Here is a 110,973-nt window from a genome sequence, read left to right as displayed (position 1 = left end):
TTCCTCTCCTCGTCGGAAGCGAGCATGACGGAAAGGGAATGTTTTGCCGCAAACTTGTCGTGGCTTTTGACGCTGTCGGGTGAAATTCCGATGACAACGGCATTGGCGGCCTCGAATTCGCCGCCGAGCGCGCTGAAGTCGATCGCTTCGACCGTGCAGCCGGATGTGTCGTCCTTGGGGTAGAAATAGAGTATGACGGCCTTGCCTTGCAGTTTCGACAATGTCACCGTCCCTTCACCATTACGGGGCAAGGTGAAGTCGGGGGCGGGGCTGCCAATCGTCAGGTCAGTCATATTCTACCTTTCTTTCGCCGGGATGTTGAGGGAAAGTCGCCACATTCGATATATAGCGAAACCGCGCGTCGTCCAGTGTTGCGGCGAAACAAAAGCTACTTAGAGGCAAACACGGGCGTATGGCTGAAATAAGGGGTGAAAAGGTTAGTTTCGGCAAGCGCGATATGGTTGCGCTGCACGAGCTTCCTTCGGCTCAGGCCGAAGACCCGATCATTGTGCATTGCCCGCCGCCGCGCTCGATGGCGCGCGCTTTCTGCAAGATTTTTGCGGCCCTTTTCGTGCTGGCCTTCCTGTCCATCGGCGGCATCATCGTGTCGGTCGAGACCGGCTCCATCGACAAGACGCTTTCGAGCCAGGCGCAGCAGGCGCTGGAAAAGGCACTCGGACCCCATTACAGCGCGCGGATCGGCTCCTCGGCGATCCGGTTTTCCACCGGGCTGCGGCTGGCGCTGGTGGCCGAGGATGTGGATATCGTCGAGAAGGAATCCGGCCAGCATCTGAGCCGGGCGCGGGCAATCGGCATGGCGCTCGATCCGCTTGCGCTTCTGGCCGGCCATGTGTCGGTGCAGAGCCTCGAAGCCGACGGCATGGAACTCGATACGGCGCTTTTGCCAAAGGGCAACGGTTTCGATCTCGCCAGCATCAAGCTCGACGCCGTGCCGCAGCAATTGCAGGCGGCCTTCGGGCAGCTCGACAAGCTTGCCCAGGCTTTCCTGAGCAGCGGTACTGAAGAAATCGATATTTCCAGCGTTTCGGTTCACCTGCCGCCCAGCGACCAGGGCAAGCCGCGCACCATCGAAGTGCGGGAACTGTCGCTGACACCGGATCAGCAGGGCGGATATACGCTCGATGGAGAAACGCTGTTTAACGGGGAAATCGCCAGCGTGTCGCTCAGGACTTCCGGCGCAGGCGGTGTGATCGACGGTTTTGACGCCCGCATCGATGGTTTCGACATCGGCCCGTTCCTCGAAAAATTCGATCCAGACGGAAATCTTCATGAAGGCCTGAACGTCAAGACCGGCGTGAATATTGTTGCCCGGCGCGCGATGGTAGCGCAGGAGCCGCGGCTGGAGGTTTCGGTCGGTCTCGGCAATGGAACGTTGATGATTGGCGGCGAGGCGCAGCCTTTCACGACCGGCACCGTGCATGCGCGTTATGATTTTGCAAAAAACAGCGTGGTCATCGACAATTCTCGGCTTGAGCTTGGGCGGACGATCATTCCCGTCAACGGCGAAATCAGCGATACGGAAGAGGGATTCGGCCTTTCGCTGAGAGTAGACAATGGGGTTGCTTCCTCAGAAGCCTCCGGCGAGGCGCCTGTTTCCTTCAACCTGAAAGCGGACGGGCATTTTGCGACAGCCACAAAGCAGCTCGACGTTCCCTCGCTTTATGTCAGCGGCCCGCTCGGAGACATGGCGGGCTCGCTGAAAATCCGGTTTGGCGAGGGTTCGCCGGAAATCAGCTTCGGCGGCCAGATTCCGAAGATGGAGGCAACGGCCGTCAAGCAGCTCTGGCCGTTCTGGATGGCGCACAAACCGCGTGACTGGGTGGTCTCCAATCTTTACGGCGGCACCGTCACCAACGGGTCAATCGCGATCTTCATTCCGCAGGGACGGATGTGCGGTCCGGGCTGCCCGCTGGTGCTTGGCGAAAGCGAAATGCAGATCCGCTTCGACATTGACGAGACGCGCCTCAATACGACAGGCGACATTCCGCCGCTGCGTGACGTGGATGCGCATTTCGATCTCGTCGGCGGCAAGATGGCCGTCGATATCAAGGAGGGCACAACTTATTTCCCGTCAAACCGGACGCTTTCGCTGGAGAACAGCCGCTTTCTCATTTCGGATGTGTATGAGAAGCCGTTGCTCGGAAATCTCGATCTGAACGTCTCCGGTGCGGCCGATGCCGTGGCGGAGCTTGCGACGCTCAAACCCATCAATGCGCTCAAGGATACGCAGTTCAAGCCGGAGGATTTCACCGGCGACGTGAAGGCCAATGCGAAGCTGACGGTTGGCATGCTTTCCAGCCAGAACCCGCCGCCGCCGGTGTGGACGGCCGATCTCGACCTGAAGAACCTGGCGCTGACCAAACCCTTTGCCGGCCACAAGGTGACTGCGCTTGACGGTTTCATGTCGCTGAACGACCACCAGCTCAAACTCGAGGGCAAGGGCCGGGTGGACGACGTTCCGATGGACATTGTGATGACGGAGCCGGTGCGTAAAAACAGCAACGTCGCTCCCACTTTGTCTCTGAAGGCCACCTTGAACGAGACGCAGGTCGCCAAGCTTGCGCCTGAACTTTCCACAGTCCTCGGCGGTACGACGGCGATCGAAATCGACGGCGCCGACCCGAAAAGCCAGGACATCAAGCTCGATCTCACCAAGGCATCGATCATCCTGCCGGGGCTTGGTTGGAGCAAGGGCATCGGCATTCCCGCCAGCGCCGCCTTTACCATACAAGTGGCGGACGGGCGCACGACGGTCAGCGATTTCTCCCTCGATGGCGACGGTTTCGGCGCCGCCGGTGATATCACCTTCAGCAAGAACGGCCTGATTTCCGCCGATCTCAGCCGCGTGAAACTCTCGCCGGCCGACAATTATGCCGTTTCGGTCGCTGCGTCCAAGAACGGCTATATCGTCAATGCGTCGGGGAAATCCGCCGATCTGCGGCCCTTCATCTCGAAGCTGCGCAGCCCCTCGAGCGGTGGTGACGGCGCATCCCGCTCGCAGCCCACGCTTTCCGTCAAGGCGCAGTTCGACAAGGTCTATGGTTTCAACGACGAGGTGCTTGCCAACGTCAATGCCGATGTCAGCGTGCGGGATGGCAAGGTGCGCTCGATCGATGTGCGCGGCGTCACCGGCAATGGCCAGGCGGTGGTTGCGCAGACCGTCAATCGCGGCGCGACTGGAACCGTCACGCTGACCAGCAGCGATGCGGGTTCTCTTGCCCGTTTCGCCAATATCTACAGCCGTATTCGCGGTGGTCTTCTCAACCTGGCGCTCACGACCTCGAACGGCAGCGACTGGAGCGGTTCGCTCGACCTGCGCAATTTCGCCGTCGTCAACGAGGCCAAGCTGCAGGATATCGTCGCCACGCCGACGGGCGAGGACGGCAGAAGCCTCAATAATGCGGTGCGCCGCAATATCGATGTCAGCTCGGAAAAGTTCCAGCGTGGTTTTGCCCGGGTGGTCTACGTCAATGGTTCGGTGGCGGTTGAAAACGGCGTCGTGCGCGGTGAACAGATCGGCGCGACATTCCAGGGGCTTCTGAAAGATCAAAGCGGCCGCATGGAGATGACCGGCACCTTCATGCCTGCTTACGGGCTGAACCGACTGTTCGGCGAGTTGCCTTTCATCGGCATCTTCCTCGGCAACGGCCGTGACCGCGGCCTGCTCGGCATCACCTTCAAACTATCGGGCCAGACAGACCAGCCGAAGCTGACGATCAACCCGCTGTCGCTGATTGCGCCGGGTGTCTTCCGGCAGATTTTCGAGTTTCAATAAAAAGGGCCGCTTTCGCGGCCCTCGATGCAGGTTTGGCGCTGGTTTTACGCCGGGCGAACCAGAACGTGCTTCTTCTTGCCGACCGACAGCTTGATGACGCCGTCACCGGTCACTTCGCCGGTGCCGATTATCTGGCGCTCGTCTGAAACGCCCTGTTCGTTGATCTTCACCGCGCCGCCCTGAACATGGCGGCGGGCTTCGCCATTCGAGCTCGCAAGGCCGGCGCGGACGATGAGCGACAGGACGCCGACACCAGCATCGAGTTCGGATGTCGGAACCTCGATGGAGGGCAGGTTTTCGGCAAGCGCGCCTTCCTCGAAGGTCTTGCGCGCCGTTTCGGCGGCTTCTTCCGCCGCAGCGCGGCCATGCAGGATCGCCGTCACTTCGGTTGCGAGGATTTTCTTCGCTTCGTTGATCTCAGATCCGCCAAGCGTGGCAATGCGGGCGATCTCATCCATCGGCAGGGTGGTGAAGAGTTTCGCGAAGCGAACCACGTCAGCATCTTCGGTGTTGCGCCAGTATTGCCAGAAATCATAGACCGGCAGCAGGTCCTTGTTCAGCCACACCGCGCCAGATGCGGACTTGCCCATCTTCGCGCCGGAAGAGGTGGTCAGAAGCGGCGAGGTCAGCGCGTAAAGCTGCGGTGTCCCCATGCGGTGACCAAGGTCGATGCCGTTGATGATGTTGCCCCACTGGTCCGAACCGCCCATCTGCAGCCGGCAGCCCGTGCGCTGGTTCAGCTCCACGAAATCGTAGGCCTGCAGGATCATGTAGTTGAATTCGAGGAAGGACAGCGATTGCTCGCGGTCGAGGCGCGTCTTCACGCTGTCGAAGGACAGCATGCGGTTGACCGAAAAATGGCGGCCGACATCACGCAGGAATTCGAGGTAGTTCAGACCACGCAGCCAGTCGGCATTGTTGATCATCAATGCCGGGTTCTCGGCACGATCGTAATCGAGGTAATTCGCAAAGACGTGCTTGAGCGAGGTGATATTGTCCTCGATCATGTCGATCGTCATTAGCTTGCGGGCCTCCTCCTTGAAAGAGGGATCGCCGACCATGCCGGTGCCGCCGCCCATCAGAGAAATCGGCTGGTGGCCGGTCTTCTGCATCCAGTGCAGCATCATGATCTGGGTGAGGTGGCCGACATGCAGGCTGGAGGCCGTCGGGTCATAGCCGATATAGGCGGTCACGGTTTCCTTGGCGAACAGTTCGTCGAGACCTGCCTCATCGGAGATCTGGTGAATGAAGCCGCGCTCATCGAGCGTGCGGAGGAAATCGGACTTGAACCTGGACATAACCTTTTACTTTCTGGTTTGATCTTTTCCGTCATTGAAAGCCAATGAACGCCGGGGCTTTATCATTGTTTTTTGAAATGTGCACCCGTTTCGGCCATGAATATCGGGATTCACGTCATCATGATTCGATATTGCAAGGGAGCGGCGCGTGGGCGAGGTCAAAACGGCAATCGGGCTGATGAGCGGCACATCGATGGACGGCATCGATATCGCGGTGTTGCGCACGGATGGCGAGAGCGTGGTCCGGCACGGGCCGAGCGGTTATTTTCCCTATGATCCGGGTCTGCGGGGCATCTGGCAGAAGGCGCTCACGACAGCCAAAGCCATTCGCGAACGGCGCGAGCGTCCGGGCGATCTGGGGGAGGCTGAACGCAAGCTGACGCTTGCCCACGCGGCTGCGGTCAAATCCTTCCTGCACCGGCACCGGTTTGACGTCGGTGATATCGATGTGATCGGTTTTCATGGACAGACCGTGCTGCACCGGCCGGATGAGGCATTGACCGTGCAGATCGGTGACGGCGCGCTTCTGGCCGAGGAAACCGGTATCGATGTGGTTTACGATATGCGCGCGAACGACATGGTGCATGGAGGGCAGGGTGCGCCGCTCATTCCCGCCTATCACATGGCACTGTCAGCCAATCTGCCGGATGGGTTCGAAACGCCCGCCGTCTTCGTCAATATCGGCGGCATCTCCAACCTGACCTATATCGGCGAGGGTGGCCGGCTTGCGGCTTTCGACAGTGGTCCCGGCAATATGCTGATCGACCAGTGGATCGAGGCGCATACGGGCAAGGCCTTCGACAAGGGCGGCAGGACGGCGGCAGGCGGCAGCGTCGTTGCCTCGCTGGTGGCGCGTTATATGGAAAGCCCGTTCTTCTCGGCCAATATCCGCCGCTCCCTCGACCGCAGCGATTTCGTGCCGCCGCAAAAGGGTGAGGTATCGCTGGCGGATGGGGCGCGGACGCTCTCGCATCTGACGGGGGCGGCGATCCTCAAATCGGCGAGCTATTTGCCGGAAGCGGCGAAGACCTATGTGGTCTGCGGCGGCGGAAGGCTTAACCCAGTTATCATGGAAGAGTTAGCGGGGCTTGCTGCAAAGCAGGGCGCGCGGGTGATCGCGGCGGAAGAGGCGGGTTTCGATGGCGGGGCGATGGAGGCGGAGGCTTGGGCCTATCTGGCGGTCCGTTCGCTGAGGGGGCTGCCGCTGACCTATCCGGGGACTACGGGGGTGAAGGAGCCGGTGACGGGTGGGGTTTTGGTGCGGGCGTAATTTGAGGACGGTGAGTGTGGCTTACCCCCCTCTGCCCTGCTGGGCATCTCCCCCACAAGGAGGGAGATCGGCAAGATGCCTGCTCCCCGCCTGAAATTCTACCGTTGAATATGGCCGGAAGGTAGCCACGATTCGATCTCCCCACCTGTGGGGGAGATGCCCGGCAGGGCAGAGGGGGGTAAACCACACCGCCGGAGCTATCGAAGGGATATCAAGCCTGCCCAGATGCCGGGCCGCCAATCACCGAATACGCTTCGCCGCCGGTTCCGGCACAAGCTCACCATTCAGGCGACGGTCGAGATAGTCCTCGCACTCGCCCATCAGCTCATCCACCTTGCCGTTGAAGAAGTGGTTGGCGCCGGGAAGGGTGCGGTGGGTGATGAGGATGCCTTTCTGGGTCTTCAGCTTTTCAACGAGACCATTCACGTCCTTCTCAGGCGCAACCTTGTCGGCATCGCCGTTGATGATGAGGCCGGAAGACGGGCAGGGGGCGAGGAAGGAGAAGTCGTAGGTATTGGGCTGCGGCGCAATCGACATGAAGCCTTCGATTTCCGGACGGCGCATCAGCAGCTGCATGCCGATCCAGGCGCCGAAGGAATAACCGGCGACCCAGCAGCTTTTCGAATCGGGATGCAGGCTCTGCACCCAGTCGAGAGCGGAAGCAGCGTCGGAAAGCTCGCCGGCGCCATGGTCGAACTCGCCCTGGCTACGGCCGATGGAGCGGAAGTTGAACCGGAGCGTCGTGAAACCGCGCTTCTGGAAAAGATAGAAGAGCTGGTAGACGATCTGGTTGTTCATCGTCCCGCCAAACTGCGGGTGCGGATGAAGAATGATCGCTATCGGCGCGCTCTTTTCCTTGGAGGGTTGATAACGGCCTTCGAGGCGACCCGCAGGGCCGTTAAAAATGACTTCGGGCATTGGTACTCCGGTCGTGTTTTTTCATTCCCGAACCGCATTCTTCCGATGAGAAGACTTGACGAACTGTGTCATCTTTTCTAGAACGCAGTTTAGAATAATTCGAAACTTTGCGTGTGCTCAAGCACTCGGGTCGTGTCATAAGGCAAGCGCAACTGTAATTTCAAGAAAAATGCGTTTTGGCGCATATAAGATTGAGCGAAGCTTTTCCGCTATGACGGGTTTAACGCGTACATATATGGACTGGAACGCCACGGCGCCGCTTCTGCCTGCCGTGCGGGACATCCTTGTGTCCGCGCTTGATCTTGCCGGCAATCCGTCTTCCGTCCACCGGGAAGGGCGCGCTGCCCGCGCCGCCGTGGAGGCTGCCCGCCGTGACGTCGCCGCCCTTGCCGGCGCGCAGGCATCCCATGTCACCTTCACCAGCGGTGCGACCGAAGCGGCCAATCTGGTTCTGACGACGGACTTCAAAATGGGGCGCGCGCCTGTGCGTTATGGCCGGCTTTACGTGTCCGCCATCGAGCACCCCGCGTTTCGCGAAGGCGGCCGCTTTGAGAAGGATGACGTTACGGAAGTTTCCGTTACGTCAGCGGGCGTCATCGATCTTACCGCGCTTGAGGCGCTGCTGTCGTCGCATGACAAATCCGCTGGCTTGCCGATGGTCGCCTGCATGCTGGTCAATAACGAGACCGGCATTCTCCAGCCGGTGGCGGAAGCCGCGCGGCTCGTGCACGCCGCTGGCGGCTTGATGGTTGTCGATGCCGTGCAGGCGGCGGGCCGCATTCCGCTCGATATCAATGATCTCGATGCGGATTTCCTCGTCCTCTCGTCCCACAAGCTTGGTGGCCCCAAGGGTGCCGGCGCTCTCATCTCGCGCGGCGAGGTGATGATGCCGAAGCCGCTGATCCATGGCGGCGGGCAGGAAAAGGGACATCGTTCCGGCACGGAAAATACTCTCTCGGTCATCGGTTTTGGTGCCGCCGCTGCCGTGGCGGCCGAGTACCTGGCGGGTGAAGCGGCGCGTCTTGGCGCGCTGCGGGCGAAGCTGGAGGACGGCATGCGGGTTAATGCGCCTGATGTTATCATCCATGGTGCGGATGTTGCCCGTGTGGGCAATACGACGTTCTTCACCCTGCCGGGCCTGAAAGCGGAAACGGGACAGATCGCCTTCGACATAGAAGGCATTGCACTCTCGGCCGGTTCGGCCTGCTCCTCGGGCAAGGTGGGCGAAAGCCATGTGCTGACGGCGATGGGGCACGATCCCAAGCTGGGCGCGCTCAGGATTTCCCTCGGTCACGCGACTGACGAGGCGGATATAGACAGGACGCTTGTGGCGTTCACGAAAATTGCCGGGCGGCGTAAGCTGTCCGGTCAGGCCGCGTAAAATGCGGCAAAGAATTGCGGAATAGCAATTTTCCGCTTGCCGGGATGTGTGAAAAGCGCCATCCCGCACTTACATGGGTGTAAGCTCCGCCCCGTTTATACGGGCCCGGATATTTGCCCGAAGATGGATAAGGCGGCTTTCCGCCTTGATACGTTGACAAGCCACCGGACCTTGGCTCCGGCGAGATTGGAGAACGACATGGCAGCGGTTCAGGAAACGATCGATCAGGTTCGCCAGATCGATGTGGACCAGTATAAATACGGCTTCGAAACCGAAATCGAAGTCGACAAGGCCCCGAAGGGCCTTTCGGAAGAGGTGATCCGCTTCATCTCGGCCAAGAAGCAGGAGCCGGAATGGATGCTGGAATGGCGTCTTGAGGCTTACAAGCGCTGGCTGACGATGGAAGAGCCGACATGGGCGCGCGTCAGCTATCCCAAGATCGATTTCAACGATCTCTATTATTATGCCGCACCGAAAAGCACGCCCGGCCCGAAGTCGCTGGACGAGGTCGATCCGGAGCTCTTGAAGGTTTACGAGAAGCTCGGCATTCCGCTGAAGGAACAGGAAATTCTGGCCGGCGTCGAAAACCGTCGTGTGGCCGTGGATGCGGTGTTCGACAGCGTCTCCGTCGTCACCACCTTCAAGGCGGAACTGGCGAAGGCCGGCGTGATCTTCATGTCGATCTCCGAAGCCGTGCGCGAATATCCTGATCTGGTGAAGAAATATCTCGGCTCGGTCGTGCCGCAGACGGACAATTTCTACGCGACGCTGAACTCGGCTGTCTTTACGGACGGCTCCTTCGTGTTCGTGCCGAAGGGCGTTCGTTGCCCGATGGAGCTTTCCACCTATTTCCGTATCAACGAAAAGAACACCGGCCAGTTCGAGCGCACGCTGATCATCGCCGAAGAAGGCGCTTACGTCTCCTATCTGGAAGGCTGCACGGCGCCGCAGCGCGACGAGAACCAGCTTCACGCCGCCGTTGTCGAGCTTGTGGCGCTTGACGATGCCGAAATCAAATATTCCACCGTCCAGAACTGGTATCCCGGCGACAAGGACGGCAAGGGCGGCATCTACAACTTCGTGACCAAGCGCGGCGATTGCCGTGGCAACCGTTCGAAGATCTCGTGGACGCAGGTGGAAACCGGTTCGGCCATCACCTGGAAATATCCGTCCTGCATTCTGCGTGGCGATGACAGCCGTGGCGAATTCTATTCGATCGCGGTCTCCAACGGCCATCAGCAGATCGACAGTGGCACCAAGATGATCCATCTCGGCAAGAACACCTCGAGCCGCATCATCGCCAAGGGCATCGCTGCCGGTTTCTCGGAAAACGTCTATCGCGGCCAGGTCTCGGCCCACCGCAAGGCGACCAACACGCGTAACTTCACGCAGTGCGACAGTCTGCTGATCGGCGACAAGTGCGGCGCGCATACCGTGCCCTATATCGAGGCGAAGAACTCGTCTGCTCATTTCGAGCACGAGGCGACCACGTCGAAGATTTCCGAAGACCAGCTGTTCTACTGCCTGCAGCGCGGCATTCCCGAGGAGTCGGCCATCGCCCTGATCGTCAACGGCTTCGTAAAGGATGTCATCCAGCAGCTGCCCATGGAGTTTGCGGTTGAAGCGCAGAAGCTGATCGGCATTTCGCTGGAAGGTTCGGTCGGCTAATCCTCACCCAAATACGCACCTGAGTGCGCGACGCTCGCGCACCTTCGCTCACACTGTTCTTAGGATAAATCCATGCTTGAAATCATCGACCTGCACGCAAAGATCGCCGATACCGAAACCGAGATCATCAAGGGCCTCAACCTGAAGGTTGCCGCTGGTGAAGTCGCCGCCATCATGGGACCGAACGGTTCCGGCAAGTCGACGCTGTCCTACATCCTGTCGGGCCGCGAAGATTATGAAGTCACCTCCGGTGATATTCTTTATAACGGCGAAAGCATTCTGGAGCTGGACGCCGCCGAGCGCGCCGCCAAGGGCATTTTCCTGGCCTTCCAGTACCCGGTCGAAATTCCGGGCGTCGCCACCATGCAGTTCCTGAAGGTTGCGATGAACGAGCAGCGCAAGGCGCGTGGCGAGTCCGAGTTGACGACGCCGGACTTCATTCGCCGCGTCAAGGAAGCTGCCGGCGACCTGAAGATCGACATGGAGATGCTGAAGCGTCCGCTGAATGTCGGTTTTTCCGGCGGTGAGAAGAAGCGCGCTGAAATCCTGCAGATGGCACTCCTGGAGCCAAAACTCTGCGTTCTCGACGAAACCGATAGCGGCCTCGACATCGATGCGCTGAAGATCGTGGCAGATGGCGTCAACGCGCTGAAGTCGCCGGATCGTGCCACCGTCGTCATCACCCACTACCAGCGCCTGCTCGATTACATCGTGCCTGACAGCGTTCATGTTCTTTACAAGGGCAAGATCATCCGCTCGGGCGACAAGGCTCTGGCGCTGGAGCTGGAAAACAATGGTTACGCCGACATCATCGGTGAAGCGGCCTAAGTTTGGCCAGGAGGTGATGTCCATGAACATTCAAACGACCAACCGGCTGACGCCAGCGGAAACCGCGCTGATCGACGCCTATACCGCCAAGTTCAGTGAATTGCCGGGCAATGGCGCGGTTGTCGCCGCCCGTGACGTGCTGTTCGACGATCTGAAGACCGGCGGTCTTCCGACCCGTCGCATCGAGGCTTGGCACTACACTGATCTGAAAACGCTGCTGCGCGCCATTCCGGATGACCAGCCTGCGCCCGTTATCGACAAGCAGGCATCGCTTGTCGCCGGTTCGCCCGTCGCCTATGTGCTGCACGGCACGGCCAATATCGGCAAGATCGAAGACATCAGTGTTTCCAGCTTTGCCGAGAGCCTGCTTGACGGCACGGCTGCCACAGGCCTTGCGGAAGCGAGCAAAGACGACGTGATCGGCCGTATCAACGGCAGCTTCGTGCGCGACGGCCTGACGCTCGACATTCCTGCCGATGCCGAGATCGAAAAGCCGATCGAATTGCAGGCGATCCATGGTGCAGGTCAGGTTCACAGCCGCTTCCCGGTGCGCTTCGGCAAGGGTTCCAAAGCGACCGTTATCGAGCGTCACCTTTCGGTGACTTCGGATGCGGCCCTGGTTTCCTCCGTCAGCGACATCGTCGTTGAAGACGGCGCGGAAGTGACCTGGATCATCCTGCAGCAACAGGGTGCCGCCGATATCCATCTTGGCCAGCTGCGCATGAAAATCGGCGCGGATGCCAAGGTTCGCCTGTTCGTCATCAATGCCGGTGGCAAGCTGGTGCGCCAGGAGTTGCGCATCGATGTGGATGGCGAGGGCACTGACCTCATCGTTCGCGGCGTCAACCTGCTGGGCGGTGAAACCCATACCGACGTGACGATGGTTCTCGGTCATAACGTGCCGAACACGACCTCGGCGGAAGTGTTCCGCAACGTGGTGTTCGACCGTGCAAAGGGCATTTTCCAAGGCATGATCCGGGTGGCACCCGATGCCCAGAAGACCGATGCGAAGATGGCGTGCAATACGCTGCTGATGTCCGACGATGGCGAGTTCTCGGCAAAGCCGGAACTTGAAATCTTCGCCGACGACGTTCAGTGCGGTCACGGTGCGACGGTTGCCGATATCGATGACAACCATCTCTATTACCTGATGGCGCGCGGCGTGCCGCGGGCAAAGGCGCGGGCGATGCTCGTCAACGCCTTCGTCGCTGAAATCGTCGAGGAACTGGAAGAAGAGAATCTGGTAGAGGCGCTGGAGGCGATCATCTCCGGCTGGCTGGAACATCATGCCTGAGAGCGAACGCGCCGCAGTGGCGGCCCCTTATGACGTTGAAGCCGTGCGGAAGGATTTTCCAATCCTGTCGCGCGAGGTCTATGGCAAGCCGCTGACCTATCTCGACAATGGCGCGTCCGCTCAAAAACCGCAGGTGGTGATCGACGCCGTTTCGCATGCTTATTCCAACGAGTATGCCAATGTGCATCGCGGCCTGCATTTCCTCTCCAATGCCGCCACCGACGCCTATGAGGCGGCGCGCGAAAAGGTGCGCCGTTTCCTCAACGCCGGTTCGGTGGACGAGATAGTCTTCACCAAATCCTCCACCGAGGCGATCAATACGGTCGCTTACGGTTACGGCATGCCTGTTATCGGCGAGGGCGACGAGATCGTCATCTCGATCATGGAGCATCACTCCAACATCGTGCCATGGCATTTCATCCGCGAACGGCAGGGCGCCAAGCTCGTCTGGGTGCCTGTTGATGATGACGGCGCGTTCCACATCGAGGCTTTCGAAAAGAGCCTGACGGAGCGCACCAAGCTCGTTGCCATCACCCATATGTCGAATGCGCTCGGCACCATCTTGCCGGTCAAGGAAATCTGCCGCATCGCCCATGAGCGCGGCATTCCGGTGCTGGTCGATGGTTCTCAGGGCGCGGTTCACATGCCGGTCGATGTGCGTGATATCGATTGCGACTGGTATGTGATGACTGGCCACAAGCTTTACGGTCCCTCGGGCATCGGTGTGCTCTACGGCAAGACTGAGCGCTTGCGCGAGATGCGGCCGTTCCAGGGCGGCGGTGAGATGATCCTCGACGTTTCCGAGGATAATGTGACCTATAACGAGCCGCCGCACCGTTTCGAAGCCGGCACCCCGCCCATCGTGCAGGCGATTGGCCTCGGTTACGCGCTGGATTATATGGACAATCTCGGCCGTGCCGCGATTGCAGCCCACGAGGCAGATCTCGCGGCTTATGCTGCGACACGACTGCGCGAGGTCAACTCTCTGCGCATCATCGGCAATGCGCCTGACAAGGGCGGTATCTTCTCCTTCGAACTCGAGGGTATCCATGCCCACGACGTCTCGATGGTGATTGACCGGCGCGGCGTTGCCGTGCGTGCCGGCACCCATTGTGCCATGCCGCTCTTGAAACGGTTCGGCGTCACCTCCACATGCCGGGCATCGTTCGGCCTTTACAATACCCGCGCCGAAGTAGATCGTCTTGTTGAGGCGCTGGACTATGCGCGCAAATTTTTCGCCTGATATCGGCATAGATGAGATCAGGATTGAGGATCAGACCATGACTGCGGAAGCCACTGCAAAGACACAAGATGCAACGGAAGAAGCGGCAAAGCCGTCTTCCATTCCGCCCGACGAGCTGGCGCGTCTCAGCGACGACGTGATCTCGGCGCTGAAGACCGTCTACGACCCGGAAATTCCGGCCGATATTTTTGAGCTCGGTCTGATCTACAAGATCGATATCGAGGACGACCGGATGGTCAAGATCGTCATGACGCTGACAGCGCCCGGTTGCCCGGTTGCCGGTGAAATGCCGGGCTGGGTGGAAAACGCTGTTGGCGCTGTCGAAGGTGTTTCCGGCGTTGACGTGTCGATGACCTTCGATCCGCCATGGACGCCGGAGCGCATGTCGGAAGAGGCGCAGGTCGCCGTCGGCTGGTATTGAGACTGACGCGATTTTGACAGGCGTCATCTCTTGATGACACTGCCGGGTGCACTTAAATTGAATTCCATAAGCATCGAGCCTTGAACTCGATTGTCGAAGGAGAATGAGCCCATGGGCTTTGCGATCATGACCATGACCGGGGCTGCCGCCTCGCGTGTTAAAGCAATCGTCGATAATTCCGGTCCCGGTGCCATGGGCGTGCGTGTCGGCATCAAGAAGGGTGGCTGCGCGGGCATGGAATATACCATCGACCTCGTGACCGAAGCGGATGCGAAGGACGATCTGGTTGAATTCGACGGTGCGAAGGTCTGGGTTCAGCCCTCTGCGGTGCTTTATCTGCTGGGCACCCAGATGGATTTTGAAGTGACCAAGATGCGCTCGGGTTTCACTTTCAACAATCCGAACCAGACGTCCGCTTGTGGCTGCGGTGAATCGGTTGAGCTTAAGCCTGCCGATCTGGCGGCGCTGGCGAAGCAACGTGAGGCTGAGGCAAGCGTTTAAGAGTCAACGCGCCCTGTGCGTCGGCGAAGCAGATTTTTCTTGTGTATGCGCGCTCCTCCAAACGCGACGTCGTCCTCTGGCTTGTCCCGAGGATCCGCAACTGATTGATTTTACTCAACGTGATTAGATCCTCGGGACAAGCCCGAGGATGACGGAGGAGAGGTGTCGGATTTCGATTCCCGGAACTGACTGTCGCCGGAAATCAGCTATCGAGGTGCGACGCCTGCTGTTTGAGTGTTTTGATGAAATCCGCCAGCGGATGAATCGGTGGCGTCGTCGTTAATAGCGGTTCGAGAGCGGCGGCGATCATCTTGCAATCGTCTGTGGAGAGCGGTCGAAGGTTCGATACGATTTTGTTGTAAGCCGGCGTTCCGCGTGCCGCTAAAGAGCGATTGATCACAAACTGCTCTGTCTGCCCATCCATTCGCTCCACGAAGAGGGCGAGTGAACCGCCGTCAGCGGCAGCCGCGCTGTCCGATACCGATTTGAACATAGAAACCCCTTCCGGCAATTTGTGAACCTATTCGCTCGAAGCCGTTGCAGCCTCGACGGCTTTCCTCACTCATGCCGCAGCGCCTCGATCGGGCTCAAACTCGCTGCCCGCCGCGCCGGAAAATAGCCGAAAATCACCCCGATGGCCGCTGAAAAGGCGAAGGCGAGGAAGATGATCGACGGGCTGGTGACGAAAGGCACGTTGAGGAAGCTGACGACGCTATAGGCGAGGCCGAGACCCGTCAGAATGCCGACGATGCCGCCGAAGGCCGACAGCATGACGGCTTCCACCAGAAACTGCGTCAGCACCTGTTTTTCCAGCGCGCCGATGGCAAGGCGAATGCCGATTTCGCGGGTGCGTTCTGTCACCGACACCAGCATGATGTTCATGATGCCGATGCCGCCGACAAGAAGGCTGACGGCGGCGACCGCACCCAAAAGCCCGGTGAGCAGTGTCGTCGTGCCGGTCATGGCAGAGGCGATCTGTGTCATGTCGTTGACGGTGAAATCATCCTCGCGGCCAATGTTGATGCGCCGCCGCTCACGCAGCAGGTTCTGCAGGTCGCTCTGCACCTTGGCGGTGGAAACGCCGTCCTGTGCCGAGACCATGATCGAGGAGATGGTGGTGGTGCCGCCGATGCGCCGCTGGTGGATTTTGAGCGGCATGATGATGGTGTCGTCCTGATCGTCCCCGAGGCCGGACTGGCCTTTTCTGGCGAGGACACCGATGACGGGGCAGGAGATATTGCTGACGCGAATGGTCTGACCCACAGGGTTTTCCGCGCCAAACAGTTCTTGGCGCACCGTTTCACCGATGATGCAGCCGATCTGGCCGCCACGATCTTCGGCGGGCTGGAAGTCGCGGCCGAGCGCGATGGTCCAGTCCTGGGCGATCAGGTAATCGTTGGTGGTGCCGATGACGCTCGTCTGGTGGTTCTTGCCGCCGAAAATGACAGTGGCCGCGGAACTGCGGTTCTGTGGCGCGACGGCGCGGATGCCTGATATCTGGTTGCGGATGGCCTCGACATCGCGGTCATCGAAACGTTTCGCCTCGGTGCTGGCGCGGCCGGGGCCGAACTGACCGGGGCGCACGAACAGCATGTTGGTACCGAGCCGCGACAGTTCCGATTTCACCTGTTCCGTCGTGCCATTGCCGATGGTGACCATGGCGATGACGGCGGCCACACCAATGACGACGCCAAGCACTGTGAGGAAAGAGCGCAAAAGGTTGCGGCTGATGGCGCGCAGCGCAAGACGTGACGTTTCAAAGAACATCGGATGTCTCCTTTTCGTCGGCCGCGCTGTCGGAGGCGAGGTGGCCATCGACAAAGCGCAACAGGCGTCCGGCGTGGGCAGCAATATCCTCTTCATGGGTGACCATGACGACCGTGATGCCCCTGTCGCGATTGAGCGCCGTGATCAGTTCCATGATCTCGTTGCTGGTTTTCGTGTCGAGGTTACCCGTCGGTTCGTCAGCCAGGAGCAGGGCGGGGCGGGTGACGATGGCCCGTGCAATGGCCACACGCTGCTGCTGGCCGCCGGAAAGCTCCTGCGTGGTGTGATCCTCGCGACCCTTCAAGCCGACTTGTGCCAGGGCCTCCATGGCGCGGGCGCGCCGTTCGGAGGCCTTCATGCCGCGATAGACCAGCGGCAGCTCGACATTTTCCACCGCCGAAGTGCGTGAGAGAAGATTGAAGCCCTGAAACACGAAACCCAGCATGTGGCGGCGCAGCAGCGTCAGGTGCTCATTGTCGAAGCCGCTGGTCGGCACGCCCTGAAACAGATATTCGCCAGCCGTGGGCACATCCAGACAGCCGATGATGTTCATCGAGGTGGATTTGCCCGAGCCCGATGGCCCCATGATGGCGACGAATTCCTTTTCACGAATGGAAAGGCTGACACCATCGAGCGCGCGGATCGTCGCTTCGCCGCGGCCATATTGCTTGACGACATTGCGGAATTCGATGAGCGGCGGCTGTTGCATGCGGTTCTCTCCCGTCAGCCAGCGTTGCGGGTCGTAGCGTCGGTAATCACCTGGTCATCGGCTTTCAGCTCTCCCGATTTGACCACGGTGTGCTGGCCGTCGGTGGAGCCGGTTTCGATGGCGACGGCGACGGGCGCGTTATTGCGCAGCACCCAGACCGTTCTTTTGCCTGTTGCGGCCTGTCCGGCGTCGCGGTTCTGCGAGCGGCCCATGCGGGGCGGGCGGAAAAGGCTCATCAACCCGCCGCCACGGGAAGCGGATTCGCGCGGTGGCGTGTATCGAAGCGCGGAATTAGGCACCAGCAGTGTGTCCTTGATTTCCTCGACGATGATATTGGCCGTTGCCGTCATGCCCGGGCGCAGCAGCAGTTCGGCATTATCGACAGTCAATATGCCCTTATAGGTCACCACATTGGATACGGTTTCCGAGGCGAAACGAACCGTCTCTATTTCGGCTGGGAAACTGCGGTCGGGATAGGCATCGACATTAAACGTCGCTTTTTGCCCGGTTTCGACCTTGCCGACATCCGCCTCATCCACCGAAACCTGCAATTCCATATGACGCAGATCGCCGGCGATCGTGAACAGAACAGGGGCGTTGAGCGAGGAGGCGACGGTGGCGCCGGGATCGACGCTGCGGGTGAGGATGACGCCATCGATGGGCGAGACGATCTTGGCTTTGCCGAGATTGACCTCGGCCAGCCGCAGATCCGCTTCCGCCGAAAGCACGGTTGCCTCGTTGACCTGCAACGTCGCGGCCGCCGCATCGTGGGTGAACTGTGCGGCATCCAGATCCTGCTGGCTGGACACCCGGCTCTGCACCAGCGACCGCAGGCGCTCCATGGATGTCTTTGCCGAGCCGAGATCGGCGCGCGCCTTCAGCACGTTGGCCTTGGCGGAGGCGAGTTTGGCGCGGGCGCTCTGCACATCGGCTTCGAGCTTGTTGGTATCGAGCTCCGCCAGAATATCGCCTGATTTTACCGGGGTATTGTAGGTGACGTTGACCTTGCGCACCGTGCCGGACAATTCACTCGATATATCGACCTGATCCGTCGGCTGCACCGAGCCGGTAGAGGTGACGATGACGGAAAGATCGCCCTGACGTGCAGGTTCCGTGGTATAGTTGTAGGCAACACCCGCCGCGCGCGACTGATAATAATATCCAAGGCCGCCGCCAATCAGCACAATGGCCGCCGCGATATAAAGAAACCGACGCGATTTCTTCTTGCGGCCGTTTCTGTTCGTTCCCAGAATCTCACGCAGATCGGGCTGGCTGTCTGGTGTATCGCGGCCATTGCCGTTGGCGTCATTCATTCTCTTCACCCGCAAAATTCAAAATACCACAGAGGGTTGTTTCCGCTCTGCGGTTTGTCCATCCGTCCGTCGCTGTGTATTCCTCTGATTGTGGGAAGTGACATAGCTTGCCTCAAGGGTGAAGTGAAAACTTGGTAATATTTATGATAGTTCTGGTCTGCTAGAGATAGGTATTGGAAAGACCGATGCCACAGAGACGGCTAAGGTTTCAGCAGTGACATTCAGGACGATGATGAAATGAACGACAATGTGGTGAAGTTCCGCAAACCGGCGCCGCCGAAAAAACCGCGCCAGCCGATGGGGCCGAAAGCGAAGAAGGCGCTGACGATTGTGGCTGTCGTCGCGTTTTTTGTGGCGGCTTGGGGCTACTTCACGCTGATGGGGCAGGGGTAGGCGAAAGGGCCGGCGTTGGCGCTTTTGCTTTGGGCAGGATGGAAGGCGCAAGTGTGCAAGTCGGCTAAAGCGGGTGTTTCTGGAGGCGATTGAGGTTTAGGTGGCGCCGCTGATTCTGGTGACGGCTATTGGCCCAGAGCAGACACCGCGGCGCCGTCACAAAGCAACAACTAATGTCGCCTATATGCTTTCCAAAAACCTCAAAATCGCCGTCGAGACCTCTTTTGGCCTCTCTTGCTGAAGCCAATGGCCCGCCCCAGAAATGGTATGCAATCCGCGGAGATCGGGAACAAGCGTCGGCATTTCCGCAATGATCTGATCCATTCCCGGAATGCTGAGACCAGTGTCCCTTTCGCCGATCATAAACAGCGCAGGAACCGTGATCTTCAGGCCAGCGGCGAGACGCTGCAGTTCCCAGTTCCGATCGAGGTTTCGGTAGTAGTTCAAACCGCCTCGGAAGCCTGATGCCTGGAAGTCCCGGACCATGCGGTCGAAGTCGGGGGCGGGCAACCAATCTGGCAGCGCAGCGGGCTCCGGCAGGCTTTCTAACAGCCCCATGGACCGCGAGACCATGCCGAAAGGATTGGGGGTGCTGTCACCGGGCAAGCGGGGACCGGCTTCGCCGCTTGCCGCGAAGATCAGCTTGCGTAACGTCAGGGCGACATCTCGGCCGAACTCGGCTTCGGCTCCATCAGGGTCTTGAAAATAAAGCGTGTAGAACAAGCTTTTGTCATCCTGAGGGAATATCCGCGAAGGAGGCATAGGCGGCAGACCCATCATCGGCACGCTCAAGGCAACGACGGCACGGAACCTGTCAGGCCGCATGAGTGCAGCCTGCCACGCCACTGTTGCGCCCCAGTCATGCCCGACCACGACCGCTTGCTGTTCGCCGAGAGCATCGAGAAGTGCCACAAGGTCGCCTACCGTGTGGAAAACGGTGTATTGGTCTGGACGCTCCGGAGCTTCTGTCTTCCCGTACCCTCTCATGTCGGGCGCAACGACACGGTAGCCTGCGCGCGCGAATGCCTCGATCTGGTGTCGCCAAGCATATTTGGTTTCAGGAAAGCCGTGGCAGAGCAAGACCAGCGGACCTTGTCCAGCCTCAATGAGGCTTATGCTGATCGTAGCTGTCGAAATGATAGTGTCTTTCATAGGAGCCTCATGACTTAATGCCCGTTTGACGGAACCGTAGACAACGAGTTGCGCTGCCAGGGCGATGAAGGTTCTACGAAGCATACTGACTTGCCTCGTTTTTCGTAACAATATATGTTACGCATTGATTGTGGCGGTCAAGATACCGTAACAAAAATTGTTGCAGAAAGATTGATGATGAAGACCGATGGTCGTCTTGCAAGGATGCTACACGTGCTGGTCCACATGGGGCTGCTAGGAGGCAGGGAGACATCAGAACGGATTGCGCAGATGCTGAACACAAACCCAGTGGTCGTTCGCCGCACTCTCGGAGCCCTCCGCGAGAGCGGCATCGTAGTATCGGAAGGTGGCCGCGGAGGCGGGTGGAAGCTGATCCGTTCGCTTGATCAGATCACTGTGCTTGATGTTCAGCGTGCTTTGGTCGAAGGTCAAATGCTCCCCGCACCATTGTCGAAAGACCATCCAAATTGCCCCGTCGAACGCGCTTCGAACGCCGTCCTCGAACGTGCGCATTGCTTGGCTGAAGCTGCGTTGAGAACGGCCTACTCGGAAACAACGCTAGCACAGATCGCTGAAACAGCCGTCGCGACGAAGTAAGTAGGAATGGTTATGTCCACTGTTGGCGCAATGTTGCCGAAGCGATAACTTGCCGTCGCCGCCGTAATAGCCGCTTGCCAAAAGGCTCATACCCAATACCTTTATCAACACGGCCAAGGGAGTGGAATGTATGAAAGGTTTTCGCGACAGTGTGCTTTTTCCGCTCACGCTCCTGACCGGCGGCGTGGTCGCGTTTTTTCTCTTTCTCTACGTCACTGGCCACGATCCGGATGAGCGACCCTTGACCCTGGTCGAGTGGGTTATCGGCGGGATGCTGATAGGGCCGGGTTTCGGTTATCTCGTGAAATGGAGAAAGATGAAGAACAACCGCGATGCAAACGCAGACTGATTGCGTGCTGCTTCAGACCCGACTAGTTGTCTTTCATCGATAATTTGAGAAGCGGTGGCGACCCCTGCAGGACTCGAACCTGCGACCTACTGCTTAGAAGGCAGTTGCTCTATCCAGTTGAGCTAAGGGGCCGTCATGCCGGGCAGCGATGCTGCCGGCGAAAACTATAGTGTTTCAGTGCGTCCAGGGCTGGGTGCGGTTGAAACGGAAATTGTCGGTGTAGGAAACCACCTTGCGGGTTGCTTCCTTCGGCAGGATGACGCGGTATTCGATGCCCTTGCGCTGTGCATAGGCTTCGGCCTGTTCCTGCGTCTCGAATGTCAGCTTGACCTGCTGCTTCATGTCGGAACTGGAGGTGTAGCCCATGATCGGATCGATCTTGCGCGGAACTTCGGCGTCGAATTCCAGAACCCAGACATTGGTCTTTGCCGTGCCGGATTGCATGGCGGTTTTTGCAGGGCGGTAAATCTTCGCAGACATGTCGAAACTGCTCCGGTTGGACAGTGGGGTGTTTACATCCCCGAATTATTCTTCACGTACCTGAATAGAATAACCAAATCGTGTCAGGAACGTTGAATTTGAAATGGACTGACTTCAGGTGAGAGTCAAGACGATTATCCCGCGCTTTCCTTATCCCACCGCCGCCACGCCGGCCGCGGATTTTGCCGATCTAGGCCATGACTGAACAAAGATGAATTTCCCTGTTGCGGACTTCAGGTGAACCGTGTATTCCCCAGCCATCGCCTCGGCGGAGTGTAGCGCAGTCTGGTAGCGCATCTGGTTTGGGACCAGAGGGTCGGGAGTTCGAATCTCTCCACTCCGACCATTTTAAAGCTGAACATCAGCTTTCCGGCGTAACTCCCAGGAAATATTCTCAATTATTCCGCAGGCGGACCCGCCAGAGTACTCTCCGCCGTCCCGATCGTCATGACATTGCCGCGCCAGGCCACCGCGCTGCCGATCCAGCTGCGCGCCCAGACGACGGGCATGATCAGGTCGCGGGCGATCATGGCCGGCAGCGTATAGAGCGACACTGGCCAGCCATTGAGGGCAGCGAGCGCCAGTTCCGGGCCGAACATGAGGGCTAGGACGACAGAGGCGGTCGCGGCGAGGTTCACATCCATCATGGCGGTGGCGGCAAGCGCGAAAAGAAGCGGCGGCAGCGCGCCGGTCAGGATTTCCGGTGCGAAATATTGCGGAAAGGTCACGCGTCTCAGCCGCGCCCAGCGGGTTTGGCGTGACCAGATTTCGCCGGCATGGCGCTGGCCGAGCGGTTGCTCGAACGGGGCGGAGACCAGATGCACCTTGCGGCCGGCGCTCCGCACCAGCTTCGTCGAGGCGGCGTCCTCGGCGATTTCGGCGGCGAGTGCGCGAATGCCGCCACGGTCCTCCAGGAACGGCTTGTTCCACAACATCGATTTGCCCTGTGCGAAACCGATGCCGATCGCTTCCGCTGCATATTGCCAGCGGCCCTGCGAGCCATTGAGGAAGGCGCATTCCACATTGGCCCAGAATCCCACAGGGCGGGAACCGAGCGGCGGAGAGCAGACCAGCCCGCTATCCGGCCGCCAGGCCGACATCATGGTGGCTATATAGGATTTCGGCATCAGCACGTTTGAATCGGCGAGAATCACCCATTCATATTTGGCGGCGCGCCAGCCCTTGACGCAATTGTTCAGCTTCGGATTGGCGCTGACGCGGTCGTCACCGATCAGCAATTGCATGGAGACCGAGGGAAATGCGGCGGCGGCTTTGCGGACTTCCGCGATCACGGGATCGAATTCGTCCGCGACGCAGAACAGCAACTCGTAATCCGGCCAGTCGAGCCCGAAGGCACGCGAGAGCGTCAGCGGCGTGAAGTTTTCGACGCCGCGTAGCGGCACCACCAGCGAGACCGGCGGCTTTTGCCGGACAAGATCGTTTTCCGCGTCCCGTCTCGTCAGTCGCCAGCCGGCGAGAACAATGCCGAGAAGATTGAAGGCGAGGAGCATAATTGCGCAAAGGGCAAAGACGGTTTCCATGCTGGCCAGTTCCACTCCCAAGCTTTCGGCGGTTCACCCGCCAATCGATTCCATGGAATTCGTCTCTGCCGATTATAACGTTTGCGTGACAGTTACATGTCATGATCGGCAGGCGGGAGGCTGCGCCGTGCATGAAAGCGCTGCGGGAGCCTCGCGCAAAGAAAAGCCCTTCATGAAGAAGGGCTCAATCATCATGACGGTCAGTGACTTTTAGTGGACGTTCAGGATATGGGCATGACTGCTTGCAACGAGAAACGATTCCCGTGCTATCTCGATGTCACATTTGCCGGCAATGGCATTGAGGCAGTTTCTGCGCGCTTCTTCATATTCAGGCCCATGTTCCTCGGGCCAGCGGTACATCAGCATGTCGAGCGCCACCAGCGGGCTGTAGATCTCCACGGCGACGCAAAGCGGCAGGTGGATGGCCACCGGTTTCATCCACGAGGCGTGGTGACACGGCTCTGTTCTGTTGATCAGCATGTCATTTTCCTCCCTGTTTCACGCGCCTTCATGGCGGTGTTTGCTCCCATGCGCGAAATGCTTGCCTCACGAAATGGTTCCCGATCACCTAAAATGTGATCGATAAGGGGGTTCCAATTTTCCAAGATGAATGGAAGATGAACAAATAGATGAACCGGAGATGAACAAAACCGCCCTTGGGGCGTTGTTGTGTCCATAAGAAGGAGAACGCATATGTTCAATTTGTCAGGCATTCAGGAAAGCTTCTTCGGAGACCGCATGGCTGGCGTATGCCAAGCAATCACGTCGGCGCTGGCCTTCGAATCGGGTCTCGAAAAGTCGCGCATTTCCGCAACCGTCGAAAATGACGTGATCTATCTGGAAGGCACGGCCGATTCGGTCGAGGCGATCGACATCGCCATCAATCTTGCCGCTTCCATCTCCAATTGCCGGATTTTGAGCCATATCGAGCCGGTTTACTAATTATTGCGCCAGCCGGGCGACAGGTCGTCCGGCTCATTCAGACACAATAACGTGGCAATGTTATTTCCGGTTGCCGATCTGCGCGCTGCGGACCATGTCGCCAGGCTTGATGCCATAACGTTTCGCGGCGCCGCCATTCAGCTCAAGCACAAATTTCACGGGCCCGCGGGAGCTGATGATCGCTTCCGAATGGGGAACCGCGTTTTCATGGATATGGGTGATTCGGCCGTCACCGGCGATGAACAGCATATCGAGCGGGATGAGGGTGTTGCGCATCCACATGGCGACGGCGCGTGTTTCACCAAAATCGAAAAGCATGCCGTTTTCTGGCGGCATGGACTTGCGGAACATCAGGCCCTGCGAGCGCTGGGCGTCGTCCAGTGCCAGTTCGGCAACGAAGTCCTGGGTTTTACCCGAGGTCGTCTCGATGGTAAGCGGCTCGGAGGTGAATGTCTGGCGTTCCTGAGACTGTGCGGCGCCGGCTAGCGTGAAAAAAACAAGCGCCATGACGGCGCCTTTCAGCATGGGACGCAGGCCGGACATCAATGCGACATCCCGATGGAAACCGGGTTATCGGGATGGATTTCCGCTGCCATCAGGCCCTTGTCGCCATCGCCGTAACGCACGAGCACCACCTGGCCGGGGCGCAGTTCCGTCAGGCCGAAACGGCGCAGCGTTTCCATATGCACGAAAATATCTTCCGTTCCTTCGCCACGCGTCAGGAAACCGAAACCCTTGGTGCGGTTGAACCACTTGACGATGGCACGCTCAAGCCCGCTATGCGGCGTCACCTGCACATGGGTGCGCACCGGCGGCAGCTGCGACGGGTGAACGGCGGTCGACTGATCCATGGACAGGATGCGGAAAACCTGGAAACCGCGGTCGCGCCGCTGGATGAGGGCGACGATGCGCGTGCCTTCAAGGATGGTCTGGTAGCCGTCGCGGCGCAGGCACGAGACGTGCAGCAGCACATCCTGTGTACCGTTATCGGGCACGATGAAGCCGAAACCCTTGGCGACGTCGAACCATTTCACGACGCCGGTGATTTCGGTCAGGTCGACGGCATCGCCCGAAAGGTCCTCGACATCGACTATCGTTTTCGATGACATCCTATCAGCCATATCCTGCCAACCCCTCGATTACGCGCCATACACCGGTCAACTGATTCCTGTGCGCCAGATTAACATCTTGGTAACGGTTTCACGCAAGCCCTAGTTTTTGATTTACGCACCTGCTTTTATGTCGCCGTCCTTGTCCGGGGCTTGCCATCGTGCGTTTAACGGCTTCGGACCCGTGTAATGGAGAGGAATAAAATGCGGTATCTGCACACGATGGTTCGCGTCAAAGACCTTGGCGAATCACTTAAATTCTACGTCGACCTTCTGGGTCTCACGGAAATACGCCGAATCGAGAATGAAAAAGGTCGGTTTACGCTGGTGTTTCTTTCCGCCCGCGACGACATTGCTGCGGCGAAGGAAAACAAGGCGCCGTGCCTGGAGCTGACCTATAACTGGGATACCGAGGATTATACTGGCGGCCGCAATTTCGGCCACCTCGCTTATGAAGTCGACAATATCTACGACTTCTGCGCGCGTCTTCAGCAGAGCGGCATCGTCATCAACCGGCCGCCGCGCGACGGGCACATGGCTTTTGTGCGCTCACCTGATGGTATTTCATTCGAAATTTTGCAGAAAGGCGAAAGCCTCGCACCAGCCGAACCGTGGATATCTATGCAGAATACCGGTTCCTGGTAGGGTTTTTTGAGCGAATACGGGCGGTTTTTCGCGCACTTGCCTTGTCCCGAGGGGATGAGGCATAGTCCGCGAATCAAAAACGGCCTGTTCCGTTTCGGGGAAGCGCACGATTCCGTTGCCGTGCTGCTGGTGAAAATGCAAGATACGGAGGCCATCCATGAAAACTGCAGAGAATGCGAAAGGACGCCTTTCCTGTAAGCGTTTTGTCGTCGCGGTTTCGCTGCTCGGGCTTTCCGGTTGCGTTTCGGCGGTGACGGATGACGAGATGGCCGCCACGACAAAGAAGCCGGAAATCGCCGCACAGCACAAGCCGCAGACGGCCGCAGCAGCCGTTGCTTCGCCGGCGACCGGCGCGCAGCCGGGGCATTATGTGGATCCCGCCGTCGCATCGGCGGCCGGCGTAAACAACGTTCCGGCCCAGCACCAGGCGCCCGGTAGTCCCGCACAGGGTTATGGTGCAGCCGCCGATATAGGCGGACTGACGACGCAGCCGACGGCGATTTCCGCCGGAACGTCCAGCATCTATTCAACAGCGACGCATTCCGGCTCTGCAGCCGCTCAAGGCATGGCCGCAGCCCAGGGCGGTTCCGCCCAGAAAATCATTCCTGCCGTCAGCAGCGTCTATTCCGCGCCGATACAGCCGTCCCAGCCGCAGCCCGTTGCCGCGCCGGTCGCTGTTCCGGTAGCCGCTCAGGTGCCGCCGGAACAGCATAGCGAAAATCGTCAGCCCGCCGCCGTGCCGGTGCCGCAGCCGGAACAGCGCGCGGCTGCACAGCCTGCCACCAATGCCGGAGCGACGGTTGAGGGGCGGGAAGGCGAGGGCAGGAGCCTGACGCTTGCGGCGTTTTTCGCCGGTGCCGCCAAGAAGCGTCTGCCGAAAATGATCGAAAGCGGCACGGCCGGTAACACCGAGGTTGCCGCCTTGTCCGGAGCGGCTGACGGGTCGATGGGTATTGCGCTTTCCGGCCGCTCGATGATGTCCGAGGAATTCGACGACGCTCACCTCGATGAAGAGGATGACCAGCCCAACGGCCTGATGAAGCTCGCCTCGCTTTCCGGCCTCACCCGCGTTTCCCCGAACGGGCTTTTCCTGCAGACGGACCACGTCGAAGTCGGCTGTTTCAAGCCGGAACTGGTACGGATGATCAAGGATGTGGAGCGTCACTATAACAGTCCGGCGATCGTCACCTCCGGTTATCGCCCGCCGAAGGGAATTAGGCAGGGCTCCAAGCACTACACTTGCGATGCCGCCGACATCCAGATCAAGGGTGTTTCCAAATGGGAACTCGCCACCTATCTGCGTTCCCTGCCGGATCGTGGCGGCGTGGGCACCTATTGCCACACTGAGTCAGTGCATATGGATACCGGCGAAGCGCGGGACTGGAACTGGCGCTGCCGCCGAACCGCCGCGCGCAAATAAGCCCGCTCGTTTTTTCGGCATCACGGCCATTCGGCGCACCTTCCGATAAGACTGGAGATCGCAGCCGCATGGACGGATGGCCCGGCTTGCTATAGGAGGCGGTTCGTTATGTCCCGCTTATGGTGCCTTGCGAATGCAGCCTGTCTCGACTTTCCCGATCTATATCGTTTCGATTGCGCGCGCACGGGCGCGGCTGGAGAAGATGCTGGAAGGCGCCTCCGGCCTCGGTCTCGACCTGCGGCCAGTAGAGGGGGTGGACGGCAAGACCATTTCCCCTGATGACTGGCGGGATTTCGACCGGCGCGGCTTTGAGCTGCGCAATGGCCGCCACGCCCTGCCGGGAGAATATGGCTGTTACGCCAGTCATATCAAAGCGCTTGAAACCTTCCTCGCGACCGATGCGCCTGTCGCCGTGATCGTCGAAGATGACGTTGCCTTCACGCCGGATTTCTCGGAACGGGTCAAGGCCATGGTTGCGGCGATGCCCGACGACGCCATCGTGAAACTGACCAACCACCGTCGAAAGGGCTTCAAGGCTCGCAAAACCAGCGCCCTTGGCGATACGTTCGGCCGATGCATCTATGGCCCGCAGGGCTCGTCTGCCTGCTACATCATCTCCCGCAGGGCTGCGGAGCGTTTTCTTAAGGCGGCACGAAGGATGACGCTGCCCTTCGACCGGGCTCTTGAATGCGGCTGGGGTTATGGCACCGAGGTCTACATCACCGATAAGGATTTCCTGCCATTCGGCGACCCGGATACGCTGGTCGGCACACGCGACGAATATAGGGGCAGCAAGTTCGCCCGTTTGAAGCGGGTTCCCGCCTATCTTTCCAGCTTTTACGACAATATCGCGCGGTACATCTACGCCTATCGGTAGGGATGGTCGTCCTGAGCCGGCAGGGCCGAAACATAGCGCAACCAATCGCGCGCTCTGATGGGAATGTTATGACCTGTCCGCGTCAAAATGCCTGATGTTGCGTGAGATAATTCTCCGTTACGATATACGGAGTTAAATCACAGCCTGGAAGTGTCCAAAATGTGGGATTTTTTCCCGATAGTCTTCTTGCCGTTCAAGCTTCTCGTGTTAGGCATCGGCATGTTTTTCGCCATCAAGTGGCATCACGATCAAGCCAAAAACAAGTAGAAAATCGGCGGACCCCAGCGCCCGCTGATCAGTAAGACACAACGCGTTCACTCCGGGTGGGGGCGTGCCGGCATGATGAATTTATCGGCTGACAAAGACCGGAACCTGAACTAGACATAATATATTAGACGGCGATACTCACAACGTGGATCGCAATGCTACTGCGCTGGTCTCTCATCGTCCTGCTGACTTTCGGACTTTCCCTCGATTCCGCCGCTGCGACGGAAACCGACGCGGTGGGCGCCTTCCACCACGCCGTTCAGGTGGGCGATGTCCAAACCATTCGAACCATGATTGCGGCTGACCCCGGTTTGGCCACGTCAAGGGACAAGTTCGGTTTCCAGCCGATCCATCTTCTCGACATGTACCCCGAAGAGGAGGTGCTCAACCTTCTGCTTAAAAATGGTGCCGACATCAACGCAGCGAATGACGAAGGCGTCACCATCCTCCATATCATCACCGATCCAGACACCGTTTCCCTGCTTGTAAAGCGCGGTGCGAATATCGAGGCCCGCGATGAGAGGGGATGGACGCCATTGATCATGCAGGCGAATAATCAGCAGAACGGCCCCGATGTGGTGGCTGCGCTTCTGGCCCAAGGTGCAGACCCGAATGCCGAGGGCTTCGCGGGTGAGACTGCTCTCTCATTTGCAAAACAAACTGGCGACGCGGCTCTTGTCCGTATGCTGATCGCAAGTGGTGCAAAGAATTAGCGCTGGCGGTTTAGAGAGTGTCTGTGCCGCCGCTACAAAGAAGCGAGGCTATGCATCACGTCGGTCACAGCAATGTCCGCAGCGCTGACAGGAGCATTCGGTGCGACACATATGTGAGGATGATCTTACCGGCGTGAAGAGTATTTTCAACGGTAAGTGCTTGATTCCGTTGGTGAGAGCGCAGGGATTCGAACCCTGGACCTACTGATTAAAAGTCAGTTGCTCTACCGGCTGAGCTACGCTCTCCCATGTCCGGGCTTGGTTGCCCTTCGGAAGTGCGCGGAACATAGGTAGAGCGATCCGTTCGGTCAACCCAAAAAAAGCGGTTTCGACACGCAATACGGTTTTTTTTGTCGCACCCCCAAAAAGGTGATTGGAGAGAGGGGGCGGCTAGGGATAAAACCGGCTTCAGACGTGTCGGGCAGACGGGTGAAATCGTTTTGCAGCAATGACATGCACGAAAATGAAGCGTGAAGCATCGGCGATTATTGAGAATCGCCGGTCTTTGCGGGATGCGGAGTTCTTTCTTGTCGATTGCCGATATTTCCCTGTTCAGCGCGCTTCTGGCTGGCGCTCTTTCATTTCTCTCGCCCTGCGTCCTGCCGCTGGTGCCGCCTTATCTCTGTTATATGGCGGGCGTTTCGGTCGAGCAGTTCAGGACGGAAGAGACCGCGCCGCGGCCGGAGGTTCGCAGAGCCGTGCTGTTTTCGGCTTTCTGCTTCACGCTGGGTTTCGCCACGGTGTTTGTGGCGCTGGGGGCCGGTGCCTCGACGATCGGTACGCTGCTGCGCCAGAATCTCGATATTCTCGCCAAAATCGGCGGTTTCATCATCATCCTCATGGGCCTGAATTTCCTCGGTGTTTTCCGCATCGGCCTGTTTTCGCGCGAGGCGCGGTTTCAGGGAGCGGGCAAGCCTGCCACGCTGTCCGGGGCCTATGTCATGGGTCTTGCTTTCGCCTTTGGCTGGACGCCGTGCATCGGCCCGGTTCTGGGGGCTATCCTCGGGGTTGCCGCGTCGCGTGATACGGTGGGCGATGGCGCGATGCTGCTTGCGGTCTATTCGCTTGGCCTTGCGGTGCCGTTCTGGATCGCGGCGGCGTTTTCCGGGTCGTTCATGCGTTTCCTCGTCCGTTTTCGCCGCCATCTTGGGCTGGTGGAAAAGCTGCTCGGTGTGCTGCTGGTGCTCACCGGTCTCGCTTTCATGTCCGGTTTCATCACCAATGTCGCGATCTGGTTCCAGGAGACCTTTCCGATCCTGATGCAAATCGGCTAAGCCTCTCGCGGATGTGAGGGAACGACCGTGGCTGATATCATTGGACTGCTGTTGCCGTTTTTTGGCCTGATCTTCATCGGCTACGGTGCAGCGCGCATAACAAAACAGCCGGTCGAGGCGATGGGCTGGCTGAATACCTTCATTATCTATGCCGCTCTGCCGGCGCTGTTTTTCAAGCTTGTCTCCAAGACGCCTGTGGAAGAGCTGGCACGGATGGATTTTGTCGCCGCCAGCCTTGCCTGCACCTACGGCATTTTCTTGGCTGTGTTCCTGATCGGCCGATTCGTGCGCCGGAACAGCCTCGCCGAAACCACCATCCAGAGTTTCGCGGCCAGCTACGGCAATATCGGTTACATGGGGCCGGGGCTTGCGCTCCTGGCGCTTGGCGAGAAGGCGGCGGTGCCGGTGGCGCTGATCGTCTGCCTTGAAAACGCCGCCCATTTCATCGTCGCGCCGGCGATGATGGCGGTTGCGGGCGGGGACAAGCGCTCAGCCGGCAAGCTCGCGCTGGATGTGGCGCGCAAGGTCATCACCCATCCGTTCATCGTGTCCGTTATCGCCGGATTTCTCGCTGCTTCGCTGTCGTGGCAGCCACCGGAGGCGGTGCAGCGGCTGGTGGATTATCTGGCGCAGTCGGCCGCCCCCTGCGCGCTGTTTGCCATGGGGGTGACGCTGGCGCTGCGGCCGATGAAACGCGTTCCGGTGGAGATCAGCTATATCGTGCCGGCCAAGCTGATATTGCATCCGCTCGCCGCTTATCTGGTGCTATCATCGCTGGGGCGCTTCGAGCCGGTGTGGATTTATTCCGCGGTGCTGCTGGCGGCGCTGCCGACCGCGACGAATGTCTTCGTCATCGGCCAGCAATATCACGTCTGGCAGGAGAGGGCGTCAGCGACGATCCTGATCTCGACGGTGCTGTCGGTCTTCACGCTGACGGGCGTGGTTTATTTCATCCAGCCTTTTTGAAGCTGCCGAACAGCAATGATGGCAAGGCCTTCAATCCGCGCCCCGGCTCGATGCCTTCGCGCATCACCATGCTTCTGAGCGTGCCGATGCCGGAGAGTACATGCAGGCCGGCCGCACGCGCCATCTGCACCGGAAGAAAATCTGAAAGAAGCGAGCGGTTCAGGAGATCGACGCTCAGCGTGCGGCTATAAACATCCGCCCGCCGTTTGCGGTCGAAGCTGCTGCCGGCGTCCGCCGCGATCGGCCGGTCGGAGACGGCGCCAAGCAGTTCCGTCAGTGCAATGATGTCGCGCAGGCTGAGGTTCAGGCCCTGCGCGCCGATGGGCGGGAAGCCATGCGCAGCTTCGCCGATCAGGGCGACGCGGCCCTTGCCGAAGCGGTGCGCCGTCATGGAGGAGAGCGGCCATGCCTGCACGCTGTTTTCCACGGTAACCGCGCCGAGCATGGATTGCATGCGCTCCTCGACCTTCAGGCTCAAGGTTTCCAGCGGCAGCGCCGTCAGTTCTTCCGCCTGCTGTGGGGTGACGACCCAGACGAGGCTGGAGCGGTCATCCGGCAGGGGAACCTGGGTGAAAGGCCCCGTCGGTGTGTGGAATTCCGTGGACACATTGCCATGCGGACGGCTGTGGGAAAAATTCAAAACCACGGCGGTCTGCGGATAGGACCAGGATTTGACGCCGATGCCGGCCGCTTCCCGCACCATCGATTTCCTGCCGTCGGCACCGATCAGAAAATCGGCGGAAAGCACTTCACCATCCGCGATCGTGACCGAAATCCGGTCATTGCCGATGTCGATCGTCTCGGCGGTTGTGTCGAGGCGGGTAATATTGTGTTCCTGTTCCACTGCTTCGCTGAGAACGCCGAGCAGCGCCTCGTTCGGGATATTCCAGCCAAAAGCATCGAGGCCGATTTCAGAGGAGCGGAACTGCACGGTCGGCGCGCGCAGCAGGCGGTCGGTGCCGTCGATGATCTGCATGGTGGAAAGGCGTGCGGCGGACGGCGCGATGCGTGACCAGAGGCCGAGACGGTCCATGAAGCGAATGGACTGGTCCATCAACGCCGTGGTGCGCTGATCCTTCTTCTCGCTTGAAGGTGCGATGAGCGCCACATGGCGGCCGGCCCGCGCCAGTGCGATGGCCGCGATCTGGCCCGCAAGTCCCGCACCTGTTATGGCGATATCGAAGTGTCTCATGGTCGTGATCCATTGTTATTTCCAAAACATCATAGAGGCTTTGGGCGGGTAAATCCACTTTCGCGCCGGAACATCCGCACACAAACATTCGTTGGTTGCGACGCTATATTAGTCTTAGGATAAGCGGATTGAGCCGGTTGCAAAGCGTGGTGAATGGCCGCATACCGGAATGAACAGGGCGGATGGAAAAACGGGGCGCAGGCGCTGACCATGAAAATTTTCAACTATAAGCGTGTTCCCTATGCGGAAATCCGCGCCTTTTCCGTTCATATCTTGACTGCGTCCGGGTCGTTTCTGGCTTTTCTTGGTGTCGTCGCCGCGTCTGAGCACCGTTTCGTCGACATGTTCTGGTGGCTGGGGCTTGCGCTTCTGGTTGATGGTATCGACGGCCCGATTGCCCGCAAGGTGCGGGTGAAGGAAGTGCTGCCCAACTGGTCTGGCGATACGCTCGACAATATCATCGACTACGTCACCTATGTGCTCTTGCCCGCCTTTGCGCTGTACCAGAGCGGCATGATCGGCGAGCCTTTGTCCTTCGTGGCGGCCGGCATGATCGTGGTGTCGAGTGCGATTTATTATGCCGATATGGGCATGAAGACGGATGAATATTTTTTCTCTGGCTTTCCGGTGGTGTGGAACATGGTGGTTTTCACCCTGTTCGTGATGGATGCCAGCGCCACCACGGCCATGACCGTCGTCACCGTCTCGGTGTTCCTGACGTTCCTGCCGATCAACTTCCTGCATCCGGTGCGGGTGAAGCGGTTGCGGCCGCTTAATCTCCTCGTCGTGGCCATCTGGTGCGCGCTTGGCGGTTATGCGCTGCTGATGCATTTCGAAACGCCGACATGGGCGGTGATCGCCTTCGTGGCGAGCGGCATCTATCTTTATTGCATCGGTGGAATTTTGCAGTTTTTCCCCTCGCTCGGCGCGAAATAAGAAAAAGATAAAGCCGTTTATTGCTTGTGTAAATTGCATTTAAGCAGCGTCTTTTTCAGTTGTGCGAAGCAGCAAAACAGTTATCAATACATCATGATGGCGCGGCATTGCATACGACTTGCGGCGCTATTGGGAACAATGACCGCGGCCGTTGAAACGCCTCGCAGAAGGCATGGACGTCCGGTGAGAGAGGGAACTCGTGACTGGAACTTTGGCACCGGAGGCCATGCCTCTCCTGTCCGTTCGCAAGCTGACCAAGCTGTTCGGCAATTTCGCCGCCTGCAACGGTATCGATCTCGATATAGCGCCGGGCGAAATCCATGCGCTTCTGGGTGAGAATGGTGCTGGCAAGTCAACGCTGGTCAAAATGCTGTTCGGCGTGCTCTCGCCGACCGAGGGCGATATTATCTGGCAGGGCCAGCCGGTTTCGGTGGGTTCGCCCAGCGAGGCCCGCAGGCTTGGCATCGGCATGGTGTTCCAGCATTTTTCGCTGTTCGAGGCACTGACGGTTGCTGAAAACATTGCCCTGTCGCTGGACCCGAAAATCTCATTGAAGGAAATCGCCAGGGAAGCGGAACAGCTTTCGCGCGCCTACGGTCTGCCGCTCGACCCCAATGCGCATGTGGCCGATCTGTCGGTCGGCGAACGCCAGCGCATCGAGATCGTCCGCGCTTTGTTGCAGAACCCGCGCCTTATCATTCTTGACGAGCCGACCTCGGTCTTGACGCCGCAGGAAGCCGACAAGCTGTTCGAGACGCTGGCAAAATTGAAGGCCGAAGGCCGCTCGGTGCTTTATATCAGCCATCGTCTCGAAGAGGTGCAGCGCATCTGCGACCGCGCCACCGTGCTGCGCCATGGCAAGGTGACGGGCGCCTGCGATCCGCGCAAGGAAACGCCGGCATCGCTGGCGCGTATGATGGTCGGCAGCGATGTCGCGAGCGTCTCGCGCGCCACCGGCGAGGCACTCGGCGCGCCGCAGATCGAGGTCATGGGGCTGTCCGTTGCGCCGCGCACGCCTTTTGCGGTGGCCTTGAAATCGATTTCCATGAATGTGCGCGCCGGAGAAGTGCTGGCGATTGCCGGTGTGGCCGGCAACGGGCAGGGCGAGCTGTTCGATGCGCTTTCGGGCGAATATCCCGTCTATAATAATGATGCCATCCATTTGCGCGGCAAGCCGGTCGGTCGTCTCGGCATTAATGGCCGGCGGCTGATGGGTGCCGGTTTCGTGCCGGAAGAGCGGCATGGCCATGCTGCCGTTCCCGGCATGAGCCTTTCCGACAATCTGTTGCTGGCGCGGTCGCGGTCCGACCGTAAGGCGTTTCTGACCGGTGGTTTCCTGCGCATCGTCAGGGGCTCGACCATTAAGGCGGCGGCGCGGCGCATTTCGGAAACCATGGATGTGCGCAAGAGCGGTGCCGATCCGCTGGCGGGTTCGCTTTCGGGTGGCAACCTGCAGAAATTCATCGTCGGGCGCGAGCTTGACCGTCAGCCTTCCGTGCTTGTCGTCAATCAGCCGACCTGGGGCGTGGATGCGGGTGCCGCAAGCCGCATCCGCCAGGCGCTGGTCGATCTTGCCAAGGCCGGCTCGGCGGTCATCGTTATCAGTCAGGATCTCGATGAAATCTTTGAGGTCGCCACCAATATCGCGGTCATTTCCGACGGCATGCTTTCCGAGGCCCATCCGGTGGAAGAGATGACGCTTGAAAAGATCGGCCTGTTGATGGGCGGCATTCACACGTCACAGTCGGGAGCCGCCCAGCATGCGCATTGAGCTTGAAAAACGGGCAGGGGTCTCCCGGCTTTTCACCCTGCTTTCGCCGCTTCTGGCGCTGGTTTTGACGCTGCTTGTCGGCGCCGTCATGTTCGCCATGCTCGGCAAGAACCCGCTCGATGCGCTTTACGCCTTTTTTGTCGAGCCGCTGCTCGAGGTGTGGTCGCTGCACGAGCTGGCGATCAAGGCAGCACCGCTGATCCTGATCGGCGTCGGCCTGTCGATCTGTTATCGCTCCAATAACTGGAATATCGGCGCGGAGGGGCAATTCACCATCGGTGCGATTACCGGATCCATCCTGCCGGTGCTTTATCCCGACTGGCACTCGCCGCTCATCCTGCCACTGATGATGGTGATGGGTGCCATCGGCGGCGCGCTTTATGCCGGTATTCCGGCGCTGTTGAAGACGAAGTTCAACACCAATGAAATCCTCGTCAGCCTGATGCTCGTCTATGTCGCCCAGCTTTTTCTCGACTGGCTGACGCGCGGCATCTGGCGCGATCCCGGCGGTTATAACTTCCCGCAGACGAAACCCTTCAACGACAGCGCGGTGCTGCCGGAAATGCTGGCATCGGGCCGGGCGCATTGGGGTTTCGTGTTCGCCATCGTCGCCGCCATCGCGCTGTGGTTCATGATGCGCTACATGCTGAAGGGCTTTGAAGTCACCGTGCTTGGCCAGTCGGCAAGGGCAGGGCGTTTTGCAGGTTTCTCATCAAGCCGCATGGTGTGGTTTTCGCTGCTGCTGTCAGGCGCGCTGGCAGGGCTTGCCGGCATTTCGGAAGCCTCCGGTTCCATCGGCCATCTCCAGCCCAGCATTTCACCGGGTTACGGCTTTACCGCCATCATCGTCGCCTTTCTCGGTCGTCTCAATCCGCTCGGAATCATCCTTTCCGGGCTGGTGCTGGCGCTGACCTATCTCGGTGGGGAGGCGGCGCAGCTTTCGATCGGTGTGTCAGACAAGGTGACACGGGTGTTTCAGGGGCTGATGCTGTTCTTCGTCCTGTCCTGCGATACGCTGATTTTTTATCGCATCCGGGTCGTCTTCGCCGGCAAGACACATCGCAAAGAAGGAGCGGCATGATGGATATGCTTCAGGCCATTCTTCTCACCGTCATCACCGCCGCCACGCCGCTGGTCATCGCCGCCTCCGGCGAGCTTGTGGCGGAGCGCTCCGGCGTGCTCAATCTCGGCGTCGAGGGCATGATGATCATGGGCGCGGTCTGCGCCTTCGCCGCTACGCATATGACGGGGTCTCCCTATCTCGGCATTCTGGCCGGCATTGCGTCGGGCGCGGTCTTCTCGCTGCTGTTCGGTTTCCTGACGCTGACGCTTGTCACCAATCAGGTGGCAACGGGCCTTGCGCTGACCATTCTCGGGCTTGGTGTTTCCGGTATGCTGGGCGAAAGTTTCGTCGGCCTGCCGGGCATCAAGCTGCAGCCGATCGTCTTTCCGGTTCTGTCGGAAATTCCCTTCATCGGGCCATTGCTGTTCCGGCAGGACCTGATCTTCTACATGTCCATCGCGCTGGTCTTCGGCATCAGCTGGTTCCTGTTCAAGAGCCGCGCGGGCCTGAAAATCCGCGCTATCGGCGATAACCACGCCTCGGCCCATGCGCTCGGCATCAATGTCATCCGCACGCGGTATCTGGCGGTCATGTTCGGCGGCGCCTGTGCGGGTCTTGCAGGAGCTCAGCTGTCGCTGGTCTATACACCGCAATGGGTGGAAAACATGTCGGCCGGGCGCGGCTGGATTGCGCTCGCACTCGTCGTTTTCGCCTCCTGGCGTCCGTGGCGCCTGCTGGCGGGCGGTTATTTGTTCGGTGCCGTCACCATCGGCCAATTGCATGCGCAGGCCTTCGGCATCGGCGTACCGTCGCAGCTGCTTTCGGCACTACCTTACCTTGCAACTATTGTCGTGCTCGTGATCATCTCGCATAATCGCCGCACGACCTTGATCAACACACCGGCATCGCTGGGCAAATCCTTCGTGCCGGACAGGTGAAGAAGAATCCTCAAGTCTCCAAACCAACAGGGGTAAAAATGAAAAAACTGGTCATCGCACTTGCCGCGTCCGTCGCGGCGCTCGGAGGCGTCGTTTCCTCCGCTGAAGCCGCCGACGCCAAGAAGGTCTGCTTCATCTATGTCGGCAGCCGCACCGATGGCGGCTGGACGCAGGCGCATGAAATCGGTCGCGAAGAGCTGCAGAAGCATTTCGGCGACAAGATCGAAACGCCTTTCCTCGAAAGCGTTCCAGAAGGCCCGGATGCCGAGCGCGCCATCGAGCGTATGGCCCGTTCCGGTTGCGAACTGGTGTTCACCACCTCCTTCGGCTTCATGGATGCGACCGTGAAGGTGGCCCAGAAGTTCCCCAAGGTGAAGTTCGAGCACGCCACCGGCTTCAAGACGGCCGAAAACGTCGCGACCTATAATTCGCGTTTCTATGAAGGCCGCTACATTCAGGGCCAGATCGCCGCGAAGATGTCCAAGAAGGGTCTCGCCGGTTACATCGCCTCCTTCCCGATCCCGGAAGTGGTGATGGGCATTGACGCCTTCGTTCTCGGCGCGCAGTCGGTGAACCCGGACTTCAAGCTCAAGGTCGTCTGGGCCAATACCTGGTTCGACCCCGGCAAGGAAGCCGATGCTGCCAAGGCTCTGATCGACCAGGGCGTCGATATCCTGACGCAGCACACCGACACGACGGCACCGATGCAGGTTGCAGCGGAACGCGGCATCAAGGCTTTCGGTCAGGCTTCCGACATGATCGCGGCCGGCCCGCAGACGCAGCTGACCGCCATCAAGGACACTTGGGGTGCCTATTACATCAAGCGCACGCAGGCGCTTCTCGATGGTACCTGGAAGTCCGAATCCGTCTGGGACGGCCTGAAGGACGGCATCCTGACCATGGCGCCCTACACCAACATGCCTGACGACGTGAAAAAGATGGCTGAGGAAACCGAAGCCAAGATCAAGTCGGGCGAGCTGCACCCCTTCACCGGCCCGGTGAAGAAGCAGGACGGCTCGGAATGGCTGAAGGCGGGTGAAAAGGCCGAAGACAAGGTTCTGCTCGGCCTCAACTTCTACGTTGCCGGCGTGGACGACAAGCTGCCGCAATAATGCGGATTCTCTTCCATTACTGATGAAAGGCCGCACATGAAACTCATGTGCGGCCTTGCTTATTTTCATACGTTTTATTGTGCGGATGAAGTTTGTCTTTGCTTTTCACGCCACTTGATGTTTTTCACTATAATCTGACTTGAGATACACACGTCAGGCGCGATTTTTTGAAATCGCCAGCCGAACGGAAGGACATGACATTTGCAGCGCGGAATGCTCGATGCGGCGATCGGTTTTCGAAAGCTGCGGACAAATCATGCACAGGTCGTTCACAAGCTCGGTCTCGATATCGTCTCCGGCACCTTCAAGACGGGTGACATCCTGCCGGGTGACGCCGATTTGATGGAACGGCTGAAAGTATCCCGCACGGTGCTTCGCGAGGCGATGAAGACGCTCACCGCCAAGGGCATGATCTCCCCCAAGGCGCGCATCGGCACTCGGGTGACGGAGCGAGAAAGCTGGAACATGTTCGACAGCGAGGTGCTGCTCTGGCACTTCGAGGCGGGTGTCAGCGAGGAATTCCTGCTGCATCTCTACGATATCCGCCAGGCTTTCGAACCCTATGGTGCGGGTCTTGCAGCCACCAGAGCAAAAGATACCGATATTGCGAGGCTCGTCGCTTACGCCAACGAGATGGGCAACACTGCCTATTCCAAGGAAAAGCGGGCGATTGCGGACATGAATTTTCATGTCCTTATTACCGAAATGTCCGGCAACCCGTTCATGCGCACCGTTGGTTCGTTGATCAAGGCGGCGCTGGCGGGCATTTTCCGGATGAGCAACCCGGAAGCCGATCCCAACGAGATTTCCGACGTGTCTGCCTCTCACCTGCGGCTCGTCGAAGCGTTTCGCCTGCGCGATGAGGTTGCGGCCCGGCACGAGATGGAAAGACTGATTGAAAACGGCCGTCAACAGATACTCGAATTCACGGCCCGAAACTCCCGCAGATAGATCATGCCAGCCTGCCGCTGATCACGTTTGATGAAAATCGGCGTGGAAATTTGGTGGAGATTTGCATGGTTTCTTAAGTGGGGCGCCGTTATAGCAGTGCCGGAAAGAAATCACCCATACGCCCGTCCGCGATACCGGCCGGCGTAAAGTCAAACATTGCCCCTGTCCGGGCCGCCTGTGGCCGGTGACGGGGTGTTGGAGGTCTTATGGAGCGTAGCTCTCTAGCCGTTATTCTCGCAGCGGGCGATAGCACGCGCATGAAGTCTTCGAAGTCCAAGGTACTGCATCCGGTCGCGGGACGTCCGATGATCGGGCACGTGGTGGAGGCGGTTGCTGGAGCGGGCGTCGGCGCGGTGGCGCTGGTCGTCGGGCGCGATGCCGACAATGTCGCTGCCGCTGCAAGTCTCAAGGGCCTCCAGGTGGAGGCCTTCCTGCAGAAGGAACGCAAGGGCACTGGCCATGCGGTTCTCGCCGCACGCGAAGCGATCAAACGCGGTTTTGACGACGTCATCGTTGCTTATGGCGATGTACCGCTCATCACCTCGGCCACGCTCGACAGGGCGCGCGAGGCGATTGCCGCCGGTGCCGATGTGGCTGTCATCGGTTTTCATACCGATCGTCCCACGGGTTATGGTCGACTTCTGGTCGAGAATGGCGAGCTGGTCGCGATCCGCGAGGAGAAGGACGCCACCGACGAGGAACGCAAGGTCACCTGGTGCAACAGCGGATTGATGGCCATTAACGGCCGCAATGCGCTGGATCTGCTGGACCGGATCGGCAATAGCAACGTGAAGGGCGAATATTATCTAACTGACGTCGTCGAGATCGCCCGTTCTCTCGGCCGCCGCGCCATCGCCATCGATGCACCGGAAAAGGAACTGACCGGCTGCAACAACCGCGCTGAGCTCGCCTTTATCGAGAGGCTCTGGCAGGAGCGGCGCCGTCACGAATTGATGGTCGACGGCGTTTCGATGATTGCGCCAGAGACCGTGTTCCTTTCCTTCGATACAAAGATCGGTCAGGATGTTCTGATCGAGCCTAACGTCGTGTTCGGTCCCGGCGTTACGATCGAGCCGGGCGCCATCGTTCATGCGTTTTCGCATCTTGAAGGCGCTCACCTGGCCGAAGGTGCGGTTGTCGGTCCGTTTGCGCGGTTGCGTCCGGGTGCAAACCTGCACGCCAATGCCAAGGTCGGCAATTTCTGCGAGGTCAAGAAGGCCGAGATCGGCGAGGGCGCCAAGGTCAACCATCTGACCTATATCGGCGATGCTTTCGTGGGTGCAGGCAGCAATATAGGCGCGGGTGCCATCACCTGTAATTATGATGGTTACAACAAGTCCGAAACGCGGATCGGGGCCAACAGCTTCATCGGCTCGAATTCGTCGCTGGTCGCTCCCGTCACCATTGGAGAGCGGGCCTATATCGCCTCCGGCAGCGTGATTACCGATGATGTGCCGGCCGATGCGCTTGCTTTCGGGCGCGCGCGCCAGGAGGTGAAGCCGGGCAGGGCGGTCGCCTTGCGCGAGCGGGCGAAAGCGCAGAAGGAAGCGAAGAAAAAGTCCTCTTGAGAGACGTTACCGAGCGATACTGAAAGTGACCGGCGGCATAATTGCCGATTTCAGAGAAACGGTTAAAGCATTTCCAGTAAAAGTGCGCAGCGGTTTTACGTCCGGAAATGCGTCAGAATAAAAAGGTGGAGTATTTTCGCATTTCACGGAAAGGCGGAAATACTCTGGAAGTTTCGGCGAAGAGATCGCCGTCTGGAGAAATATATGTGCGGAATTGTCGGAATTGTCGGAACCCAGCCCGTTGCTGAACGGCTTGTCGATGCGCTGAAGCGCCTCGAATATCGCGGTTACGATTCGGCGGGTGTCGCCACCATCGACAATGGCGCGATGGACCGGCGCCGGGCGGAAGGCAAGCTGTTCAATCTGGAAAAGCTGGTTTCGGAAAAGCCGCTGCCGGGTGTCGTTGGCATTGCGCATACGCGCTGGGCGACCCACGGCGTTCCGAACGAAATCAACGCCCACCCGCATTTCGTTGACGGCGTTGCCGTCGTGCATAACGGCATCATCGAAAACTTCTCCGAATTGCGCGAGGAACTGAGCGCCGAGGGTGCAACCTTTACCACCCAGACCGATACCGAAGTGGTGGCGCAGCTTCTGGCGAAATACACCCGCGAGGGGCTTGGCCATCGCGAAGCAATGTTGAAGATGCTGAACCACGTAACGGGCGCCTATGCGCTGGTCGTGATGTTTCAGGACGATCCCGGTACGCTGCTTTCGGCGCGCTCCGGCCCGCCGCTTGCGGTTGGTTACGGCAGGGGCGAAATGTTCCTGGGGTCCGACGCGATCGCGCTTTCGCCCTTCACCAACGAGATCACCTATCTGGTCGATGGCGACTGCGCCATCGTGACCCGGGACGGCGCGGAAATCATCGATTTCTCCGGCAAGCCGGTGAAACGCGAGCGCCAGATTTCGCAGGCGACGGCTTTTGTGGTCGACAAGGGCAATCACCGCCATTTCATGGAAAAGGAAATCTATGAGCAGCCGGAAGTCATTTCCCACGCGCTCAGCCACTATGTGGATTTCGCCACCAGGACCGTGAAGGACGCCGATAAGGCGATTGATTTTGCCAGCCTTTCCGGCCTTGCCATCTCCGCCTGCGGCACGGCCTATCTGTCAGGCCTGATCGGCAAATACTGGTTCGAGCGTTATGCCCGCCTGCCGGTGGAAATCGATGTTGCCTCGGAGTTCCGTTACCGCGAAATCCCGCTTGTTCCCACGCAGGCGGCGCTGTTCATTTCGCAATCTGGCGAAACCGCCGATACGCTGGCGGCCCTGCGTTATTGCCAGCAGGAGGGTCTGAAGATCGGCGCGGTGGTCAATACCCGCGAATCGACCATGGCGCGCGAATCCGATGCGATCTTTCCGATCCTCGCCGGGCCGGAAATCGGCGTTGCCTCCACCAAGGCCTTTACCTGCCAGCTTGCGGTGCTTGCTTCGCTGGCCGTTGCCGCCGGCAAGGCGCGCGGCACGCTGAAACCGGGTGAAGAAAAGCAGCTGGTGCAGCAGCTGATCGAGATGCCGCGCATCATGAGCAAGGTGTTGAACGTCATCCAGCCGCAGATCGAGGCGCTGTCGCGTGACCTGTCGCGCTTCAAGGATGTGCTTTATCTCGGCCGTGGCACCAGCTTCCCGCTGGCGCTGGAAGGCGCGCTGAAGCTCAAGGAAATCTCCTATATCCACGCTGAAGGTTACGCCGCTGGCGAGCTGAAGCATGGGCCTATCGCGCTGATCGACGAGAACATGCCGGTTATCGTCATTGCTCCGCACGACCGCTTCTTCGAAAAGACCGTGTCGAACATGCAGGAAGTAGCCGCGCGCGGCGGCCGCATCATCTTCATCACTGATGAGAAGGGTGCTGCCGCTTCCAAGCTCGAAACCATGGCGACGATCACGCTGCCCAATGTCGATGAACTGATCGCGCCGATGGTCTTCTCGCTGCCGATCCAGCTGCTCGCCTATCACACCGCCGTCTTCATGGGCACGGATGTGGACCAGCCGCGCAATCTGGCGAAATCGGTGACCGTGGAATGATCATCCGGCCGGAGCGGCAGGGTGATGAAGAGGCGATCGCTCGCGTTACGGAAGATGCCTTCCGTAACGTCGAACACCGTAGCGGGACAGAACAACTGATCGTCGCGCGGCTGCGGGACGCCGGCGCTCTGACGGTTTCACTGGTTGCGGAAGACAGCGAAGGCATCATCGGCCATGTCGGTTTCTCGCCGGTGACGCTGTCGAGTGGCGAGACCGGCTGGTTCTGCCTCGCGCCGCTCTCCGTTACACCTGAAAGGCAGGGCGAAGGTGTCGGTTCGAGGCTGGCGCGTGACGGGCTTGCCGTGCTGGAGCGGCTGAGCGCTGCCGGCTGCGTTGTTGTCGGCGATCCCGCCTATTACGGCCGCTTCGGTTTTCGCCCTGTCGCGGGCCTGAGTGCCGAGGGGATTCCTGACGAATATTTCACAGTTCTTCGCTTGCATGGCGGAACTCCATCCGGCATTGTCGGTTTTCATCCGGGTTTCGATGGCGACAACGCTTAATTCCGAACGGTAAATGACCGATATTCCAGTCAAAATTTCATTCGCAGCCCGTCTGCGCAACAGCTTCCTGACGGGTGTTCTGATCCTCGCACCTGTCACCATCACCATGTGGCTGGTGTGGAGTTTCCTGCAATGGGCGGATAGCTGGGTCAAACCCTATATTCCCGCCCGTTACGATCCCGAGCAATATTTCGATGTGGCGATCCCCGGTTTCGGGCTCTTGATTGCCGTTATCGGTATCACGCTCATCGGCTTTCTCGGCAATAACCTGATCGGCAAATGGATCGTTGGCGTCGGCGAATCCGTTCTCAACCGCATGCCGCTGGTGCGGCCGATCTATAAAAGCATCAAGCAGCTGTTTGAATCCGTGCTGAAGGAGCATTCGAACTCCTTCAAGAAAGTCGGCCTGATCGAATTTCCCTCTTCCGGCACTTGGGCGATGGTTTTCGTATCCTCAGAAGTCAAGGGCGAGCTTGCGCACCGTTTCAATGAGATGGGCCAGCAGATGGTCGCGGTCTTCCTGCCGCCGACCCCGGTGCCGACGGCCGGTTTCCTGCTGTTCGTGCCGAAAGACAAGATCGTGATGCTGGACATGACGCCGGAGGACGCGGCGAAACTGTTGATATCAGGTGGTCTGGTGGCCCCGGACTTCACGCCGCCGAAGGTGATCGCGCCGGTTTGAAAGGCCTTAGCAAGGCACTAGATTCTTTCTTACATTCCCACGTCAGGATGAAATGCCACAAGCTTGACGAACCAATATGGTTCACAAATAATCATAGTGAACCAGGAAAGGTTGCGATCATGACTGCATTTACGGTGCGCTTGCCTGATGAGGTCGCCGAAAAGCTGGATCAGTTGGCGGAAAAGCTTGATCGCTCGCGGTCTTATATGGCGGTGCAAGCGATTGAGGACTTTGTTGCCCGCGAGGAGTGGCAGCTTGCCGAAATCGAGGCCGGTTTGGCTGAAGCGGATCGCGGCGAGTTCGGAACGCCGGAAGATCTCGCAAACATTGTCGGAAGATATGTAAAAACCGCCCGGCCATTATGAGTGACCGGAGAATTCGGTGGACCTTGCGGGCGCTACGCCGGCTCGATGAAATTGGTGCGCATATCGAACAGGATAACCCGGCTGCTGCGGCCAGAGTGATTTCCCGCATTGTTTCGGCAGCCGATATGTTGGTGGAGCAGCCAGCCATCGGACGAGTCGGGCGTATCAAGGGAACACGGGAAGCCGTGCTTTCCGACATTTCCTATATCATCGCCTATCGCGTCGGCCGGGATATCGAAATCCTGACGATCATCCATACCTCGCGGCGTTGGCCTTCGGCGCTCTGACCAAACAACACTCTCAGTGTGCCCAAATCAATCCTCGTCATCCAGATCGTCCACCTCTGTCCCCGTTGTGGTCGCGTGGAAAACCGGAACGAAAAGCCGCATATAGACCAGCCTCACGGTCCAGCCTTCTTCCAGCGCCTGCGCCCAGGCGCTCTTGCGGCCGGGTTTCTTGAATTGTTTCCCGATTGCCTTCTTCTGGCTTTTGGCGAAGGTGTCGGGTTGCAGGACGTTTTGCGGTGAGCAGAGCGCGTAGCCCTTTCTGAAGGCGGGCGGTGGGCGGCGCGGGTCGATCATGTTCATGGTTGTTCACTTTCAGCCGGCATGCAGGAAGCGGATCGCTTCGTCGCGGCGGTGCAGATAGAGCAGGGTGCGCAGGCTTTCCCCGCGCGGACCGGTCAATTCGGGGTCGCGCTCGATGACATAGGCCGCGTCCTTGCGGGCGATTTCCAGGAGATCGGCATGGGCTTCGAGGCTGGCGATACGGAAGCCCGGCGTGCCGGACTGGCGGGTGCCGAGCAGTTCGCCTTCTCCGCGCAGCTTCAGATCCTCTTCCGCGATCAGGAAGCCGTCCTCGCTGTCACGCAGGATGGAAAGTCGGGCGCGGCCGTTTTCGCTGAGCGGCCCCTTGTAGAGCAGGATGCAGGTAGAGGCCTCATCGCCACGCCCGACGCGGCCGCGCAGCTGGTGCAGCTGGGCAAGGCCGAAACGTTCGGCATGTTCGATGACCATGATCGTCGCATCCGGAACGTCGACGCCCACTTCCACTACCGTCGTTGCCACCAGCAGCCGGGTTTCGCCACTCTTGAAAGCGAGCATGGCGGCGTCCTTCTCCGGGCCATTCATACGGCCATGGATGAGGCCTATATTGGCGCCGAGCATCTGCGACAGAACCGCATGCCGTTCCTCTGCCGACATCAGGTCGGACTCTTCCGTTTCCTCAACCAGCGGGCAGATCCAGTAGGCCTTCTTACCGTCCTTCAGCGCCGCACGCAGACGCTCGACAATATCGCCAATGCGCTCAGTCGGGATGGTCACGGTCTGGATGGGTTTGCGGCCAGCCGGTTTTTCGGTGAGTTTCGACACATCCATGTCGCCGAAGGCGGCCAGAACCAGCGTGCGCGGAATGGGGGTGGCGGTCATGACCAGCATATGGGGCGTGATGCCCTTGGCAGTAAGACGCAGGCGCTGATGCACGCCGAAACGGTGCTGTTCGTCCACCACGGCCAGCACGAGGTTTTTGTAACTCACGCTGTCCTGAAACAGCGCGTGCGTGCCGATGACGATCTGCGCTTCGCCTGACGCCACACGCTCCTCGATCTCGCGGCGTTCCTTGCCCTTGGTGCGGCCGGTAAGCACCTCGACTGTAAGCCCTACGGCCTTTGCAAGTTTAGATATGGTGGCGAAGTGTTGGCGGGCAAGGATTTCAGTCGGCGCCATCAGCACCGCCTGTCCGCCGGCCTCCACCGCCGTCGCCATGGCCATCAGCGCTACCAGCGTCTTGCCGGCGCCGACGTCGCCCTGCAGCAGCCGCAACATGCGGTCTTCGCCCGCCATATCGGTGAGGATGTCCTTCACCGCCGCACTCTGGCTTGCCGTCAGCGAGAAGGGCAGCTGCGACAGGATTTTTGCGGCGATATCACCCCTGGCGCGGATCGGCTGGCCTGCCACCTTGCGCAGTCTTTGGCGCACCAGCGCCAGTGATAGCTGCCCGGCGAGGAATTCGTCATAGGCGAGCCGTCTGCGCGCCGGGGCCTGCGGGTCGATATCTGCGCTGTCGCGCGGGTCATGCAGCTCGCGGAAGCTCGATGCGACATCGCCGAAGCCCTGCCGGGTCTTGAGCGTCTCGTCGATCCATTCCGGGAAGACCGGCAGCTTCGATAGCCCACCTTCGATCGCCCGCCGCAGCACTTTAGGGGAGAGCCCGGCCGTCATGGGATAAACCGCTTCCACCAAGGGCAGGTTTTCCGCCTCGGAAAGCTTCACCATGAAATCCGGGTGTACCATGGAGGCGCGGCCGTTGAACCAGTCCACCTTGCCGCTAACGAGAACCTCTTCATCGACGGGCAGGGCCTTGGACAGCCAGTCGCCCTTGGCGCGGAAGAAGGTCAGCGCCAGTTCGCCGGTCTCGTCATGCAGGAACACGCGATAGGGGGCGGAGCGATTGCCTGCGGGTGGCGGTTGGTGCCGGTCGACGCGTCCCTGAATGGTGACAATGGCGCCGGGGGCGGCAAGCGCGATGCCCGGGCGGTTACGCCGGTCAATGACGTTTGATGGCGCGTGGAACAGGAGGTCGATCACGCGGGTGTCGTCGGCGCTTTCCCGGCTCAGCAGTTTTGCCAAAAGGTCGGCAAGCTTCGGCCCCACGCCGGCAAGGGTGGAGACGGAAGCAAACAGCGGATCGAGAATGGCCGGGCGCATGGTCAGCAAAATCGGGGAAGGGGACGCGTTATGCAAGACGCGGGCCTCGACAAACGCGGTTTATCACCGGCAGATTTTAGCCGCCGTGGCATTATTTCGATAAAAACCGGTTTCAAGCGTTCGCCTCCTGTTCTATAGGAGGTCGCAATCAACATCCCGTTGAATAGCCAACCGAAAGGTGAATGCGATGACTGGACTGGTGCGCACGAGCGCTGACCTCGATCCGAGGCGCAGGCGGATACTTTACCGCTGCTGGCACCGGGGCATTCGCGAGATGGATCTTGTGCTCGGGCAATTTGCGGAAGACAATATTGCCGGGCTTTCCGACGAGCAGCTCGACGAGCTGGAAATCATCATGGCGGAAGAGGATAACGACCTTGTCCAGATGGTGACGGGCGCGCAGCCGGTGCCGGAAAAATTCCAGACGCCGCTGTTTGAGAAGATCGCCTCCTACCGTCCCGATTTCGATCTCGTCACCGCCGAAACCCTGAAGGCCTGAAACATGATAGCCGGATTCGATGCAAAGCTGGTGGCGTCGGCCGATACGCCGCTGACCATCGGAAACGTACCATCAGGCATGGAAGCCCTGCTGCTCGCCGACATGGCGCGGGCGGGGACATCGGTGGCTTACGTGATGTCGGACGGCCAGCGGGTCGCCGATCTCGAACAGATCCTTGGTTTTGTCGCGCCGGATATTCCAGTGCTGACGCTGCCGGCCTGGGACTGTCTGCCCTATGACCGCGTCTCACCGAGTGCAGATACATCGGCGCGTAGGCTTGCGGCGCTTGCCGGCCTCATCAACCACGCCAAGAAGCCGCATCCGGCCGTCGTTCTCGTTACTGTCAACGCCATGCTGCAGAAGATGGCGCCGCGCGACGTCATCGAAAGCCTCGGGTTTTCGGCCAGGCCCGGCAACCAGATCCGCATGGAGGACATCGCCGCGCGGCTGGAGCGCAACGGTTTCGACCGGGTGGCGACGGTACGCGAAGTTGGCGAATTTGCCGTGCGCGGCGGCATTCTCGATGTCTTCGTGCCGGGCACCGAAGAGCCGGTGCGGTTGGATTTCTTCGGCGATACGCTGGAAAGCATCCGCACCTTCGATCCGGCCAGCCAGCGCACCATCGCGCAGGCGCGCTCGCTTGATCTCAATCCGATGAGCGAAGTGACGCTGACGCCGGATACGATCGGGCGTTTCCGCAAGAACTACCTGTCGCTGTTTGGCGCTGCGACCCGCGACGACGCGCTTTACCAAGCCGTGTCCGAGGGTCGCCGTTACGCCGGCATGGAGCACTGGCTGCCGCTGTTTTACGAGCAGCTGGAGACCGCCTTCGACTATTTGAAGGGTTTTCGTATCGTCACCGATCATACAGCGAAGGAGGCGGCGAAAGAGCGCTCCAAGCTGGTGCTTGATTATTACGAGGCTCGCCGCGCCTCTGGCGAAACCAAGGGTTCAACACAGGGCGCGCCTTACAAGCCGGTGTCACCGGGGCAAATCTATCTCGACGGCAAGAGCTTCGAGGCGGCGCTTGCGAGCGTCAATGCGGTGCGGCTGACGCCCTTTAACGAACACGACAGCGAAGGCCGCCCGGTCGCGACGCTCGACGCCCATGTCGGTCCGCGCTGGGCACGCCCACCGACAGAGGGCGATAGCGAAGAGCGGGTCAATGTTTTCGATCTAGCGGTAAAGCACATTGCCGAGCGCCGCGCCAAGGGCTGGAAAGTACTGATAACAGGCTGGTCGGAAGGTTCGCTCGACCGGCTGTTGCAGGTGCTGAACGAGCACGGGCTTGAGAAGATCAAGCCTGTGACATCGCTGAAAGAGGTGAAAAAACTCGGAAAGGGCGAGGCGGCTTGCGCGGTTCTCAGCCTCGAAGCCGGGTTTGAGACCGGAACGCTGGCGGTCATCGGCGAGCAGGATATTCTCGGCGATCGTATGGTCCGCCGTTCCAAGCGCCGCAAGCGCGGCGCGGATTTCATCGCAGAAGTGGCGGGACTGGACGAAGGTTCTCTCGTTGTTCATGCTGAACACGGTATCGGCCGTTTCGTCGGCCTGCAGACCATTGAGGCGGCGGGTGCGCCACGCGCCTGTCTTGAACTGCATTATGCCGACGACGCCAAGCTGTTCCTGCCGGTCGAAAACATCGATCTTCTCTCGCGTTACGGTTCTGACGCCGCGGAAGCCACGCTCGACAAGCTCGGTGGCGGCGCATGGCAGATGCGCAAGGCCAAGCTCAAGAAGCGCCTTCTCGACATGGCCGACGAGCTTATTCGCATTGCGGCAGCACGTCTGGTGCGCCACGCACCGGCGCTTATCGCACCGGACGGGCTTTACGACGAATTTGCCGCGCGTTTCCCTTACGACGAAACCGAGGATCAGTTGAACGCGATCGAAGCGGTCCGCGACGATCTCGGTGCCGGTCGGCCGATGGATCGCCTCATCTGCGGCGATGTCGGTTTCGGCAAGACCGAAGTGGCCTTGCGCGCCGCCTTCCTTGCCGCCATGAACGGCGTGCAGGTGGCGGTCGTCGTGCCGACGACGCTTCTGGCGCGGCAGCATTTCCGCACATTTTCGGAGCGCTTCCGTGGGTTGCCGATCCGGGTGCAGCAGGCCTCGCGGCTTGTGGGTTCCAAGGAGCTGGCGCTTACCAAAAAGGAAGTGGCGGAAGGAAAGACCGATATCGTCGTCGGCACCCATGCGCTGCTCGGCGCTGGCATCAGCTTTGCCAATCTCGGTCTTCTCATCATCGATGAGGAGCAGCATTTCGGCGTGAAGCACAAGGAACGGCTGAAGGAGCTGAAAAGCGACGTGCACGTGCTGACGCTTTCGGCTACCCCTATTCCGCGCACGCTGCAACTGGCCATGACCGGGGTGCGCGAGCTGTCGCTCATCACCACGCCGCCTGTTGATCGCATGGCGGTGCGCACCTTCATTTCGCCCTTCGATCCGCTGGTGATCCGCGAGACGCTGATGCGCGAACATTATCGCGGTGGCCAGAGTTTCTATGTCTGCCCGCGCCTTGCCGATCTCGCCGATATCCATGCCTTCCTTCAATCGGATGTGCCGGAGCTGAAAGTGGCGGTGGCGCATGGCCAGATGGCGGCGGGCGAACTGGAAGACATCATGAACGCCTTCTATGACGGCAAATATGATGTGCTGCTGTCCACCACCATCGTCGAATCCGGCCTCGACGTGCCGACCGCCAATACGCTGATCGTACACCGTGCCGACATGTTCGGTCTTGCTCAGCTTTACCAGCTGCGCGGTCGCGTCGGCCGGTCCAAGGTTCGCGCCTTTGCGCTGTTCACCCTGCCGGTCAACAAGGTGCTGACAACGATGGCGGAGCGGCGGCTGAAAGTGCTGCAATCGCTCGACACACTCGGCGCTGGTTTCCAGCTTGCCAGCCACGATCTCGATATTCGCGGCGCGGGCAATCTGCTCGGCGAAGAGCAATCCGGCCACATCAAGGAAGTCGGCTTCGAGCTTTACCAGCAGATGCTGGAAGAGGCTGTTGCCGAAGTGAAGGGCGACGAAGAGGTGCGCGACAGCGGCTGGTCGCCGCAAATCTCGGTTGGCACCTCCGTCATGATCCCGGAAGATTACGTGCCGGACCTGCACCTGCGCATGGGCCTTTATCGCCGTCTCGGCGAGCTTGCCGATATCAGCGAGATCGACGGTTTCGGTGCGGAAATGATCGACCGTTTCGGCCCGCTGCCGAAGGAAGTGCAGCATCTGCTCAAGATCGTCTATATCAAGTCGCTCTGCCGCACCGCCAATGTCGAGAAGGTAGATGCCGGGCCGAAGGGCGTCGTCGTGCAGTTCCGCAACAAGGAATTCCCCAATCCGGCAGCGCTTGTCGGTTACATCGGCAAGCAGGGATCCATGGCGAAAATCCGCCCGGACCACAGCCTGTTCCTGAACCGCGATCTGCCGACGCCGGAAAAACGGCTGACGGGTGCGGCGATGGTCATGACGCAGCTTGCGGAACTGGCGCGGTCGTAAATTTGAGCTTCGGGGGGTTGCCCGTTCGACAACTGACCGAAGGTGGGGGTGGCTTACCCCCTCTGCCCTGCCGGGCATCTCCCCCACAGGTGGGGAGATCGATATGCGGCGAAGTTTTGCCCATCTTGACGTTGGAGAATGAAGCGGTGACAGCGCGTCTTGCCGATCTCCCTCCTTGTGGGGGAGATGCCCGGCAGGGCAGAGGGGGTAAGCCACACCCTCCTTCGGCTCATTATCCATTGGCCAATCCTCGGAAAACCCAGCCCGCAAGGCTCAGCGACATTACGGCGATGTAACGAAACGGACATGTCTCGGTAGTCTCCGCGGGCGTAATCTTTCCCTCATACCCGGTGCGGCGGATCAGTGGATGCCGCCGGGTTATGAAGGAGCAGGACGATGTGGACCAATATCAACAGGTTTGCCACCGCTGGTCTGGTTGCTTTGACAATTGCGGGCACCACAATTGCCACCACCAGCCAGGCGGAAGCGCGCAATAATTTCGGCCGCGGCCTTGCCGCCGGCATTGCCGGGACGATCATCGGCGGAGCGCTTATCGCCGGGGCAAGACATCCCGGTTATGCTTATGGGCCCGCGTATTACGCTCCGGCCTATGGTCCGCCAACCTATGCTGCGCCCGTCTACGGTCCGCCGGTTGTGTACCAGCCAGTTTATCCGCGCTGCCACATTGCCTGGAGGCAGAATGCCTGGGGCGACATGTATCGGGTCAGGGTTTGTGATTGATCGAATGCCATTCCGGCGACGTGAATACGCGTCGCCGGTTCTAATGCATTCTTAAGGCGTCAGTGCCCATCTTCCGGTGTAATGCCGACAGCCACGTTCTGGTCGGTCGCGGCAATGGAGGCGGGCAGCGGCACTTTTCGCTGCTTTTCGCGGATAAGCGTCAGCAGGCCGGAGCCGACAATGAGAGCGATGCCGATGAGCATCCATCCGTCGATGCGATCACCGAAAATCAGATAACCGAACAGGATGGCCCAGAGCATCTGGCTATATTGCGTCGGGCCGATCATGGCGGCGGGCGCATATTGAGCGGCATACATGACCAGTACGTTGCCGAGAGCGCCGAGCAGGCCGTATCCTGCCAGCAGCAACCATTGTTCGCCGCCGGGCATGACAAAGGTCGGGATCATGGCGACACCCGATATGGCAAGACAGCCGAGAACGCCGGCGCCGTAGAGTGATACGTTTTTTTCCGATGGGCCCATGGCGCGGAAGATGACGATGCTGAGTGCACCGCCGAAGCCAGCGACGATGGCGCCGAGATGGCCGACACCCAATTCGCGGAAACCCGGGCGCAGAATGATGAGCACGCCAAGGAAACCGATGATGACCGCAGACCAGCGGCGGATGCCTACCTGTTCCTTCAAAAACACAACGGACATGATGGTCACGAAGGAAGGCAGCAGGAAGATCAGCGCGAAGGCCTCAGCCATGGAAAGATGAGTGAAGGCGGTGACGCTGCCCACCGCGCCGATACCGGCGGAAAAAAAGCGGATGATCCACAAGGGGCGGTTCGTCGTCTTGACGATGTCCACCCAGCGGTCGTTGCGCTTGCGGATGAGGGGCAGTGCGACAAGCCCGAACATTGCGCCAAAGAAGGCCGATTCGATCGGCGAAATCTGGCCTTCTATGAGTTTAACGCTCGCGTCGCTCCATGCGTAGGCAGCGAAGGCGGCAAAGGCAAGCAGAATGCCTTTCAGGGTCTGGTCGGACACGGGAAAACACCAACAGTTTATCGATCAGGGCAAGCTGCCGGTGTTCGACCGTCAGTTCATCGACTTATGCTCGTCCGACTTGATTTTTGCAATATCCCGCAGTGCAGCAATCAATACATCAGGTGTTTGTGCACCGCTGATGGCGTATTTCTGGTCAACGATGAAGAACGGTACGCCGGAAACACCCATCTGCTGCGCCGCGTCAATTTCGGCGATGACCGTGTCCTTGTCGGCGTCGGAGGCGAGAAGCCGTGCCACCACCTTGGCATCCATGCCTGCCTTCCCGGCGATATCGGTCAGAACAGCGTGATCGCCAATATTGCGGCCTTCCTCGAAATTCGCCTTGAACAAAGCGGTGACGATCCTTTCCTGAACGTCGCGGCCTTCGGCATGGGCCCAGAGCGACAGGCGATGTGCGTCGAGCGTGTTCGGGCCGATCTTGATCGCATCGAAATCGTAGTTGATGCCGACCTGCTTGCCGAGTTCAACCAGCGAGGCATGCGCCTGCTCGAGACGGTCCTTGCCGAGCTTTTCTTCGAGAGCAGCTTTCTGGTCCACACCTTCAGGTGGATAATCGGGATTGAGGCGATAGGGCCGCCAGTTCACATCGACGCTGATTTCATCCTGCACCTCGGCAATGGCGAGATCGAGCCTTGCCTTGCCGAGATAACACCAGGGGCAGACCATATCCGATACGACGTCGACAACGATGCGTTCCATGGTTTCATCTTCCCTTGTCTGGACCGGGCGGCGGCGGGTTATTGCACCCTTGCATCCCACCAGGTCTGTTTCTGATTTCCTGATATCGGGGTCATATCCGGACGGTCGATATATTTCCAGCGCGCAACCCATTGCGCGCCGATGTAATAGAGCGGAATAATGTAGTGGCCGGCCACGAGCAGACGGTCATAGGCGCGCACCGCCGCCTGGAAATCTTCCGTCGAGCGCGCCTGCAGCAGCGCCTCTATCATCCGGTCGATATCGGGATTGGCAACGCCCGCATAGTTGAAGCTGCCCTGCGCATCGCGGGAGAGCGAGTTCCAGCGGTTCAGCTGCTCCATGCCCGGCGAAAGCGAGGAGGGCAGGGAGCGGATGATCATGTCGTAATCGAAGCTGTTCGAACGGGCCTGATATTGCCCGTCATCCACCGAGCGGATGCCCATGGCGACGCCAATCAGGTTGAGCGAGCGCTGATAGGCAAGCGCGATGCGCTCCTGCGCCGGGTTCTGGGTCATGATCTCGAAGGCGAGCTGACGGCCATTGGCGTCGGACATTTTGCCATTCTTGATGCTGTATCCGGCCTCTTTCAGCTTGTCGACGGCCAGTTTCAATACCTTGCGGTCAGCACCCGTGCCATCGGTGGTCGGCATGGCATAGGTGCCCGCCAGTAGTTCCGCAGGCATGGTTTTCGCAGCGTCGCCCAGCAGCGCAAGCTCGCGCTCATCTGCGGCATTGCCATAGGCTCCGAGCGGGGAATTCTGCCAATAGCTCTGGGTGCGCTTGAAGGAGCCACCGAGGATGTTCCTGTTCAGCCATTCGAAATCGAGCGCATAGGACAGGCCTTCACGCACTTTTTCATCGGCAAAGGTGGCCCGGCGTGTGTTGAAGACGAGGCCGAACATGCCGGTCGGCAGGCGCGGCTGGAAGACGTCCTTGACGATATCGCCGCGATGGACGGCCGGGAAATTATAGGCCTGTCCCCAATGCGAGGTATCGGAGGTGCCGTTGATGGCGTCACCTTCGGGATAGATGTCGATATCGCCCTTCTTGAAGGCTTCGAACATGGTGGTGACCTGAAGGAAATAGGTCACGCTGATCTCGTCGTAATTGTCGAAGCCGACCTTGCCGGGGATGTCCTTGCCCCAATAATCCGGATTGCGTTCCCAGATGATTCGCTCGCCCGGCCGCAGGGTCTTGATTCGGTATGGACCCGAGCCGACGACTGGCCCAAGGCCTGCCTGCTCGAATTTTTCCGGGTCGATCGCATGTTTCGGCAGGATCGGTGTGGAGGAGGCGAGAATGAGCGGCGTTTCGCGGTTCGCCTTGTCATTAAAGGTGAAGCGCACGCCGCGATCACCGACCTTTTCCATTTTTGCCACGCCGTCCAGACGGCTGTTGAAGGGCGGGCGGCCTTTTTCCTTCAAGAGGCTGAAGGTGAAGATCACATCATCAGGCGTCACTGGCTTGCCGTCAGACCATTTTGCCCTGGGGTTGATGTTGAACTGGATGAAGCTGCGCTCGTCGTCCCATTCCACGGTTTCGGCCAAGAGGCCATAAAGGCTGAAAGGCTCGTCACTGGAGCGCAGCATCAGCGATTCGTAGAGGAGATTGCCGAATTCCGGATCCCAGACGCCGCGTGCGGTGGTGCGCATTCCCTTGAGCACGAAGGGATTGAGGCTGTCGAAGGTGCCAACGACGCCATAGGAGATGCGGCCGCCCTTCTTCACGTCGGGATTGACATAAGGGAAGTGGCGGAAGTCTGCGGGAAGCTCCGGCGTGCCATGCATGGATATGCCGTGCAGCGGTTGCGCCAGGGCCGTCCCGGCGGGAAGCAGGGATGATCCCAAAAGGAACAATGCGGGGAGGAGGGCCGCAAGGTTGCGCATGTCACTATCCTGTCTAACTGTCCGTCCGGTTTGCGTCACAACCGGTTTATCGTCATGATTCTGGCAGATATGTAGCATACGGATATCGCATGACCCATGCGGGGGCGGGAAATCTTGGGCCAGCTCAAGAAAAAGTTAAAGAAGTGCTGGATATCGCCGCGAACGGCATGTAACAGGGTGGCCGGAAGAGACGGGTCACGCATTTGCCTCATTTAAACGACAGTTGAACGGGCAGAAGGATACCGCCATCGGCGGACAGGGCCTTGAAGGGTTCTGTTCTGGCAGACATTCAGGAGACGGAACTCTTATGATGCAAAAGGCAAACACATTCACCCGGACGGCTCTGTCCGCTCTGGTCCTCTCTCTGGGCGCGGTTTCCGCTCCGGCCATCTCGCAGGCGCAGGATGCTGCCCCGGCCGCTCAGGGCGGCGCTGGCGCTCCGCCGCTCGGCTGGTTCAAGACCTGCTCCAAGCAGGAAGACAACGATGTCTGCGTCGTGCAGAACGTGGTTCTCGCCCAGAACGGCCAGATGATCACCGCTGTCGGCCTTATCACCGTTGAAGGCAAGGTCAACCGCAAGCTGCTGCAGGTTTCCGTTCCGACCGCGCGTCTCATTCCCCCGGGTGTGATGATGCAGATCGATGGCGGCAAGGGCCAGAAGCTCGATTACGCCGTTTGCCTTCCCGACAAGTGCACGGCCGAAGTTCCGCTGACGGATGCCATGATTGCTTCGCTGAAGAAGGGTAGCGAGGTGGTTTTCACCTCCATCAACTTCCGCCGCGCGCCTAACCCCATCAAGATTGCGCTCTCCGGTTTCACCGGCGCATACGACGGTGCTGCCATCACTCAGTCGCAGCTGGCCGAAAGCCAGCGCAGCCTGCAGGAAGGCATGCAGAAGAAGGCTGAAGAGGCCCGCAAGAAGCTGGAAGCTGCTCAGGACGCTGCCAAGGCTCCCAAGCCCTGATCGCTACAAAGCATCAAGAATGACAAAACCGGTCTGGCAACAGACCGGTTTTTTTATGCGCGCTTTATGTCCCTGGGAGGGGGGAGATGGTTGGCAGGCGTCAATGCGCCGTCGATATCTTCGGACGCCATTCGCCGTTCGGCGCCTTGTCGAAGATGCGGCCGATATTGGGGTTTCTCAGCGGCGTATCGTTTTCGTCGTGCACGAGGTTCTGTTCGGAAACATAGGCGACATATTCCGTCTCCTCGTTTTCGGCCAGCAGATGATAAAAGGGCTGGTCGCGCTCCGGCCTGATTTCCGCGGGGATGGCGTTCCACCATTCCTCGGTATTGGCATATTCCGGGTCCACGTCGATGACCACGCCGCGGAACGGAAACACCTTGTGGCGGACGATCTCGCCAAGCGTGAATTTTGCGTCTCTTTGTTTCATGGCATGAATTTCCTTTCCCAATACTAGTTGGTGTCGGAATGCGAAATATCAAGACCTAGCGGTCCCAGTGCCGGTCTGCCGCAAAGCTCAGCGCTTTCTGCCAATCGGCGCGGTGGCGAGGATGACGCCGCCGGTGACCAACACGATGCCGATGGCGTGATAGGTCTCGAAGGTCTCTCCCAAGAATATCGTCGCCATGAGGATCGAGACCGGCGGCATCATGTAAAGCGTGATGCCGGCCGTGGCCGGGCCGAAAACGCGCACCGTATGGGTGAAGCAATAAAACGCCAGAAGCGAGGCGAAGAGGATGATGCCGCCGATCTTCGCCCAGGCCGCGCCGGTGGCAGGCAGCATGCCGCCCTGCGCCAGTTCCAGTGCGGCCGGCGGCAGAAGCACCAGCGCGCCGGAAAATGCGATCAGGCCGAAAAGGCTGAAGGATGCCATCTGCCGCGCCGCGGGATCGCGCAGCAACAGCGAATAGATGGCAAAGGCGATCGCCGCCGTCAAAATCGCGAAATCGCCGATGTTGAAATTCATATGCCGGAGAGCGGAGATATCTCCCTTGAGAACGATGGCCGCGACACCGGCAAAGGCGATGACCATGCCGGCCACTTCAAGCTTTCGGATCGGCCGCCCCTGAAAGATGCGCTGGAACAGGATGATGAACAGCGACGAGGTGGTGTAGATCAGCGTGCCGTTGGCGGCCGTCGTCATGGTGAGGCCCCAATAGACCACGCCGCCGCAGATGCCCATGCCGAGAATGCCGAGCACCAGCCAGAGCAGCATTTTGTCGCGCACGAAGGCGAGGCAGTTCCGCCAGTCGGCAATCATGAAGGGGGCGATGATGAGCGTCGATCCCATCCAGCGGATAAAGGCGGCGATAAAAGGCGAGACTTCGCCAACGACGCCGCGGCCAAAAATGACATTGCTGGAGAAAAAGAACGGCACCGCCAGAAAGATGAGCCAGTCCGTAAGGCGTGTTTGCTGAGAGGCTGGCTTGTTCGACATTCTTCACGATATGGCTGGGCTTCAAAAGAAAACGGCGGCTTTCCAGGGAAAACCGCCGGCATGGAAGGAGCGCCCCAAGGGAGCGCTCCGAAGTTAGATCAGGCCGAGTAGTACATGTCGAATTCGACCGGATGCGGGGTCATTTCGAAACGCATGACTTCCTGCATCTTCAGTTCGATGAAGGAGTCGATCTGGTCGTCGTCGAACACGCCGCCGGCGGTCAGGAACTTGCGATCCTTGTCGAGGCTTTCCAGCGCTTCACGCAGCGAGCCGCAGACGGTCGGGATCTTCTTCAGTTCCTTGGCAGGAAGATCGTAAAGGTCCTTGTCCATCGGCTTGCCGGGGTGGATCTTGTTCTTGATGCCGTCGAGGCCGGCCATCAGCATGGCCGCAAAACCGAGATAGGGGTTCTGGGTCGGGTCCGGGAAGCGGACTTCGACGCGCTTTGCCTTCGGGTTGGAGCCGAAGGGAATACGGCACGATGCGGAGCGGTTGCGCGCGGAGTAGGCGAGCAGAACCGGCGCTTCGTAACCCGGCACCAGACGCTTGTAGGAGTTGGTGGTAGGGTTGGTGAAGGCGTTGATTGCCTTGGCATGCTTGATGATGCCGCCGATGTAGTAGAGGCAATTTTCGGACAGGCCAGCATATTCGTCGCCAGCGAAGGTCGGCTTGCCGCCCTTCCAGATCGACTGGTGAACGTGCATGCCCGAGCCATTATCGCCGAAGATCGGCTTCGGCATGAAGGTTGCCGTCTTGCCATAGGCATTGGCGACCTGGTGCACGACGTACTTGTAGATCTGCATCTTGTCGGCGCTGGAAACCAGCGTGTCGAACTTCACGCCCAGCTCGTGCTGTGCGGCAGCCACTTCGTGGTGGTGCTTTTCAACGACGACGCCCATTTCGGCCAGAACCGTCAGCATTTCAGAACGCATGTCCTGCAGGCTGTCGATCGGCGGAACCGGGAAGTAGCCGCCCTTGACGCGCGGACGGTGGCCGAGGTTGCCGGTTTCGTAATCCGTGTCGTCGTTGGACGGCAGTTCGGACGAATCAAGCTTGAAGCCGGTGTTGTAGGGGTCTGCCTTGTACTTCACGTCGTCGAAGACGAAGAATTCCGGCTCGGGGCCGACGAAAACGGTGTCGCCGATACCAGAGGCCTTGAGGTAGGCTTCGGCTTTCTTCGCGGTGCCGCGCGGGTCGCGGTTATAGGCTTCGCCCGAAACCGGGTCGAGAATGTCGCAAAGGACGACCAGGGTAGACTGGGCAAAGAACGGGTCGATGTGGGCGGTGGCCGGATCGGGCATCAGCACCATGTCGGACTCGTTGATGGCCTTCCAGCCGGCGATCGAGGAGCCGTCGAACATGACGCCATCGGCGAACATGTCTTCGTCCACACAGACAACATCCATGGTGACGTGCTGCAGCTTACCCTTGGGATCGGTAAAGCGCAGGTCCACGAACTTGATGTCGTTATCCTTGATCTGCTTCAAGATATCGTTTGCGGTCGTCATTTAAACGTTTTCCTTGAGTGTGATGATGACGAGGTGAAACCCAAGCCTCCCCGGCTTGAGACCTGGTTCTGATTATATGGCGTCCACGCCTGTTTCACCGGTACGGATGCGGATGACTTCCTCGATATTGGAAACGAAAATCTTTCCGTCGCCGATACGTCCGGTCTGCGCCGCATTACGGATCGCCTCGATGACGGCTTCCGCGTTCTCGTCCGCCAAGACGACTTCGACTTTCACTTTCGGCAGAAAGTCCACAACGTACTCTGCTCCGCGGTAGAGTTCCGTGTGGCCCTTCTGACGACCAAAGCCTTTTGCTTCCGTGACCGTGATGCCCTGAAGTCCGACTTCCTGAAGGGCTTCCTTCACTTCATCGAGCTTGAAGGGCTTAATGATCGCTTCGATCTTTTTCATGAGAAAATATCTCTCCGCTTCTCCCGTTAAAGCAGGTAATTCCCGCTCTGCCACAAGAATGCACGTATTGTGCCAGATCGGAAGCGGGCGTGAAGAAAAAACTTCGCTCGCCCGGCTTTCTGGCACAAAATGCATTCGGTTTTGGCGATTTTCCAGCCAATTTCTATCGGTAAGCCGAAAAATCCATCAGCATTTCTGCGAAATCTTACTATTTTAGATATCTTGAATATTTGATTATGCGTAAGCTCGGTGAAAGCCGTCTGTTTATATTTTGTGCATTTGACTATTATTTGGTCTTGGAGTTTTGCTTATTTTTGTATCGATTGCCTTTCCGGCGTTTTGAAGGGATGATCGCGGCATGATATTCCTCTCTCAGCTTTCCCTTTTCGACCCTGCGGCGATGGCCCGCATCGATGCGGCGGCCGGGCAATCCGGCATTTCGCTTTATGATCTGATGGAGCGGGCGGGGCACGCGGTTGCCGCTTCTGGGCTGCGGCACTATCCACAGGCGCTGCGTTTCGTCGTGCTCTGTGGCGGCGGCAATAATGGTGGTGATGGTTATGTGGCGGCGCGGGCGCTTGTGCAAAGCGGTGCGACGGTTACGGTTCATCATCTAGGCGATGCCGGCACACTGAGGGGTGATGCCCGGGTGGCATTCGAACGGAGCGGGCTCGTGCCGCTGCCGCTTGGCGACTATACGCCTCTTGCTGGCGATGTGGTGATCGATGCGGTTTTCGGGGCCGGATTGTCCCGCGATGTGCCCCAGGAACTGGCCCGGATAATCGAAGCGGTGACCAGCGCCAGGGTGCCGGTGCTCGCCGTCGATCTGCCCTCCGGCCTCTGCGGCCGGCGGGGCGTGCCGCTCGGCGCGTCGTTCAGGGCCGAGCGGACGGTGACCTTCATGGCACGCAAGCCCGGCCATCTGCTGATGCCGGGACGGGAACTTTGCGGGGCGCTAGAGGTGTTCGATATCGGCATTCCCTTGCGCATCCTTGCCGATCACGCGGGCTCGGTTGCGGAAAACCATCCGCTTGTCTGGCGTGATGCCTTGCCCGCCAGCGATCTCGAGACGCATAAGTTCCGCCGAGGACATCTCACCGTCTTTTCCGGACCTGCCCATGCGACCGGGGCAAGCCGCATGACGGCGCTTGCGGCGCTGAAGGCGGGGGCGGGTATCGTCACCATCGCTGCGCCGAAAGAAGCGCTTGACCTGCTTTCCGTGACACTGACGGCTGTGATGAATGCGCCGATGGACAATGCCGATGATCTGCGGCTCTGGCTGGACGACCAGCGCCACGGCACCTTTGTTCTCGGCCCGGGTTTTGGTGATCTCAAAAAGGCGCGGCAATTCGTGTCCCTGCTCGGAGACAAAGCGGCCGTACTGGATGCCGATGCGATCACCGCTTTCAAGGATCATGCGGCGGCCCTGTTCGAGCGCATCACATCCGGTGCGGGCAAATTCGTGCTGACACCGCATGAGGGCGAGTTTGCCCGGCTGTTTCCCGATCTCGCTGCGGACAGGACGCTCAGCAAGATCGAGAAAGCGCAGGTCGCTTCGGCCCGCAGCGGCGCGGCGTTGGTTTATAAGGGTGCGGACACGGTGATCGCCGCACCTGACGGCCGGGCGCTGGTCAGCACCAATGCGCCGGCGAGCCTTGCGACGGCCGGATCGGGCGATGTGCTGGCCGGCATCATCGGCGCGCTGCTGGCACAGGGCACGCCCGCTTTCGAGGCGGCTGCGGCGGGTGTCTGGCTGCACGGCGAGGCGGGCCACAGGGCAGGCGACGGCATGACGGCGGAGGACCTTGCCCATGCGGTTCGACCGTTTGGGTGATCTTGCGCGCCGCCTCCCGAACTAGCCGGTATGACGGAGGAGGTGTTTTCGTCGCTGAAAAGCCCCAGATGCCAAAGCCACGCGTCAATGCGCGGCCTTACCTCCCTGGCTCGCCATGGCCATCCGCGAAGCACTGATCAGCAGCTTGCGTTCGGCGCGCTCCTGCTGCGGCGTGCGATTGTAGATTTCGCGATAACACTTGGAAAAATGCGAGGCCGAGACGAAGCCGCAGGCGACCGCGACTTCCACCACCGGCATGGCCGACTGCACGAGCAGGTGGCGGGCACGGTCGAGGCGGATTTCGAGATAATAGCGGGCGGGGGAGCGGCCCATTTCCTGCCGGAAAAGACGCTCCACCTGCCGGCGCGAGAGATCGGCGGCGTCGGCTATGTCGAGCAGCGACAGCGGTTCGGAGAGGTTGCCTTCCATCAGCTCGATGATCGACAGGACCTTGCTGTTCTGCACGCCGAGGCGGGCGCGCAGCGGCAGGCGCTGGCGGTCGTTGGGGCTGCGGACCCGATCGGTCAATTGCTGCTCGCAGACGCGGTTGACGAGGTTTTCGCCGAAATCCTGGCCGATCAGGCTCAGCATCATGTCCAGCGAGGCCGTGCCGCCGGCGCAGGTGTAGATGTTGCTGTCGACTTCGAAGAGATCGGCATAGACTTCCACCTGCGGGAAGGCCTCGGAGAAGCCCGGCAGGTTTTCCCAGTGGATCGCGCAGCGCTTGCCATTGAGGAGGCCCGCCTGTGCGAGGATATGGGCGGCGGTACAGAGGCTGCCGATGGCGATGCCGCGATTATAGGCTTCGCGCAGCCAGGCATTGACGGACTTGTTGACGTGTTGATCCACATCGATGCCCGAACAGATGATCGCCATTTCCGGGCGGTTTTCGCCGCTGACGTATCGCCGCTCATCGGCAAGACAGGTATCGACTTCAAGACAGATGCCGCTTGACGACATGACCTTCTGGCCGTCGAGTGAGGAGAGGCGCCATTCATAGGCGGCATAACCCAACATTCGGTTGGCGATGCGAAGCGTTTCAACCGCTGCGGCGAACGGCAGCATGGTAAATTGCGGAATGAGAAAAAAGACGATTGAGCGTTTCTTCTGGGAGTTTCTGCTCATTTGCCCGTGCTCCGTTGCGAATACGCAATTCCTCCCTTGGAATTGGTCTTCTGGATGTCCTGATTACGACATCTTTAACGAAAAATACGCCTCGGAATCGGAGCTGTCAAAAAATAGCTTTTGAAATATGCAAATTTTGCGACAAGCCCTTAAAACGGGCGGTGTGTCGCATGCAAAACAGGCAGGTATATTTGCGCCTTTCATCATGTAATTCAGGGTCGGCGGTAGTGGCTCGCAACACATGCACTGGTTGCGAGCCATCGGTCGGCCATCATTTGCGGACGGCGTGTATGCGGGTGGTGTCGGTTGTCGGCCATCCGATATCCTTCAATGTTTCGGGTGGCAATGCCTCCAGTGCACGAAGCATCCTTTCGCGGCGCCATTCCGCGTAACGGGCAGAAAAATGGCTGGATAGGCGATCAAGCCAGCCGCTGGGCGACGGGCGGAGTGAAGAGCGGTTTGTCGCCGGCAGATAATGTATCATGGTCATGTCTTTGATCCTTTCGTGAACCACGATCCTGTTTATGACTTCGGTATGTGCTCGCCTTTATCATCAGGCAAGCGAATGAATCTTATGTCATTCATCAACGTCTGGAATGAATTGACGGCTGCTGCTGTGGGGGCGTTTCAGTCCGTGCCACGTTGCTTCATTTCCCGCAGGGCTAATTCACCCCGTTTGTCTATGTCACGGATGGTGCGCGCTTGTTGACATTCAATCAAACGAAATGATATCCATCTATAAATCAAAATATTTGAAGGTGCGTGCCATGACCGTGACTTTCCGCCAACCGCTGCCGTTGCTGGATAACGACATATTGAGAACCTTCGTCGCCATTGCCGAAACGGGGAATTTTTCCACCGCAGCGGAAGTGGTGTTCAGAACGCCCTCGGCCGTTTCCATGCAGATCAAGAAGCTGGAGGAGCAGTTGAAGACGACGCTTTTCCTGCGCGATGCCCGCTCTGTGACATTGACGGCGCATGGCGAGACGCTTCTGACCTATGCGCGGCGCATGATCGCGCTCTCCAACGAGGCGGTGTCGCGTTTCGTCATGCCGGAACTTTCAGGCGTTGTGCGGCTCGGGGCGCCTGAGGATATTGGCGAGCGCGGTCTGCTGCCTGGCATTCTCAAGCGTTTTGCCGATGTTTTCCCCGGCATCATGATCGATGTCACCATCGATTCCAGTTCCAACCTTTATAAGCGCATGGATGAGCAGCGGCTTGACCTCGCCCTCGTCAACTGTGCCTCGCATCCGCTGCGGGACACGGGCGAGGTGCTGATGCGCGAACGTCTCGTCTGGGCCGGCGCCAAATGCGGCACGGCTTATCTGCGTGATCCGCTGCCGATCTCGATCTGGGAAGAGGGTTGCATCTGGCGCTCGGAGGCAATCGTTTCGCTGGAACGGCGCGGGCGCAATTTCCGCGTCGCCTATCTCAGCGGCCATACCATGGCACAGCGCGCAGCGATCGCGGCCGATCTTGCCATCGCCCCGCTGCCGCGCTCCTATGTGCAGAACGACCTCGTCATTCTGGGCGACAAGGAAGGCCTGCCGGAGCTGGGCTCTTTCGATATTCGCCTGATCATGGGCGACAAGGCGTCGCGCCCTGTTCTTGCGGTGGCAGAGAGCATCCGCAATGCCTTTGTCGAGGTCGCAAAGGCGGCGTAAAGTCTGGGTAGCGCCGTGTGGAAGGCGGCTTTTAGCCAGCCATTGAATCCGCCGGCGCCGGACGGCCTGCGTCGCGGGTTTGCCAGCTTCCGCGGCTGACCAGCCAGTCGGCGGAATTCTGCAATCCGCCAAAGGGGAAGACGTGAATTTGCCGGATCGGCCCCTGCGGATTGGCCTGCCAGTGCCGCTCGATCGGTCCGACGATGCTGTCAGGCGAATGGCCCCTGGCGAGTGTGGTCAGGGAAAGCGCGTTTTTCTTGAGATAGGCGATGGAATTGCCGACACCGCAGAGTGCTGCATATTTCAGCAGCGTCGTGATTTTGGCCGGGCCGGAAACGCCGATATGCACGGGCAGATCGATGCCTGACGCTGCAAGGCCTTCCGCCCAGGCGATGAAACGCGCGGGATCGAAACCGAACTGGGTGACGATGCGCATGGCCGCATCGCTTCTTTCGCCAAAATCGCGTTTCAGCCTCAGGGCAGCGATCGCCGTCTCCTCGCTGAAATCGGGGCTGCCTTCGGGATGGCCGGCGATTGCGATCTTTTTGATGCCGTAACGGTCGAAAATGCCTGACGACAGCATGTCCATGCTGGAGGCGAAAGGACCAGCCGGCCTGTCGACACCTCCGCCGACGACCAGAACATCGGTAACATCCGCTTCTCCCGCCAACCGCTTGACCTGCTCCTCAAATTCCACGCGCGAAGGGATGCGGCGCGCTGCAAGATGCGGCACCGGTTCATAACCGAGATTGCGCAGATGTGTGGCGGCATCCACCAGCTTTTCCTGCGAGGCTGCTCCGGTATCCGTCAAATAGACGCGGACACCCCGAGGAAATATCCCGGCGAGGCTTGCCGGGCCGAGTACCTGCGCGGGTGAGGCTTCGATGGAGGCGGGAATGAGGGAGGCGGCGGAAATATCGGGCAATTTGAGCATGATCCTTTTTGTTACCATGCACCGTTTTTCCGCCGAAGTCTGTGTCTGTTGCGGCAAGACAGGCTTGCATCTGCGACGAGGCTTGGTTGCAGGTGCTTGCGCGCGGTTTTACCAGATCCGTTTCGTCAGGCCGTTCCACAACCATGTCCAGATCGGTGGCGGAAAGCGCAGCACCGATTTTCCGGGCGAGGGCGGCTGCGGCGCGAGGCTGCCGGACAGGGCGTCCTCGATGGCGCTGACGGCGATATCCACCGAGGCGGCGGTCAAAAGCAGCGGATAGGTGGCGATGGTGTCGGAGGGCGAGGGTTTCAGCCGTTTTTCATAAAGCGTGGCGCCGGTATCCACGCCCTTGTCGACCAGATGCACGGTCGCGCCGAAATTGCCGCGGTCCTTTTCCACCAGCGCCCAATAACCGCCCATCTGGCCGCGATAGGCGGGATTGATACCGGCGTGGAAATTGATGACCGGACATTGCAGGGTCCGCAGCGTCGCCGGCGTTAACAGGCGGCAGGAAATGGTGAAGATTACCGCCGGTTTCAGCAGATTGGCGGCCTTCTGGCATTCTTCGTCGTTCAGTGAGGTAAATTGCGTGATGGGAAGACCGTGGTGGAGATCGGCAGACAGACCGTGTTCGGCGATGATTTCATGGCTTCTTCGGGCCGTGAAGCGTTTGCCAAGGCGGGATGCAACCATTGTCGCCATCTGGCCCGCGGCGGCAAACCAGCCGAGCCGCCGTGCCCGGCGTTTGAGAATGGCCGACTTGCTTTCCGGCTGCTCCATGAAGACGTGGATATCCGGAAAACGGGCGGCCAATGCATTGATCATGACATTGGGGTTTGCGCCACCTGCCGTCATCACGAGAAGCCGATTGTTGATGTCAGTCATATCACCCACGGAAATTTCCTAAGCCACGATCCTGGCACCTAGTTTCTCTTGGGAACTTCAAAACCCTGTTAATTTTCATCGACAGGATTTTTTGAAATGCAGCGGGAACTGTTTTTGGGGACTCACGTTATTGTGACGCATATCACATCGGCGCTTGCCGTTGGACGGCAAGTCATAGGGGAGTAGTTTCACATGATCACACGTATTCTTTCGACCGTTTTTGTCGCTTTGCTGACTGTCGTCACCCTCAGTTCCTGCGGCAACACCATTCGCGGCGTGGGCCGGGATACGGCGAACGCCGTTGACGCGACCCAGGATGCCGGCCGCAGCGTGGACCGCGCCGCACGCCGCTAATCAAGGCTCCCCTCCCTTAAAGGCGTTACCCAAAAACCCGGGTAGCGCCTTTTCTTTGTCCGAATTTCCCTGCGAATGTTCGCCTGACGAGAATCAGAGGGGCGGGCATGATCGTATCGATGAAGAAACTGGCGCAGTTGCTGCTACCATTGCTATTGCCGTTTTCGGCTGAGGCCGGCGGGCAGCCGGATTTCTGCAAGAGCATCAACCATGCCGGCGGCCGCTATACCGTCTGTAGCTTCGACCCGGCAAAAAACACCATCCGCATCTATGATCAGGATCATGTCTCCGGACAGGGATACCGGAATTTTGCCGATCTATCTTCGGCTTTGTGGCGGCAGCACATGTTCAGCGTCTTCGCCATGAATGGCGGCATGTATCATTCCGACTATTCGCCCGTTGGCCTCTTCGTCGAAAATGGCGTGGAGCGTTCGCCGGTCAGCACGCGGGGCGGCTGGGGAAATTTCCACCTTCTGCCGAATGGCGTATTTTATCTTGATGGTAACACTGCCGGGGTGCTGGAGACCGAGGCCTATCTGGCCGCGGACCCGAAGCCCGATTTCGCCACCCAGTCCGGGCCGATGCTTGTGATCGACGGCAAGCTGCATCCGCGCTTCCTGCCCGATAGTGACAGCCTGAAACGCCGCAACGGCGTCGGTGTCTCCCGCGACGGCATGGTGCATTTCGCCATTTCGGAAACGACCGTCCGCTTCTATGATTTCGGTACGCTGTTCAGGGATGTGCTGGATGCGCCGAATGCGCTTTATCTGGACGGCACGATATCCAGCGTCGATATTCCCGCGATGAACCGGCGGGACCAGCTGTTTTCCATGGGGCCGATCATCGCCGTCGTCGACAGGGTGCCGGATTAGCCTGAAAAATCAGATAGGCGCTTTGGGATAGGCTTTTTCGAGACCGGCCGATGCCGTCAGCCCCTTGCGGAAGGCGAGATAGGCGGGATGCTGGCTGGCCTTGGCAATTTCCGCAATGCGGATCTGCAGGCGGGCAGGTGCGTTGCCGCCCAGCCATTCGCCGGTCGCTTCCAGCTTCAGGCTGTTGAGGAAACGCGCGCTTGTCTGCTGGTCGAGATAAAGATTGAGGCCAGTCAGCAGATTTTCATCCTGCACGGCGTTTTCCATCAACAGCAGCACCCAGGCCTTGTCCTCGCTTGTCAGCGAGGTGAGTTTCGATGCGACCGTGTCGCGGTCGGGAAAAGAGGATGCCTGCTGCATGGAAAGACTCGCACCGTTGTCATTGCCATCGTCGATAAAGCAGCGCCCGTGGCCTTTCAAGACGCGGTGCTTCACCGCAGGAAATTCGACCGTAACGTGCCGGCGGCGATGGTTTTCAACAGGGGTTTGTAGGAAAGCTTTAAAAAACGGTTACACTTTAGCCTAAATTGCGGCGGAGCCCCAAACGGTGCCTTTTCAAGCCTGCTGCTAACACCTTGTTTTTTCACAGACCTATGCATGGGGCGAATGGCAGCTTATCGAAAACGCCTTCATTTAGCCGCTTTTTGCATTTGCGTTCGCCGCCGGATTTTAATAAATGCTTGCCTCAACGGGCCGGGTCTTGAAGATCCCCCGGAGAGTGAATAGCTGGAGTAATCATGGAAGAAACCGCTCAGAAATCCTGCTGGGGCGTCACCATACGCGCACTTGCAGGCTTTGCCGCTTTTCTCGCATTGACGTACATTTTTGGCAGCCCATAAGCTTCTCTCCTGAATGACGGGTTTTGAAACGGCGCGGTTTTCCTCTGGAAACCGTGCTGTTTTCGTTTCCGGCACCTTCATGTCGCAGCTGCAAAAGCCGGTGCCGCTCTTTTGTGGCGATCCGCTGCAGCTTTGGATATGATGGGTAGAAATCCAATATGCAGGGTATATTTCATGTTTCTTTCGGTCTTCGACGTCTTCAAGATCGGTATCGGTCCTTCCAGCTCCCATACGATGGGGCCGATGACGGCTGCAAACCGCTTTCTGGCGCTGATCCTCAGTGACGAGTGGCCGCGGCCGGCGGGTGCGGCCGTGGCGCAGCTGAAAGTCAGCCTGCACGGATCTCTCGCCTTTACGGGCATCGGCCATGGCACCGGGCGTGCCGTCGTTCTCGGTCTCACCGGCGAGCGGCCTGATCTTGTCGATCCCGATGCGATGGACGCCATCATCGAGACCGTGGAAAAGGCAGGCACGGTCACGCCGCCCGGCCACCCGTCCTATGTGTTCCGCCCGGCCGAAGATCTGGTTTTTGACAAGAAGAACCCGCTGCCCGGCCATGCCAACGGCATGATCTTTTCCGCCTTCGACAATCAGGGCAGGCTGCTCATCAAGCGCATCTATTATTCCGTCGGCGGCGGTTTCGTCGTGACCGATACGGAACTGGAGGCGATCAAGCAGCGCGGAAAGACCATCGATAATGGTCCGCGCGTGCCTTATCCCTTTGCGTCCGCGCGGGAAATGCTCGATATGGCTACCCGTTCCGGCCGCACCATCGCCCAGATGAAGCGTGCCAACGAGGAAACGGTCGTCTCACGCGACGAGCTGAACGAGCGGCTCGATCAAATCTGGGAGGCAATGAACGGTTGCATCGAACGTGGTCTGAAGGTGGATGGTATCATGCCCGGAGGCCTCAAGGTGCGCCGCCGTGCCCGTTCCATCTATGAGAAACTCAATGAGGAGTGGCGCAGCAACCGGCTCAACCCCGTCATGGCGAATGACTGGCTCAGTGTTTACGCCATGGCCGTGAACGAAGAGAACGCCGCCGGCGGGCGTGTCGTCACGGCGCCGACCAATGGTGCGGCGGGCGTCGTGCCTGCCACTGTCAGATATTTCCGGCATTTTCACGAGGATGCGACTGTCGACGACGTGCGTGACTTCCTGCTGACGGCGGCGGCCATCGGCGGCATCATCAAGCATAATGCTTCCATTTCGGGCGCAGAGGTGGGCTGTCAGGGCGAGGTGGGTTCGGCTGCTGCAATGGCAGCGGCGGGGCTTGCTGCCGTCATGGGCGGATCACCTGAACAGATCGAAAATGCTGCCGAAATCGCGCTTGAACATCACCTTGGCATGACCTGCGATCCGATTGCGGGACTGGTGCAGGTGCCCTGCATCGAGCGCAACGCACTGGGTGCCGTCAAGGCAGTGACGGCGGCCTCGCTGGCATTGAAGGGCGACGGGCAACATTTCGTGCCGCTCGATGCCTGTATCGAGACCATGCGCCAGACCGGCAATGACATGAGTGAAAAATACAAGGAAACCTCCACCGGCGGCCTCGCCGTCAACGTTGTGGAGTGCTGAGCGGGCAGGGCGTGAGGCACCGTCCAGATGCTTGACGCCCGTCGCAAAAAGGCATTGATAGGGGCATGCCTCTACATCTCATTAAACTTTGCGTCGGTGCGGACTCCCTTCAGGATTTGAGGGAGTGGGTGGCGCATCGATCCCTGACGGCCATTGCCGCCGGCCTTGAGCCGCATAGCGTCCACACCACCCGGATGATCCCGAAACGGGTCGAGGAACTGCTGGAAGGCGGTTCGCTTTACTGGGTCATCAAGGGTCAGGTGCAGGCGCGGCAGAATCTGCTCGATATCCGCTCCTTCAAGGGGGATGACGGTATTACCCGCTGCGATCTCATTCTGGGCCCCGAGGTGATCGAGACCTCGCCAGCGCCAAAGCGGCCGTTCCAGGGCTGGCGTTACCTGAAGGATGACGAGGCGCCACGCGATCTCGGTGGCGGCGGAGGCGGGGAAGACATGCCCTCGGACCTCAGGCGGGAACTGGCCGAGCTTGGCTTGCTCTGACGTTCCATGGATGAAAATGAAATCCTTGTGTCGCCGGCCGAGTCGATGGTGTCCTGAAAGCTATCCTCCGTCATGCTCGGGCCTGTCCCGAGCATCTGCGACGTCTCGATTGAGTTGGACGTGATCAGATCCTCGGGACAGGCCCGAGGATGACGTCGAGTGTCAGGCGTTCATCGGCAAATGAAAAGCCGGCCCTTGCGGAGCCGGCTTTTTATCTGGGGAGACGGAGACGGTATGCTGTGGGGCTTGCCGTGACTTACCGGATGCCGCCGACCGCCGCGGTGGCGCGGCCGTCCTGAATTTTCACCCAGCGGCCCGGATTGGCCGTGTCCTGGCGCTTCAGGTAGGTGTATTCGGTTTCCGACCAGTTCATGACCTTGTTGCGCATGTTGTCGAGAACGAAATCGCCACGGTCGGTGCGGACGGTCAGAACGGCGTGGCCTTCGCCATTCGGCTGCAGAACGACGGTGATCAGCAGGTTGGAGGGAGAGAAGCCCTTGTTCATCAGCATCTTGCGCTTCAGAAGCACGAAATCTTCGCAATCGCCGACGGTGGTGGGATAGGCCCAGCGCTCTTCAACGCCATAGATTTCCATGTCGGTCATCGGCGTGATCGTGGTGTTGACGGTGTAGTTGACGTCGAGCATCGTCTTCCAGCGCTCTTCGGTCAGCTGCAACGGGCCATTGTCCAGCGAGGTCGGCTGGCATTCGCTCTGATAGGTCTGGCAGAATTCATAGTGACCAATCGGCGGATTGGCCTTGCCGATCACACGCATGACGGCGGCCGGCGAAGCGCTTGCCTGATGGGCGAAGGCGCTGACGATGAATGCGATCAGAGTGAATACGAAACGGTTGTTCTTGTTCATTGCTTGTCTCCCCGTGGTGAGGAGACATTCGCAGTTATATTTTGAGCCGACGGAAATTTAGGTGAGGCAATTTGAGCTTAAATTTCAGCAAATTAGCGGCTATTTTGAACTGTATTTGAGTGAGTTTTTACGCGTTTTTGAGGCAAATTTTATCACAATTTTACGCATTCCCGTCTTAGGCTTTTGGTAGTCATCTACGCCGCTGGATTTAAAGCGGTTTTCCACGCCCCGCAATTTTTGTGGTGGCATGTGGTCGGCTCGCAGGGCTTGGCGAAGACGTGGATTTCCCGTTTTGGGATGAGTGTTTCAGGCTGGAACAGTCCGAAAAGGGCGGCGAAAAAACTTCAAAAAAATCGCATTTTTCTTGGAAAAATCTTTGAAGACCGGCTTTTGCGGCCGCCCAAGGCGATAATCTGGGCCGATCTGGTGTGCAGCTGGCCCTCATCATCGCATTCTCCGATCCGCGCGCCTCACAGGCGCGGGATGGCGTAGGCGTCACGGCATGGCCATGGGCGTTTTGCAGCGAGAATGGGAGAATGAAGGCTTCCGAGGTGAAGCGGTGCTTGCGGGAAGGCAATCTTTGCATCCTGCCCTGGCGCAGGGGAAGAGATAACCCAGCCTGGAATACTCTCAACTATGAGGCCATGGCGAAGGGCACCGCGCGCTCAAAATGCCGCACGCAGCTTAACGGCGCGAAGCCGCACCGTATCCGTTGGACGATCTTAAATGAACTCGATCAGCGCGTCGGGCGATTGCACCCGGTCGAACTCGACCGCGACGCCTTCCATGAAGTGGCGCACGATCTTGCCGCTCATGTTCTTGCCGAGCTGGACCCGGCTGCCGAGCGGCGGGCGGTTTTCGATCTCGATGGCTGCACCCGACAAGGAAAGGTCGATCAGCCGGCAGGCGACGAGCACGCCGTCTTCCAGAACGAGCTGCGCTTTTGCGTTACGCGGCGTCAGGCGATCATGGCGGCGGTCTTCCGGCAGGCCGAGCAACTGGCGTTTGGCGATCCATGCCAGCTGGGCGGCGAGTTTTTCCCGCTTGCGCTCCGGCGCGTTGATGGCGATGAGGAAGCCTGCTGGGGTCAGCGCCGTCACCGTGCCCTCGATCCGGCCAATATGCTGGAGATAGGCGATGACGCGGTCACCATTGCGGGCCATGCCCGAGCAGGTGAACTGCGCCCGTTCGGCGGTCATCTCGGTCGCGGTGCAATCATATTCTTCATGGTCGGGCAACATCAGGCGGCCGGTGAAAGACACACGGACGGCGTCGTCGAGGTGGGCTTCCTCAACCGGGCGCATAATTTGGGCGGTGTTGACCGAGCGGGACGAAAACATGAGCAGCGCAATTATAATGAATGATGACGGTAGGTTTCTACATTGCGCGAGTTAACAGACTGTATTCTTTAATCTCTACAATTCTTCTGATCGGTAAAATCGTTACAGCTTTGACCTATTTTTTAAAAATTCTACGGCGGCGGTAACCCTGCGACCTGGGCATGCGTAGCGGGACAGGTCGTCAGAAGCTTCCCGCAAATGGCGTAGAGGCGGTTTCCATGTCTGCCCGATGCTCTGACGGCGCGATGTCCATTCGCAGCAGGCGGCTGCTTTTCATCGACAGGCAGCTGATCGGCGCCGCGAATTCATGGCGCGGCCGTTCGGCAAGAAGCGCGCCAAGCAGCCGCGGGGCGGCATCGGCATCCGTGCGGAGCGGCAAAAGCAGCATTTCGAATGCCAATGGTGCTGCGCCATACTCGTCTTCCGCTTCGACATCGAAGATAACGGGCAATTGATGGTGCAGGATGCCGCGCGCCACCCGGCAGGGGAAAGTGGCATTCACCGGTTGCCACAGCTCCGAAAACGGCCGGTCGCGTAATTCCCGGCCGAACAGGTCGCAGAGGCGCGTGCCCGCAAGGCGGAAGAAAGGGGTGGCCTCTCCTTTGTCCGTGAGGATGAAAAGATCGCCAAGATGGGTTTTGAGTTTTGCGGGATTGATATCCTCGCGACGCGGCGCGGATCTGCTGCCGCGCAATTCATCCCAATAGGCATATATGTCCAGTCCGGCCATGCTTTTCATAGCATTTCTCCTTGTTCGTTTTTGGGACATCATGTCCATCCGAACGTCTGTAATTCTATGTGTAGCGATTTTCGTGCCAACCGGATTTGTTAAGGTTAACAAATGGTTGAGATTGTCTGGCGACCACAGTCATGGCATCCGTTCCGCCATGTCGGGGGAACTCTCCCTTCAGCACAATTGATGGCGCCGCCCGTGATTCCAAGGGCGTGCCGGCAAGCCGGACCGCCCGTGGCTCGGCGCTCGAACCGGTTGCGGTTCGGCGTCGCGTACAACAAAGGCGGGACGGCTTTTTTTTCGTTCGGGCTTCCTATATTGCTCGGGGAACACCAATTTCGACCAAAACAGGGATGGGATCATGTCCTACGAGGACGGCGAACAGCCGCCGGTTTCGGAAACGCCGGAACCGAAAGACGACACGAACAATCCCATCTTCAACCTGCCGGGGCTGCTCGTCGGCATATTGGCAGCGCTGGCCATTGCCTATGTCGTTCCTGCCTACCTCCTTTCCGAGGAAGGCAATGGCTGGTTCATCTTCACCTTCGGCTTCATTCCGCTGCGTTATGCGGTGCCTTTTTCTCAGCAGGGGCTGGAATGGCTCTGGACGCCGGTGACTTATTCTTTCCTGCATGGCGGCATCGAGCATATTCTCTTCAACGGCCTGTGGCTGATGGCCTTCGGCGCGCCGGTTCTGCGCCGGATCGGAACAGTGCGCTTCGTGCTGTTATGGTGCATTTCCGCCGCCGTTTCGGCCTTTGGTCATGCGGCTTTGAACTGGGGTGATGTCACGGTGCTGATCGGCGCGTCCGGCGTCGTTTCGGCGCTGATGGGGGCGGCCTGTCGTTTCGCCTTTCCCGTACGCGGTGGCTACAGCGCCTCCTTCGGCCATCTGATGCCGCGGCAGAGCATTCTTGCGGCGCTTTCCAACCGCACCGTGCTGATCTTCACGCTGATGTGGCTGTTCGGCAATGTGCTGATTGCAATCGGCGTGCCGTTGTTCGGTGATGTCGGCGGGCAAATCGCCTGGGATGCACATGTCTTCGGCTTCCTGCTCGGCTTCCTGTTCTTTAGCCTTTTCGATCGCCCGTCACGTTAAGCCGATCACGCTCCTTGTCGGCTTCGGCGCAAATTTGCTTGTGCGCGTCCCATCCGGGATTGCATTCACGCGGGCCTCAGCGCACCATACCGCATGATTTGCAACCGCCGGGGGAGACTGCGGCACTGCAAATCGCTGCAAAGAGGAGGAAGGCATGGCAACATTCGTAAAGGATCTTCTCGACCGCAAGGGCCGGGATGTCGTGACTGTCGGTCCCGACGTCAGCATCGGTGAGGCGGCGGGCACGCTGCATGCGCACAAGATCGGTGCCGTCGTCGTGACAGACGCCGATGGTGTGGTTCTCGGCATCTTCACCGAGCGCGATCTCGTGAAGGCCGTTGCAGGCCAGGGTGCGGCTTCCCTTCAGCAGTCCGTCTCCGTCGCCATGACCAAGAATGTGGTGCGCTGCCAGCATAATTCCACCACCGATCAGCTGATGGAAATCATGACGGGCGGACGCTTCAGGCATGTCCCGGTTGAAGAAAATGGCCGCCTTGCCGGCATCATCTCCATCGGCGACGTGGTGAAGGCGCGGATCGGCGAAATCGAGGCCGAGGCCGAGCATATCAAGGCCTATATTGCCGGATGATCCCATTTGTCATGTAAGGTGGGTTCTGGCGGGGCATTCCGACGAGGAACTGACACGGTGAGGAGGCGAGGGTCTCGCCGTCAGCGCCGGAATGCCTGCTGCATGCGCTCGAGTTCGGGAATACGCGCGCGCGTTTCCTGATATCCGCGGTCGATGGCTTCGCTGGCGCGATGGAATTCCGACAGGCCGATATCGTTGATGCGCGGATGCAGCATGAGGTCGGGCGGATCGCCCGCCAGGCGCGAGCGCGAAATTCTGTCCTGAATGATGTTGAAGGCCTGCACCATGACGCCCGGCAGGCCGGGACGCGGCGCCGTTTCCGCGGGCGGTGTGCCGCCGCCCTGTGGTGAGGCCGCGTGCTTGACCACGGCGGAACGGCCGAAAAGATCGTAATTGAGGTTTACCGCAACGACCAGCGCCTGCTCATAGGCCCGGCAGACGGAAACGGGCACGGGATTGACGAGCGCGCCGTCGATCAGGGTGCGGCCATTGCATTGCACGGGCTCGAAGATGCCGGGCAGCGCGTAGGAGGAGCGCAGCGCGGTGACGAGATCACCTTGATGGATCCAGACCTCGTGGCCGGTTCGCAGTTCCGTGGCGACAGCGATGAAGGGGTGCTCGAGGTTTTCGACGCGCAGGCCTTCCAGATGCTCCTGCATGCGCTTGGTCAGCCGCATGCCGCCGAAGAGGCCGCCGCCGCCGATCGTCAGGTCGAGCAGGCCGGCAATGCGGCGCATCGTCAGCGATCGTGCGAATTCCTCCAGCTCGTCGAGCTTGCCGGCGAGATAACAACCGCCGACCAGTGCGCCGATCGAGGTGCCGGCGATCATGCCGATCTTCACGCCTGCTTCATCCAGCGCCCGAAGCACGCCGATATGGGCCCAGCCGCGGGCCGCCCCGCCGCCAAGCGCAAGCGCGATGCGGTGCTTGTCAACGATCTGGGTGACGGGCGGCTCATTGCCGGTGGTTTCGGGATTTCTAGCCGCAAGCTGATTGTGACGATTTCCCCATCCCAACATTTGTCGCACTCCCTGCCTGCCTTTCAGGTTCCGCCCTTACCCCCGGAGCCTGCTATATTGGTAGCAAATTGGTGCGGCCGATGGAAGGTGGCCGATTATGTATTGGAGTAGGTTGTGGCCGGGTCGAAATGGCGGGTGTCGTCGGTGATTTTCGTCACAGCATCGCCGTTTGATAGCTCGACAGTGCGGTAAAAGCATGAGCGGCGGCCGGTATGGCAGGTCGCATCATGGCCGGCAACGGAGACCTTCAGCCATACGGCATCCTGATCGCAATCGGTGCGGAATTCCTTCACCGTCTGCAGGTTGCCGGAGGTTTCGCCCTTTTTCCAGATCTTGTCGCGGGAGCGGCTGTAATAATGCGCGATGCCGGTCTCGAGCGTCAGCGACAAAGCTTCCGCATTCATATGGGCGACCATCAGCAATTCGCCATCGCGCGCATCGGTAACCACGGCGGTGACGAGGCCGTGGGCATCGAATTTCGGCGAAAAGAGACCTGCGTTTTCGAGCGCTTCCTTGTCCGCAGGCGCGGACGGAAAGGGAATGGACATGGCTACCCCGGGGAGAAAAGCGGAAGGTTTCAAAGCGGCGGAGACGATGGGATCAGTCCGCCACTCCAAAATTTTGTCTGAGCAGCGGGTTTCAGGAAACCCGCGCTACAGTTTCCGGTCCGATGTTCAGCGGTTCCGCACCATGGTCATGAAGCGCACCTGCTCGGCCGGATCGTTCTTGAACGTGCCGGTGAAGCTGGTGGTCAGCGTCGTGGACCCTTGCTTGTTTACGCCGCGCATGGACATGCACATATGTTCCGCGTCGATCATGACGGCTACGCCACGCGGTTTCAGCGTTTCTTCGATCGATCTTGCGATCTGCGCCGTCATGTTTTCCTGCGTCTGCAGGCGGCGGCCGAAGATTTCGACGACGCGGGCGATCTTCGACAGGCCAAGCACACGGCCGGCCGGAAGATAGGCGACATGCGCCTTGCCGACGATCGGCACCATATGGTGCTCGCAATGGGAGAAGAAGGGGATGTCGCGCACCAGCACCACATCGTCATAACCGCCGACTTCCTCGAAGGTCGTGCCAAGCACGTCCTGAACATTCAGCTCATAACCGGCAAAAAGCTCGCGATAGGCCTTGGCGACGCGCTTCGGCGTATCCAGAAGTCCTTCGCGGGCGGGATTTTCTCCTGCCCAGCGCAGGAGAACGCGCACGGCTTCTTCCGCTTCGGCCTGGCTTGGGCGAGCTTCGGCCACGTCTGGTTTTGCGCCAGCGCCGGGGAAATTCTTCACGATCGCATCCATTCCGTCTCTCCCGATGCGGGTAAAGGCCGCACCTGAATTCGTTTTTCATCGCGAACTCATGTTCGCAGCTGCTGCTATCTGGTTGTTTTACAGCATTTTGGCAAGACCGATGCTGTTTTTTCGGTATCGGAGCCGTTAATTTGATCACGGCTTGATGTCCAGAAAGCTCGTTAGCATATAATGAGAACGAAGGGCAGAAAAGCATCACTGCGACAAACGCTGTGTTTGAAAAATCTGACCTGTCCCGTTTTGGGCATTTTTGAGCGCGCCGGACACTTCGATGGACGATATCTACAATAATCGCATTCTGGAATTTGCCGGGAATATCCCATTGACGGGAGTTCTCGATGATGCCGATGCCAGCGCTGAAAAACACTCGCGGTTATGCGGCTCTAAGCTCAAGGTCTATCTGAAGGTCGAGGACGGCACCGTGACGGCTTTTTCGCATGAAGTCCGTGCATGCGCACTGGGGCAGGCCTCGGCCTCCATCATGGCGCATCACATTGTTGGCGCTTCCAGCGGCGAAATCCGGCAGGCGCGGGAAGACATGCTCGCCATGCTGAAACAAGATGGCGAGGGACCGACGGGCCGTTTTGAGGATATGCGGGTACTTTTGCCGGTCAGAGACTTCAAGGCACGCCACGCGTCCACCATGCTGACCTTCGAGGCGGTGGTCGATGCGCTCGACCAGATCGAAGGCCGGCCGGCTCTCAACGTCGCGGGTTAGCCGATGTGCGGCGAACCGGGCTGCCGGCATGAGCAGACAGCGGTGAAAGCCGGGCGATCCCGCAATTGGGCGGGCAGCTTTGCGAAGACACCGGGACGGCTTTTCGGCGTCGGCTTCATCAGGCTTTATCAGCTGACGCTATCGGGCTTTGTCGGCAATTCCTGTCGCCACATCCCCACCTGTTCCGAATATGGCTATGAGGCGATTGCCCGCCATGGGCTCTGGGCCGGCGGCTGGATGGCGCTGTTTCGTGTGGCGCGCTGCGGCCCTGGTGGCACCAGCGGGCTGGACCCGGTTCCGGAAGAACTCGATGGCAGCAAACGCTGGTGGACGCCGTGGCGTTACTGGAGCCGGCATCGATGAATGACTATGTGGCCCTGCTGCACAGCATCGTGCTCGGCCCCGGCAAGCGGCTCATCATGGCCGATCTCAGGGCCCTGGCGGAAGAGCTGGGATTTGCAGAATGCAAGACACTTGTCGCGACCGGAAATCTGGTTTTTTGCGCTGAAGCGGCACCTGTTCGCGAGATTGAAGACAGGCTGGAGCGTGCCTTTGAGACCCGTTTCGGCAGACATGTCGATATTCTCGTTCGTTCTGGCAGAGATTGGCTGAAACTGGCGGCGGACAATCCGTTTCCGCATGGCAATCCGCCTGACGTCTGCGTTCGGGTCATGCGGGAGCCGCTTGACGAGAACGTTCTCGGATTATTCGATAAGTCCCGTCAGCGGGAAGAGGTTGCCGTGGTCGGCGGCGACCTGTGGATCGATTTTCGGGGCAAACCTAGCGAGAGCAGACTGCTGTCGGTCCTGACCACCAAAAGGCTCGGTATCGGCACGACCCGCAACGCCAATACGGTCAATGGTCTCGCGGAAATGCTTCGCTGACCTGCCCTTCACCTTTGACTGGAATGGCAAAAGCCTTTATCAGCCTGCCTGTTCGCTTATCGCGGGCAGATCATTATTCCAACACCACCCGCATTCGTTGGCGGGACTGGACAGGAGCACGAGACGATGTCTGAAGCCATTTCCCTTACATTTCCCGATGGATCCGTGCGCAGCTACCCCGCCGGTACGACCGGCCGCGAGGTCGCCGAATCCATCTCCAAATCGCTTGCCAAGAAAGCCGTCGCCATTGCGCTTGACGGCACCGTGCGCGATTTGTCCGAGACCATCACCGATGGCAAAATAGAGATCGTCACGCGTGAAGACGGCCGTGCGCTGGAGCTCATCCGCCACGACGCTGCTCACGTCATGGCTGAAGCCGTGCAGGAACTGTGGCCCGGCACGCAGGTGACGATCGGTCCGGTCATCGAGAACGGTTTTTATTACGACTTCGCCAAGAACGAGCCTTTCACGCCGGAAGATCTGCCGAAGATCGAAAAGCGGATGAAGGAGATCATTCAGCGCAACAAGCCGTTTACCCGCGAAATCTGGTCGCGCGAGAAGGCCAAGGAAGTTTTTGCCGCCAAGGGTGAGAACTACAAGGTCGAGCTGGTCGATGCCATTCCTGAAGGTCAGGACCTTAAGATCTATTATCAGGGCGACTGGTTCGATCTCTGCCGTGGTCCGCATATGGCCTCGACGGGTCAGATCGGTACGGCCTTCAAGCTGATGAAGGTGGCGGGCGCCTATTGGCGTGGTGATAGCAACAATGCGATGCTGTCGCGCATCTACGGCACCGCTTGGGCGACGCAGGAAGAGCTGGACAATTATCTGCACGTGCTGGCCGAAGCTGAAAAGCGCGACCACCGCCGCCTCGGCCGCGAAATGGACCTGTTCCATTTCCAGGAAGAAGGTCCGGGCGTGGTGTTCTGGCACGGCAAGGGCTGGCGCATGTTCCAGACGCTGACGGCCTATATGCGCCGGCGTCTCGCCAATACCTATCAGGAAGTCAATGCGCCGCAGGTGCTGGACAAATCGCTGTGGGAAACCTCCGGTCACTGGGGCTGGTATCAGGAAAACATGTTCGCGGTGAAATCCGCCCATGCCTTTACCCATCCCGATGACAAGGAAGCCGATCAGCGCGTCTTTGCCTTGAAGCCGATGAACTGCCCCGGTCACGTTCAGATCTTCAAGCATGGCTTGAAGTCTTACCGCGAAATGCCCGTGCGTCTTGCGGAATTCGGCAACGTGCATCGTTATGAGGCGTCGGGTGCACTGCACGGCCTTATGCGCGTTCGCGGCTTTACGCAGGACGATGCGCATGTCTTCTGCACGGAAGAGCAGATGGCAGCGGAATGCCTGCGCATCAACGACCTGATCCTCTCAGTCTATGAGGATTTCGGCTTTAGCGAGATCGTCGTCAAGCTCTCGACCCGTCCGGAAAAGCGCGTCGGTTCCGACGATCTCTGGGATCGCGCCGAAAGCGTGATGCTGGAGGTTCTGAAAACCATCGAGGAGCAGTCCGGCGGCCGCATCAAGACCGGCATCCTGCCGGGCGAGGGTGCTTTCTACGGGCCGAAATTCGAATATACGCTGAAGGACGCCATCGGCCGTGAATGGCAATGCGGCACGACGCAGGTGGACTTCAATCTGCCGGAACGTTTTGGCGCCTTCTACATCGACCAGAACTCGGAAAAGACGCAGCCGGTGATGATCCATCGCGCCATCTGCGGCTCCATGGAGCGCTTCCTCGGTATCCTGATCGAGAACTTTGCCGGTCACATGCCGTTGTGGTTCGCACCGCTTCAGGTCGTGGTCGCGACGATCACCTCGGATGCGGACGATTACGGCCGCGAGGTTGCCGAAGCGCTGCGGGAGGCGGGCATGGCGGTGGAAACCGACTTCCGCAACGAGAAGATCAACTACAAGGTTCGCGAGCATTCGGTGACCAAGGTTCCGGTCATCATTGTCTGCGGCCGCAAGGAAGCGGAAGAGCGCACCGTCAACATTCGCCGTCTCGGTTCGCAGAACCAGACGTCGATGTCGCTCGAAGAGGCGATCACCAGCCTCGTGGACGAGGCGACGCCGCCGGATGTCAAGCGCAAGCTTGCGGCGAAGAAGCAGCTTGCCTGATAAATGACGACGGCCCCTTCGGGGGCCGTTTTTTGTTTTCGATAACGTGCTGAAAGCTCTCTTCCGTCATGCTCTGGCCTGTCCCGAGCATCTGCAACGTCTCGATTTGATTGGGCGTGATTAGGGGAGGACGTCGAGCGTAAATGTAGGAAAACGATCCTTCAAGCACCGTGGCTGTAGTGGAAACCTACTCAAAATCCCCGGTCATGTCTTCCGGCGCCTGGTCTTTCATCAGCACTTCCACATCCGAATCCCGGCCCGACGTGACCTTGAAGTTGCGCTGATACACCTTGTCCTTGTTGCGGGCGATGGCGGTATATTCGCCTTCGGCCAGCACCATGGTCGAAAAGGCGCTGACGCTTTCATTGACCACGTCGCCGCCGCCGTTCAGCACCGACCAGGCCGTATCGGCAATGGCCTCGCCGCCCTGTTCGGACACGAGTTTCAGGGTGATCTGTGCCGCCTGATGCTGCAGCGTCGCTTCGGTCAGCTTGCCGGCTTCGACCTGGATATCGGCACGCACCACCGCGTTGACGTTGCCATATTCGGAAACCACATGATAGGTGCCGGCATTCAGCCGCACGATGGTGTTGGGCTTGATATCGGCCATCACGAGGCCGCGTTCGCCATCCGGACGGGCGTCGGAGGAATAGACGGAGAATTTCAGCTGGTTGCCGGAAATCTGCTTGTCGGAGCCTGCAATCGCATTCAGCACGAAGCCGCCGGCATCGAGGATCAGCACCTGTTTCTGGACATTGCCGGAGGCCGGTACGTTGAGCTTCTTGGTAACGCCCGCACGGCCGAAGGCAACGTTGACGAAATATTCGCCAGGCACGAGATGAAACTGCGCCGAACCGCCCTCGGAGCTTGCCAGCATCGGCAGCTTGCCGTCAGTGCCCGGAATGGGGCTGAAGACACGCCAGGAGAGGCCTTCCTTCACCGCTTCGCCTTCGCTCGTCAACTTCGCTTCCATGGCGATATCGCGGGCGGTGCTCGTCGGGGCATTGGGGGCGGAAGGGGCAGTGAAAGCGTTGAGTTTGGGCATTTTCGGCGTGCCGCCGAGCTGCTTGAAGTCTTTAAAGGCATCCTGCGAAAAGGCTGCTTGCGATAAAACGCCAATCGCGGCGAACGCAATGGCCAGACGTGCCGCGATTTTGATTGCCGACATTTTCGATACCGATTGACTTCTTGTTTTTCCCGGATCACTTCAAAACCAATGCCATGGCTATTTCAAGGCCCTAGTTTCGCGATGACAGCAGAATGGAAGATTTTTGATCATGACCAGCGATATCAAACTCCTCGATTACCTCAGGGTTCGCCGCTCCACGCCGGCCCTGCAACTCAGCGAACCCGGCCCTTCGAAAGGGGAAATCGAGGAAATCCTTCGCCTTGCCGTGCGCGTGCCCGACCATGGCAAGCTCGCCCCCTGGCGTTTCGTCGTTTATCGCGGCGAGGAGCGGGTACGTCTTAGTGAGGCGGCGCTCAGGATCGCGCTCGAGAAGAACCCCGATCTCGATCTGCAGCAGCAGGAGGCGGAGCGTACGCGCTTTACCCGCGCGCCCGTCGTCATCGCCGTCATCAGCACCGCAAAACCGCATTTCAAAATCCCGGAATGGGAACAGGTCATGTCCGCCGGTGCCGTTTGCCTCAACGTCATCTTCGCGGCCAATGCCAGCGGTTTTGCAGCGAACTGGCTGACGGAGTGGCTTGCTTTCGATCCGGCCTTCCTTGCGGAGATCGGTGTCAGTGCGGAAGAGAAGGTCGCGGGCTACATTCACATCGGCTCAACGACGTTTCCGCCGGTGGAGCGGCCACGCCCCGAGTTGGCGGATGTCGTTACCTGGGTTGGTGACGTCTGATGTTTTATACGACCGACACCAATCAGCACGGCCTGCCGCATGATCCATTCAAGGCGATCGTCGCGCCGCGGCCGATCGGCTGGATCGGTTCGAAGGGCAGGGAGGGTGTCTTGAACCTCTCTCCCTATTCCTTCTTCAACGCGATTTCGGACCGGCCGAAGCTCGTCATGTTTTCCTCGAGCGGCCGCAAGGACAGCCTGCGCAACGTCGAGGAGACCGGCGTCTTTACCGCCAATCTCGTCAGCCGCCATCTTGTCGACCGGATGAATGCGTCTTCCGCGCCGGTTGCGTATGATGTCGATGAGTTCGCCCTTGCCGGTCTCACCGCCGTCGACGGGCGAGTGGTCGATGCACCCTTCGTGCGCGAAGCTCTGGCGGTTCTGGAGTGCCGCGCAACCCAGATCCAGCAACTGACCGATATCGAAGGCAAACCGACCGATTCGTGGATGGTGATCGGACAGGTGATGGCGATCCATATCGGTGAGACGATCATTCGGGATGGTCGCATCGACATGGGGCTAGCGCGTCCGGTGGCGCGCATGGGCTATATGGATTATTGCGATGGCGGCAGCGATGTATTCCAGCTACAGCGCCCCTCTGCTGCGCCATCAGTATAATCCTTCGCCGGCAAGGGTTAAATTTTATGGTGAACCAAACGTAAACCATTTGCGCCTAGAGTTTTATACATGGTGGCGGCGATGATGCCGTCATCCGTTGTATGAATGTGTTTCGAGGCTCAGGTGATCGTACAGGCATTTCTTCGCTGGTCTGAAAAGGCCGGATCGGGCGAGCGGGCAAAAGCCGCCAATGCGCTCGGCCGTGCCTATCTGCAGGCCGACATGGCGCGGGAAAACCGTGATGCCGCCTATATGGCGATGACCTATCTGCTGGATGATCCTTCACCGCGTGTGCGACTGGCGCTTGCCGAGGCGCTGGCGGATGCCCATGATGCACCGCGCGCCATTCTCTTTTCACTTGCCGAAGACCAGCCGGAAATCGCCTGCACGGTGATTGCCCGTTCGCCGGTTCTCGGTGAGGCCGATCTGGTTGATCTCGCCGGGCGGGGCGAAAGCCTGACGCGCTCCCTCATCGCCGCAAGGCCGGGCCTGCCGCGCGGTGTCTGCGCCGCACTCGCCGAAGTCGGCGATCTGCCGGAAACCCTCATCCTGCTCGAAAATGACGATGCCTTCATCACGCCTTTTTCGCTTCGGCGCATTGCCGAGCGTCATGGTTCGGATGCCGATATTCGCGATCTGCTGCTTCGCCGCGAGGCGCTGCCTGCCGATGCGCGCCACCTGCTGGTGGGCCGCATCAGCGAGGCGCTTGCCGGGTCTGGGCTGGTTCATGCGATGATTGCCCGCAACCGCGCCGACAGTCTGTTTCGGGAAGCGGAAGATTCCGCCACGATCCTCATCGCCGCTGGCGTTTCCTCACCGGAATTGCCGGCGCTGGTGGAGCATCTTCGCCAGCGGCTGGAGCTGACGCCGGCGCTGCTCATCCATGCCGTCTGTTCGGGCCGGCTGGAGTTCTTCACGGCAGCGATGGTCAATCTCTCCGGTCTCGATGACCGCAAGGTGCGGGCCATTCTGGCAACCGGGCGGCCGCATGCGCTGAAGGCCCTGTTCCAGTCGATCGGCCTTTCAGGTGATGTCGTTGACGTCTTCATCGCGGCGACACTGATGTGGCGCCGCGCCGCCCGTTCGCAGCTTTCGGAAGCGGCGGCATCCGTCTCGGCCGAATTGCTGGCGCATTTCCGCGGTGTGAGCGGCTCGGAAACGTTGTTTGAACTGCTGCATGCGGTGCGCAAGCTCGCCATTGCGGAAGAGCGGCAAAAGGCCCGCTATTACGCGGAAGCGCTTTCGGTCGAGGCGGCGTAAGGGCTGGTTATTCTTCGGTTGATGCAAATCCCATGAGTGCCCTAATTTTCCCGACGAAGTGCATCCTCTCACCCTCATTCCTGTGCTCGTCACAGGAATCCAGCCAGACCAAGTCCTTGGGCTGAAAAGACTCCTCCCGTCGCGCAGACGCGCGTCGACTGGATTCCTGTGACGAGCACAGGAATGAGGGCGGTGCGCGCTTTCCTCTTAGAGGAAAACTCTGCGTCGCAGCGGCAAAGAAACTGGCGTGGAATTTCCCGCAATCACTTGTCGAACCGCTTGGCAATCCACGAATAGCTGTTTTCAACCATCCTCACCGGCGTTCCCAGGAAGTGCTTTATGCCTTCGGTGGAAGGAAGGATGCGGCTGACGCGGCCGATCGCCTGTTTGGTGAGGCTTTCCTCTTCCTTCGGCGTAACCTCTGCGGTTGCCTGTTGTGTGTCGGCGGGTGCGGCAGCAGGCGTGCCGGCCGTCTGTGGGGTCTGCTCACCCGGTGTCTGGCACACGGCCACCACGACCGGATAGGAGGCATTGGCGAAGCGTTCCAGCTCCTTTTCCGACACGGCGTCGCACAGTTCGATGCTCGTCCAGCGCTGCTGTGAAGTAGCGAGGTAATGGCAATCGGTGGCGCTGTCGTCGCAGCCAAGGAAGGTCATGAGAACGAGGGCTGTTTTCATGGTGTGTGGTTGCCTCTGTCGGGAATAATGCTCTAGAAACTCATCTATCCCGATTGCAGTGACATTACGACGAAATACGCATTTTTTGAAAGAAAGCAGGCATCGCATTGGCCATCGAAATCAAGCTTGAAACGCCGCGCCAGGAAGCCGTTCTGCGCCTCATCGATCTCTCCAACGCCTATATGGCCTCGCTTTATCCGGCCGAGAGCAATCACCTGGTCGATATCGGCGCGCTCGAGAAGGACAATGTCTCGTTTTTCGTGGCCCGGCACGATGGCCGAGTGGTCGGCTGCGGTGCGCTGGTGGAGGCGGGTGACGGCACGGCGGAGGTGAAGCGCATGTTCGTTGATCCCGAGGCGCGGGGTTTGCGGATCGGCAAGCTGATCATGGATACGCTTGTTGCGCGTGGCACGGAGCTTGGTCTTTCCGCCATACGGCTCGAAACCGGCATCAGCCAGCCGGAGGCGATCGGCCTTTACCGCAAGGAGGGATTTGTGGAGATAGAGGCCTTTGCGCCTTATAAGCCCGATCCGCTGAGCCTGTTCATGGAGAGGGCGCTTTAAGTCTACGGCACAGGTTCGCCTCTACCTTGCAGTGTCCGAAACGAAGGAATTGACACGCCATGAAAAGTAGAGCGGACGACGGACAACAGATCGCGTCAAGCACTCCAACGTCAGCCTCGGGCTTGTCCCTGTTATCTGCAACAGATTGATTTTATTAGACGTGATTAGATCCTCGGCACAGGGCCGAGGATGACGCCGATGGTGTATTTACCGTTCCCAACCCGTTTCAGACCTCAATGAAAACTTAAACTTGAGGCTGACGGCAACGTACCGAAAATCAAATCCCGTACCGGAGAACCGATAAGTCGTAGATGCGCGAAATGAGCCCGAGCATGGACGGATGCAAGGTTCGCGGATTATCTATCTTTACCTGAACCGCGGCATCTGCCTCAGGCTTCACCAATCAAAAAGCGGCTTTCCGAAACGCTGTCGTTTCGTCGTTGTCGTCCTCATGCGAAACGGCCTCCGTGGCCGGATCGTTCTGTGTGGGCGGCGGAGGCGGAAGCTCGGCGCTGACGGCAGCGGAAATTTCCACTTCACGCACCCATTCGCGCCAGATCGCGACCAGCAGCGCCATCAGCACCGGGCCGATGAAGAGGCCGAGGAAGCCCATGGTCTTGACGCCGCCGACGAGGCCGAAAAAGGTCGGCAGGAAGGGCAGCTTGATCGGGCCGCCGACGAGCTTCGGGCGGATGGTCTTGTCGACGATGAAGAGTTCGACAGAACCCCAGACGAACAGCGCCAGCCCGTGGGCGGGCGAGCCGCTGGCGACCAGATAGATCGACACCAGCGTGAAGGAAAGCGGCGCGCCGCCCGGAATGAGGGCCATGACGCCGGTAAGCACGCCGAGCGTGACGGGCGAGGGCACGCCGGCGATCCAGTAGGCGATGCCAAGGATGATGCCTTCGCCGATGGCGATCAGAGTCATGCCGGTCACGGTGGAGCTGATGGTGGCGGGCACGACGCGGGAAATGCGTTCCCAGCGCGTCGGCAGGATACGCTCACCCACGAGATCGATCTGGCGGGTGAAGCCCGCGCCGTTGCGATACACGAAAAACAGCGCGATCAGCATGAACAGCAGGGTCAGCACGAGGTGGAAGGCGCCGTTGCCGGCGGCGAGGATCGCCCTGTAGATATTGCCGATATTGGCACCGCTGACGAGTTGGATCACTTCGCCGATCGCGCCCGGCGTGCCGATATATTTCACCCATTGTTCGCCGAGCCAGGGGCCGATGCCCGGCAGCGCCGCGATCCAGTCCGGCACGGGAGCGCCCGCCTTGTTGACATGCACCGCCCAGCCGAACCATTCGCGGATTTCGGTTGCCGTATAGGAGGCGGCGATGAAGATCGGCACCACGAGGAAGGCGATGATGAGGATGATGGCAATGGTGGCGCCGAGCGTGGTGTTGCCGCCCACCTGCCGCAAAAGCCGCGTATAGACCGGCCAGCTGGCGAAACCGATGACGAGGGCGGCGAGAACCGGAACCAGAAAGCCGTTGAAGAAATAGATGCCCGCAAGGACGACCAGAAGGAGAAGCCAGCGCGCAGCCGATATGGGCGGTATCAGGGCGATCCGCGTCGGGCTGGCGGGACCAAGCCATCTCGGTTCGCCATTCTGCTTACGGCTGTCAATGTTACTCACGGCAGGCTCTTTCTCGCATTCTCCCCTCAAAGGGGTGCATTCACTTTGTCACACCGATACATATAAGTGCAATATAACCGGATCACATTACCGTTGTGTGTTTATTGCGGAAGCTATTGAACGATTTTGGTAAAAATAGAACATCGGTCTTGGCGCGCGCATTGAAATATGACAATTGAACTCCCGTTTTCCGCGGCGTCAGATTGCCGCGCCCGATCTCCAGGTCATGCCATGCTTCGCCGTTTCTTCGCCTATTACCGTCCCTATCGCGGTCTGTTCATTCTCGATTTTTCCTGTGCGGTCCTGTCGGGCGTGCTCGAACTCGGTTTTCCGATGGCGGTGAAGGCCTTTGTCGACGTGCTTCTGCCGGGCGGCCAATGGGGGATCATCCTCGCCGCCTCGGTGGGTCTGCTGGTCATTTATGTGCTGAATACCGGGCTGATGGCGACCGTCACCTATTGGGGACACATGCTCGGCATCAATATCGAAACCGACATGCGGCGGCTGGCCTTCGATCACCTGCAGAAGCTTTCCTTCCGTTATTTCGACAACCAGAAGACCGGCCATCTGGTCGGGCGGCTGACCAAGGACCTGGAAGAGATCGGCGAGGTGGCTCATCACGGCCCGGAGGATCTGTTCATCGCCATCATGACCTTCATCGGCGCTTTCCTGCTGATGATGTCGGTCAATGTGCAACTGGCGCTCGTCACCGCCGCCGTCGTGCCGGTCACCGCCTGGGTAACCAGCCGTTATGGCGGCCGCATGACGCAGAATTTTCGCGCGCTTTATGGCCGGGTGGGGGACTTCAACGCCCGTATCGAGGAAAATGTCGGCGGCATGCGGGTGGTGCAGGCCTTCGCCAATGAGGATCACGAACGCTCGCTGTTCGAGAAGGACAACCAGAAATACCGTCGCACCAAACTGGATGCCTACAAGATCATGGCGGCTAGCACCTCGCTCAGCTATATGAGCATGCGTCTGACGCAGATGATCGTGATGATCTGCGGCGCCTGGTTCGTTCTCAATGGCAGCCTCACGGAAGGCGGCTTCGTCGGTTTCCTGCTGCTGGTCGGCGTGTTTTTCCGGCCGGTGGAAAAGATCAATTCGGTCATTGAGACGTATCCGAAGGGCATTGCCGGTTTCCGCCGCTTCACCGAGCTTCTGGATACTGCGCCCGATATCGTCGACGCGCCTGACGCCATCGACGCGCCGGCTCTGTCAGGCGCCATCGAATATCGCCATGTCGGTTTCGGTTATGCCGAGGGCAAACGGGTTCTCGACAATATCGACCTGAAGATCAGCGCCGGCGAAACCGTGGCCTTTGTCGGCCCCTCCGGTGCAGGCAAGACGACGCTCTGCTCGCTGCTGCCGCGCTTTTACGATGTCACCAGCGGTTCGATCACCATCGATGGCATCGACATCAGGAAAATGAAGCTCGCCTCGCTGCGCAACCAGATCGGCATCGTGCAGCAGGATGTCTTCCTGTTCGGCGGCACGATCCGCGAGAATATCGAATATGGCCGGCTTGGCGCGTCCGATGAGGAGATCATGGATGCGGCGCGGCGCGCGCGTCTGGATGGCGTCATCGAGGCCATGCCGCTCGGGCTCGACACCGTCATCGGCGAGCGCGGCGTCAAATTGTCGGGCGGGCAGAAGCAGCGTCTTGCCATTGCCCGCATGTTCCTCAAAAACCCGCCGATCCTCATTCTCGACGAGGCGACCTCGGCGCTAGACACGGAAACCGAACGCGCCATCCAGCAATCGCTGACGGAGCTTGCCAAGGGTCGTACCACGCTGGTCATCGCTCACCGGCTGGCGACAATCCGCGATGCTTCGCGCATCGTGGTGGTGGACCAGACCGGTATTGCCGAAACCGGCGCCCATGCCGAGCTTCTGGCTGCCAAGGGCCACTACAGCCGGTTGCATGAGGCGCAGTTCAGCGGGCATCTCGCGGGCCTGAGCTAAGGCCTGGGTTTTGCGCTTACCCGCGGTTTTCCGCGGCCTGTTCCTCCACGATGCCGGAGTTCGGCTCCGGTTTGCCAGGATGGCTGGTGACGAGGTAACCCATGGCCACCGCCGCGGCGACGATGAACAGCAGCACGATGCCGCTAATCGTCATCAGCCAGTCACGCGGCCTTCGGTGCGCCATGATATATCTGGGCCATCGGCTCGGATGGTTCGCCAGGCTGAATTTATGGCCGTGTCGCATGAACTTCCCCGGTTATTGAATTGCGTCCTGATCATTCAACGCGGGCGGGTTCGTAGCTGTTCCGAAATGGCCGGGCAGGGGTGATGACAAGGCCGTGAGGGGTGGAAGCCCCGGCTCTCTATAGCTCCCATTCTCCACTGGTCCGCGCGTCGTGATTCTGCACGCGCCGCTGCACGTCCGACTCTGCTTTTCGTCATGCGGACCTTGAGCCGCAGTTCCGGCAATGCGCTTTGGCGTGGCGAGAGGAGCCATTTTCACCTCCAGGCCCCTCGGCCGGCTGGCCTCCGGCTTGGAGTGAGGACGACGGGGAGGGGGAGAACCGGCAGTCCTCCGTGAAACTCCGCTTGCCAGTTCATGTTCTTTATGAGAATGATTTGCAATTGCATTAATTCGATTTCCATGAAAGCACAGAAGATGGACAAGCCAGTCTTTGGATGGCGACGGAACGGCGATGATCTCTCGCTGTCTGACGTTCACAGTTCGATCCGCATCAAACCGGATGCCAGCACGTTTCGCCGGGCAATGGCCTTTTTTGGCCCCGGCTATCTCGTCGCTGTCGGTTACATGGATCCCGGGAACTGGGCGACGTCGCTCGCCGGCGGCTCCAAATTCGGCTACACGCTGCTGGCAGTCGCGCTGGTTTCCAACATCATGGCGATTGTGCTGCAGTCGCTCTGTGCCCGTCTTGCGATCGCCTCCGGCCGCGATCTCGCCCAGGCCTGCCGTGATGCCTATCCGAAACCCGTTGCCATGGTGCTGTGGCTGCTCGCGGAAATCGCCATCATCGCCACCGACATTGCCGAGGTGATCGGCACCGCCATCGGCCTCAACCTGATCTTCGGCATTCCGCTGGAACTTGGCGTCCTCATCACCGCGCTCGATGTGTTCCTGATCCTCTATCTGCAAAAGCTCGGTTTTCGCTGGGTGGAGGCACTGGTCATCACGCTGCTCGGCGTCATCGCCGTGTGTTTCGCCATTCAGCTGGCGCTGGCCGATCCTGACTGGGGGCAGGTGATCCTCGGTTTTGCGCCGACGACGGAGATTGTCACCAATCCGGACATGCTTTATCTGGCGCTCGGCATTCTGGGTGCGACTGTCATGCCGCATAATCTCTATCTGCATTCGGGCATCGTGCAGACCCGCGAAATCGGCCCCACCATTGCCGAAAAACGCGAGGCGCTGAAATTCGCCACGCTCGATTCCACCATCGCGCTGATGTTCGCTTTGCTCATCAACGCCTCGATCCTCATTCTCGCGGCGGCGACCTTCAACAAAACGGGGCAGACTAATGTCGCCGAACTCGGCGAAGCGCATAGTCTGCTTGCGCCGCTGCTCGGCCTTGCCATAGCGCCGACGCTGTTCGGCGTGGCGCTTCTGTGCTGCGGCATCAATTCCACCGTCACGGCAACGCTCGCCGGCCAGATCGTGATGGAAGGTTTCCTCAAGATGCGGCTCGCCCCATGGCTGCGCCGCCTCATCACCCGCGCCATCGCCATCGTTCCCGCCGCCGGCGTCACCATCTTTTATGGCGACAGCGGCACGGGCCAGCTGCTGATCCTGACGCAGGTGGTGCTCAGCCTGCAACTTTCCTTCGCCGTCTTCCCGCTTGTGATGTTTACCTCCGACAAGGCCAAGATGGGTGAGTTGCGCTCGCCACTCTGGCTCTCGGCCATTGCGTGGTTGATCGCGGTGGTGATTGCGGCGCTGAATGTGAAGTTGCTGATGGATTTTATGGGGTGAGGCGGGTCAGGTTGCGCCTTTACGGAGCGCGGCCGCCGTTCCCTCGGGGTCAACGGCGATGATCTTCAGATAAGCGCGGGCCGGTTGATCCGGCTCGCTGCGGCCCTGTTCCCAATCCCGCAAGGTGCCGAGCGGAATATGATAACGCGCGGAAAACTCCTCCTGCGTCAGCTTCAGCGCCCGGCGGATGATCTTGATGCGCGGCATTCTGGGGGCCGAGGCGAGCTGTTCGGCGGAAAGCGGCGGGTTGTCGGGATCGGCAAGTGCATTTGCTTCCGAGTCTTCGTCGGTCATGGCGTGAAGACGGGCCCATTTTACTAGATCGATTTTACCCGATTATTCGCTCTGCACTCAACTTTCATTGCTCTCATCCTTAACTCTAAAGCCCGTTAAATGAAATGTGACGTCGGGAAAAGACGGATTCTTGCCAAGTAAGCTTCCTCTCCCAAGGCTTTCGCCAGACATCTGTGCCAGTAAAGCACTGCCTACATAAAATCCGAACCAGACAGGAAAGAAAAAATACATGAATAATGGAAAAAATAAGTAGAATAAACCGCTTACGTTGTCTGTCAAATAAGCAATTACGGTGGCAGGAGCCGCAGTGTATAAGCATAGCTTTATAGTATGAATAATTAGTTTTAATATATTTTTCTGCTTGTATAAATCATATGCCTTACGGGCCTGTGCCGTTTTTTTCATTTTAAACCAGTCCAATTTTACGAACACTTATTAGTGATCGAAAGAAGTTAAAATACTGGTTTACTGATTTTAGGTTTCGAGCTGGCCAATATTTTTATTGGCCAGTTCTTAGTTATTTCTTCGTGTGAATCTGACGAAGACCTCTTATTTCTCTCAAGAGCAACCGCTCGTCGCACCGCAAGTATCGCACTTCTCACAAGTACCATTCCGCACCATTGTGAAGTTCTGGCATTCCGAGCACATATTGCCCGTATAGCCCTGCGCGATCGAGCGCATGCGGCGTTCGTTTTCCTTCTTCTTGGCTTCCGCCTTGGCCGATGCCGCGTCGGCGGCGGCCTTGTCGGAGAAGAGGGCGGTGGCGGTCTGCTGGGCTTCCTGAACCACCTCGTCGATCACCTCTTCGGCAATCTCTTCCGCCAGCTCCTTGGCACGCTCTTCATAATCGCGCTTGAAGGAGACGATTTCAGAAGTGGTGATGGCAACCGTTGGTTCCAGCTTGCGGGCGGCGGAGCCGGCAAAGGAGGTGACGTTGGCGGAGCCGCGTGCCGGGGCTGCCGTTGCCGAACCCTTGGGCTCGGAAGCGGCGCGGTCACCTTCGTTGCTGGAAACCAGCGTCGGCTTGTAACCGCGTGTCCAGCCGGTGGAGAGCAGGTTGGTCTTGCCTTCCTGGATACCCTTGCCGAGTGCCGTGTTGGAGAAGTCGGACGTATCGACATGGGCGAGATCATGGCGGCCGAGATAGGAGACGGCGAGTTCGCGGAACACGTAGTCGAGGATCGACGTGGCGTTCTTGATCGCGTCGTTGCCCTGCACCATGCCGGCGGGTTCGAACTTGGTGAAGGTGAAGGCCTCCACATATTCTTCCAGCGGCACGCCATATTGCAGGCCGAGCGAAATGGCGATGGCGAAGTTGTTCATCATCGCCCGGAAGGCGGCGCCTTCCTTGTGCATGTCGATGAAGATTTCGCCGATGCGGCCATCACCGAATTCGCCGGTGCGCAGATAGACCTTGTGACCGCCGACGGTTGCCTTCTGGGTGTAACCCTGACGGCGGTTCGGCAGCTTTTCCCGCTCGCGCGATACACGCTCGATGACGCGCTCGACGATCTTCTCGGTGATCGTCACGGCCTGCTGGGCAAGCGGCTGCTGGATCAGTTCTTCAACGAAGTCTTCGTCGTCCTCATCTTCCACCAGCGAAGCGTTGAGCGGCTGGGAAAGCTTGGAACCGTCGCGGTAAAGGGCGTTGGCCTTCAGCGCCAGCTTCCAGGAGAGCATGTAGGCGGCGCCGCAATCTTCCACCGTCGCATCGTTCGGCATGTTGATCGTCTTGGAGATCGCGCCGGAGATGAACGGCTGTGCCGCCGCCATCATGCGGATGTGCGATTCGACCGAGAGGTAACGCTTGCCGATCTTGCCGCAGGGGTTGGCGCAGTCGAAGACCGCCAGGTGCTCGTTCTTCAGGAACGGCGCGCCTTCCAGCGTCATCGCGCCGCAGACGTGAACGTTTGCCGCTTCGATGTCCTTCTTCGCAAAACCGAGATGGTCGAGCAGGTTGAAGCTCATGTCGGAGAGCTGCTCGTCGGAAACCTTCAGCGTGCCCTTGAGGAAGTCAGCGCCGAGCGTCCACTGGTTGAAGACGAACTTGATGTCGAAGGCGCTTTTCAGTGCAGCATTGACGGCTTCGATCTTCTCATCGGTGAAGCCCTTGGCCTTCAGCGTCGAGGGATTGATGGCCGGCGCCTGGTTGAGATTGCCATGGCCGACGGCATAGGCCTCGATCTCGGCGATCTGGCTTTCGGAATAACCGAGCGAACGCAGGGATTCCGGCACGGCGCGGTTGATGATCTTGAAGTAACCGCCGCCGGCGAGCTTCTTGAACTTCACCAGCGCGAAATCGGGCTCGATGCCGGTCGTGTCGCAGTCCATCACGAGGCCGATCGTGCCTGTCGGCGCGATGACGGTCGTCTGGGCGTTGCGGTAACCGTGCTTTTCGCCAAGTTCCAGCGCCTTGTCCCAGGCGGCCGTGGCGTGGGCGACAAGGTCCTGATCCGTGCAATCGGCATGGATGAGGGCAACCGGGTTCACCGACAGGCCCTCGTAACCTTCCGATTGGCCATGGGCGGCGCGGCGGTGGTTGCGGATGACGCGCAGCATGTTGTCGCGGTTCGGCGCAAAGCTCGGGAAGGGGCCAAGCTCGCCGGCCATTTCAGCCGAGGTGGCATAGGAAACGCCGGTCATGATGGCGGTCAGCGCACCTGCAATGGCGCGGCCTTCGTCGCTGTCATAGGGAATGCCCGAGGACATCAGCAGGCCGCCGATATTGGCGTAACCGAGGCCGAGCGTGCGGTATTCGTAGGAACGTTCGGCAATCTGGCGGGACGGGAACTGCGCCATCATGACCGAGACTTCGAGAACGACGGTCCACAGGCGCACGGCATGTTCGTAATCGGCGATATCGATGCGCTTCGTCTTGGCATCCTTGAACTGCAGCAGGTTCAGCGAGGCAAGGTTGCAGGCCGTGTCATCAAGGAACATATATTCCGAGCACGGGTTGGAAGCGCGGATCGGGCCTTCGGCCGGCGAGGTGTGCCAGTCATTCATGGTGGTGTTGAAGTGCAGGCCCGGATCGGCCGATGCCCAGGCGGCGTGGGAAATCTTTTCCCAGAGATCGCGGGCCTTCAGCGTTTTCATGACCTTGCCGTCCTTGCGGGCGGTGAGGTTCCAGTTGCCGTCATTTTCGACAGCGCGCAGGAAGTCATCCTTGAGCGATACGGAGTTGTTGGAGTTCTGGCCTGAAACCGTAAGATAGGCTTCGGAATCCCAATCCGTATCGTAGGTCTTGAACTGGATGTCCTTGTAACCCTGTTCGGCGAACTGGATGACGCGCTTGACGTAGTTTTCCGGCACCATGTCCTTCTTGGCAGCGCGGATTTCGCGCTTCAGGGCAGGGTTCTTGGCCGGGTCGAAGCAATCACCATTGTCGGCCTCGCAATTGACGCAGGCCTTCATGATGGCCTTGAGGTGCTTGGCAACGATCTTGGAACCGGTCACGAGAGCGGCAACCTTTTGCTCCTCGTTCACCTTCCAGTCGATATAGGCTTCGATATCGGGATGGTCGGCATCAACGACGACCATCTTGGCCGCACGGCGGGTCGTGCCGCCGGACTTGATGGCGCCGGCTGCGCGGTCGCCGATCTTGAGGAAGCTCATCAGGCCGGAGGACTTGCCGCCGCCGGAAAGCTTTTCGCCTTCGCCACGCAGATAGGAGAAGTTGGAGCCGGTGCCGGAACCGTATTTGAACAGGCGCGCTTCACGCACCCACAGATCCATGATGCCGCCTTCATTGACCAGATCGTCTTCGACGGACTGGATGAAGCAGGCATGCGGCTGCGGATGTTCGTAAGCGGATTTGGACTTGGTCAGCTTGCCCGTGAAGGGGTCGACATAGAAGTGCCCCTGGCCGGGGCCATCGATGCCATAGGCCCAGTGCAGGCCGGTGTTGAACCATTGCGGGCTGTTCGGTGCAACGCGCTGGGTTGCGAGCATGTAGGCAAGCTCATCCTTGAAGGCGGACGCATCTTCTTCGGTTGAGAAATACTTGCCCTTCCAGCCCCAATAGGCCCAGGTGCCGGCCAGACGGTCGAAAACCTGGCGCGCATCGGTCTCGGAGCCATAACGTTCGGCTTCGGGCAGTTCCTTCAATGCCTTCTCGTCGGCAACCGAACGCCAGAGGAAGGAAGGAACATCGTTTTCCTCAACCTTCTTCAGCAGCTTCGGCACACCGGCCTTGCGGAAGTATTTCTGCGCCAGAACGTCGGTCGCAACCTGGCTGAACTGCGCGGGAACGTCGATATCCGCCAGACGGAACACGACGGAACCATCCGGGTTCTTGATTTCACTGACGGCCTTGCGGAATTCGATTTCCGCGTAAGACGATTGGCCGGGCTTCGTGAAGCGGCGTTCGATGCGCATGGTTTCGTGTCCTCGTCCATTGGGCGCCCGGCAAAGGGCGCAAAAATCTGTTCCAGCCGTGCGAACTCTGCACGCAGCCGGTTGTTGCCGATCTGTAAGGGATGTTCATCCTTGGATGCGATCCCTGTATCTCGTGTTTAAGATGGCTGCAAGCCTACTATATATAGTGTTAACACATTCTTGCTGCCAGTCCCCGCTTTATGTTTTCGGCGGCTCCATAGGCGCAGAAAAGCCACCGGCGAACCGCCCCCTCATGGTCGGGACGCCGCTCTGGATCTGCACGCTAAATATGGAGAAGAACCGGCCTCGTTACTTTCCGGTCCGTTGCCGCCGCAACATAAGTGTCACTTTCCTCTCGTGACATAGATTCGTCAAGACATAGATTGAAACGCATTTTTAACCACAAGATATTGTGTGGAGTGCCTGTGGAAAACGGGGATAGGAAAAGCAATTAGAAAAATCAGTGACTTGGCAGGAAAATTTGAAGCTTGCGCGAGGCTGGTTTCCGCAACGGAAAGGCAAAACCCCGCATTTCCGGGGTGAGGCATAATGGCGACACTGCGGTTTTTCCGTGTTTTCCGCAGCTTTCAAAAAAGACGTTTCTCCACAAAAAACCGCCCTCGGTGGGGCGGCTTTTAAGAGCGGATATCAGTGGAGACTGGCAATCAGCCGCGCGATCCCTTGGCGATCGGCTCCTGATAGGTGAAGCCCATGTCCCAGGGAAAATAAATCCAGGTGTCCTGGCTGACTTCAGTGACAAAAGTGTCAATGGTCGGCACGCCCTTCGGCTTGGCGTAAACACAGGCGAAATGCGCCCTCGGCAGCATTTCGCGCACTTCCAGCGCCGTCTTGCCGGTATCGGTGAGATCATCGACGACAAGCACGCCTTCGCCGGCATCGGTCGTCAGTTCCGGGGCCACGCCCTTCAAAAGAACCGTGTCGCCCTGGTTGACATAGTCATGACGCGTGGCGATGCAGACAGTGTCGATCATGCGGATGTTCAGTTCGCGGGAAATGATCGCCGCCGGAACGAGGCCGCCGCGGGTAATACAGACGATCGCCCGGAACTCTTTGTCGAGACCGGCAAGACGCCAGGCAAGTGCACGGGCATCACGGTGGAACTGGTCCCAGGAGACGGGAAAGGCTTTATCGGGAAGGGACATGTCGTCTACCATCTGGTCAAAATTGTCGATGGCTTTGGCTAATAGCCGCAAGAACGGCAAAAAGGCAAGCGTTCCGCGTAAAGGCGAGAGCGGGAGATTGCGGCGCTGTTTGCGCCGCATCCGTTTTTAACGCGACAGCAACGTCATCGCCGTCATGGAATCGAGCAGCGTGCGCGTCACGCCGCCGAACAGCAGTTCCCACCAGCGGGAATGGCCATAGGCACCCATGACCAGAAGGTCGATGCTGTTGTCGGACAGGCGGTTCTCGATGGCGGCCTGCGGCGAAAGCCCGGCGATCTTTTCCTGTGAGGTGACCGTGACGTTAACGCCGTGGCGGGCAAGCGTGGCGGCGAGTTCCGCACCGGCAAGGCCCGCAGACTGCGTTTCGCTTTCGGACTGGTCGACGGAGAAAATCTCGACGCTGTCGGCCGCCTTCAGGAAGGGCAGGGCGTCGAAGGTAGCGCGGGTCGCCTCGCGGGAGCCGTTCCAGGCGATCAGGACGCGCTTGATCGGTTTGGCGACGGTCAGCACATGCGGCACGAGGAGAACGGGGCGACCGCTTTCATAAAGAAAACCGTCAATATCCGAGCGACTGTCGGACAGTGCCGACGAGCTGCTCTGGCGCGCGACGATGAGGTCGGCGCAGCGGGCGCTGTCAATGGCGGAGGCGGAGGCGTAACCGACCGACGTGACGAAGCTGCGCCATTCATGCGAGATGCCGTTGGTCGAGAGCGTGCGCTCGAAAAGCGTGCCGACATCGGTAGTTTCCTTGTGCGCCACGTCCTGCAGCGCCTGCACGGTGGCGGGATCGGGAATTTCCATCGGCGCGACAAGCGGGACGGCGGCAAGCGTTTCCATATGCAGGCCGATCACATGCGAGGAAAACTGATCGGCAAGGCTCACCACGAATTCGCCGAGCTTCTGCGTGTTCGAAACATTGTCGACCACTGCCAGTATCGTTTTGTAACCCATTTCTTTCTCCTCGGTGACATCTGTTGCTGTGGGGAGAATGGCCGTCTTTGCCGATGGCCACCTTGATTTTGGTCAACTCCGCGCCTCTCAGGCGGTTGCATCGCCCTTGCTTGCGGCCAGCTGCTTCTCCTGGCCTATCGCTTCAATCATCGCCGCAACCGCCTCGGTTGCCGCCTTCAGCAGGCCGGCGTCGCGGGCGCGCACGACGATCTCTGTCGAGAAGCGCTGCCCGTCATATTTCGGATAGGAGCCGATGCTGGTTTCGGGATGCGCCTTCTGGATGGCGGTCAGCGGTGTGCCGATATCGCCTTCGCCGTAGGGCGAACGCACCGCCTGCGACATGACCTTTGCGCCGGTGCGCAGGGTCGGCATGACATTGTCGAGCATGGCCTGAAAAACCTGCGGCACGCCCGCCATGACATAGACATTGCCGATGACGAAGCCGGGAGCGACGGAAACGGGGTTGGCGATATGAGCAGCACCTTTCGGCATACGCGCCATGCGCTTGCGAGCCTCGGTGAATTCCATCTCACGGACGCGATACATGTCGCCCAGGAGGCGCAGCGCCTCGGCATCGTGTTCGCAGGGCAGGCCGAATGCCGCAGAGATCGCGTCCGCGGTGATGTCGTCATGGGTCGGGCCGATGCCGCCCGAGGTAAAGACATAATCATAACGGCTGCGCAGCGCGTTCAGCGCCTCGACAATCGATTCCTCCTCGTCGGCGACGATGCGGACTTCCTTGAGGTCAATGCCGGACATGGTGAGCACATCCGCGAGGTGGCCGATATTCTTGTCCTTGGTGCGGCCGGACAGCAGTTCGTCGCCGATGGCGAGCATGGCGGCAGTCACGACGGAGGAGGTGGAGGAGGGATTGGACATGGGTGCACTCGTCATCTGTTTTGTCAGACGTTAGCCCTGCGCCCGGGGAATGCAAAGCGGTTTTGGCAAAATGTCTTTTTGTAAATGGTTGACGCTCCGGTTTTCCGTTCACTCATGGTGAACAGTGCGTATGCCAATCCCCGCTGGCGGTATCGGGGTCTGTCAGATACGTTGCCTTCAAATTGAGTTGACGGGTCAACACCGATGATCATCGAGTTTTTGAAGAAGCTTCTGGCCGGTACGCCGGAAACAGTTCCAGCAAAGGAAACGAAGAGAATGACGAAGGTTCTGGTACTTTATTACTCCTCTTACGGCCATATCGAGACAATGGCCTATGCGGTTGCCGAAGGCGTGGAGTCCACCGGCGCGGAAGCCGTGGTCAAGCGCGTTCCCGAACTGGTTCCGGAAGAGGTCGCCAAGTCCTCGCACTTCAAGATGGATCAGCCGGCACCGGTGGCGACGGTGGACGAACTGGCCGAATACGATGCCATCATCGTCGGCGCCGGCACGCGTTTCGGCACGGTCGCCTCGCAGATGCGCAATTTCTGGGACCAGACCGGCGGCCTGTGGTTCAGCGGCAAGCTGGTGGGCAAGGTCGGCTCGGCCTTTACCTCGTCCGCCACGCAGCACGGCGGTCAGGAATCGACCATTCTCGGTTTCATTCCCACCTTCCTGCACCATGGCATGGCCGTCGTCGGTCTGCCCTATGCCTTCCAGGGCCAGATGGGTGTCGATGAAATCAAGGGCGGTTCGCCCTATGGCGCTTCCACCATCACCGATGGGGACGGCTCGCGTCAGCCTTCCGCAATCGAGCTGGACGCCGCTCGTTATCAGGGTGCGCATGTCGCCAAGCTGGCCGCCAAGCTTTCCGCTTGAGCCAGGTTTGATTGAAAAAGAAATGCGGCCCAGAAGGCCGCATTTTCTTTGCGCCGGCATTTGAGACGCCGGGCCTGTGGAACTTATGGATTTTTAAGGCTGGTCAGATCGGCGGGTTGACCATGAAAAAGCAGCTTGCGATCACGAAGCCGAGCATCGAAATTTCGAGAAAACCGTTCAATCCGTCACGCATTCCAATCCTCCTTATGGTGAGCGAAAAGAGAACGGACAGAGCCTATCGCGGTTCCATAACAGAAACGTAAAATTCAGGAAATTTTAGCGCGTGCCTCTCAGTCGCCGACCCGAGGGGATATCGGTGCTTCAGCCTGTGACGACGAAGGCGACCACGAGGTGGCCGAGAAGGCCGATTGCGAGGCAGGAGAGGAGGAAAATGAACAGGGCTTTTTTCATGTTTGCGGAAGCTTCCATCTGTTTTTACCCTTCGAACCCTTTGTCTTGACGTTTTCGCGCCGCATGGCGCACTTCCCGGCCAAATGGCCCGATGCCGTCAGGCCTTGATGTCGAGACCGGCCTCGATTGCGGCGGCGATGAAGGCCTTGCGCGCATCCTCCGGCTTTTTTTTGCCGGCATCGACGGCTGCGCAGATAAGCAGCGCCTTGTCCAGCGCATCGCCGTCTTCTATCGGCCAATCCTCGATCAAGGCCCAGGATGCCGCCTGCGTGGTCTCGATGCTCGTGTAGTCGCCCGGCGTTTCAAACGCGATCAGGACGGGTTTTTGCCAGCGCGTGTTCATCGCCTATCCATATTGGTTGCTGCGCCCGGCTCTAAACGAAGCGGCCAGGATGCGCAATCCCGCTCCCGGCCCGTTTCTGACCGTTGCGGTGCGGTCAGTCGTCGCGCCCGAACAGCCATTCGCGAATGATGCGGCGGTCGATGAGTTCCAGCGAACGGTCAGGCGCAATGCGATAGGTCTCTACCGCTCTGGTGCTCCCATCGATGCGGAAATCATGGGTGAAGGTGCTGCCGATCGGCGATTTCGTCAGTTTGGTGCGCGGCTGGCCCCGATAGATGATACTGCCGGGGATGGGTTCGACATAGGGCGCAGGCCCGGAATAGGTGCCCGGTCCGGCGGTCGTGCATCCAGAAAGTGCCAGTGAAAGCGTGATAGCGGCCGATGATAGGAGCGTTTTCATCCTGTCCTCCGAAGTGCGTCTATAAAAACGATATGGAGGCGCTGCGGTTCCCGGCGGGCAAGAAGATCGGGCATGATGCGTCCCGGCTATTTGCCTTTCGGATTCTGAATGTCGCGCGCGACCCAGCGGAAGAAAGCGTAGACCAGGAGGCCAAAGATGAAAAGCGGGATGAGGTTCGCAAAACCGGACATATGATTCTCGTTTCTTCCTCCCGGTCGGGGTCTAGCCGGAGTGAAACCGGCAAGGCAAGGGGGAGCGCATGTCGCCACCGGTAAAATATCCGTGTGACTGCTCAGAGGATTTGGTGGGGGTCAGAGGATTTGGGAGGGGCGGGAGAGATCCGGCGCACTGCCAGTAATGCCAGATCTCTCCGTCTCCCGCCGGTTTCAGGGTACGGGGGACTGTTTTTACTATGACGGACAACGGCCAATCGACATAGGCCGAGAAATCACCTCGAATAATTCGCTGCCATGGCCCTTCCGGCCGGTCGGAGTGCGTGCAGCGAAATCTGCGAGGACTGGGCCATCGGACGCCGAAGATTCTTATCCGGCAAATTATCTTATGGGGCAGGCGGTGGCGGCACGATCCGCCAGTCCATGTGCGGCTATGGCCTAACCCTTTGAAACCGCTGGGAAGCGCTCCGAGAGACATGACGGGGGGAGAGTACATGGGAACTTTTTTCAGGCTGTATCATTGAAGCAGACAGACACATGCCAACAGTGGAGGGTTACACATGCTCGGCACCATCCTTGTCATCCTGCTCATCCTGTTCCTGATCGGCGCGCTGCCGAGCTGGGGATATCATAATTACGGTTATGGCCCGTCGGGCGGCCTCGGACTGGTTCTGGTCATCGTCCTGATCCTAGTCCTTCTCGGGCGGATCTGATCGATAACCCAAGGGAATACGTCATGCCCGCATTGCCGCAGACGCGCGCTATGCGGGCATTGTTTCTTCTGAAATATGAGGAAGATACAAAAAACAACGTAATCTTAAGCGCTTAGGGGACGGGCTCATCCGTTACGCTCTTACGGTTCGAAAAAACACCACATTCAGAACGAAGCCTCTTGCGCCCAAAATGGATTCGTTCTAAATGCCCGCCATCGCTTGAATAAAAGAGCGTGTGAGGCCTCGTGGCGGAGTGGTGACGCAGAGGACTGCAAATCCTTGTACCCCGGTTCAATTCCGGGCGAGGCCTCCAAATTTCTCTCACCATCGGCATTATATAATATCTGCGCTCGTAGATGATGCGGACGCGCGCCGTTTTCGGCCAGAATGCAGGAGGAGAGCGTGGATCAGGATCAGCGGGACGGCGCGGGCAACAAGAAGCGAAGGCTGTGGCCATGGCTGCTTCTCGGTGTCGTTACCATTCTGGCGATCTATGCCTATGTGACGACGATCGAGATGATCGAGGACATGGCGCGGCTATGGAGCGATCTCGTTCAGCTTTTCTGGTGGATCATGCCGGATATTCCCGCCTCCTGACGACGTATTTCCTGGCAATCGCGAGAAATTTGCATCACCCTCCAGTGCTTTTTGGGAGCGCAGCCAATGAGCGCGCTTGAAAGCGCGGCTTCTGGCAATTATGAGATTGTTTTAACGGTCGGCTGCATCTTCCGACTTCGGGCTGGTTTCCAGCCCCTATCCTTGAAATTGAGGCGATAAGGACATGATGGATTTCGAAACCGCACGCGCCAATATGGTCGACAGCCAGTTGCGCACGACCGACGTGACGTCGCATTCCGTGCTGAAGGCGTTTTTGAGCGTGCCGCGCGAGGCATTCGTGCCGGCGGGTGTGCGGCAGATTGCCTATGCGGATGAGGATCTGCAGATCTGTCCGGCGCTTGACGGTCGCCCGGCCCGTTATGTCATGAAGGCATCGCCGCTGGCCAAGCTTTTGCAGCTGGCTGCCGTCTCCAAGGACGATGTGGTGCTGGAAGTCGGTGGTGGCTCCGGTTACGCGGCTGCCATCCTGTCCCAGCTTGCCGGTTCGGTGGTTTCGCTTGAAAGCGACGAAGCGCTGGCCGCACAGGCGACCGAGACGCTCGCTTCGCTCGGTTATGACAATGTCGCTGTCGTGACCGGCGATCTTGCCAAGGGTTATGCGAGTGAAGCGCCCTATGACCTGATTTTCATCAATGGTTCGGTCGAGGAAGTGCCGGCGGCGCTGACCGACCAGTTGCGCGATGGCGGACGTCTTGTCGTCGTTGTCGGATATGGCAATGCTGCCAAGGCAACTGTCTATCGCCGTGATGGCAACAGCACGTCTGCTGCGAGCTTTTTCAACGCCTCCGTCAAGCCTGTACCGGGTTTTGCCAAGGCGGCCGAGTTCGTTTTCTGATCCATACGCGATCGTTTTTTGCAGGGCCGGGGTGGATTTTTCACCCCGGCTTTTTTGTGGCCGGTGTCTCGGAAAATTGTGTCGTCGCCTGCCGTTTTCACAAAGCTGTGCATCACCGCGAAACTTGTCGAATCAGTGATTTAGTTCCTGACTATGCTGCCCTAGACTAGGGGTGATTCGGGGTGTGCGTATTTCTGCCCCGCATGACCCTGCAACAGGGACGGCAAAAACGCCCGGCGGTTTTGACCCAACTGTTTCAGAGCATCGGCACGGCGATCTGCTTTCGTTGTCATGGGCGCGATGTATAAATTGAACAGGTGCAAAGCGCCGTGTCCGGTATCCCAAAGGGGATGCGGCAAGCGTGCTTAAGAGTAGAAACCGGGGATTGATATGGCTCAGCCAAGTGTCGCGCGTGAACCGTCCATGGAAGAGATTCTGGCGTCGATACGCCGGATCATCGAAAGCAACGAGCCTGGACCTGCCGATGCGTTTTCCGGGCAGTTGCCGCCGGTCTATGACGATGAGGACGAGGCTTCCGGCGAAGCTGCCTTCGCCGCGGAGCCCGTGAGCCCGCCGGCCCGCGTTCCCCCCGCCGCAAACCAGGCCTATGCCGCGCGCCCGGTGCATGATTTTTCACCGGCATTTGACGCGCCGTTGGTTGAACGGCAGGAAAGCCAGGCCGAAAAGACCATGTCGCTTGCCGATGTCGCCGCCCGTGTGCGCGCCGCCGCAGACCGCAACGCCGCCATGGGGCCGCAGGCCTTCGCCGCGCAGGCGCAACAGCGCGCGGCCGAGACCGCTGCACCGGCTTCCACCGTATCGAATGTTTCGCAGCCTTCGGGCGTGCCGTCGCCTGAACGCGCAGCGCCGCAGCGCCCGACGGATGTTCGCCCGCTGATGGCTGCCGTTGCCACCACGAGCGCGGTTGAGCAACCGGCATCCTTTTCCGCCGAGGATCGTGCTGCTGCCGCCGCCATCGAAAATGCACCTTTCGCCGAAAGCCGTTTCGAACAGCTTTCGCTGCGCGGTGCCATCGATACACCGGTGACGGCGGAACGTTTCGACGTCACACGCGAGCCTGCCGCCGAAAAGTCGATCTTCGATCTGCGTGAGCCGGAAGCGCCGGGTGAGACAGACGTGAAAGAAACTGCGCACATTGCGGATGGCCTGTCGCTCAATCTCCTTTCCGCCGCCGCCGGTGCGCAGATCGCCCGGTCCTTCAGCGAGCTGGCGGAGGTTTTCGACGGCGTCGAGCGGCGTTCGATCGAGGATATGGCTGCCGATATGCTGCGCCCGATGCTGCAGGACTGGCTGGAAGACAATCTTCCGACGCTGGTGGAGCGCCTCGTGCGCGAGGAAATCGAACGTGTGGCGCGCGGCTCGCGCCGCTAAGGCCGGCCCGTCCGCAGGCTACAATCGCTGCCGATGCGATGAAACAGGAGCCGCTCCGGCATGGGAGCGGCTTTTTTGTTGAAGATGAAGGTGTTATCGGGGCATAGTCTCCCTTGGGTCCACGCAATGGTTGGCACCCGGGCTGGTTTCTGTTGACTCTCTCCCATCCATCCTTATTTAAAAAATCCACACAAGAACTCTAAAATTCAGGTCAGGAAATGCTCGAAAAGACCTACGATTCCGCATCCGTCGAACCGAAGATCGCGAAAGCCTGGGACGAGGCGAACGCTTTTCGTGCCGGCGCCAACGCCAAGCCGGGCGCGGAAACCTTCACCATCGTCATCCCGCCGCCGAATGTGACCGGCTCCCTGCATATGGGCCACGCGCTCAACAACACGTTGCAGGATATATTGGTCCGCTTTGAGCGCATGCGCGGCAAGGACGTGTTGTGGCAGCCGGGCATGGACCATGCCGGCATCGCCACGCAGATGGTCGTCGAGCGCAAGCTGATGGAAAACCAGCTGCCGGGCCGCCGCGAGATGGGCCGCGAGGCCTTCGTGGAGAAGGTCTGGGAATGGAAGGCCGAATCCGGCGGCCTGATCTTCAACCAGCTGAAACGTCTCGGCGCCTCCTGCGACTGGTCGCGTGAGCGCTTCACCATGGATGAAGGTCTGTCCGAGGCCGTCCTCGAAGTCTTCGTCACGCTTTACAAGCAGAACCTGATCTACAAAGCCAAGCGCCTCGTCAACTGGGACCCGAAGCTGCAGACTGCGATTTCCGACATGGAAGTCGAACAGATCGAGGTCAAGGGTAACCTCTGGCACTTCCGCTATCCGCTGGAAAAGGGCGTGACCTATGAATACCCCGTCGCGTTTGACGCCGACGGCACGCCCACCGAATTCGAAACGCGCGATTACATCGTCGTCGCCACCACGCGTCCGGAAACCATGCTCGGTGATACCGGCGTTGCGGTGAACCCGGAAGACGAGCGTTACAAGGGCATCGTCGGCAAGCACGTCATCCTGCCGATCGTCGGCCGCAAGATCCCGATCGTTGCCGATGATTATGCTGATCCGACGGCCGGTACGGGCGCGGTGAAGATCACGCCTGCGCATGACTTCAACGATTTCGAAGTCGGCAAGCGTTGCGGCCTGCGCGCCATCAACGTCATGAACATCGATGGTACGATCTCCATCAAGGAAAACGAAGATTTCCTCGAGGGCCTCAGCCATCCCGCAGCCCTGCATGGCGCCTGGGATCGTCTGGAGGGGCAGGACCGCTTTACCGCCCGCAAGATCATCGTCGAAATCTTCGAGGAAGCCGGTCTGCTCGACAAGATCGAGCCGCACAAGCATGTGGTCCCGCATGGCGACCGCGGCGGCGTGCCGATCGAGCCGCGCCTGACCGACCAGTGGTGGGTGGACAACAAGACGCTCGCGCAGCCGGCAATCGCCTCGGTGCGCGAAGGCCGCACCAATTTCGTGCCGAAGAACTGGGAAAACACTTACTTCCAGTGGATGGAAAACATCCAGCCCTGGTGCATCTCACGGCAATTGTGGTGGGGACACCAGATTCCGGCATGGTACGGCCCGGACGGGCAGGTCTTCGTTGAAAAGACCGAGGAAGAGGCGCTGCAGGCGGCCATCCAGCACTATATCGCCCATGAAGGCCCGTGGAAGGCCTGGGTTGAAGAGAAGCTTGAGAACTTTGCGCCGGGCGAAATCCTGACGCGTGACGAAGACGTGCTCGACACCTGGTTCTCGTCGGCGCTCTGGCCGTTCTCGACACTCGGCTGGCCCGAGCAGACGCCGGAACTGGCGCGTTATTATCCGACCAATGTGCTGGTCACCGGCTTCGACATCATCCCGTTCTGGGTGGTGCGGATGATGCAGATGGGCCTGCATTTCATGAAGGACGATGCGGGCAATCCGGTCGAACCCTTCAGCACGGTCTATATCCATGCGCTGGTTCGCGACAAGAACGGCCAGAAGATGTCGAAGTCCAAGGGCAACGTCATCGATCCGCTGGAGCTGATCGACGAATATGGTGCGGATGCGCTGCGTTTCACGCTCGCCATCATGGCGGCGCAGGGGCGCGACGTGAAGCTCGATCCGGCGCGTATCGCCGGTTACCGCAACTTCGGCACCAAGCTCTGGAACGCCACGCGTTTTGCCGAGATGAACGGTGTGAAGCGCGATCCGCATTTCCTGGCCGAAACCGCGTCACTGACCATCAACCGCTGGATTCTGACCGAGCTTGCCAATACGGCGCGCGATGTGACGGCAGCACTTGAGAATTTCCGCTTCAACGATGCCTCCGGCATCCTCTATCGTTTCGTCTGGAACCAGTTCTGTGACTGGTATCTGGAACTGCTGAAGCCCGTCTTCAGCGGCGAAGATGAAGAGGCGAAGCGGGAATCCCAGGCCTGCGCGGCCTATGTTCTGGAGGAGATATACAAGCTCCTGCATCCCTTCATGCCCTTCATGACCGAAGAGCTGTGGGCGCATACGGCCGGCGAGGGAGAAGAGCGGGATGACCTGCTTTGCCTCACCGACTGGCCGGAGCCGGAATTCCGCGACGATGCGGCGGCGGCCGAAATCAACTGGCTGATCGATCTCGTCTCCGGCATCCGCTCCGCGCGCGCCGAGATGAACGTTCCGCCGGGCGCCACCGCCTCGCTGGTCGTCGTTGGCGCCAACACCTCCACCGAAGCGCGGCTCGACCGCCACGCCGCCGCCATCCGGCGCCTGGCGCGGGCGGATGAAATTCGTGGCGGTGATGTTGCGCCGAAGGGTTCCGCGCAGATCATCGTCGGCGAGGCGACGGTCTGCCTGCCGCTCGGCAATCTTGTCGATCTCGCAGCCGAACAGGCTCGGCTCGAAAAGGCGATCGGCAAGGTGGATGCGGAAATGGAACGCATCGACAAGAAGCTCTCGAACGAGAAGTTCGTGGCCAATGCCGATCCGGAAGTCGTGGCTGCCGAGCGCGAGCGCAAGGCAGAGCTGGACGTTCAGCTGGCAAGTCTGAGAACGGCTCTCACGCGGGTGAGTGAAGCCGGTTAATCCGCGCAATCATCGATGACCAGAATAAACGAAAGCGCTCCGTACCAACGGGGCGCTTTTATGTTTTGTCAGTTCCGGAATGTTGCGCTGCAACGTCGAATCGCTTTGGGTGTGCGGCAGGGCGATTTCAAGGGTGAAGCGGTGAAAATGATCGCCGAAGATCGAAAAAAACCAATAAAAACGGCCCGATAAGCCCGTTTTTCCCGGAAACTATCCACTGTGGTTATTTGGCGACAATTCCCGTCAGCCGTAGGCGTTTGTTTCGTTTTATGACGGATACGCCCGTAGTGATTAGAAAAATAACCTAAAATGACTATTTAAGGGCACACCCATAAAATTCTTACGTAAAAAATGGAGAAGTGTCGCAGAACTGTGCCAGTGTGCGGCAGATTGTCATTTGCCGCGAAGCACTTCACTCTTTTGATGATCACATTGCCTTGATTGGGGAGAGAGATGGCAAAAACTGCAATTTTTCGCGGCGCGGTATGTTTCGCAGTCAGCATCGCGGCGGTAACGCCCTCACTGGCCGGCGGCCTTGAGCGTGGCGGTTACAATATCGACCTGCTGTTCGATCCATCCGATTATGTTCTCGACAGTTCTGCAACCTTCGTAGCGCCGCAGCGCAAGGTGGAGAATGCGCGCGACAATCCGGTTAAAAGTGGTGGTCCGTTACCTGCATCCTGGTCTACCACCGCTGATGATTCCGAAAACTACTGGTCGACACGCGTTGGCGCGAAGGCCGCCATTGGCGACTTCGGCGACTGCATGTTCGATTATTCGCAGCCTTGGGGGGCGGACCTTAACCCGGGTATATGGCAGGGTTCGAGCTACAATATCGAGACAAAGGTCAAATCGCACAATTACGCAACGACGTGCCGCGTCAAGTTCGATCTCGGCAAGGGCGACTTCTCGATCATTGGCGGTGGTTTCTACCAGGAACTCAGTGGCTACAAATATCGTCAGGTCCTGTCGCCAACCTTTTTGACGAGTATTAATGTGCCGACGTCGATCTACAATGGCACTGGCAAGCTGGATATGGAAGGCGATGGTTGGGGCTGGCGCGCCGGTTTGGCTTACGAGATTCCCGAAATCGCTTTCCGCACGAGCCTTGTGTATAATAGCGCCGTCGATGTTGATCTGACCGGTAACGTCACCCTGACAAACCTGCCGGTTGGCCTAAATCAGATTTCCGGCCGTGTCACGCCTGTTTACGGTAACGTCTCCATGCCTGACAGCATCGAGTGGAAGGTGCAGTCTGGTATTGCGCCCGGCTGGCTCGCCTTCGGCTCGGTGAAGTGGACCGACTGGAGCCAGATCCAGACCATTCCCTTCTGCGCCGTTGGTTCGCCGACCTGCGTGGCGGGAACGCAAAGTGCAATCAACACGCTCGACCTTTTCTATCGGGATGGCTGGACCATTTCCGGCGGTATCGGCCACAAGTTCAATGAGCAGTGGAGCGGCGCCGTCAGCCTGACATGGGATCGCGGCACATCGACCGTCATCGGGACACAGACGGATACCTGGATGGTTGGCACACAGCTAGTCTATTCGCCCAACAAGAACCTCGAGTTCAAGATTGCCGGCGCACTCGGCCTTCTGACCTCGGGCAGTTCGTCTATCGGTGGCGCCCCGTGCGGCCCGCTTGGTGCACGTTGCGGTGACGAGGCCGGTTACACCTTCGGCAACGACCTCGTGGCAGCGATCTCTACCGGTGTGAAGGTCAAGTTCTGATCCCATCCTTTCGCTTGTTCTAAAATAAAGGTCCGGTTTACCAACCGGGCCTTTTTTCATGCGCGACTATGATTCCTGCTCGATAAAAATTTCCAGCCCGAAAGTTTTGTGACGATTTGGCAACACTTTTCTGCAAGCGTGTGGTCGCGTTGGAATGTGGGCATATCTGTCCATTTCCCGCCACAAACAGAGTGCTTGGCTTATGTTTAAGAGCGCGGGAATGGAAGAACATGCAGGCGTTTGATGTGGGCCTGCGGAGTTGCAGAAAGTGAAAACGGGTTTGGATTCAGCGTTTAAGCAAGTAATACGGGAATTTCGCCCGGCTTTCTTGTTTGGCGCTGACCGGCAGATAACGGAATGCCGTTATGTTGCCGGAAATTATGCCTATATCTGTCTCACTGGAAAATTAGGGCAATCGCCGCAAAAGACCACCGGTGGTGCGCTGAAAAGTGCTGCCGGAAAGACGCAGTGTGTTCGAAAAATCGCGACCCGGCGGGGTTCGGCTTTGCAGTATTCCGCAAGTATTGGCTATATGCCGGGAAGAGTGAGAGAAGTTCGCCGAAATGCTGAAATGTGAAGCCAACGTTTTAAAGCCGCTCCTTATGGGCATGTTGCTTGCGTCGCTCGCAATGCCGGTGCTGGCTTTTGACATTAATGCGGGCGTGACCAAGGAATCCGGCCCCTTCGACCTGTTCAAGTTTGGCTTCAAGGCCTACAAGAACGGCAACAAGGACGAAGCCGTCGAGGCCTATCGTTATGCGGCGGAAAAGGGCCATACCGGCTCGCGCTGGGCGCTTGCCAATATGTATGCCTATGGCGACGGTGTCGCCAAGAACGATCTGGAAGCTTTCAAGATCTACAGCGAAATCGCCAGTCAGGGTGTGGAGCCGGGTTCGGAAGATACCGGCTTCTTCGTCAACGCCCTTCTTTCCCTTGCCGATTATTACCGTCACGGCATTCCCGGCAGCCCCGTGAAAATGGACCTATCACAGGCCCGTCAGCTTTATTTCCAGGTGGCTTCCACCTTTGGCGTGGCTGAAGCGCAGTTCCGGCTGGCGGAGATGATCCTCGCGGGCGAGGGTGGCCGCGCCGATGTGCAGCAGGCGAAGAAGTGGCTCAACCAGGCCCGCAAGCACGGCCATGCCGGCGCCATGTCGATTTTCGGCAACCTGATCTTCCAGGAAGGCCAGACGACGCAGGGGCTGGCCTTCATGACGGCGGCACTTGATAAGTGCACGGTGGCCGACTGTACCTGGATCCAGAACCTGCAGGAGCAGGCCTTTTCTCTC

General features: G+C 59.2%; 109 protein-coding genes and 4 tRNA genes (2 of these 113 running past the window's edge). 64 read left to right on the top strand and 49 right to left on the bottom strand.

Annotated features, from left to right (window positions below):
- Nucleotides 1-293, bottom strand: partial view of a thioredoxin-dependent thiol peroxidase gene (gene bcp / locus ATU_RS08960; RefSeq protein ID WP_010971896.1) — the 5' portion only. 175 nt of this gene lie to the left of the window's left edge; the window shows 293 of its 468 coding nt (coding positions 1-293); the start codon lies at nt 291-293; its stop codon lies beyond the left edge, outside the window.
- 119 nt (nt 294-412) lie between these two features.
- On the opposite strand from bcp, the gene ATU_RS08955 reads away from it, so the two are divergent.
- Entirely contained in the window at nt 413-3,796 is a 3,384-nt protein-coding gene (locus tag ATU_RS08955) for a YhdP family protein (RefSeq protein WP_010972663.1), read from the top strand.
- Between the two features lie 44 nt (nt 3,797-3,840).
- Here the strand turns inward: ATU_RS08955 and tyrS are convergent, their stop codons facing one another.
- A complete protein-coding gene (gene tyrS / locus ATU_RS08950) occupies nt 3,841-5,094 on the bottom strand; it encodes a tyrosine--tRNA ligase (RefSeq protein ID WP_010971895.1) in 1,254 nt (417 codons plus the stop codon).
- Between the two features lie 148 nt (nt 5,095-5,242).
- Here tyrS and ATU_RS08945 point away from each other — a divergent pair, with 148 nt between their 5' ends.
- Entirely contained in the window at nt 5,243-6,364 is a 1,122-nt protein-coding gene (locus ATU_RS08945; RefSeq protein ID WP_035258373.1) for an anhydro-N-acetylmuramic acid kinase, read from the top strand.
- A 240-nt stretch (nt 6,365-6,604) separates the two neighbouring features.
- Here ATU_RS08945 and ATU_RS08940 read toward each other — a convergent pair whose 3' ends face one another.
- Nucleotides 6,605-7,282: an alpha/beta hydrolase gene (locus tag ATU_RS08940; RefSeq protein WP_003495402.1), complete on the bottom strand. Its 678-nt coding sequence runs from the start codon at nt 7,280-7,282 to the stop codon at nt 6,605-6,607.
- 211 nt (nt 7,283-7,493) lie between these two features.
- Between ATU_RS08940 and ATU_RS08935 the strand changes: the two genes are divergently transcribed.
- The 7 genes from ATU_RS08935 to sufA all read left to right on the top strand — a co-directional run bounded on the left by ATU_RS08935 (nt 7,494) and on the right by sufA (nt 14,618).
- On the top strand, nt 7,494-8,663 hold the full coding sequence (locus tag ATU_RS08935; RefSeq protein ID WP_010971893.1) for a cysteine desulfurase family protein: 1,170 nt from the start codon (nt 7,494-7,496) through the stop codon (nt 8,661-8,663).
- Between the two features lie 198 nt (nt 8,664-8,861).
- Complete coding sequence (gene sufB / locus ATU_RS08930) at nt 8,862-10,331, top strand: Fe-S cluster assembly protein SufB (protein ID WP_003507956.1); 1,470 nt, start codon at nt 8,862-8,864, stop codon at nt 10,329-10,331.
- Between the two features lie 72 nt (nt 10,332-10,403).
- The gene (sufC, locus tag ATU_RS08925; protein WP_003522658.1) at nt 10,404-11,159 is read left to right on the top strand and encodes a Fe-S cluster assembly ATPase SufC; all 756 of its coding nucleotides are present in this window, start codon (nt 10,404-10,406) and stop codon (nt 11,157-11,159) included.
- 22 nt (nt 11,160-11,181) lie between these two features.
- The gene (sufD, locus tag ATU_RS08920; protein ID WP_010971892.1) at nt 11,182-12,453 is read left to right on the top strand and encodes a Fe-S cluster assembly protein SufD; all 1,272 of its coding nucleotides are present in this window, start codon (nt 11,182-11,184) and stop codon (nt 12,451-12,453) included.
- Nucleotides 12,446-13,696, top strand: coding sequence for a cysteine desulfurase (locus tag ATU_RS08915; RefSeq protein WP_046033563.1), 1,251 nt, complete (start codon nt 12,446-12,448; stop codon nt 13,694-13,696). The genes sufD and ATU_RS08915 overlap by 8 nt, the downstream gene beginning before the upstream one ends.
- A gap of 37 nt (nt 13,697-13,733) precedes the next feature.
- A complete protein-coding gene (locus ATU_RS08910) occupies nt 13,734-14,117 on the top strand; it encodes an SUF system Fe-S cluster assembly protein (protein ID WP_010971890.1) in 384 nt (127 codons plus the stop codon).
- Nucleotides 14,118-14,228: 111 nt separating this feature from the next.
- Nucleotides 14,229-14,618, top strand: a complete 390-nt coding sequence (gene sufA, locus ATU_RS08905) for a Fe-S cluster assembly scaffold SufA (protein WP_010971889.1) — start codon at nt 14,229-14,231, stop codon at nt 14,616-14,618.
- Between the two features lie 202 nt (nt 14,619-14,820).
- On the opposite strand, the gene ATU_RS08900 is transcribed toward sufA, so the two are convergent.
- The 4 genes from ATU_RS08900 to ATU_RS08885 all read right to left on the bottom strand — a co-directional run bounded on the left by ATU_RS08900 (nt 14,821) and on the right by ATU_RS08885 (nt 18,407).
- Nucleotides 14,821-15,111: a hypothetical protein gene (locus ATU_RS08900; RefSeq protein ID WP_010971888.1), complete on the bottom strand. Its 291-nt coding sequence runs from the start codon at nt 15,109-15,111 to the stop codon at nt 14,821-14,823.
- A gap of 65 nt (nt 15,112-15,176) precedes the next feature.
- The gene (locus ATU_RS08895; protein ID WP_010971887.1) at nt 15,177-16,385 is read right to left on the bottom strand and encodes an ABC transporter permease; all 1,209 of its coding nucleotides are present in this window, start codon (nt 16,383-16,385) and stop codon (nt 15,177-15,179) included.
- Nucleotides 16,375-17,094, bottom strand: a complete 720-nt coding sequence (locus ATU_RS08890) for an ABC transporter ATP-binding protein (RefSeq protein WP_010971886.1) — start codon at nt 17,092-17,094, stop codon at nt 16,375-16,377. Before ATU_RS08890 ends, ATU_RS08895 begins: the two co-directional genes overlap by 11 nt.
- 14 nt (nt 17,095-17,108) lie before the next feature.
- Nucleotides 17,109-18,407 (bottom strand): efflux RND transporter periplasmic adaptor subunit, encoded by a 1,299-nt coding sequence (locus ATU_RS08885; protein ID WP_010971885.1) that lies wholly within the window; start codon nt 18,405-18,407, stop codon nt 17,109-17,111.
- Between the two features lie 237 nt (nt 18,408-18,644).
- Between ATU_RS08885 and ATU_RS26550 the strand changes: the two genes are divergently transcribed.
- Complete coding sequence (locus ATU_RS26550) at nt 18,645-18,800, top strand: hypothetical protein (protein WP_006314129.1); 156 nt, start codon at nt 18,645-18,647, stop codon at nt 18,798-18,800.
- Nucleotides 18,801-18,980: 180 nt separating this feature from the next.
- On the opposite strand, the gene ATU_RS08880 is transcribed toward ATU_RS26550, so the two are convergent.
- Entirely contained in the window at nt 18,981-19,952 is a 972-nt protein-coding gene (locus ATU_RS08880) for an alpha/beta fold hydrolase (protein WP_200170469.1), read from the bottom strand.
- Nucleotides 19,953-20,126: 174 nt separating this feature from the next.
- Between ATU_RS08880 and ATU_RS08875 the strand changes: the two genes are divergently transcribed.
- Entirely contained in the window at nt 20,127-20,549 is a 423-nt protein-coding gene (locus ATU_RS08875; RefSeq protein ID WP_006314131.1) for an Rrf2 family transcriptional regulator, read from the top strand.
- Nucleotides 20,550-20,679: 130 nt separating this feature from the next.
- Nucleotides 20,680-20,898, top strand: a complete 219-nt coding sequence (locus ATU_RS08870) for a hypothetical protein (protein ID WP_006314133.1) — start codon at nt 20,680-20,682, stop codon at nt 20,896-20,898.
- A 55-nt stretch (nt 20,899-20,953) separates the two neighbouring features.
- On the opposite strand, the gene ATU_RS08865 is transcribed toward ATU_RS08870, so the two are convergent.
- Both ATU_RS08865 and ATU_RS08860 read right to left on the bottom strand, forming a co-directional pair.
- Nucleotides 20,954-21,030 (bottom strand) — tRNA-Arg (locus tag ATU_RS08865).
- Between the two features lie 42 nt (nt 21,031-21,072).
- Nucleotides 21,073-21,378 (bottom strand): ETC complex I subunit, encoded by a 306-nt coding sequence (locus ATU_RS08860; protein ID WP_010971882.1) that lies wholly within the window; start codon nt 21,376-21,378, stop codon nt 21,073-21,075.
- Nucleotides 21,379-21,647: 269 nt separating this feature from the next.
- On the opposite strand from ATU_RS08860, the gene ATU_RS08855 reads away from it, so the two are divergent.
- Nucleotides 21,648-21,724, top strand: a tRNA-Pro gene (locus tag ATU_RS08855).
- A 52-nt stretch (nt 21,725-21,776) separates the two neighbouring features.
- On the opposite strand, the gene ATU_RS08850 is transcribed toward ATU_RS08855, so the two are convergent.
- Together ATU_RS08850 and ATU_RS08845 are read right to left on the bottom strand one after the other, a co-directional pair.
- The gene (locus ATU_RS08850) at nt 21,777-22,919 is read right to left on the bottom strand and encodes a ceramide glucosyltransferase (protein WP_010971881.1); all 1,143 of its coding nucleotides are present in this window, start codon (nt 22,917-22,919) and stop codon (nt 21,777-21,779) included.
- A gap of 210 nt (nt 22,920-23,129) precedes the next feature.
- Nucleotides 23,130-23,399, bottom strand: coding sequence for a DUF982 domain-containing protein (locus tag ATU_RS08845; protein ID WP_006314278.1), 270 nt, complete (start codon nt 23,397-23,399; stop codon nt 23,130-23,132).
- Between the two features lie 213 nt (nt 23,400-23,612).
- Here ATU_RS08845 and ATU_RS08840 point away from each other — a divergent pair, with 213 nt between their 5' ends.
- Nucleotides 23,613-23,861, top strand: a complete 249-nt coding sequence (locus ATU_RS08840; protein WP_003522642.1) for a BON domain-containing protein — start codon at nt 23,613-23,615, stop codon at nt 23,859-23,861.
- Between the two features lie 60 nt (nt 23,862-23,921).
- Here ATU_RS08840 and ATU_RS08835 read toward each other — a convergent pair whose 3' ends face one another.
- Both ATU_RS08835 and ATU_RS08830 read right to left on the bottom strand, forming a co-directional pair.
- On the bottom strand, nt 23,922-24,404 hold the full coding sequence (locus ATU_RS08835; RefSeq protein ID WP_035258632.1) for a DUF192 domain-containing protein: 483 nt from the start codon (nt 24,402-24,404) through the stop codon (nt 23,922-23,924).
- The gene (locus tag ATU_RS08830) at nt 24,404-24,982 is read right to left on the bottom strand and encodes a cold-shock protein (protein ID WP_010971879.1); all 579 of its coding nucleotides are present in this window, start codon (nt 24,980-24,982) and stop codon (nt 24,404-24,406) included. The genes ATU_RS08835 and ATU_RS08830 overlap by 1 nt, the downstream gene beginning before the upstream one ends.
- A gap of 192 nt (nt 24,983-25,174) precedes the next feature.
- On the opposite strand from ATU_RS08830, the gene ATU_RS08825 reads away from it, so the two are divergent.
- The 4 genes from ATU_RS08825 (at nt 25,175) to ATU_RS08810 (ending at nt 28,892) form a co-directional block, all read left to right on the top strand.
- Nucleotides 25,175-25,615, top strand: coding sequence for a VOC family protein (locus ATU_RS08825; protein ID WP_010971878.1), 441 nt, complete (start codon nt 25,175-25,177; stop codon nt 25,613-25,615).
- Nucleotides 25,616-25,772: 157 nt separating this feature from the next.
- The gene (locus ATU_RS08820) at nt 25,773-27,035 is read left to right on the top strand and encodes a YcbK family protein (RefSeq protein WP_035258631.1); all 1,263 of its coding nucleotides are present in this window, start codon (nt 25,773-25,775) and stop codon (nt 27,033-27,035) included.
- Between the two features lie 133 nt (nt 27,036-27,168).
- The gene (locus tag ATU_RS08815) at nt 27,169-27,912 is read left to right on the top strand and encodes a glycosyltransferase family 25 protein (protein WP_010971875.1); all 744 of its coding nucleotides are present in this window, start codon (nt 27,169-27,171) and stop codon (nt 27,910-27,912) included.
- Nucleotides 27,913-28,334: 422 nt separating this feature from the next.
- Complete coding sequence (locus tag ATU_RS08810; protein WP_010971874.1) at nt 28,335-28,892, top strand: ankyrin repeat domain-containing protein; 558 nt, start codon at nt 28,335-28,337, stop codon at nt 28,890-28,892.
- 170 nt (nt 28,893-29,062) lie between these two features.
- Here ATU_RS08810 and ATU_RS08805 read toward each other — a convergent pair.
- Nucleotides 29,063-29,138: transfer RNA gene (locus ATU_RS08805), tRNA-Lys, on the bottom strand.
- Between the two features lie 281 nt (nt 29,139-29,419).
- Between ATU_RS08805 and ATU_RS08800 the strand changes: the two genes are divergently transcribed.
- Both ATU_RS08800 and ATU_RS08795 read left to right on the top strand, forming a co-directional pair.
- Nucleotides 29,420-30,166, top strand: coding sequence for a cytochrome c biogenesis CcdA family protein (locus ATU_RS08800; protein WP_006314286.1), 747 nt, complete (start codon nt 29,420-29,422; stop codon nt 30,164-30,166).
- A gap of 27 nt (nt 30,167-30,193) precedes the next feature.
- Nucleotides 30,194-31,132: an AEC family transporter gene (locus ATU_RS08795; protein WP_010971872.1), complete on the top strand. Its 939-nt coding sequence runs from the start codon at nt 30,194-30,196 to the stop codon at nt 31,130-31,132.
- Here the strand turns inward: ATU_RS08795 and ATU_RS08790 are convergent.
- Nucleotides 31,116-32,324: a UbiH/UbiF family hydroxylase gene (locus ATU_RS08790; RefSeq protein ID WP_010971871.1), complete on the bottom strand. Its 1,209-nt coding sequence runs from the start codon at nt 32,322-32,324 to the stop codon at nt 31,116-31,118. The genes ATU_RS08795 and ATU_RS08790 overlap by 17 nt on opposite strands.
- A gap of 210 nt (nt 32,325-32,534) precedes the next feature.
- Between ATU_RS08790 and pcsA the strand changes: the two genes are divergently transcribed.
- The 12 genes from pcsA (at nt 32,535) to ATU_RS08730 (ending at nt 44,528) form a co-directional block, all read left to right on the top strand.
- On the top strand, nt 32,535-33,260 hold the full coding sequence (pcsA, locus tag ATU_RS08785) for a phosphatidylcholine synthase (RefSeq protein WP_010971870.1): 726 nt from the start codon (nt 32,535-32,537) through the stop codon (nt 33,258-33,260).
- A 211-nt stretch (nt 33,261-33,471) separates the two neighbouring features.
- Complete coding sequence (locus ATU_RS08780) at nt 33,472-35,031, top strand: ABC transporter ATP-binding protein (RefSeq protein ID WP_035258629.1); 1,560 nt, start codon at nt 33,472-33,474, stop codon at nt 35,029-35,031.
- Nucleotides 35,021-36,112: an ABC transporter permease gene (locus ATU_RS08775; RefSeq protein ID WP_010971868.1), complete on the top strand. Its 1,092-nt coding sequence runs from the start codon at nt 35,021-35,023 to the stop codon at nt 36,110-36,112. The genes ATU_RS08780 and ATU_RS08775 overlap by 11 nt, the downstream gene beginning before the upstream one ends.
- Nucleotides 36,112-37,032: an ABC transporter permease gene (locus ATU_RS08770; protein WP_035215879.1), complete on the top strand. Its 921-nt coding sequence runs from the start codon at nt 36,112-36,114 to the stop codon at nt 37,030-37,032. Before ATU_RS08775 ends, ATU_RS08770 begins: the two co-directional genes overlap by 1 nt.
- A 38-nt stretch (nt 37,033-37,070) precedes the next feature.
- Nucleotides 37,071-38,144, top strand: a complete 1,074-nt coding sequence (locus ATU_RS08765; protein WP_006314293.1) for a BMP family ABC transporter substrate-binding protein — start codon at nt 37,071-37,073, stop codon at nt 38,142-38,144.
- A 213-nt stretch (nt 38,145-38,357) separates the two neighbouring features.
- Nucleotides 38,358-39,095 (top strand): FadR/GntR family transcriptional regulator, encoded by a 738-nt coding sequence (locus tag ATU_RS08760; RefSeq protein ID WP_010971867.1) that lies wholly within the window; start codon nt 38,358-38,360, stop codon nt 39,093-39,095.
- Between the two features lie 206 nt (nt 39,096-39,301).
- Nucleotides 39,302-40,663, top strand: coding sequence for a bifunctional UDP-N-acetylglucosamine diphosphorylase/glucosamine-1-phosphate N-acetyltransferase GlmU (gene glmU, locus ATU_RS08755; protein ID WP_010971866.1), 1,362 nt, complete (start codon nt 39,302-39,304; stop codon nt 40,661-40,663).
- 204 nt (nt 40,664-40,867) lie between these two features.
- Nucleotides 40,868-42,694 (top strand): glutamine--fructose-6-phosphate transaminase (isomerizing), encoded by a 1,827-nt coding sequence (glmS, locus tag ATU_RS08750; protein ID WP_010971865.1) that lies wholly within the window; start codon nt 40,868-40,870, stop codon nt 42,692-42,694.
- Complete coding sequence (locus ATU_RS08745) at nt 42,691-43,194, top strand: GNAT family N-acetyltransferase (RefSeq protein WP_010971864.1); 504 nt, start codon at nt 42,691-42,693, stop codon at nt 43,192-43,194. Before glmS ends, ATU_RS08745 begins: the two co-directional genes overlap by 4 nt.
- 13 nt (nt 43,195-43,207) lie before the next feature.
- Entirely contained in the window at nt 43,208-43,876 is a 669-nt protein-coding gene (locus ATU_RS08740; RefSeq protein WP_006314298.1) for a DUF502 domain-containing protein, read from the top strand.
- A 116-nt stretch (nt 43,877-43,992) separates the two neighbouring features.
- Nucleotides 43,993-44,241: a CopG family ribbon-helix-helix protein gene (locus tag ATU_RS08735; RefSeq protein WP_407061425.1), complete on the top strand. Its 249-nt coding sequence runs from the start codon at nt 43,993-43,995 to the stop codon at nt 44,239-44,241.
- A complete protein-coding gene (locus ATU_RS08730) occupies nt 44,238-44,528 on the top strand; it encodes a type II toxin-antitoxin system RelE/ParE family toxin (protein ID WP_010971862.1) in 291 nt (96 codons plus the stop codon). Before ATU_RS08735 ends, ATU_RS08730 begins: the two co-directional genes overlap by 4 nt.
- Nucleotides 44,529-44,555: 27 nt before the next feature.
- Here the strand turns inward: ATU_RS08730 and ATU_RS08725 are convergent, their stop codons facing one another.
- Nucleotides 44,556-44,828, bottom strand: a complete 273-nt coding sequence (locus tag ATU_RS08725) for a hypothetical protein (protein ID WP_010971861.1) — start codon at nt 44,826-44,828, stop codon at nt 44,556-44,558.
- 12 nt (nt 44,829-44,840) lie between these two features.
- Nucleotides 44,841-46,946 (bottom strand): ATP-dependent DNA helicase RecG, encoded by a 2,106-nt coding sequence (gene recG, locus ATU_RS08720; protein WP_010971860.1) that lies wholly within the window; start codon nt 46,944-46,946, stop codon nt 44,841-44,843.
- A 187-nt stretch (nt 46,947-47,133) separates the two neighbouring features.
- Between recG and ATU_RS08715 the strand changes: the two genes are divergently transcribed.
- From ATU_RS08715 to ATU_RS08705, 3 genes are all read left to right on the top strand, one after another.
- A complete protein-coding gene (locus ATU_RS08715) occupies nt 47,134-47,445 on the top strand; it encodes an FAD assembly factor SdhE (RefSeq protein ID WP_010971859.1) in 312 nt (103 codons plus the stop codon).
- A gap of 3 nt (nt 47,446-47,448) precedes the next feature.
- Nucleotides 47,449-50,946: a transcription-repair coupling factor gene (mfd, locus tag ATU_RS08710; protein ID WP_010971858.1), complete on the top strand. Its 3,498-nt coding sequence runs from the start codon at nt 47,449-47,451 to the stop codon at nt 50,944-50,946.
- A 396-nt stretch (nt 50,947-51,342) separates the two neighbouring features.
- On the top strand, nt 51,343-51,687 hold the full coding sequence (locus ATU_RS08705; RefSeq protein ID WP_006314305.1) for a hypothetical protein: 345 nt from the start codon (nt 51,343-51,345) through the stop codon (nt 51,685-51,687).
- Nucleotides 51,688-51,746: 59 nt separating this feature from the next.
- Here ATU_RS08705 and ATU_RS08700 read toward each other — a convergent pair whose 3' ends face one another.
- The 3 genes from ATU_RS08700 to ATU_RS08690 are packed head-to-tail and all read right to left on the bottom strand — an operon-like array spanning nt 51,747 to nt 55,285.
- Nucleotides 51,747-52,679 (bottom strand): DMT family transporter, encoded by a 933-nt coding sequence (locus ATU_RS08700; RefSeq protein WP_006314306.1) that lies wholly within the window; start codon nt 52,677-52,679, stop codon nt 51,747-51,749.
- Nucleotides 52,680-52,730: 51 nt separating this feature from the next.
- Nucleotides 52,731-53,399, bottom strand: coding sequence for a DsbA family oxidoreductase (locus ATU_RS08695; protein ID WP_010971856.1), 669 nt, complete (start codon nt 53,397-53,399; stop codon nt 52,731-52,733).
- Nucleotides 53,400-53,437: 38 nt separating this feature from the next.
- Nucleotides 53,438-55,285, bottom strand: coding sequence for an extracellular solute-binding protein (locus ATU_RS08690; protein WP_010971855.1), 1,848 nt, complete (start codon nt 55,283-55,285; stop codon nt 53,438-53,440).
- 307 nt (nt 55,286-55,592) lie between these two features.
- Here ATU_RS08690 and ATU_RS08685 point away from each other — a divergent pair, with 307 nt between their 5' ends.
- The gene (locus ATU_RS08685; protein ID WP_006314309.1) at nt 55,593-56,249 is read left to right on the top strand and encodes an invasion associated locus B family protein; all 657 of its coding nucleotides are present in this window, start codon (nt 55,593-55,595) and stop codon (nt 56,247-56,249) included.
- 100 nt (nt 56,250-56,349) lie between these two features.
- On the opposite strand, the gene hspQ is transcribed toward ATU_RS08685, so the two are convergent.
- The 4 genes from hspQ to ATU_RS08665 form a co-directional block, all read right to left on the bottom strand.
- On the bottom strand, nt 56,350-56,679 hold the full coding sequence (gene hspQ / locus ATU_RS08680; protein WP_006314310.1) for a heat shock protein HspQ: 330 nt from the start codon (nt 56,677-56,679) through the stop codon (nt 56,350-56,352).
- A gap of 87 nt (nt 56,680-56,766) precedes the next feature.
- The gene (locus ATU_RS08675) at nt 56,767-57,687 is read right to left on the bottom strand and encodes a DMT family transporter (protein WP_010971854.1); all 921 of its coding nucleotides are present in this window, start codon (nt 57,685-57,687) and stop codon (nt 56,767-56,769) included.
- A 98-nt stretch (nt 57,688-57,785) separates the two neighbouring features.
- Entirely contained in the window at nt 57,786-59,195 is a 1,410-nt protein-coding gene (glnA, locus tag ATU_RS08670) for a type I glutamate--ammonia ligase (RefSeq protein ID WP_003508040.1), read from the bottom strand.
- Nucleotides 59,196-59,267: 72 nt separating this feature from the next.
- Nucleotides 59,268-59,606 (bottom strand): P-II family nitrogen regulator, encoded by a 339-nt coding sequence (locus ATU_RS08665; protein ID WP_003508042.1) that lies wholly within the window; start codon nt 59,604-59,606, stop codon nt 59,268-59,270.
- A 358-nt stretch (nt 59,607-59,964) separates the two neighbouring features.
- On the opposite strand from ATU_RS08665, the gene ATU_RS08660 reads away from it, so the two are divergent.
- Nucleotides 59,965-61,440: a bifunctional ADP-dependent NAD(P)H-hydrate dehydratase/NAD(P)H-hydrate epimerase gene (locus ATU_RS08660; protein ID WP_010971853.1), complete on the top strand. Its 1,476-nt coding sequence runs from the start codon at nt 59,965-59,967 to the stop codon at nt 61,438-61,440.
- Nucleotides 61,441-61,524: 84 nt separating this feature from the next.
- On the opposite strand, the gene ATU_RS08655 is transcribed toward ATU_RS08660, so the two are convergent.
- Together ATU_RS08655 and ATU_RS26970 are read right to left on the bottom strand one after the other, a co-directional pair.
- On the bottom strand, nt 61,525-62,565 hold the full coding sequence (locus ATU_RS08655; RefSeq protein ID WP_006314316.1) for a GlxA family transcriptional regulator: 1,041 nt from the start codon (nt 62,563-62,565) through the stop codon (nt 61,525-61,527).
- A 271-nt stretch (nt 62,566-62,836) separates the two neighbouring features.
- Nucleotides 62,837-63,055 carry a hypothetical protein gene (locus ATU_RS26970; RefSeq protein ID WP_010971852.1) on the bottom strand — a complete coding sequence of 73 codons (219 nt, stop codon included), beginning with the start codon at nt 63,053-63,055 and terminating at the stop codon, nt 62,837-62,839.
- Nucleotides 63,056-63,290: 235 nt separating this feature from the next.
- Between ATU_RS26970 and ATU_RS08645 the strand changes: the two genes are divergently transcribed.
- Complete coding sequence (locus ATU_RS08645; protein WP_006314318.1) at nt 63,291-64,229, top strand: LysR family transcriptional regulator; 939 nt, start codon at nt 63,291-63,293, stop codon at nt 64,227-64,229.
- Nucleotides 64,230-64,260: 31 nt separating this feature from the next.
- Here the strand turns inward: ATU_RS08645 and ATU_RS08640 are convergent, their stop codons facing one another.
- Both ATU_RS08640 and ATU_RS08635 read right to left on the bottom strand, forming a co-directional pair.
- Nucleotides 64,261-65,181, bottom strand: a complete 921-nt coding sequence (locus tag ATU_RS08640; RefSeq protein WP_006314319.1) for a methylenetetrahydrofolate reductase — start codon at nt 65,179-65,181, stop codon at nt 64,261-64,263.
- Between the two features lie 90 nt (nt 65,182-65,271).
- The gene (locus ATU_RS08635; RefSeq protein WP_010971850.1) at nt 65,272-66,048 is read right to left on the bottom strand and encodes a formyl transferase; all 777 of its coding nucleotides are present in this window, start codon (nt 66,046-66,048) and stop codon (nt 65,272-65,274) included.
- A 192-nt stretch (nt 66,049-66,240) separates the two neighbouring features.
- On the opposite strand from ATU_RS08635, the gene ATU_RS08630 reads away from it, so the two are divergent.
- On the top strand, nt 66,241-66,402 hold the full coding sequence (locus ATU_RS08630) for an entericidin domain-containing protein (protein WP_003515706.1): 162 nt from the start codon (nt 66,241-66,243) through the stop codon (nt 66,400-66,402).
- A 107-nt stretch (nt 66,403-66,509) separates the two neighbouring features.
- Nucleotides 66,510-67,274: a phosphodiester glycosidase family protein gene (locus ATU_RS08625; protein ID WP_010971849.1), complete on the top strand. Its 765-nt coding sequence runs from the start codon at nt 66,510-66,512 to the stop codon at nt 67,272-67,274.
- A 9-nt stretch (nt 67,275-67,283) separates the two neighbouring features.
- Here the strand turns inward: ATU_RS08625 and ATU_RS08620 are convergent, their stop codons facing one another.
- Together ATU_RS08620 and ATU_RS08615 are read right to left on the bottom strand one after the other, a co-directional pair.
- A complete protein-coding gene (locus tag ATU_RS08620; protein ID WP_010972662.1) occupies nt 67,284-67,634 on the bottom strand; it encodes a hypothetical protein in 351 nt (116 codons plus the stop codon).
- A 269-nt stretch (nt 67,635-67,903) separates the two neighbouring features.
- On the bottom strand, nt 67,904-68,194 hold the full coding sequence (locus ATU_RS08615) for a hypothetical protein (protein WP_010971848.1): 291 nt from the start codon (nt 68,192-68,194) through the stop codon (nt 67,904-67,906).
- Nucleotides 68,195-68,287: 93 nt separating this feature from the next.
- On the opposite strand from ATU_RS08615, the gene ATU_RS08610 reads away from it, so the two are divergent.
- Complete coding sequence (locus ATU_RS08610) at nt 68,288-69,691, top strand: L-serine ammonia-lyase (protein ID WP_010971847.1); 1,404 nt, start codon at nt 68,288-68,290, stop codon at nt 69,689-69,691.
- Between the two features lie 65 nt (nt 69,692-69,756).
- Nucleotides 69,757-70,191 carry a DUF1489 family protein gene (locus ATU_RS08605; protein ID WP_010971846.1) on the top strand — a complete coding sequence of 145 codons (435 nt, stop codon included), beginning with the start codon at nt 69,757-69,759 and terminating at the stop codon, nt 70,189-70,191.
- Nucleotides 70,192-70,447: 256 nt separating this feature from the next.
- Here the strand turns inward: ATU_RS08605 and ATU_RS08600 are convergent, their stop codons facing one another.
- The 3 genes from ATU_RS08600 to ATU_RS08590 form a co-directional block, all read right to left on the bottom strand.
- Nucleotides 70,448-71,056, bottom strand: coding sequence for a transglutaminase-like cysteine peptidase (locus ATU_RS08600; RefSeq protein WP_006314336.1), 609 nt, complete (start codon nt 71,054-71,056; stop codon nt 70,448-70,450).
- A 722-nt stretch (nt 71,057-71,778) separates the two neighbouring features.
- On the bottom strand, nt 71,779-72,396 hold the full coding sequence (locus ATU_RS08595; RefSeq protein ID WP_006314338.1) for a PilZ domain-containing protein: 618 nt from the start codon (nt 72,394-72,396) through the stop codon (nt 71,779-71,781).
- 181 nt (nt 72,397-72,577) lie between these two features.
- Nucleotides 72,578-73,135: a PAS domain-containing protein gene (locus ATU_RS08590; RefSeq protein ID WP_035258626.1), complete on the bottom strand. Its 558-nt coding sequence runs from the start codon at nt 73,133-73,135 to the stop codon at nt 72,578-72,580.
- A 355-nt stretch (nt 73,136-73,490) separates the two neighbouring features.
- On the opposite strand from ATU_RS08590, the gene ATU_RS08585 reads away from it, so the two are divergent.
- Together ATU_RS08585 and ATU_RS08580 are read left to right on the top strand one after the other, a co-directional pair.
- Nucleotides 73,491-74,228: a rhomboid family intramembrane serine protease gene (locus ATU_RS08585; protein ID WP_010971843.1), complete on the top strand. Its 738-nt coding sequence runs from the start codon at nt 73,491-73,493 to the stop codon at nt 74,226-74,228.
- Between the two features lie 154 nt (nt 74,229-74,382).
- The gene (locus tag ATU_RS08580) at nt 74,383-74,817 is read left to right on the top strand and encodes a CBS domain-containing protein (protein WP_010971842.1); all 435 of its coding nucleotides are present in this window, start codon (nt 74,383-74,385) and stop codon (nt 74,815-74,817) included.
- Nucleotides 74,818-74,897: 80 nt separating this feature from the next.
- Here the strand turns inward: ATU_RS08580 and ATU_RS08575 are convergent, their stop codons facing one another.
- From ATU_RS08575 to folE, 3 genes are all read right to left on the bottom strand, one after another.
- A complete protein-coding gene (locus ATU_RS08575; protein WP_006314342.1) occupies nt 74,898-75,836 on the bottom strand; it encodes a patatin-like phospholipase family protein in 939 nt (312 codons plus the stop codon).
- Nucleotides 75,837-75,931: 95 nt separating this feature from the next.
- On the bottom strand, nt 75,932-76,384 hold the full coding sequence (gene hisI / locus ATU_RS08570) for a phosphoribosyl-AMP cyclohydrolase (RefSeq protein WP_010971841.1): 453 nt from the start codon (nt 76,382-76,384) through the stop codon (nt 75,932-75,934).
- A 126-nt stretch (nt 76,385-76,510) separates the two neighbouring features.
- Nucleotides 76,511-77,137 (bottom strand): GTP cyclohydrolase I FolE, encoded by a 627-nt coding sequence (gene folE / locus ATU_RS08565; RefSeq protein ID WP_003495569.1) that lies wholly within the window; start codon nt 77,135-77,137, stop codon nt 76,511-76,513.
- Nucleotides 77,138-77,417: 280 nt separating this feature from the next.
- Here folE and ATU_RS08560 point away from each other — a divergent pair, with 280 nt between their 5' ends.
- The 4 genes from ATU_RS08560 (at nt 77,418) to thrS (ending at nt 80,878) form a co-directional block, all read left to right on the top strand.
- The gene (locus ATU_RS08560) at nt 77,418-77,864 is read left to right on the top strand and encodes an iron-sulfur cluster assembly scaffold protein (RefSeq protein WP_006314345.1); all 447 of its coding nucleotides are present in this window, start codon (nt 77,418-77,420) and stop codon (nt 77,862-77,864) included.
- Between the two features lie 3 nt (nt 77,865-77,867).
- Nucleotides 77,868-78,227 (top strand): membrane protein insertion efficiency factor YidD, encoded by a 360-nt coding sequence (gene yidD / locus ATU_RS08555; protein WP_006314346.1) that lies wholly within the window; start codon nt 77,868-77,870, stop codon nt 78,225-78,227.
- Nucleotides 78,224-78,748, top strand: a complete 525-nt coding sequence (locus ATU_RS08550) for a DUF1697 domain-containing protein (protein WP_006314347.1) — start codon at nt 78,224-78,226, stop codon at nt 78,746-78,748. Before yidD ends, ATU_RS08550 begins: the two co-directional genes overlap by 4 nt.
- Nucleotides 78,749-78,874: 126 nt before the next feature.
- Complete coding sequence (gene thrS, locus ATU_RS08545) at nt 78,875-80,878, top strand: threonine--tRNA ligase (RefSeq protein WP_006314349.1); 2,004 nt, start codon at nt 78,875-78,877, stop codon at nt 80,876-80,878.
- Between the two features lie 187 nt (nt 80,879-81,065).
- Here thrS and ATU_RS08540 read toward each other — a convergent pair whose 3' ends face one another.
- Nucleotides 81,066-82,046: a hypothetical protein gene (locus ATU_RS08540; RefSeq protein WP_006314350.1), complete on the bottom strand. Its 981-nt coding sequence runs from the start codon at nt 82,044-82,046 to the stop codon at nt 81,066-81,068.
- 109 nt (nt 82,047-82,155) lie between these two features.
- On the opposite strand from ATU_RS08540, the gene ATU_RS08535 reads away from it, so the two are divergent.
- The 3 genes from ATU_RS08535 to ATU_RS08525 all read left to right on the top strand — a co-directional run bounded on the left by ATU_RS08535 (nt 82,156) and on the right by ATU_RS08525 (nt 84,614).
- Nucleotides 82,156-82,737 (top strand): nitroreductase family protein, encoded by a 582-nt coding sequence (locus tag ATU_RS08535; RefSeq protein ID WP_010971840.1) that lies wholly within the window; start codon nt 82,156-82,158, stop codon nt 82,735-82,737.
- Nucleotides 82,737-83,354: a flavin reductase family protein gene (locus ATU_RS08530; RefSeq protein WP_010971839.1), complete on the top strand. Its 618-nt coding sequence runs from the start codon at nt 82,737-82,739 to the stop codon at nt 83,352-83,354. The genes ATU_RS08535 and ATU_RS08530 overlap by 1 nt, the downstream gene beginning before the upstream one ends.
- 105 nt (nt 83,355-83,459) lie before the next feature.
- Nucleotides 83,460-84,614, top strand: coding sequence for a DUF2336 domain-containing protein (locus ATU_RS08525; RefSeq protein WP_010971838.1), 1,155 nt, complete (start codon nt 83,460-83,462; stop codon nt 84,612-84,614).
- Between the two features lie 263 nt (nt 84,615-84,877).
- Here ATU_RS08525 and ATU_RS08520 read toward each other — a convergent pair whose 3' ends face one another.
- Nucleotides 84,878-85,291, bottom strand: coding sequence for a hypothetical protein (locus tag ATU_RS08520; protein WP_006314354.1), 414 nt, complete (start codon nt 85,289-85,291; stop codon nt 84,878-84,880).
- A gap of 107 nt (nt 85,292-85,398) precedes the next feature.
- Here ATU_RS08520 and ATU_RS08515 point away from each other — a divergent pair, with 107 nt between their 5' ends.
- Nucleotides 85,399-85,854, top strand: a complete 456-nt coding sequence (locus tag ATU_RS08515; protein WP_010971837.1) for a GNAT family N-acetyltransferase — start codon at nt 85,399-85,401, stop codon at nt 85,852-85,854.
- A 403-nt stretch (nt 85,855-86,257) separates the two neighbouring features.
- Here the strand turns inward: ATU_RS08515 and ATU_RS08510 are convergent, their stop codons facing one another.
- Entirely contained in the window at nt 86,258-87,496 is a 1,239-nt protein-coding gene (locus ATU_RS08510; RefSeq protein ID WP_010971836.1) for an AI-2E family transporter, read from the bottom strand.
- Nucleotides 87,497-87,727: 231 nt separating this feature from the next.
- Between ATU_RS08510 and ATU_RS08505 the strand changes: the two genes are divergently transcribed.
- Complete coding sequence (locus ATU_RS08505; RefSeq protein ID WP_010971835.1) at nt 87,728-89,461, top strand: ABC transporter ATP-binding protein; 1,734 nt, start codon at nt 87,728-87,730, stop codon at nt 89,459-89,461.
- Nucleotides 89,462-89,477: 16 nt separating this feature from the next.
- Here the strand turns inward: ATU_RS08505 and ATU_RS08500 are convergent, their stop codons facing one another.
- Nucleotides 89,478-89,705: a hypothetical protein gene (locus ATU_RS08500; RefSeq protein WP_010971834.1), complete on the bottom strand. Its 228-nt coding sequence runs from the start codon at nt 89,703-89,705 to the stop codon at nt 89,478-89,480.
- A gap of 414 nt (nt 89,706-90,119) precedes the next feature.
- On the opposite strand from ATU_RS08500, the gene ATU_RS08495 reads away from it, so the two are divergent.
- The gene (locus tag ATU_RS08495) at nt 90,120-91,445 is read left to right on the top strand and encodes an Nramp family divalent metal transporter (protein ID WP_035258652.1); all 1,326 of its coding nucleotides are present in this window, start codon (nt 90,120-90,122) and stop codon (nt 91,443-91,445) included.
- 6 nt (nt 91,446-91,451) lie between these two features.
- Here ATU_RS08495 and ATU_RS08490 read toward each other — a convergent pair whose 3' ends face one another.
- From ATU_RS08490 to ATU_RS08465, 6 genes are all read right to left on the bottom strand, one after another.
- Complete coding sequence (locus tag ATU_RS08490) at nt 91,452-91,739, bottom strand: helix-turn-helix domain-containing protein (protein ID WP_010971832.1); 288 nt, start codon at nt 91,737-91,739, stop codon at nt 91,452-91,454.
- Between the two features lie 57 nt (nt 91,740-91,796).
- On the bottom strand, nt 91,797-92,144 hold the full coding sequence (locus ATU_RS08485) for a hypothetical protein (RefSeq protein ID WP_010971831.1): 348 nt from the start codon (nt 92,142-92,144) through the stop codon (nt 91,797-91,799).
- A gap of 153 nt (nt 92,145-92,297) precedes the next feature.
- A complete protein-coding gene (locus ATU_RS08480) occupies nt 92,298-96,116 on the bottom strand; it encodes a vitamin B12-dependent ribonucleotide reductase (protein WP_010971830.1) in 3,819 nt (1,272 codons plus the stop codon).
- 665 nt (nt 96,117-96,781) lie between these two features.
- Nucleotides 96,782-97,279: a xanthine phosphoribosyltransferase gene (gene gpt / locus ATU_RS08475; RefSeq protein WP_010971829.1), complete on the bottom strand. Its 498-nt coding sequence runs from the start codon at nt 97,277-97,279 to the stop codon at nt 96,782-96,784.
- Between the two features lie 126 nt (nt 97,280-97,405).
- A complete protein-coding gene (locus tag ATU_RS08470; RefSeq protein WP_006314363.1) occupies nt 97,406-98,251 on the bottom strand; it encodes a universal stress protein in 846 nt (281 codons plus the stop codon).
- Nucleotides 98,252-98,338: 87 nt separating this feature from the next.
- Complete coding sequence (locus ATU_RS08465) at nt 98,339-99,130, bottom strand: competence/damage-inducible protein A (protein ID WP_006314364.1); 792 nt, start codon at nt 99,128-99,130, stop codon at nt 98,339-98,341.
- Between the two features lie 276 nt (nt 99,131-99,406).
- On the opposite strand from ATU_RS08465, the gene wrbA reads away from it, so the two are divergent.
- Nucleotides 99,407-100,006 (top strand): NAD(P)H:quinone oxidoreductase type IV, encoded by a 600-nt coding sequence (wrbA, locus tag ATU_RS08460; RefSeq protein WP_010971828.1) that lies wholly within the window; start codon nt 99,407-99,409, stop codon nt 100,004-100,006.
- A gap of 508 nt (nt 100,007-100,514) precedes the next feature.
- Here wrbA and ATU_RS08450 read toward each other — a convergent pair.
- Both ATU_RS08450 and ATU_RS08445 read right to left on the bottom strand, forming a co-directional pair.
- Nucleotides 100,515-100,760 (bottom strand): DUF982 domain-containing protein, encoded by a 246-nt coding sequence (locus ATU_RS08450; protein WP_035258618.1) that lies wholly within the window; start codon nt 100,758-100,760, stop codon nt 100,515-100,517.
- A 94-nt stretch (nt 100,761-100,854) separates the two neighbouring features.
- The gene (locus ATU_RS08445; RefSeq protein ID WP_010971825.1) at nt 100,855-101,160 is read right to left on the bottom strand and encodes a hypothetical protein; all 306 of its coding nucleotides are present in this window, start codon (nt 101,158-101,160) and stop codon (nt 100,855-100,857) included.
- A gap of 733 nt (nt 101,161-101,893) precedes the next feature.
- Between ATU_RS08445 and ATU_RS08440 the strand changes: the two genes are divergently transcribed.
- The 9 genes from ATU_RS08440 to exoR form a co-directional block, all read left to right on the top strand.
- A complete protein-coding gene (locus ATU_RS08440; protein ID WP_003495626.1) occupies nt 101,894-102,046 on the top strand; it encodes a DUF3309 family protein in 153 nt (50 codons plus the stop codon).
- Between the two features lie 239 nt (nt 102,047-102,285).
- A tRNA-Cys gene (locus ATU_RS08435) sits at nt 102,286-102,359 on the top strand.
- Nucleotides 102,360-102,433: 74 nt separating this feature from the next.
- A complete protein-coding gene (locus ATU_RS08430; protein WP_006314371.1) occupies nt 102,434-102,643 on the top strand; it encodes a hypothetical protein in 210 nt (69 codons plus the stop codon).
- Nucleotides 102,644-102,827: 184 nt separating this feature from the next.
- A complete protein-coding gene (locus ATU_RS08425) occupies nt 102,828-103,499 on the top strand; it encodes a protein-L-isoaspartate O-methyltransferase family protein (protein WP_010971822.1) in 672 nt (223 codons plus the stop codon).
- 390 nt (nt 103,500-103,889) lie between these two features.
- Nucleotides 103,890-104,891, top strand: a complete 1,002-nt coding sequence (popZ, locus tag ATU_RS08420) for a cell division protein PopZ (protein WP_010971821.1) — start codon at nt 103,890-103,892, stop codon at nt 104,889-104,891.
- A 218-nt stretch (nt 104,892-105,109) separates the two neighbouring features.
- The gene (locus ATU_RS08415; RefSeq protein WP_006314374.1) at nt 105,110-107,953 is read left to right on the top strand and encodes a valine--tRNA ligase; all 2,844 of its coding nucleotides are present in this window, start codon (nt 105,110-105,112) and stop codon (nt 107,951-107,953) included.
- A 453-nt stretch (nt 107,954-108,406) separates the two neighbouring features.
- The gene (locus ATU_RS08410) at nt 108,407-109,684 is read left to right on the top strand and encodes an outer membrane protein transport protein (protein WP_006314375.1); all 1,278 of its coding nucleotides are present in this window, start codon (nt 108,407-108,409) and stop codon (nt 109,682-109,684) included.
- Nucleotides 109,685-109,952: 268 nt separating this feature from the next.
- A complete protein-coding gene (locus ATU_RS08405; RefSeq protein WP_236762267.1) occupies nt 109,953-110,261 on the top strand; it encodes a hypothetical protein in 309 nt (102 codons plus the stop codon).
- Nucleotides 110,248-110,973, top strand: partial view of an exopolysaccharide production regulator ExoR gene (gene exoR, locus ATU_RS08400; protein WP_006314377.1) — the 5' portion only. 69 nt of this gene lie beyond the right edge of the window; the window shows 726 of its 795 coding nt (coding positions 1-726); its start codon is at nt 110,248-110,250; its stop codon lies beyond the right edge, outside the window. The genes ATU_RS08405 and exoR overlap by 14 nt, the downstream gene beginning before the upstream one ends.

This window comes from Agrobacterium fabrum str. C58 (assembly GCF_000092025.1).
GTDB classification, from domain to species: Bacteria; Pseudomonadota; Alphaproteobacteria; order Rhizobiales; family Rhizobiaceae; genus Agrobacterium; species Agrobacterium fabrum.
Note: the sequence above shows the minus strand (reverse complement) of the source record. Positions and strands in the feature narration are given on the sequence as shown.

What these genes read in the sequence shown, in the direction of transcription:
- ATU_RS08825 (WP_010971878.1), top strand. Translation starts at nt 25,175, where the DNA reads ATGCGGTATCTGCACACGATGGTTCGCGTCAAAGACCTTGGCGAATCA.
- thrS (WP_006314349.1), top strand. Translation starts at nt 78,875, where the DNA reads ATGTCTGAAGCCATTTCCCTTACATTTCCCGATGGATCCGTGCGCAGC.
- ATU_RS26550 (WP_006314129.1), top strand. Translation starts at nt 18,645, where the DNA reads ATGAACGACAATGTGGTGAAGTTCCGCAAACCGGCGCCGCCGAAAAAA.
- ATU_RS08830 (WP_010971879.1), bottom strand. Translation starts at nt 24,982, where the DNA reads ATGGCTGATAGGATGTCATCGAAAACGATAGTCGATGTCGAGGACCTT.
- recG (WP_010971860.1), bottom strand. Translation starts at nt 46,946, where the DNA reads ATGCGCCCGGCCATTCTCGATCCGCTGTTTGCTTCCGTCTCCACCCTT.
- ATU_RS08675 (WP_010971854.1), bottom strand. Translation starts at nt 57,687, where the DNA reads ATGTCGAACAAGCCAGCCTCTCAGCAAACACGCCTTACGGACTGGCTC.
- ATU_RS08685 (WP_006314309.1), top strand. Translation starts at nt 55,593, where the DNA reads ATGATGCAAAAGGCAAACACATTCACCCGGACGGCTCTGTCCGCTCTG.
- ATU_RS08610 (WP_010971847.1), top strand. Translation starts at nt 68,288, where the DNA reads ATGTTTCTTTCGGTCTTCGACGTCTTCAAGATCGGTATCGGTCCTTCC.
- folE (WP_003495569.1), bottom strand. Translation starts at nt 77,137, where the DNA reads ATGGATGCGATCGTGAAGAATTTCCCCGGCGCTGGCGCAAAACCAGAC.
- ATU_RS08595 (WP_006314338.1), bottom strand. Translation starts at nt 72,396, where the DNA reads ATGTTTTCGTCCCGCTCGGTCAACACCGCCCAAATTATGCGCCCGGTT.
- ATU_RS08540 (WP_006314350.1), bottom strand. Translation starts at nt 82,046, where the DNA reads ATGTCGGCAATCAAAATCGCGGCACGTCTGGCCATTGCGTTCGCCGCG.
- ATU_RS08910 (WP_010971890.1), top strand. Translation starts at nt 13,734, where the DNA reads ATGACTGCGGAAGCCACTGCAAAGACACAAGATGCAACGGAAGAAGCG.
- ATU_RS08490 (WP_010971832.1), bottom strand. Translation starts at nt 91,739, where the DNA reads ATGACCGACGAAGACTCGGAAGCAAATGCACTTGCCGATCCCGACAAC.
- glmS (WP_010971865.1), top strand. Translation starts at nt 40,868, where the DNA reads ATGTGCGGAATTGTCGGAATTGTCGGAACCCAGCCCGTTGCTGAACGG.
- ATU_RS08725 (WP_010971861.1), bottom strand. Translation starts at nt 44,828, where the DNA reads ATGAACATGATCGACCCGCGCCGCCCACCGCCCGCCTTCAGAAAGGGC.
- ATU_RS08625 (WP_010971849.1), top strand. Translation starts at nt 66,510, where the DNA reads ATGATCGTATCGATGAAGAAACTGGCGCAGTTGCTGCTACCATTGCTA.
- ATU_RS08530 (WP_010971839.1), top strand. Translation starts at nt 82,737, where the DNA reads ATGTTTTATACGACCGACACCAATCAGCACGGCCTGCCGCATGATCCA.
- ATU_RS08775 (WP_010971868.1), top strand. Translation starts at nt 35,021, where the DNA reads ATGCGCATTGAGCTTGAAAAACGGGCAGGGGTCTCCCGGCTTTTCACC.
- ATU_RS08655 (WP_006314316.1), bottom strand. Translation starts at nt 62,565, where the DNA reads ATGAGCAGAAACTCCCAGAAGAAACGCTCAATCGTCTTTTTTCTCATT.
- hspQ (WP_006314310.1), bottom strand. Translation starts at nt 56,679, where the DNA reads ATGAAACAAAGAGACGCAAAATTCACGCTTGGCGAGATCGTCCGCCAC.
- ATU_RS08770 (WP_035215879.1), top strand. Translation starts at nt 36,112, where the DNA reads ATGGATATGCTTCAGGCCATTCTTCTCACCGTCATCACCGCCGCCACG.
- ATU_RS08465 (WP_006314364.1), bottom strand. Translation starts at nt 99,130, where the DNA reads ATGTCCAATCCCTCCTCCACCTCCTCCGTCGTGACTGCCGCCATGCTC.
- ATU_RS08550 (WP_006314347.1), top strand. Translation starts at nt 78,224, where the DNA reads ATGAATGACTATGTGGCCCTGCTGCACAGCATCGTGCTCGGCCCCGGC.
- ATU_RS08890 (WP_010971886.1), bottom strand. Translation starts at nt 17,094, where the DNA reads ATGCAACAGCCGCCGCTCATCGAATTCCGCAATGTCGTCAAGCAATAT.
- hisI (WP_010971841.1), bottom strand. Translation starts at nt 76,384, where the DNA reads ATGTCCATTCCCTTTCCGTCCGCGCCTGCGGACAAGGAAGCGCTCGAA.
- ATU_RS08605 (WP_010971846.1), top strand. Translation starts at nt 69,757, where the DNA reads ATGCCTCTACATCTCATTAAACTTTGCGTCGGTGCGGACTCCCTTCAG.
- ATU_RS08760 (WP_010971867.1), top strand. Translation starts at nt 38,358, where the DNA reads ATGCTCGATGCGGCGATCGGTTTTCGAAAGCTGCGGACAAATCATGCA.
- ATU_RS08525 (WP_010971838.1), top strand. Translation starts at nt 83,460, where the DNA reads ATGTGTTTCGAGGCTCAGGTGATCGTACAGGCATTTCTTCGCTGGTCT.
- ATU_RS08860 (WP_010971882.1), bottom strand. Translation starts at nt 21,378, where the DNA reads ATGTCTGCGAAGATTTACCGCCCTGCAAAAACCGCCATGCAATCCGGC.
- ATU_RS08705 (WP_006314305.1), top strand. Translation starts at nt 51,343, where the DNA reads ATGTGGACCAATATCAACAGGTTTGCCACCGCTGGTCTGGTTGCTTTG.
- ATU_RS08410 (WP_006314375.1), top strand. Translation starts at nt 108,407, where the DNA reads ATGGCAAAAACTGCAATTTTTCGCGGCGCGGTATGTTTCGCAGTCAGC.
- ATU_RS08875 (WP_006314131.1), top strand. Translation starts at nt 20,127, where the DNA reads ATGATGAAGACCGATGGTCGTCTTGCAAGGATGCTACACGTGCTGGTC.
- mfd (WP_010971858.1), top strand. Translation starts at nt 47,449, where the DNA reads ATGATAGCCGGATTCGATGCAAAGCTGGTGGCGTCGGCCGATACGCCG.
- ATU_RS08940 (WP_003495402.1), bottom strand. Translation starts at nt 7,282, where the DNA reads ATGCCCGAAGTCATTTTTAACGGCCCTGCGGGTCGCCTCGAAGGCCGT.
- ATU_RS08445 (WP_010971825.1), bottom strand. Translation starts at nt 101,160, where the DNA reads ATGAAAACGCTCCTATCATCGGCCGCTATCACGCTTTCACTGGCACTT.
- ATU_RS08500 (WP_010971834.1), bottom strand. Translation starts at nt 89,705, where the DNA reads ATGCGACACGGCCATAAATTCAGCCTGGCGAACCATCCGAGCCGATGG.
- ATU_RS08745 (WP_010971864.1), top strand. Translation starts at nt 42,691, where the DNA reads ATGATCATCCGGCCGGAGCGGCAGGGTGATGAAGAGGCGATCGCTCGC.
- ATU_RS08645 (WP_006314318.1), top strand. Translation starts at nt 63,291, where the DNA reads ATGATATCCATCTATAAATCAAAATATTTGAAGGTGCGTGCCATGACC.
- sufB (WP_003507956.1), top strand. Translation starts at nt 8,862, where the DNA reads ATGGCAGCGGTTCAGGAAACGATCGATCAGGTTCGCCAGATCGATGTG.
- popZ (WP_010971821.1), top strand. Translation starts at nt 103,890, where the DNA reads ATGGCTCAGCCAAGTGTCGCGCGTGAACCGTCCATGGAAGAGATTCTG.
- yidD (WP_006314346.1), top strand. Translation starts at nt 77,868, where the DNA reads ATGTGCGGCGAACCGGGCTGCCGGCATGAGCAGACAGCGGTGAAAGCC.
- ATU_RS08815 (WP_010971875.1), top strand. Translation starts at nt 27,169, where the DNA reads ATGCAGCCTGTCTCGACTTTCCCGATCTATATCGTTTCGATTGCGCGC.
- ATU_RS08900 (WP_010971888.1), bottom strand. Translation starts at nt 15,111, where the DNA reads ATGTTCAAATCGGTATCGGACAGCGCGGCTGCCGCTGACGGCGGTTCA.
- ATU_RS08835 (WP_035258632.1), bottom strand. Translation starts at nt 24,404, where the DNA reads ATGTCCGGCCTGCGTCCCATGCTGAAAGGCGCCGTCATGGCGCTTGTT.
- ATU_RS08505 (WP_010971835.1), top strand. Translation starts at nt 87,728, where the DNA reads ATGCTTCGCCGTTTCTTCGCCTATTACCGTCCCTATCGCGGTCTGTTC.
- ATU_RS08630 (WP_003515706.1), top strand. Translation starts at nt 66,241, where the DNA reads ATGATCACACGTATTCTTTCGACCGTTTTTGTCGCTTTGCTGACTGTC.
- tyrS (WP_010971895.1), bottom strand. Translation starts at nt 5,094, where the DNA reads ATGTCCAGGTTCAAGTCCGATTTCCTCCGCACGCTCGATGAGCGCGGC.
- sufC (WP_003522658.1), top strand. Translation starts at nt 10,404, where the DNA reads ATGCTTGAAATCATCGACCTGCACGCAAAGATCGCCGATACCGAAACC.
- ATU_RS08600 (WP_006314336.1), bottom strand. Translation starts at nt 71,056, where the DNA reads ATGAACAAGAACAACCGTTTCGTATTCACTCTGATCGCATTCATCGTC.
- ATU_RS08935 (WP_010971893.1), top strand. Translation starts at nt 7,494, where the DNA reads ATGACGGGTTTAACGCGTACATATATGGACTGGAACGCCACGGCGCCG.
- ATU_RS08575 (WP_006314342.1), bottom strand. Translation starts at nt 75,836, where the DNA reads ATGTTGGGATGGGGAAATCGTCACAATCAGCTTGCGGCTAGAAATCCC.
- ATU_RS08895 (WP_010971887.1), bottom strand. Translation starts at nt 16,385, where the DNA reads ATGTTCTTTGAAACGTCACGTCTTGCGCTGCGCGCCATCAGCCGCAAC.
- ATU_RS08880 (WP_200170469.1), bottom strand. Translation starts at nt 19,952, where the DNA reads ATGAAAGACACTATCATTTCGACAGCTACGATCAGCATAAGCCTCATT.
- ATU_RS08790 (WP_010971871.1), bottom strand. Translation starts at nt 32,324, where the DNA reads ATGAGACACTTCGATATCGCCATAACAGGTGCGGGACTTGCGGGCCAG.
- ATU_RS08485 (WP_010971831.1), bottom strand. Translation starts at nt 92,144, where the DNA reads ATGAAAAAAACGGCACAGGCCCGTAAGGCATATGATTTATACAAGCAG.
- ATU_RS08690 (WP_010971855.1), bottom strand. Translation starts at nt 55,285, where the DNA reads ATGCGCAACCTTGCGGCCCTCCTCCCCGCATTGTTCCTTTTGGGATCA.
- ATU_RS08470 (WP_006314363.1), bottom strand. Translation starts at nt 98,251, where the DNA reads ATGGGTTACAAAACGATACTGGCAGTGGTCGACAATGTTTCGAACACG.
- ATU_RS08810 (WP_010971874.1), top strand. Translation starts at nt 28,335, where the DNA reads ATGCTACTGCGCTGGTCTCTCATCGTCCTGCTGACTTTCGGACTTTCC.
- wrbA (WP_010971828.1), top strand. Translation starts at nt 99,407, where the DNA reads ATGACGAAGGTTCTGGTACTTTATTACTCCTCTTACGGCCATATCGAG.
- ATU_RS08665 (WP_003508042.1), bottom strand. Translation starts at nt 59,606, where the DNA reads ATGAAAAAGATCGAAGCGATCATTAAGCCCTTCAAGCTCGATGAAGTG.
- gpt (WP_010971829.1), bottom strand. Translation starts at nt 97,279, where the DNA reads ATGTCCCTTCCCGATAAAGCCTTTCCCGTCTCCTGGGACCAGTTCCAC.
- ATU_RS08695 (WP_010971856.1), bottom strand. Translation starts at nt 53,399, where the DNA reads ATGGAACGCATCGTTGTCGACGTCGTATCGGATATGGTCTGCCCCTGG.
- ATU_RS08715 (WP_010971859.1), top strand. Translation starts at nt 47,134, where the DNA reads ATGACTGGACTGGTGCGCACGAGCGCTGACCTCGATCCGAGGCGCAGG.
- ATU_RS08560 (WP_006314345.1), top strand. Translation starts at nt 77,418, where the DNA reads ATGGACGATATCTACAATAATCGCATTCTGGAATTTGCCGGGAATATC.
- ATU_RS08585 (WP_010971843.1), top strand. Translation starts at nt 73,491, where the DNA reads ATGTCCTACGAGGACGGCGAACAGCCGCCGGTTTCGGAAACGCCGGAA.
- ATU_RS08535 (WP_010971840.1), top strand. Translation starts at nt 82,156, where the DNA reads ATGACCAGCGATATCAAACTCCTCGATTACCTCAGGGTTCGCCGCTCC.
- sufA (WP_010971889.1), top strand. Translation starts at nt 14,229, where the DNA reads ATGGGCTTTGCGATCATGACCATGACCGGGGCTGCCGCCTCGCGTGTT.
- ATU_RS08440 (WP_003495626.1), top strand. Translation starts at nt 101,894, where the DNA reads ATGCTCGGCACCATCCTTGTCATCCTGCTCATCCTGTTCCTGATCGGC.
- ATU_RS08730 (WP_010971862.1), top strand. Translation starts at nt 44,238, where the DNA reads ATGAGTGACCGGAGAATTCGGTGGACCTTGCGGGCGCTACGCCGGCTC.
- ATU_RS08765 (WP_006314293.1), top strand. Translation starts at nt 37,071, where the DNA reads ATGAAAAAACTGGTCATCGCACTTGCCGCGTCCGTCGCGGCGCTCGGA.
- ATU_RS08430 (WP_006314371.1), top strand. Translation starts at nt 102,434, where the DNA reads ATGCAGGAGGAGAGCGTGGATCAGGATCAGCGGGACGGCGCGGGCAAC.
- ATU_RS08615 (WP_010971848.1), bottom strand. Translation starts at nt 68,194, where the DNA reads ATGAAGGTGCCGGAAACGAAAACAGCACGGTTTCCAGAGGAAAACCGC.
- ATU_RS08840 (WP_003522642.1), top strand. Translation starts at nt 23,613, where the DNA reads ATGTTCAATTTGTCAGGCATTCAGGAAAGCTTCTTCGGAGACCGCATG.
- ATU_RS08885 (WP_010971885.1), bottom strand. Translation starts at nt 18,407, where the DNA reads ATGAATGACGCCAACGGCAATGGCCGCGATACACCAGACAGCCAGCCC.
- ATU_RS08450 (WP_035258618.1), bottom strand. Translation starts at nt 100,760, where the DNA reads ATGAACACGCGCTGGCAAAAACCCGTCCTGATCGCGTTTGAAACGCCG.
- ATU_RS08480 (WP_010971830.1), bottom strand. Translation starts at nt 96,116, where the DNA reads ATGCGCATCGAACGCCGCTTCACGAAGCCCGGCCAATCGTCTTACGCG.
- ATU_RS08915 (WP_046033563.1), top strand. Translation starts at nt 12,446, where the DNA reads ATGCCTGAGAGCGAACGCGCCGCAGTGGCGGCCCCTTATGACGTTGAA.
- ATU_RS08590 (WP_035258626.1), bottom strand. Translation starts at nt 73,135, where the DNA reads ATGAAAAGCATGGCCGGACTGGACATATATGCCTATTGGGATGAATTG.
- ATU_RS08415 (WP_006314374.1), top strand. Translation starts at nt 105,110, where the DNA reads ATGCTCGAAAAGACCTACGATTCCGCATCCGTCGAACCGAAGATCGCG.
- ATU_RS08740 (WP_006314298.1), top strand. Translation starts at nt 43,208, where the DNA reads ATGACCGATATTCCAGTCAAAATTTCATTCGCAGCCCGTCTGCGCAAC.
- ATU_RS08425 (WP_010971822.1), top strand. Translation starts at nt 102,828, where the DNA reads ATGATGGATTTCGAAACCGCACGCGCCAATATGGTCGACAGCCAGTTG.
- pcsA (WP_010971870.1), top strand. Translation starts at nt 32,535, where the DNA reads ATGAAAATTTTCAACTATAAGCGTGTTCCCTATGCGGAAATCCGCGCC.
- glnA (WP_003508040.1), bottom strand. Translation starts at nt 59,195, where the DNA reads ATGACGACCGCAAACGATATCTTGAAGCAGATCAAGGATAACGACATC.
- ATU_RS08520 (WP_006314354.1), bottom strand. Translation starts at nt 85,291, where the DNA reads ATGAAAACAGCCCTCGTTCTCATGACCTTCCTTGGCTGCGACGACAGC.
- ATU_RS08955 (WP_010972663.1), top strand. Translation starts at nt 413, where the DNA reads ATGGCTGAAATAAGGGGTGAAAAGGTTAGTTTCGGCAAGCGCGATATG.
- ATU_RS08580 (WP_010971842.1), top strand. Translation starts at nt 74,383, where the DNA reads ATGGCAACATTCGTAAAGGATCTTCTCGACCGCAAGGGCCGGGATGTC.
- glmU (WP_010971866.1), top strand. Translation starts at nt 39,302, where the DNA reads ATGGAGCGTAGCTCTCTAGCCGTTATTCTCGCAGCGGGCGATAGCACG.
- ATU_RS26970 (WP_010971852.1), bottom strand. Translation starts at nt 63,055, where the DNA reads ATGACCATGATACATTATCTGCCGGCGACAAACCGCTCTTCACTCCGC.
- ATU_RS08845 (WP_006314278.1), bottom strand. Translation starts at nt 23,399, where the DNA reads ATGCTGATCAACAGAACAGAGCCGTGTCACCACGCCTCGTGGATGAAA.
- ATU_RS08620 (WP_010972662.1), bottom strand. Translation starts at nt 67,634, where the DNA reads ATGCAGCAGGCATCCTCTTTTCCCGACCGCGACACGGTCGCATCGAAA.
- ATU_RS08850 (WP_010971881.1), bottom strand. Translation starts at nt 22,919, where the DNA reads ATGGAAACCGTCTTTGCCCTTTGCGCAATTATGCTCCTCGCCTTCAAT.
- ATU_RS08495 (WP_035258652.1), top strand. Translation starts at nt 90,120, where the DNA reads ATGGACAAGCCAGTCTTTGGATGGCGACGGAACGGCGATGATCTCTCG.
- ATU_RS08660 (WP_010971853.1), top strand. Translation starts at nt 59,965, where the DNA reads ATGATATTCCTCTCTCAGCTTTCCCTTTTCGACCCTGCGGCGATGGCC.
- ATU_RS08640 (WP_006314319.1), bottom strand. Translation starts at nt 65,181, where the DNA reads ATGGTAACAAAAAGGATCATGCTCAAATTGCCCGATATTTCCGCCGCC.
- ATU_RS08870 (WP_006314133.1), top strand. Translation starts at nt 20,680, where the DNA reads ATGAAAGGTTTTCGCGACAGTGTGCTTTTTCCGCTCACGCTCCTGACC.
- ATU_RS08820 (WP_035258631.1), top strand. Translation starts at nt 25,773, where the DNA reads ATGAAAACTGCAGAGAATGCGAAAGGACGCCTTTCCTGTAAGCGTTTT.
- ATU_RS08635 (WP_010971850.1), bottom strand. Translation starts at nt 66,048, where the DNA reads ATGACTGACATCAACAATCGGCTTCTCGTGATGACGGCAGGTGGCGCA.
- sufD (WP_010971892.1), top strand. Translation starts at nt 11,182, where the DNA reads ATGAACATTCAAACGACCAACCGGCTGACGCCAGCGGAAACCGCGCTG.